Origin of the sequence: Streptomyces sp. NBC_00647 (assembly GCF_045207245.1) — a bacterium.
Lineage (GTDB): Bacteria > Actinomycetota > Actinomycetes > Streptomycetales > Streptomycetaceae > Streptomyces.
The window spans coordinates 3036424-3151766 of record NZ_CP109040.1 but is presented as its reverse complement, the minus strand read 5'-3'; the positions used below and the strand labels follow the sequence as shown (position 1 = coordinate 3151766).

General features: G+C 71.7%; 99 protein-coding genes, 1 tRNA gene and 1 pseudogene (2 of these 101 only partly in view). 61 read left to right on the top strand and 40 right to left on the bottom strand.

Annotation, left to right across the window (positions count from 1 at the left end; genetic code table 11):
• The 4 genes from OG788_RS13915 to OG788_RS13900 all read left to right on the top strand — a co-directional run.
• A protein-coding gene (locus OG788_RS13915) for a LuxR C-terminal-related transcriptional regulator (protein WP_406371065.1) crosses the window boundary here: on the top strand, nucleotides 1-685 show its 3' end. The gene continues 1304 nt to the left of window position 1, outside the view; 685 of the gene's 1989 nt are visible here — the last part of the coding sequence; the start codon falls outside the window, past its left edge; its stop codon occupies nucleotides 683-685.
• Nucleotides 686-798: 113 nt separating this feature from the next.
• On the top strand, nucleotides 799-2214 hold the full coding sequence (locus OG788_RS13910) for a PucR family transcriptional regulator (RefSeq protein WP_406371064.1): 1416 nt from the start codon (nucleotides 799-801) through the stop codon (nucleotides 2212-2214).
• Nucleotides 2215-2440: 226 nt separating this feature from the next.
• Complete coding sequence (locus OG788_RS13905) at nucleotides 2441-3028, top strand: helix-turn-helix domain-containing protein (protein WP_406371063.1); 588 nt, start codon at nucleotides 2441-2443, stop codon at nucleotides 3026-3028.
• 20 nt (nucleotides 3029-3048) lie between these two features.
• Entirely contained in the window at nucleotides 3049-4410 is a 1362-nt protein-coding gene (locus tag OG788_RS13900; protein WP_406371061.1) for an MFS transporter, read from the top strand.
• Between the two features lie 378 nt (nucleotides 4411-4788).
• Here the strand turns inward: OG788_RS13900 and OG788_RS13895 are convergent, their stop codons facing one another.
• Nucleotides 4789-5424 (bottom strand): TIGR03085 family metal-binding protein, encoded by a 636-nt coding sequence (locus OG788_RS13895; protein WP_406371059.1) that lies wholly within the window; start codon nucleotides 5422-5424, stop codon nucleotides 4789-4791.
• 142 nt (nucleotides 5425-5566) lie between these two features.
• Here OG788_RS13895 and hisI point away from each other — a divergent pair, with 142 nt between their 5' ends.
• The 11 genes from hisI (at nucleotide 5567) to lgt (ending at nucleotide 15066) form a co-directional block, all read left to right on the top strand.
• Nucleotides 5567-5980 carry a phosphoribosyl-AMP cyclohydrolase gene (hisI, locus tag OG788_RS13890; protein WP_266757698.1) on the top strand — a complete coding sequence of 138 codons (414 nt, stop codon included), beginning with the start codon at nucleotides 5567-5569 and terminating at the stop codon, nucleotides 5978-5980.
• Nucleotides 5981-5991: 11 nt separating this feature from the next.
• Nucleotides 5992-7479: an anthranilate synthase component I gene (locus tag OG788_RS13885; RefSeq protein WP_356755875.1), complete on the top strand. Its 1488-nt coding sequence runs from the start codon at nucleotides 5992-5994 to the stop codon at nucleotides 7477-7479.
• 126 nt (nucleotides 7480-7605) lie between these two features.
• The gene (locus OG788_RS13880; RefSeq protein WP_406371058.1) at nucleotides 7606-8259 is read left to right on the top strand and encodes a TIGR02234 family membrane protein; all 654 of its coding nucleotides are present in this window, start codon (nucleotides 7606-7608) and stop codon (nucleotides 8257-8259) included.
• 161 nt (nucleotides 8260-8420) lie between these two features.
• Nucleotides 8421-8669: an HGxxPAAW family protein gene (locus tag OG788_RS13875; protein WP_266757692.1), complete on the top strand. Its 249-nt coding sequence runs from the start codon at nucleotides 8421-8423 to the stop codon at nucleotides 8667-8669.
• 91 nt (nucleotides 8670-8760) lie between these two features.
• Complete coding sequence (locus OG788_RS13870) at nucleotides 8761-9219, top strand: DUF2752 domain-containing protein (protein WP_406371056.1); 459 nt, start codon at nucleotides 8761-8763, stop codon at nucleotides 9217-9219.
• A gap of 166 nt (nucleotides 9220-9385) precedes the next feature.
• A complete protein-coding gene (trpC, locus tag OG788_RS13865; protein ID WP_351540230.1) occupies nucleotides 9386-10195 on the top strand; it encodes an indole-3-glycerol phosphate synthase TrpC in 810 nt (269 codons plus the stop codon).
• Between the two features lie 229 nt (nucleotides 10196-10424).
• On the top strand, nucleotides 10425-10634 hold the full coding sequence (trpM, locus tag OG788_RS13860) for a tryptophan biosynthesis modulator TrpM (RefSeq protein ID WP_323178848.1): 210 nt from the start codon (nucleotides 10425-10427) through the stop codon (nucleotides 10632-10634).
• Between the two features lie 200 nt (nucleotides 10635-10834).
• On the top strand, nucleotides 10835-12127 hold the full coding sequence (gene trpB / locus OG788_RS13855; protein ID WP_356465820.1) for a tryptophan synthase subunit beta: 1293 nt from the start codon (nucleotides 10835-10837) through the stop codon (nucleotides 12125-12127).
• The gene (trpA, locus tag OG788_RS13850; protein WP_406371053.1) at nucleotides 12124-12939 is read left to right on the top strand and encodes a tryptophan synthase subunit alpha; all 816 of its coding nucleotides are present in this window, start codon (nucleotides 12124-12126) and stop codon (nucleotides 12937-12939) included. The genes trpB and trpA overlap by 4 nt, the downstream gene beginning before the upstream one ends.
• 128 nt (nucleotides 12940-13067) lie before the next feature.
• Complete coding sequence (locus OG788_RS13845; protein ID WP_406371051.1) at nucleotides 13068-13844, top strand: DsbA family protein; 777 nt, start codon at nucleotides 13068-13070, stop codon at nucleotides 13842-13844.
• A gap of 118 nt (nucleotides 13845-13962) precedes the next feature.
• On the top strand, nucleotides 13963-15066 hold the full coding sequence (lgt, locus tag OG788_RS13840) for a prolipoprotein diacylglyceryl transferase (protein WP_406371050.1): 1104 nt from the start codon (nucleotides 13963-13965) through the stop codon (nucleotides 15064-15066).
• Between the two features lie 87 nt (nucleotides 15067-15153).
• Here the strand turns inward: lgt and OG788_RS13835 are convergent, their stop codons facing one another.
• From OG788_RS13835 to OG788_RS13805, 7 genes and pseudogenes are all read right to left on the bottom strand, one after another.
• Nucleotides 15154-15993, bottom strand: a complete 840-nt coding sequence (locus OG788_RS13835; RefSeq protein ID WP_351540245.1) for a CoA ester lyase — start codon at nucleotides 15991-15993, stop codon at nucleotides 15154-15156.
• Complete coding sequence (locus OG788_RS13830) at nucleotides 15990-17192, bottom strand: CoA transferase (protein ID WP_351540248.1); 1203 nt, start codon at nucleotides 17190-17192, stop codon at nucleotides 15990-15992. The genes OG788_RS13835 and OG788_RS13830 overlap by 4 nt, the downstream gene beginning before the upstream one ends.
• The gene (gene rbsK, locus OG788_RS13825) at nucleotides 17189-18082 is read right to left on the bottom strand and encodes a ribokinase (RefSeq protein WP_351540251.1); all 894 of its coding nucleotides are present in this window, start codon (nucleotides 18080-18082) and stop codon (nucleotides 17189-17191) included. The genes OG788_RS13830 and rbsK overlap by 4 nt, the downstream gene beginning before the upstream one ends.
• Nucleotides 18079-19443, bottom strand: a complete 1365-nt coding sequence (locus tag OG788_RS13820; RefSeq protein WP_406371047.1) for an ADP-ribosylglycohydrolase family protein — start codon at nucleotides 19441-19443, stop codon at nucleotides 18079-18081. The genes rbsK and OG788_RS13820 overlap by 4 nt, the downstream gene beginning before the upstream one ends.
• The gene (locus tag OG788_RS13815) at nucleotides 19431-20600 is read right to left on the bottom strand and encodes an ADP-ribosylglycohydrolase family protein (RefSeq protein WP_351540257.1); all 1170 of its coding nucleotides are present in this window, start codon (nucleotides 20598-20600) and stop codon (nucleotides 19431-19433) included. Before OG788_RS13815 ends, OG788_RS13820 begins: the two co-directional genes overlap by 13 nt.
• A 24-nt stretch (nucleotides 20601-20624) precedes the next feature.
• Nucleotides 20625-21824, bottom strand: coding sequence for an ADP-ribosylglycohydrolase family protein (locus tag OG788_RS13810; RefSeq protein ID WP_406376745.1), 1200 nt, complete (start codon nucleotides 21822-21824; stop codon nucleotides 20625-20627).
• Nucleotides 21825-23098: 1274 nt separating this feature from the next.
• Nucleotides 23099-24100: pseudogene (locus OG788_RS13805) on the bottom strand (ADP-ribosylglycohydrolase family protein); the annotation flags it as partial.
• Between the two features lie 273 nt (nucleotides 24101-24373).
• On the opposite strand from OG788_RS13805, the gene OG788_RS13800 reads away from it, so the two are divergent.
• The 3 genes from OG788_RS13800 (at nucleotide 24374) to OG788_RS13790 (ending at nucleotide 31560) form a co-directional block, all read left to right on the top strand.
• Complete coding sequence (locus tag OG788_RS13800) at nucleotides 24374-25105, top strand: VIT1/CCC1 transporter family protein (RefSeq protein ID WP_351540262.1); 732 nt, start codon at nucleotides 24374-24376, stop codon at nucleotides 25103-25105.
• 409 nt (nucleotides 25106-25514) lie between these two features.
• Nucleotides 25515-30107: a glutamate synthase large subunit gene (gltB, locus tag OG788_RS13795; protein WP_406371045.1), complete on the top strand. Its 4593-nt coding sequence runs from the start codon at nucleotides 25515-25517 to the stop codon at nucleotides 30105-30107.
• Complete coding sequence (locus OG788_RS13790) at nucleotides 30100-31560, top strand: glutamate synthase subunit beta (RefSeq protein WP_406371044.1); 1461 nt, start codon at nucleotides 30100-30102, stop codon at nucleotides 31558-31560. Before gltB ends, OG788_RS13790 begins: the two co-directional genes overlap by 8 nt.
• 171 nt (nucleotides 31561-31731) lie before the next feature.
• Here OG788_RS13790 and OG788_RS13785 read toward each other — a convergent pair whose 3' ends face one another.
• Both OG788_RS13785 and OG788_RS13780 read right to left on the bottom strand, forming a co-directional pair.
• Nucleotides 31732-32631, bottom strand: a complete 900-nt coding sequence (locus OG788_RS13785) for a chitosanase (RefSeq protein ID WP_406371042.1) — start codon at nucleotides 32629-32631, stop codon at nucleotides 31732-31734.
• A 401-nt stretch (nucleotides 32632-33032) separates the two neighbouring features.
• The gene (locus tag OG788_RS13780) at nucleotides 33033-33953 is read right to left on the bottom strand and encodes a rhomboid family intramembrane serine protease (RefSeq protein ID WP_406371041.1); all 921 of its coding nucleotides are present in this window, start codon (nucleotides 33951-33953) and stop codon (nucleotides 33033-33035) included.
• Nucleotides 33954-34124: 171 nt separating this feature from the next.
• Between OG788_RS13780 and OG788_RS13775 the strand changes: the two genes are divergently transcribed.
• From OG788_RS13775 to OG788_RS13765, 3 genes are all read left to right on the top strand, one after another.
• A complete protein-coding gene (locus OG788_RS13775) occupies nucleotides 34125-34844 on the top strand; it encodes a vWA domain-containing protein (RefSeq protein WP_406371039.1) in 720 nt (239 codons plus the stop codon).
• A complete protein-coding gene (locus tag OG788_RS13770; protein WP_406371038.1) occupies nucleotides 34841-35395 on the top strand; it encodes a HutD family protein in 555 nt (184 codons plus the stop codon). Before OG788_RS13775 ends, OG788_RS13770 begins: the two co-directional genes overlap by 4 nt.
• A gap of 203 nt (nucleotides 35396-35598) precedes the next feature.
• Nucleotides 35599-37221 carry a cytochrome bc complex cytochrome b subunit gene (locus tag OG788_RS13765; RefSeq protein ID WP_351550843.1) on the top strand — a complete coding sequence of 541 codons (1623 nt, stop codon included), beginning with the start codon at nucleotides 35599-35601 and terminating at the stop codon, nucleotides 37219-37221.
• Here the strand turns inward: OG788_RS13765 and OG788_RS13760 are convergent.
• Nucleotides 37199-38182: an acyl-CoA dehydrogenase family protein gene (locus OG788_RS13760; RefSeq protein ID WP_406371036.1), complete on the bottom strand. Its 984-nt coding sequence runs from the start codon at nucleotides 38180-38182 to the stop codon at nucleotides 37199-37201. The genes OG788_RS13765 and OG788_RS13760 overlap by 23 nt on opposite strands.
• Nucleotides 38182-39327, bottom strand: a complete 1146-nt coding sequence (locus tag OG788_RS13755; protein ID WP_406371034.1) for an acyl-CoA dehydrogenase family protein — start codon at nucleotides 39325-39327, stop codon at nucleotides 38182-38184. Before OG788_RS13755 ends, OG788_RS13760 begins: the two co-directional genes overlap by 1 nt.
• A gap of 129 nt (nucleotides 39328-39456) precedes the next feature.
• On the opposite strand from OG788_RS13755, the gene OG788_RS13750 reads away from it, so the two are divergent.
• From OG788_RS13750 to OG788_RS13740, 3 genes are read left to right on the top strand one after another with little or no spacing between them, the layout of a single operon-like run.
• The gene (locus OG788_RS13750) at nucleotides 39457-40248 is read left to right on the top strand and encodes an SDR family oxidoreductase (RefSeq protein ID WP_351550834.1); all 792 of its coding nucleotides are present in this window, start codon (nucleotides 39457-39459) and stop codon (nucleotides 40246-40248) included.
• A 15-nt stretch (nucleotides 40249-40263) separates the two neighbouring features.
• Nucleotides 40264-40881 carry a TetR/AcrR family transcriptional regulator gene (locus OG788_RS13745; protein ID WP_406371032.1) on the top strand — a complete coding sequence of 206 codons (618 nt, stop codon included), beginning with the start codon at nucleotides 40264-40266 and terminating at the stop codon, nucleotides 40879-40881.
• A gap of 31 nt (nucleotides 40882-40912) precedes the next feature.
• Nucleotides 40913-42070 carry an acetyl-CoA C-acetyltransferase gene (locus OG788_RS13740; protein WP_406371030.1) on the top strand — a complete coding sequence of 386 codons (1158 nt, stop codon included), beginning with the start codon at nucleotides 40913-40915 and terminating at the stop codon, nucleotides 42068-42070.
• A gap of 30 nt (nucleotides 42071-42100) precedes the next feature.
• Here OG788_RS13740 and OG788_RS13735 read toward each other — a convergent pair whose 3' ends face one another.
• From OG788_RS13735 to OG788_RS13720, 4 genes are read right to left on the bottom strand one after another with little or no spacing between them, the layout of a single operon-like run.
• Nucleotides 42101-43195 (bottom strand): NAD(P)H-dependent flavin oxidoreductase, encoded by a 1095-nt coding sequence (locus tag OG788_RS13735; RefSeq protein WP_406371028.1) that lies wholly within the window; start codon nucleotides 43193-43195, stop codon nucleotides 42101-42103.
• Entirely contained in the window at nucleotides 43195-43956 is a 762-nt protein-coding gene (locus tag OG788_RS13730) for a CoA-transferase subunit beta (RefSeq protein ID WP_406371026.1), read from the bottom strand. The genes OG788_RS13735 and OG788_RS13730 overlap by 1 nt, the downstream gene beginning before the upstream one ends.
• Entirely contained in the window at nucleotides 43953-44819 is an 867-nt protein-coding gene (locus OG788_RS13725; RefSeq protein ID WP_406371025.1) for a CoA transferase subunit A, read from the bottom strand. Before OG788_RS13725 ends, OG788_RS13730 begins: the two co-directional genes overlap by 4 nt.
• Entirely contained in the window at nucleotides 44816-45568 is a 753-nt protein-coding gene (locus OG788_RS13720) for an enoyl-CoA hydratase family protein (protein WP_351550816.1), read from the bottom strand. Before OG788_RS13720 ends, OG788_RS13725 begins: the two co-directional genes overlap by 4 nt.
• A gap of 100 nt (nucleotides 45569-45668) precedes the next feature.
• Here OG788_RS13720 and OG788_RS13715 point away from each other — a divergent pair, with 100 nt between their 5' ends.
• Together OG788_RS13715 and OG788_RS13710 are read left to right on the top strand one after the other, a co-directional pair.
• Nucleotides 45669-46445, top strand: coding sequence for an SDR family oxidoreductase (locus tag OG788_RS13715; RefSeq protein ID WP_406371023.1), 777 nt, complete (start codon nucleotides 45669-45671; stop codon nucleotides 46443-46445).
• Nucleotides 46442-47356, top strand: coding sequence for an SDR family oxidoreductase (locus OG788_RS13710; RefSeq protein ID WP_406371021.1), 915 nt, complete (start codon nucleotides 46442-46444; stop codon nucleotides 47354-47356). The genes OG788_RS13715 and OG788_RS13710 overlap by 4 nt, the downstream gene beginning before the upstream one ends.
• A 143-nt stretch (nucleotides 47357-47499) precedes the next feature.
• Here the strand turns inward: OG788_RS13710 and OG788_RS13705 are convergent, their stop codons facing one another.
• On the bottom strand, nucleotides 47500-48246 hold the full coding sequence (locus tag OG788_RS13705) for an ankyrin repeat domain-containing protein (protein WP_406371019.1): 747 nt from the start codon (nucleotides 48244-48246) through the stop codon (nucleotides 47500-47502).
• Between the two features lie 143 nt (nucleotides 48247-48389).
• Entirely contained in the window at nucleotides 48390-49283 is an 894-nt protein-coding gene (locus OG788_RS13700; protein WP_406371018.1) for a hypothetical protein, read from the bottom strand.
• Between the two features lie 220 nt (nucleotides 49284-49503).
• Between OG788_RS13700 and OG788_RS13695 the strand changes: the two genes are divergently transcribed.
• Together OG788_RS13695 and OG788_RS13690 are read left to right on the top strand one after the other, a co-directional pair.
• Entirely contained in the window at nucleotides 49504-50286 is a 783-nt protein-coding gene (locus OG788_RS13695) for a serine protease (protein WP_351550804.1), read from the top strand.
• A 250-nt stretch (nucleotides 50287-50536) separates the two neighbouring features.
• On the top strand, nucleotides 50537-50992 hold the full coding sequence (locus OG788_RS13690; protein ID WP_406371016.1) for a GNAT family N-acetyltransferase: 456 nt from the start codon (nucleotides 50537-50539) through the stop codon (nucleotides 50990-50992).
• Nucleotides 50993-51077: 85 nt separating this feature from the next.
• Here the strand turns inward: OG788_RS13690 and OG788_RS13685 are convergent, their stop codons facing one another.
• Nucleotides 51078-52934 carry a glycoside hydrolase family 35 protein gene (locus OG788_RS13685; protein WP_406371014.1) on the bottom strand — a complete coding sequence of 619 codons (1857 nt, stop codon included), beginning with the start codon at nucleotides 52932-52934 and terminating at the stop codon, nucleotides 51078-51080.
• A 96-nt stretch (nucleotides 52935-53030) separates the two neighbouring features.
• Between OG788_RS13685 and OG788_RS13680 the strand changes: the two genes are divergently transcribed.
• From OG788_RS13680 to OG788_RS13655, 6 genes are all read left to right on the top strand, one after another.
• On the top strand, nucleotides 53031-53915 hold the full coding sequence (locus OG788_RS13680; RefSeq protein ID WP_406371012.1) for a helix-turn-helix domain-containing protein: 885 nt from the start codon (nucleotides 53031-53033) through the stop codon (nucleotides 53913-53915).
• Nucleotides 53916-53926: 11 nt separating this feature from the next.
• Nucleotides 53927-54271, top strand: a complete 345-nt coding sequence (locus OG788_RS13675) for a chorismate mutase (protein WP_356757634.1) — start codon at nucleotides 53927-53929, stop codon at nucleotides 54269-54271.
• A 193-nt stretch (nucleotides 54272-54464) separates the two neighbouring features.
• Entirely contained in the window at nucleotides 54465-55034 is a 570-nt protein-coding gene (locus OG788_RS13670) for a two-component system response regulator (RefSeq protein ID WP_406376744.1), read from the top strand.
• An 84-nt stretch (nucleotides 55035-55118) separates the two neighbouring features.
• Nucleotides 55119-57611, top strand: coding sequence for an aminopeptidase N (pepN, locus tag OG788_RS13665; RefSeq protein WP_406371010.1), 2493 nt, complete (start codon nucleotides 55119-55121; stop codon nucleotides 57609-57611).
• Between the two features lie 325 nt (nucleotides 57612-57936).
• On the top strand, nucleotides 57937-59298 hold the full coding sequence (locus OG788_RS13660) for a pyridoxal phosphate-dependent decarboxylase family protein (protein WP_406371008.1): 1362 nt from the start codon (nucleotides 57937-57939) through the stop codon (nucleotides 59296-59298).
• Entirely contained in the window at nucleotides 59295-60731 is a 1437-nt protein-coding gene (locus OG788_RS13655) for a lysine N(6)-hydroxylase/L-ornithine N(5)-oxygenase family protein (RefSeq protein WP_406371007.1), read from the top strand. Before OG788_RS13660 ends, OG788_RS13655 begins: the two co-directional genes overlap by 4 nt.
• 84 nt (nucleotides 60732-60815) lie before the next feature.
• On the opposite strand, the gene OG788_RS13650 is transcribed toward OG788_RS13655, so the two are convergent.
• The gene (locus OG788_RS13650) at nucleotides 60816-62621 is read right to left on the bottom strand and encodes a bifunctional metallophosphatase/5'-nucleotidase (RefSeq protein ID WP_406371005.1); all 1806 of its coding nucleotides are present in this window, start codon (nucleotides 62619-62621) and stop codon (nucleotides 60816-60818) included.
• A gap of 137 nt (nucleotides 62622-62758) precedes the next feature.
• On the opposite strand from OG788_RS13650, the gene OG788_RS13645 reads away from it, so the two are divergent.
• Together OG788_RS13645 and pyk are read left to right on the top strand one after the other, a co-directional pair.
• The gene (locus tag OG788_RS13645; RefSeq protein ID WP_406371003.1) at nucleotides 62759-63529 is read left to right on the top strand and encodes an SIMPL domain-containing protein; all 771 of its coding nucleotides are present in this window, start codon (nucleotides 62759-62761) and stop codon (nucleotides 63527-63529) included.
• 242 nt (nucleotides 63530-63771) lie between these two features.
• Nucleotides 63772-65208, top strand: a complete 1437-nt coding sequence (gene pyk / locus OG788_RS13640) for a pyruvate kinase (RefSeq protein WP_356757627.1) — start codon at nucleotides 63772-63774, stop codon at nucleotides 65206-65208.
• 28 nt (nucleotides 65209-65236) lie between these two features.
• On the opposite strand, the gene OG788_RS13635 is transcribed toward pyk, so the two are convergent.
• Together OG788_RS13635 and OG788_RS13630 are read right to left on the bottom strand one after the other, a co-directional pair.
• Entirely contained in the window at nucleotides 65237-66025 is a 789-nt protein-coding gene (locus tag OG788_RS13635; protein ID WP_406371001.1) for a helix-turn-helix domain-containing protein, read from the bottom strand.
• 87 nt (nucleotides 66026-66112) lie between these two features.
• Nucleotides 66113-66195 (bottom strand) — tRNA-Leu (locus OG788_RS13630).
• A gap of 101 nt (nucleotides 66196-66296) precedes the next feature.
• On the opposite strand from OG788_RS13630, the gene OG788_RS13625 reads away from it, so the two are divergent.
• Complete coding sequence (locus OG788_RS13625; RefSeq protein ID WP_351550767.1) at nucleotides 66297-66953, top strand: response regulator; 657 nt, start codon at nucleotides 66297-66299, stop codon at nucleotides 66951-66953.
• A 136-nt stretch (nucleotides 66954-67089) separates the two neighbouring features.
• On the opposite strand, the gene OG788_RS13620 is transcribed toward OG788_RS13625, so the two are convergent.
• From OG788_RS13620 to OG788_RS13590, 7 genes are all read right to left on the bottom strand, one after another.
• Nucleotides 67090-67806, bottom strand: coding sequence for an ABC transporter ATP-binding protein (locus tag OG788_RS13620; RefSeq protein WP_266757602.1), 717 nt, complete (start codon nucleotides 67804-67806; stop codon nucleotides 67090-67092).
• On the bottom strand, nucleotides 67803-68852 hold the full coding sequence (locus OG788_RS13615) for an ABC transporter ATP-binding protein (protein ID WP_406370999.1): 1050 nt from the start codon (nucleotides 68850-68852) through the stop codon (nucleotides 67803-67805). Before OG788_RS13615 ends, OG788_RS13620 begins: the two co-directional genes overlap by 4 nt.
• Nucleotides 68853-68857: 5 nt before the next feature.
• A complete protein-coding gene (locus OG788_RS13610; protein ID WP_406376743.1) occupies nucleotides 68858-70627 on the bottom strand; it encodes a branched-chain amino acid ABC transporter permease in 1770 nt (589 codons plus the stop codon).
• Between the two features lie 5 nt (nucleotides 70628-70632).
• A complete protein-coding gene (locus tag OG788_RS13605; RefSeq protein WP_266757596.1) occupies nucleotides 70633-71565 on the bottom strand; it encodes a branched-chain amino acid ABC transporter permease in 933 nt (310 codons plus the stop codon).
• Nucleotides 71566-71758: 193 nt separating this feature from the next.
• A complete protein-coding gene (locus tag OG788_RS13600; RefSeq protein WP_406376742.1) occupies nucleotides 71759-72964 on the bottom strand; it encodes a branched-chain amino acid ABC transporter substrate-binding protein in 1206 nt (401 codons plus the stop codon).
• Between the two features lie 1611 nt (nucleotides 72965-74575).
• On the bottom strand, nucleotides 74576-75037 hold the full coding sequence (locus OG788_RS13595; RefSeq protein WP_406370997.1) for a PaaI family thioesterase: 462 nt from the start codon (nucleotides 75035-75037) through the stop codon (nucleotides 74576-74578).
• A gap of 61 nt (nucleotides 75038-75098) precedes the next feature.
• Nucleotides 75099-77378 (bottom strand): FdhF/YdeP family oxidoreductase, encoded by a 2280-nt coding sequence (locus OG788_RS13590; protein WP_406370995.1) that lies wholly within the window; start codon nucleotides 77376-77378, stop codon nucleotides 75099-75101.
• Between the two features lie 169 nt (nucleotides 77379-77547).
• On the opposite strand from OG788_RS13590, the gene polA reads away from it, so the two are divergent.
• Nucleotides 77548-80274: a DNA polymerase I gene (gene polA, locus OG788_RS13585; protein WP_406370994.1), complete on the top strand. Its 2727-nt coding sequence runs from the start codon at nucleotides 77548-77550 to the stop codon at nucleotides 80272-80274.
• Between the two features lie 280 nt (nucleotides 80275-80554).
• A complete protein-coding gene (locus OG788_RS13580; RefSeq protein ID WP_406370992.1) occupies nucleotides 80555-81148 on the top strand; it encodes a hypothetical protein in 594 nt (197 codons plus the stop codon).
• A 19-nt stretch (nucleotides 81149-81167) separates the two neighbouring features.
• Here OG788_RS13580 and OG788_RS13575 read toward each other — a convergent pair whose 3' ends face one another.
• The gene (locus OG788_RS13575; RefSeq protein ID WP_406370991.1) at nucleotides 81168-82022 is read right to left on the bottom strand and encodes a DUF4184 family protein; all 855 of its coding nucleotides are present in this window, start codon (nucleotides 82020-82022) and stop codon (nucleotides 81168-81170) included.
• Nucleotides 82023-82268: 246 nt separating this feature from the next.
• Between OG788_RS13575 and OG788_RS13570 the strand changes: the two genes are divergently transcribed.
• The 3 genes from OG788_RS13570 (at nucleotide 82269) to OG788_RS13560 (ending at nucleotide 85324) form a co-directional block, all read left to right on the top strand.
• On the top strand, nucleotides 82269-83981 hold the full coding sequence (locus OG788_RS13570) for a lytic murein transglycosylase (protein WP_406370989.1): 1713 nt from the start codon (nucleotides 82269-82271) through the stop codon (nucleotides 83979-83981).
• Between the two features lie 190 nt (nucleotides 83982-84171).
• The gene (locus OG788_RS13565; RefSeq protein WP_351550740.1) at nucleotides 84172-84306 is read left to right on the top strand and encodes an SPW_0924 family protein; all 135 of its coding nucleotides are present in this window, start codon (nucleotides 84172-84174) and stop codon (nucleotides 84304-84306) included.
• Between the two features lie 25 nt (nucleotides 84307-84331).
• Nucleotides 84332-85324, top strand: a complete 993-nt coding sequence (locus OG788_RS13560) for a DUF3068 domain-containing protein (RefSeq protein ID WP_406370987.1) — start codon at nucleotides 84332-84334, stop codon at nucleotides 85322-85324.
• Here the strand turns inward: OG788_RS13560 and hrpB are convergent.
• Nucleotides 85314-87902 carry an ATP-dependent helicase HrpB gene (gene hrpB / locus OG788_RS13555; RefSeq protein ID WP_406370985.1) on the bottom strand — a complete coding sequence of 863 codons (2589 nt, stop codon included), beginning with the start codon at nucleotides 87900-87902 and terminating at the stop codon, nucleotides 85314-85316. The two genes, OG788_RS13560 and hrpB, sit on opposite strands and share 11 nt — an antisense overlap.
• A gap of 222 nt (nucleotides 87903-88124) precedes the next feature.
• Nucleotides 88125-88985, bottom strand: a complete 861-nt coding sequence (locus tag OG788_RS13550) for a class I SAM-dependent methyltransferase (protein WP_406370983.1) — start codon at nucleotides 88983-88985, stop codon at nucleotides 88125-88127.
• Nucleotides 88986-89306: 321 nt separating this feature from the next.
• On the opposite strand from OG788_RS13550, the gene rpsA reads away from it, so the two are divergent.
• The gene (gene rpsA / locus OG788_RS13545; RefSeq protein ID WP_351550729.1) at nucleotides 89307-90806 is read left to right on the top strand and encodes a 30S ribosomal protein S1; all 1500 of its coding nucleotides are present in this window, start codon (nucleotides 89307-89309) and stop codon (nucleotides 90804-90806) included.
• A 90-nt stretch (nucleotides 90807-90896) separates the two neighbouring features.
• Here the strand turns inward: rpsA and OG788_RS13540 are convergent, their stop codons facing one another.
• Nucleotides 90897-91859: a right-handed parallel beta-helix repeat-containing protein gene (locus OG788_RS13540; RefSeq protein ID WP_406370981.1), complete on the bottom strand. Its 963-nt coding sequence runs from the start codon at nucleotides 91857-91859 to the stop codon at nucleotides 90897-90899.
• A 299-nt stretch (nucleotides 91860-92158) separates the two neighbouring features.
• Between OG788_RS13540 and OG788_RS13535 the strand changes: the two genes are divergently transcribed.
• The 4 genes from OG788_RS13535 to OG788_RS13520 all read left to right on the top strand — a co-directional run bounded on the left by OG788_RS13535 (nucleotide 92159) and on the right by OG788_RS13520 (nucleotide 95929).
• Entirely contained in the window at nucleotides 92159-93685 is a 1527-nt protein-coding gene (locus tag OG788_RS13535) for a flavin monoamine oxidase family protein (RefSeq protein WP_406376741.1), read from the top strand.
• Between the two features lie 178 nt (nucleotides 93686-93863).
• Complete coding sequence (locus tag OG788_RS13530; protein ID WP_351548102.1) at nucleotides 93864-94802, top strand: PAC2 family protein; 939 nt, start codon at nucleotides 93864-93866, stop codon at nucleotides 94800-94802.
• A gap of 87 nt (nucleotides 94803-94889) precedes the next feature.
• The gene (coaE, locus tag OG788_RS13525) at nucleotides 94890-95498 is read left to right on the top strand and encodes a dephospho-CoA kinase (protein WP_406370979.1); all 609 of its coding nucleotides are present in this window, start codon (nucleotides 94890-94892) and stop codon (nucleotides 95496-95498) included.
• Between the two features lie 50 nt (nucleotides 95499-95548).
• Nucleotides 95549-95929 carry a tetratricopeptide repeat protein gene (locus tag OG788_RS13520; RefSeq protein WP_406370977.1) on the top strand — a complete coding sequence of 127 codons (381 nt, stop codon included), beginning with the start codon at nucleotides 95549-95551 and terminating at the stop codon, nucleotides 95927-95929.
• Nucleotides 95930-96031: 102 nt separating this feature from the next.
• Here the strand turns inward: OG788_RS13520 and OG788_RS13515 are convergent, their stop codons facing one another.
• Entirely contained in the window at nucleotides 96032-96343 is a 312-nt protein-coding gene (locus OG788_RS13515; RefSeq protein WP_351548089.1) for a DUF6343 family protein, read from the bottom strand.
• A gap of 93 nt (nucleotides 96344-96436) precedes the next feature.
• On the opposite strand from OG788_RS13515, the gene OG788_RS13510 reads away from it, so the two are divergent.
• The 3 genes from OG788_RS13510 to OG788_RS13500 all read left to right on the top strand — a co-directional run bounded on the left by OG788_RS13510 (nucleotide 96437) and on the right by OG788_RS13500 (nucleotide 98861).
• Nucleotides 96437-97423, top strand: a complete 987-nt coding sequence (locus OG788_RS13510; RefSeq protein WP_406370975.1) for an acyltransferase domain-containing protein — start codon at nucleotides 96437-96439, stop codon at nucleotides 97421-97423.
• A gap of 119 nt (nucleotides 97424-97542) precedes the next feature.
• Nucleotides 97543-98232 carry a class I SAM-dependent methyltransferase gene (locus OG788_RS13505; protein WP_406370973.1) on the top strand — a complete coding sequence of 230 codons (690 nt, stop codon included), beginning with the start codon at nucleotides 97543-97545 and terminating at the stop codon, nucleotides 98230-98232.
• Between the two features lie 176 nt (nucleotides 98233-98408).
• A complete protein-coding gene (locus tag OG788_RS13500) occupies nucleotides 98409-98861 on the top strand; it encodes a DoxX family protein (protein WP_406370971.1) in 453 nt (150 codons plus the stop codon).
• Nucleotides 98862-98941: 80 nt separating this feature from the next.
• Here the strand turns inward: OG788_RS13500 and OG788_RS13495 are convergent, their stop codons facing one another.
• Entirely contained in the window at nucleotides 98942-99667 is a 726-nt protein-coding gene (locus OG788_RS13495) for an RNA-binding S4 domain-containing protein (RefSeq protein WP_406370970.1), read from the bottom strand.
• Between the two features lie 222 nt (nucleotides 99668-99889).
• Here OG788_RS13495 and OG788_RS13490 point away from each other — a divergent pair, with 222 nt between their 5' ends.
• Complete coding sequence (locus OG788_RS13490) at nucleotides 99890-100648, top strand: uracil-DNA glycosylase (RefSeq protein ID WP_406376740.1); 759 nt, start codon at nucleotides 99890-99892, stop codon at nucleotides 100646-100648.
• A gap of 9 nt (nucleotides 100649-100657) precedes the next feature.
• Nucleotides 100658-101623, top strand: a complete 966-nt coding sequence (gene pip, locus OG788_RS13485) for a prolyl aminopeptidase (protein ID WP_356757211.1) — start codon at nucleotides 100658-100660, stop codon at nucleotides 101621-101623.
• On the opposite strand, the gene OG788_RS13480 is transcribed toward pip, so the two are convergent.
• Nucleotides 101617-102033, bottom strand: coding sequence for a RidA family protein (locus OG788_RS13480; protein ID WP_356470393.1), 417 nt, complete (start codon nucleotides 102031-102033; stop codon nucleotides 101617-101619). The genes pip and OG788_RS13480 overlap by 7 nt on opposite strands.
• 275 nt (nucleotides 102034-102308) lie before the next feature.
• Here OG788_RS13480 and OG788_RS13475 point away from each other — a divergent pair, with 275 nt between their 5' ends.
• The 5 genes from OG788_RS13475 to OG788_RS13455 all read left to right on the top strand — a co-directional run bounded on the left by OG788_RS13475 (nucleotide 102309) and on the right by OG788_RS13455 (nucleotide 107936).
• On the top strand, nucleotides 102309-103148 hold the full coding sequence (locus OG788_RS13475) for a nucleotidyltransferase family protein (protein ID WP_406370967.1): 840 nt from the start codon (nucleotides 102309-102311) through the stop codon (nucleotides 103146-103148).
• A 155-nt stretch (nucleotides 103149-103303) separates the two neighbouring features.
• The gene (locus OG788_RS13470; protein WP_406370966.1) at nucleotides 103304-104041 is read left to right on the top strand and encodes a hypothetical protein; all 738 of its coding nucleotides are present in this window, start codon (nucleotides 103304-103306) and stop codon (nucleotides 104039-104041) included.
• Nucleotides 104042-104874: 833 nt separating this feature from the next.
• Nucleotides 104875-106776, top strand: coding sequence for an FUSC family protein (locus tag OG788_RS13465; RefSeq protein ID WP_406370964.1), 1902 nt, complete (start codon nucleotides 104875-104877; stop codon nucleotides 106774-106776).
• A gap of 134 nt (nucleotides 106777-106910) precedes the next feature.
• Nucleotides 106911-107597 carry a DUF899 domain-containing protein gene (locus tag OG788_RS13460; RefSeq protein ID WP_406370962.1) on the top strand — a complete coding sequence of 229 codons (687 nt, stop codon included), beginning with the start codon at nucleotides 106911-106913 and terminating at the stop codon, nucleotides 107595-107597.
• Between the two features lie 165 nt (nucleotides 107598-107762).
• Nucleotides 107763-107936 carry a hypothetical protein gene (locus tag OG788_RS13455; protein ID WP_351548059.1) on the top strand — a complete coding sequence of 58 codons (174 nt, stop codon included), beginning with the start codon at nucleotides 107763-107765 and terminating at the stop codon, nucleotides 107934-107936.
• 222 nt (nucleotides 107937-108158) lie between these two features.
• Here OG788_RS13455 and OG788_RS13450 read toward each other — a convergent pair whose 3' ends face one another.
• On the bottom strand, nucleotides 108159-108542 hold the full coding sequence (locus OG788_RS13450) for a hypothetical protein (protein WP_406376739.1): 384 nt from the start codon (nucleotides 108540-108542) through the stop codon (nucleotides 108159-108161).
• Between the two features lie 59 nt (nucleotides 108543-108601).
• A complete protein-coding gene (locus tag OG788_RS13445; protein ID WP_406370960.1) occupies nucleotides 108602-109411 on the bottom strand; it encodes an ATP-binding protein in 810 nt (269 codons plus the stop codon).
• A 188-nt stretch (nucleotides 109412-109599) separates the two neighbouring features.
• Between OG788_RS13445 and OG788_RS13440 the strand changes: the two genes are divergently transcribed.
• The 3 genes from OG788_RS13440 to OG788_RS13430 all read left to right on the top strand — a co-directional run bounded on the left by OG788_RS13440 (nucleotide 109600) and on the right by OG788_RS13430 (nucleotide 111629).
• Nucleotides 109600-110460 (top strand): helix-turn-helix transcriptional regulator, encoded by an 861-nt coding sequence (locus tag OG788_RS13440; protein ID WP_351548053.1) that lies wholly within the window; start codon nucleotides 109600-109602, stop codon nucleotides 110458-110460.
• On the top strand, nucleotides 110461-110739 hold the full coding sequence (locus OG788_RS13435) for a DUF397 domain-containing protein (RefSeq protein ID WP_266757540.1): 279 nt from the start codon (nucleotides 110461-110463) through the stop codon (nucleotides 110737-110739).
• Between the two features lie 86 nt (nucleotides 110740-110825).
• Nucleotides 110826-111629 carry an SAM-dependent methyltransferase gene (locus OG788_RS13430; protein WP_351548049.1) on the top strand — a complete coding sequence of 268 codons (804 nt, stop codon included), beginning with the start codon at nucleotides 110826-110828 and terminating at the stop codon, nucleotides 111627-111629.
• Nucleotides 111630-111820: 191 nt separating this feature from the next.
• On the opposite strand, the gene OG788_RS13425 is transcribed toward OG788_RS13430, so the two are convergent.
• On the bottom strand, nucleotides 111821-113260 hold the full coding sequence (locus tag OG788_RS13425) for a PLP-dependent aminotransferase family protein (protein ID WP_406370958.1): 1440 nt from the start codon (nucleotides 113258-113260) through the stop codon (nucleotides 111821-111823).
• Between the two features lie 41 nt (nucleotides 113261-113301).
• Between OG788_RS13425 and OG788_RS13420 the strand changes: the two genes are divergently transcribed.
• Nucleotides 113302-113892: a carboxymuconolactone decarboxylase family protein gene (locus tag OG788_RS13420; protein WP_406370957.1), complete on the top strand. Its 591-nt coding sequence runs from the start codon at nucleotides 113302-113304 to the stop codon at nucleotides 113890-113892.
• 66 nt (nucleotides 113893-113958) lie between these two features.
• Here OG788_RS13420 and OG788_RS13415 read toward each other — a convergent pair whose 3' ends face one another.
• Nucleotides 113959-115343 carry the 3' portion of a glutamate synthase subunit beta gene (locus OG788_RS13415; RefSeq protein ID WP_406370956.1) on the bottom strand. It continues 109 nt past the right edge of the window, so only the last 1385 of its 1494 coding nucleotides appear in the window; its start codon lies off the right edge, out of view; the stop codon is at nucleotides 113959-113961.

The following is a 115343-nucleotide window of genomic DNA, read 5'->3' as shown; positions in this document are numbered from 1 at the left end:
CGAGGCCGCCGCGCGGCTCGGCCCCCTGGTCGGCGCCGGGCCGCGCCGAGGTCACTTCGCGGTACGGATGCTCGCGGTCCCCTGCTTCGTGGAGGCCGCGGCCCGCACCGGCCAGGCGGAAGCCGCCCGGTCCGCGGTGGCCGAGTTCGCGCACTGGACCGCGCAGGGCGCCGACCCCCAGGCCCCGGCCCAACTGGCCCGCTGCCGCGCGCTGCTGAGCGGCCCCGAGGAACGCGAGGCGCTGTTCACCACCGCGCTCGCCCGTCACGACGAGGTGACGGGGGACTTCGAGCGCGGCCGCACCCAGCTCCTGTACGGCGGCTGGCTGCGGCGCCGGCGCAGACCGGGTGAGGCCCGCGGCCGGCTGCGGGACGCGCTGGTGTCCTTCGAGCGGGGCGGGGCGCTCGGCTGGGCCGCGCAGGCGAGGGCCGAACTGCGGGCCACCGGGGACGCCGGACCGTGCGAGCCGGACGGTCCGCTCGCCGTCCTGACCCCTCAGCAACTGCGGATCGCCCGCTGCGTGGCCGAGGGGGCCACCAACCGAGAGGTGGCGCTGCGGCTGTCCGTGAGCCCCCGCACCGTGGACCACCACCTGCGCAATGTCTTCGCCGCCCTGGGGGTCCGCTCCCGTGTCGAGCTCTCCCGATGGGTGGACCGGGCAGAGAAGACCACCGCACACCCCTAGGTACCGACCGGGCGGTATGTCATCCTGCGGGATCAGGAGGTCCGGAGCACCCGTGTGCCGCGCGTCGGCCGACCGGGCGTCCCGGACCGAGCCGACTCCGGTGGAGGACAGCGATGCAGCACCTCGTACCCGCCCACGTGCGGCCCCTGCCCGGACCGCGGCCACGGGTAGCCGCCCGCCCGGCCGTCGACGCGGAGGCCCTCTCGGTGCTGCACCGCGCCGCCCGGGCGCTGATGGCCGGGCTGCCCGAACTCACGGAACGCCTGATGGACCTTCTCCGGGAGCGCGAACCCGCGTACCGCGCGGCCCTGGAGGCCGACGCGGAGAGCGTGCGCGACGAGGTGCAGCGCTCGCTGCGGCTCAACGTCGGATCGCTGATCCGGCCCGGTGAACTGCGTGAGGACGCCCGCCGCTGCTCCTGGGCCATCGGCAGGGCGCGCGCCGAACGCGGCCTCCCGCTGGACGCCCTGCTGCGCGCGTTCCGGCTGGGCGGCGGCATGATCTGGCAGGAGCTCGTCGACGAGACGACCCGCCGCCACCCCTCCGACGCACGTCTGCTGGTGCACGTGGCAGCCGATGTGTGGAACTTCGTCGACGACCACTGCGCCGTCGTCACGGACGCCTACCGCCAGACGGAACGCGAGCTGATGTGGCGCCGGGAGAACCGGCTGCGGCTGATGACGGCCGCACTGCTCGACGGCACCGCGCGGATCGCCGATCTGCCGGCCACCGCGGCCGCCCTGGGGCTTCCCGAACAGGGCCGGTACGCGGTCGTGCTGGCCCGCCTGCCCGTCGGCCGGGCACTGGCGGACGTGCGGGGCCAGGTGCACCTCTCGGGTCTGCGGGTCCTCTGGTACCGCGACCGCGACCGGGACAGCGGCGGGAGCTACGGCATCGTCCTGCTCGGCGACCATCCCTACGACGGGGACGAGCCCGGTCACGGCCACGAGAGCGGGCTCCTCGACGCCGGTCCCGAGCCGAGGCCCGCCCCGGCGGCCGAGGGCGGTCCAGGCGGCGGCGACGGCCGCGGCGGGGAGCGCCCCCGGACGCACGGGCTCGATGTGGACGCGGGGGAGATCGGCCGTCGGCTGACCGCCCCGCCGGTGGCCAGGATCGGCGTGAGCCCGGTGGTGGAAGGCCTCGCGGCGATCGGTGACGCCCGCCGGCTGGCCGACACGGCGCTGCGCGCCTGCCCGCGATCCGGCGGAACCGTCGTGCTGGAGGAGCACCTGCCCGCCGCGCTCGTCGTCTCCGCGCCGGTCCTCGGCGCGGCGCTCTCCGAGCGGGTTCTCGGGCCGCTGCTGCGGCTGGACCTGTCCGACCGGGACATCATGCTCGACACCCTGACGGCCTGGCTCGCCTGCGACGGTTCCGCCCAGCGGGCCGCCGGCCGCCTCTACTGTCACCGCAACACGGTCCTGAACCGGCTGCGCCGCTGCGAACAGCTCACCGGACGCTCCCTCACCCGGCCCGCGGACGTCGTGGAACTGTCGCTGGCCCTGGCCGCCCACTCGCTGCTCGACCCGTGAGCGGCCGCAGGGCCGCCGCCCGCGCCGCCCGCGCCGCCCGCGCCGCCCGCGCCGCCCGCGCCGCCCGCGCCGCCCGGGTCGCCCGCGCCGGACGCTCCGTGCGCTGATCCCGTTCGTCGGGGAAACCCCGGTCACCGGGTGGCCGGGGTTTCGTCCTCGACAGATGTGAAAGAAAAGTTGCGCAATTTTAGTTGCGCAACTTTTCTTTCACATCTAGGGTCGGGTCATGGCCAGCAAGGAGAACCGCCGGATCACGGACGTGGGCACGCTCAAAGCCCTCGGACACCCGCTGCGGATACAGCTGTACCGCGCTCTGCTCGTCGCGGGTGCGGCCACCGCGTCCCAGCTGGGCGAGCAGGTCGACGAGGCGCCCTCGCTCGTCAGCTACCACCTGCGCAAACTCGCCGAGCACGGGCTGATCGAGGAGGCCGAACCGCGCAGCGGGGACGGTCGTGAGCGGTGGTGGCAGCCGGCGTCGGACGGCGTCAGTGTCCGGGGCGTCGACTTCCGGGACGCGCCGGAGAAGGAGGCCGCCCATCTCGCCTTCACCCGGATCTACCACGACCAGCGCAGCGACCTCTACCGGCGATACCTCGACGAACGAGGCACCTGGCCGGCCGAGTGGAATGACGCCGCGGCCGACGTGGAGGGGACCCTGCGGCTGACGGCGGTCCAACTGGGCGCGCTGAAGGACGAGTTGCTCGCCGTCGTCAAGAAGTACGACGAGAAGGGCCGCGCGGACGAAGCGGCCGGCGCCACCGAAGGGCGCGAGAACGTCGCGCTGCACCTGTACGGATTCCCGTTCCGCGTCTGACCCCGAGAGGACCCGGCTCCGTGACCACGACCGTCATACCGCCCGCCCCCCAGGCCCCCGCCTCCCAGGCCCCGGGCAGACCTGCCCATCGCGACGGCAACGTCCTGCGCTGGCTCGGTGCCTACACCTCGTCGATGATCGGCGACAACGTCTGCTACATCGCGCTGTCCTGGGCGGCCGTGCAGTCCGGAACGCCGGCGCAGGCAGGGCTGGTGATGACCGTGAGCGCGGTTCCCCGGGCGCTGTTGATGCTCGGCGGTGGCGTGGTCGCCGACCGGTTCGGGCCCCGGAAAGTCGTCATCGGCAGCGACGCCGTGCGCTGCGTCGCCGTGCTCTCCCTGGCCGCACTGCTGTTCGCGACCAGCCCGGGCCTGTGGCTGCTGGCCCTGCTCGCCGTCGTCTTCGGCATCGTCGACGCCGTCTTCATGCCCGCCGTGGGTGCCCTGCCGGCCCGCATCACGAGCCGGGACCAACTCGCCCGCGTCCAGGGCATGCGGGGCCTGGCGATCCGCTTCTCCAACGTGGTCGGCGCACCACTCGGCGGTCTCGGTGTGGCCCTCGGGGGAGCCGCGGCGGCCTTCGGACTCGCGGGGATGCTGATCGCCGTGTCGGTGCCGCTGCTGATCTCCGTACGGATGCGGGAGCTGCCCGCGGGCGACGAGGAGGGGGCGGGCGGGACGCGTGCCCCGGCGGACACGGGCCGCGCGCGCGTGGCCGCCGGTGAGGACGGTACGGAGGCCGAGGGTGCCGCCCCGGGGCAGCCCGCGAAGGCCACCGCCTGGCGGGACCTCCGCGAAGGGCTGCGCTACATCCGGCGCCACCGCGTCCTCGCCCCGCTCATCGCCGCCATCGCCCTCGGCGACCTCGGGTTCGTCGGGCCGCTGAACGTGGGCCTGGCCCTGCTGGCCGACCAGCGGGGCTGGGGCGCGGCCGGGATGGGCTGGGTGCTCGCCGGATTCGGGACCGGCGCGGGGGCCGCCGCGCTGCTGCTGACCGTGCGGGGGCGGCTGCCGCACGCGGGGCGTCTGGCCGCGGCGGCGATCCTGGCGGGCTCGGTCGCGATCGGCGCGCTCGCCTTCGTACCGAACGTCGCGGCGGCCATCGGGGTCGCCCTGCTCGTCGGACTGCTCGCCGGGCTCAGCGGTGCCGTGTGCGGCGCGCTGCTCCAGACCCAGTCCGACCCCGCCTACCTGGGCCGGGTCAGCGCCGTCGCCGGCATCGTCAGCCTGGGCCTCGCCCCGCTCAGCATGCCGCTGACCGCCGCCGCGATCGGCTGGTGGGGCACCGGGCCGGTCTTCGTGACCAGCGCCGCGGTGTGCGCCCTCGGGGGCGTCCTCGCCCTGGCCGTCCGGGACCTGCGGAACGCCGAACTGCCCGGCTGACCGCCGGCTGCCGGCTGCCGAACGGATCCGGCGGTCCATCGGCTGCCGGAGGGCCTGGCGACTATCGGCCGGCGGAGGCCTGGCGACCGTCGGCCGCCGAACGGGTCCGGCGGTCCGGTGACCGCCGAAGGAGTCGGGGCGCACGGTGACCGCCGAAAGGGCCGGACGGCACGGCGGTCGGGTCACCGCCGAAGGGGTCGGGGCGCACGGTGACCGCCGAAAGGGCCGGAAGACACGGCGGCCGATGTCGGCGGAGCGTCACGGCGGCCGATGCCGGCCGGACTTCCTGTCCCCGCACCTGCCGCTCCGGGCATCGATGGGAGCGGGAGTACGCGGACCGACTGATGCAGGCCCGGGGCGCCGGGCGGACCGGTGTCCTCAGATCCCCAGCTGCTTCGCCTCGTGCAGCTTGGCGATCGCCTCCTTGTCGCCGTCCAGCTCGACATCCGCCACACCCTGCCGGCCGAGCGCGAACAGCAGCAGCTCCGAGGGCTCGCCGGTCACCGTCACGACCGGCGTGCCCTTGTTCAGTACGGTCGTCTGGCCGTTCGGGCGGCGCAGCACCACACCCGTCGGGGCGCCGCGGCCCATCAGCCGGGCCGTGCGGTCGAGCCGCGACCACAGGGCCTCCTGGAACACCGCGTCCAGCTCCCGCGGCGTCCAGTCCGGCCGCGCGCGCCGCACGTCCTCGGTGTGGACGTAGAACTCGACCACGTTCGACGCCTCGTCGATCTGCTTCAGGGAGAACGGCGAGAAGCGGGGCGGGCCGATACGGATCAGCTGGACCAGTTCCTCGTACGGCTTCTCGGCGAACTCCGTCATCACCCGCTCCAGGCGGGGCCCGAGCTGCTTGACGAGAAGGCCGCCGGCGGCGTCGGGGCGGCGCTCGCGCACCACCACGTGCGCGGCGAGATCCCGGCTGGTCCAGCCCTCGCACAGGGTGGGCGCGTCCGGGCCCACCGCCTCCAACAGATCGGCGAGGAGAAGTCGTTCACGCTTCGCATGGGTCGACATGTCAGCAAGCCTACGGCCGGGTAGCCGTCGCGCCCAGTGGAGAGCGGGCCGGATCCGACGGGCTCCGCCTGCGGACGGCCACGGGGGTCCGGCCTGTGGACAACGGCCGGGTGCGACGGTCCGGCGCGGCACAATGGCACCCATGACCAGCACGCCTTCGCCCAGCAGCCTGGACCCCGAGATCGCCGCCCGCCTCAAGCGCAGCGCCGACGGACTCGTCCCCGCCATCGCCCAGCAGTACGACACCGGTGAGGTGCTGATGCTCGGCTGGATGGACGACGAGGCGCTGCATCGCACCCTCACCACGGGCCGCTGCACCTATTGGTCGCGCAGCCGCCAGGAGTACTGGGTCAAAGGCGACACCTCCGGCCACTTCCAGCACGTCAAGTCCGTGGCCCTGGACTGCGACGCCGACACCGTCCTCGTGCGCGTCGACCAGGTGGGCGCCGCCTGCCACACCGGAGCCCGCACCTGTTTCGACGCCGACGTGCTGCTGAAGGACCCCGGCCACCGCCCCGAGGACGCCGATTCCGGCGTACCCGCCCGGAATCAGTAAGGTCAGCCGCCATGGACCTCGAGACGTTCCGCAAGCTGGCCACCGACCGCCGTGTCATCCCCGTCAGCCGCAAACTGCTCGCGGACGGCGACACGCCGGTCGCGCTCTACCGCAAGCTGGCCGCCGAGCGCCCCGGCACGTTCCTGCTCGAATCCGCGGAGAACGGCCGTACCTCCCTGTCCTGGTCCCGCTACTCCTTCGTGGGCGTCCGCTCCGCCGCGACCCTCACCGAGCGGGACGGACAGGCGCACTGGCTCGGCACACCGCCCGTCGGCGTCCCCGTGGACGGCGATCCGCTCGCGGCCCTGCGCGCCACCATCGAGGCCCTGCACACCCCGCACGGCGAGGGACTGCCTCCCTTCACCGGCGGCATGGTCGGCTATCTGGGCTACGACATCGTGCGCCGCCTGGAGAAGATCGGCCCCGGCGAGCGGGACGACCTGAAGCTGCCCGAGCTGACCATGCTGCTCACCAGCGACCTCGCCGTCCTGGACCACTGGGACGGCTCGGTCCAGCTGATCGCCAACGCGATCAACCACAACGACCTCGACACCGGCGTCGACGAGGCCTACGCGGACGCCGTCGCCCGTCTCGACGCCATGGAGGCCGACCTCTCGCGCGCGGTGTCCCAGCCGCCCGCCGCGCTCCCGCCCTCCGAGCTCCCCGAGTACACCGCGCTCTGGGGCGGCCCCGACTTCCAGGACGCCGTCGAGGACATCAAGGAGCGCATCAGGGCCGGAGAGGCCTTCCAGGTCGTCCCCTCCCAGCGCTTCGAAACGCCGTGCACCGCCAGCGCGTTGGACGTCTACCGGGTACTCCGGGCGACCAACCCGTCGCCGTACATGTACCTGTTCCGCTTCGACGGCTTCGATGTCGTCGGCTCCTCCCCGGAGGCCCTCGTCAAGGTCGAGGACGGGCAGGCGATGGTGCACCCCATCGCCGGCACCCGGCCGCGCGGGGCGACCGTCCAGGACGACCAGGCCCTCGCCGACGAATTGCTCGCCGACCCCAAGGAGCGCGCCGAGCACCTCATGCTCGTCGACCTGGGGCGCAACGACCTCGGACGGGTCTGCGAGCCCGGCTCCGTCGAGGTCGTCGACTTCATGTCCATCGAGCGGTACTCCCACGTCATGCACATCGTCTCCACGGTGACCGGCCGGGTCGCCGCGGGCCGTACGGCCTTCGACGTGCTCACCGCCTGCTTCCCCGCCGGCACCCTCTCCGGCGCGCCCAAGCCGCGCGCGATGCAGATCATCGACGAACTGGAGCCCTCCCGGCGCGGGTTGTACGGCGGCTGCGTCGGCTACCTGGACTTCGCCGGCGACTCCGACACCGCCATCGCCATCCGTACGGCCCTGCTGCGCGACGGCACGGCCTACGTCCAGGCCGGCGCCGGCATCGTCGCCGACTCGGTGCCGGCCGCGGAGGACGACGAGTGCCGCAACAAGGCGGCGGCGGTCCTGCGCGCGGTGCACACCGCGAACCGGCTCGGTCAGTAGACCGCAACGCCGGGTGCCGCAACGGCGACCGGGGGCGGTCCGACCCCGTCCCCGGCCGTACACGCGGCCGATAGGACGAGGCTCACGTGAGCCCCGGGTGACGGTTCGCCCGGGGTTCAGGCGATAGTGGGGTACGTGACTGCTGTACCTCACCCCCGATCCGAAGCCGCGGGACCCGACCGGTCCGGCCGGCGCAGCCTCGCCGTGACCCTGCTGAGCGGCGCGCTCGGCGCGGCCGTGGCCCTGCTGTCCACCCGGCAGAGCTGGGCGGAGGGGACCGTGACCGTGGCCGGCGGAGCCTTCCCGCTGACCGCCAAGGGCAGCGACGTCACGGGTGTGCCCGCGGCGCTCGCCATAGTGGGCCTCGCCGCGCTCGTCGCCGTCTTCGCCGTACGCCGCTCCGGCCGTCTCCTGGTCTCCGCGCTGCTCGCGCTCTCCGGCGCCGGCACCGTCGTCGCCGCCGTCCTCGGCGCGGGCGACAGCTCCGCCCTCGACGAGCGGGCCGCCGCCGCCTCGGGCAACACCGCTGCCACCGCGAGCGGGCTCAGCCACACCGTCTGGCCGTACGTGGCCGCGGCGGGCGGAGCGCTCATCCTGCTCGCCGGGCTGCTCGCCGTGCGCTACGGACGGCTGTGGCCCGCCATGTCCGGCCGCTACGAGCGGGACGGCAGGCCGCGGCCCCGCAAGGTCAAGCCGGTCGACCCGGACCGCCCCGAGGACCTATGGAAGGCCCTCGACCGCGGCGAGGACCCGACCGGTCCCGGCCCCGCAGGGACCTAGGTCCCTGCACCCGCGGGGTCGTTCGCCCCGGGTCCTTCGTCGTGACTCGGCCGGACGGACGCGCGAGCAACGACCCCCCCGCTCACCGCGGGCCCGCACGTACGGGACAATGGACGGTGAGCGTTCGACTCACACACGCATACAGCAACGAGGAGCAAGTCATGGCGGGCAGCAGCCACGGTCACACCCCGGCCGCCTGGACCGGTGTCATCATCGCCTTCATCGGTTTCTGCATCGCGGGTGCCTACATGGTGATGGCCGAACCGCTGGGCTTCTGGGGCGGCATGGTCGTCGTGGTGCTCGGCGGTGTTGTCGGCATGGTCATGCGGAGCATGGGACTGGGCCAGCCGAAGACCTCTTCCGCGCAGCCCGCGCACACGGCGCGCGAGACCGTGGGCGCCGACGCCTGACCCACCTGGGCTCCGCCGAAGGCGGTCCCGGCACATGCCGGGGCCGCCTTTCGCGTACGCGGGCGAGCGCCCGCCACGCGCGAGAGGCAGAATGCGTCGGGTGAACGCCGAAACCCAGAGGGTGACACAGGCCGGGTCCGGGTCCCGTGCCGGTGCCGTGGTGCGGCGGCTCGGCGTTCCCGGCGGAGTGCTCGCGGCCGTCGCCGGGGCCTTCGCGTACGTCGGGGCCGTCGACCCCAATCAGCCCGGTCACTATCCGGTCTGCCCGCTGCTGCGCCTCACGGGCGTGTACTGCCCAGGCTGCGGCGGTCTGCGCAGCGCCCACGCCTTCGTGCACGGAGACCTCGCCACGGCGCTCACGGACAACGCGCTCGCCGTCGGCGGCTACCTGGCCTTCGCGGTGGTGTGGGCCGTCTGGGTGATCCGCGCGGTACGCGGACGACCCGTGCGCCTTGATCTCGGACCGGTCCATCTGTGGAGCGTGGGCGCGTTGGTGCTGGTCTTCACGGTTGTCCGGAACCTGCCGTCCGGCGGCTGGCTACATCCTTGATCAAATGACAAATGTCCAGGTAATGGGACCGGCGTCAACCGGATGCGAGGCCTACGCCTTCCTCCGGATACCATCGCAGTGACCCGACTTTTCCGTCAGGGACGGTGCACCCGGGTCGACTGCTCCACCGCTTCAACCGTCCACCGCAGGGAAGGGGGCCGCTCGCGTGAGTGTGCTCGACGAGATCATCGACGGAGTCCGTGCCGACCTCGCGGAGCGGCAGGCGCGCGTCAGCCTCGACGAGCTCAAGGAGCGCGCGGCGAAGGCTCCTGCGGCCAAGGACGGCGTGGCCGCCCTGCGCGGTGACGGCGTCAAGGTCATCTGCGAGGTCAAGAGGTCCAGCCCCTCCAAGGGCGCGCTCGCCGCGATCGCCGACCCCGCCGCCCTGGCCGCCGACTACGAGGCGGGCGGCGCGGCCGTCATCTCCGTCCTCACCGAACAGCGCCGCTTCGGCGGTTCGCTCGCGGACCTGGAGGCCGTCCGCGCCCGCGTGGACATCCCGGTGCTGCGCAAGGACTTCATCGTCACGTCGTACCAGCTGTGGGAGGCCCGCGCCTACGGTGCCGACCTGGCGCTGCTCATCGTCGCGGCTCTCGACCAGCCCGCCCTGGAGTCCCTCATCGAGCGCGCCGAGTCCATCGGGCTCACGCCGCTGGTCGAGGTGCACGACGAGGACGAGGTCGAGCGCGCGGTGGACGCCGGCGCGAAGATCATCGGTGTCAACGCGCGCAACCTCAAGACGCTCAAGGTCGACCGTACGACCTTCGAGCGGCTCGCCCCCGAGATCCCGGACCACCTCGTCAAGATCGCCGAGTCCGGTGTCCGCGGCCCGCACGACCTCATCGCGTACGCCAACGCGGGCGCCGACGCGGTCCTGGTCGGCGAGTCCCTCGTCACCGGCCGCGACCCGAAGACCGCCGTCTCCGACCTGGTCGCCGCGGGCGCCCACCCGGCCCTGCGGCACGGACGGGACTGACCCGCCGGTGACCGTCCCGACCCTCGCCCCCGCCGTACCCCGTCCGGGCCCGTGCCCCGACGGCGTACCGGCGTGCGCGGGGTCGGCCCTGCCGCGTCCGGCCGGCGAGATCCCGCCGTCCCGGGCCGGGTCACCCGTGCCGGGGCCGGACGGCGGGGGCCCGCTCCCGACCGTCGCGCCCGGCACGCACCCCTCCCTTCCCGGGGACACGTACGCCGGGCGCCCCCGTGTGCCGTCCGCCGCCGTGCTCCCGGTCCCTTCGGCGGCCCGTGACCCCTACGCCCGGCTCGCCCGCGGCTGTCGGCCGCGTGGCTGCCGGGCACCCGCACGCCGGGTGCACGGGCGCCGGGTCCGTTACGTCATCGGCGACGAGCCGGGGCAGGTCAACGGCATGCGATGGCCCGAGCGCGTACGCGCGCTCGCGCCCTTCCCGGCTTAGTCCCCCTCGCGGGTGGACCGAGCCGAGTCCGGCACCCCTGGTCATCGAGGCGGCATGTCCGTCTCCTGCGCGGGCGGTCGGCGGCAGGGCGGGCGGTGTCACCGACGGACCCGTCGGTGACCGCGGAGCGCGGGTGCGTCCGGCTTCCGTGACCCCTGTCCGACCCGTAACCGGGGCTGTCGCCCCTGCGAGGTAACCGCATGCCCAGCGAGTTCTTCATTCCCGACCCCGAAGGTCAGATCCCCAGCGCCGAGGGATACTTCGGCGCGTACGGCGGCAAATTCATCCCGGAAGCGCTGGTCGCCGCCGTGGACGAGGTCGCCGTCGAGTACGACAAGGCGAAGGCGGACCCCGAGTTCGCCCGCGAGCTCGACGACCTGCTCGTCCACTACACCGGGCGGCCGAGCTCACTCACCGAGGTGCCGCGCTTCGCCGAACACGCCGGTGGCGCGCGGATCTTCCTCAAGCGCGAGGATCTCAACCACACCGGCTCACACAAGATCAACAACGTGCTCGGCCAGGCCCTGCTCACCCGGCGCATGGGCAAGACCCGCGTCATCGCGGAGACCGGCGCCGGCCAGCACGGCGTCGCCACCGCCACCGCCTGCGCGCTCTTCGGCCTCGAATGCACCATCTACATGGGCGAGATCGACACCCAGCGCCAGGCCCTCAACGTGGCCCGGATGCGCATGCTCGGCGCCGAGGTCATCGCCGTGAAGTCCGGCTCCCGCACCCTCAAGGACGCCATCAACGAGGCGTTCCGCGACTGGGTCGCCAACGTCGACCGCACCCACTACCTCTTCGGGACCGTCGCCGGCCCGCACCCCTTCCCGGCCATGGTCCGCGACTTCCACCGCGTCATCGGCGTCGAGGCCCGGCGGCAGATCCTGGAGCGCGCCGGCCGGCTGCCCGACGCGGCCGTCGCCTGTGTCGGCGGCGGCTCCAACGCCATCGGCCTCTTCCACGCCTTCATCCCCGACAGCGGCGTACGCCTGATCGGCTGCGAGCCCGCCGGGCACGGCGTGGAGACCGGCGAGCACGCGGCGACCCTGACCGCCGGTGAGCCCGGCATCCTGCACGGGTCGCGGTCGTACGTCCTCCAGGACGAGGAGGGCCAGATCACCGAGCCCTACTCGATCTCGGCCGGACTCGACTACCCGGGCATCGGCCCCGAGCACTCCTACCTCAAGGACAGCGGCCGCGGCGAGTACCGCGCGGTCACCGACGACGCGGCGATGCAGGCCCTGCGGCTGCTCTCCCGCACCGAGGGCATCATCCCGGCGATCGAGAGCGCCCACGCGCTCGCCGGGGCCCTGGAGGTCGGCAAGGAGCTGGGCAAGGACGGGCTGATCGTCGTCAACCTGTCCGGACGCGGCGACAAGGACATGGACACGGCCGCCCGTTACTTCGGCCTGTACGAGCAGGGCACCGACGCGGTCGTCCCGGCGGACGCCGACAGCGAGAACGCCGAGATCGAGGGGGACGCCAAGTGAGCGGCAACATCCAGCTGTTGAGCGAGACCCTCGCCGCGGCGAAGGCTGAGGGGCGGTCCGCCCTCATCGCGTACCTGCCGGCCGGGTTCCCGACCGTCGACGGCGGTATCGCCGCCGTCAAGGCCGTCTTCGACGGCGGCGCCGATGTCGTCGAGGTCGGGCTGCCGCACAGCGACCCGGTCCTCGACGGCCCCGTCATCCAGACCGCCGACGACATCGCCCTGCGGGGCGGCGTCAGGATCGCGGACGTCATGCGGACCGTCCGGGAGGCCTTCGAGGCCACCGGCAAGCCCGTGCTCGTGATGACGTACTGGAACCCGATCGACCGCTACGGCGTCGAGCGCTTCACCGCCGAGCTCGCCGAGGCGGGCGGCGCGGGCTGCATCCTGCCCGACCTGCCCGTCCAGGAGTCGGCGCTGTGGAGGGAGCACGCCGAGAAGCACGGCCTCGCGACCGTCTTCGTCGTCGCGCCCAGCAGCAAGGACGCCCGGCTCGCCGAGATCACCGCGGCGGGCAGCGGCTTCGTGTACGCGGCCTCGCTGATGGGGGTCACCGGCACCCGGGAGTCGGTCGGGGCCCAGGCCCAGGACCTGGTGGCGCGCACCAAGGCCACCACCGAACTGCCCGTCTGCGTCGGCCTCGGAGTCTCCAGCGCCGCGCAGGCCGCGGAGGTGGCCGGCTTCGCCGACGGCGTGATCGTCGGTTCGGCGTTCGTGAAGCGGATGCTGGACGCGCCGGACGAGGCGGCCGGGCTCGAAGCCGTACGGGCGCTGGCGGGCGACCTCGCGAAGGGTGTGCGCGGAACGGCGTGACACCGCCGATGCGGATCCGTACGTACGCCACCGCACACATCTGCATGTAACGGACAATCCGCTCACTCGAACGAGTGGACCTTGGACCGGGGAGGCGCGCTGCGCCTCCCCGGTTCGTTCTGCCGGATGTGAGCGAGAAGAACCGTGACGGTAAGCGCAACGCCCGTGATCGGCTGGCGGTCGAGCGAGAGAAGCAGAAGGCCGCGGACAAGCGCCGCCGCGCGCTGATCGTGGGGGCGTCGGTGGTCTGCGTCCTCGGCCTGGCCGCCGTGATCGGCGTGGTGGCCGCCAACGCAGGCAAGGACAAGAAGAGCGACACGTCGGGCCCGGTCGTGTCGCCCTCGGGCGCCACCGGCAAGGACAGTCTCGCGATCCCCGTCGGCAAGGACGGCGCCAAGTCGACCCTCACGGTGTGGGAGGACTTCCGCTGCCCGGCCTGCCAGGCCTTCGAGGCGACCTACCGCCCGACGATCCATGAGCTGGTCGACTCCGGGCAGCTGAAGGTCGAGTACCACCTCGTCACGCTGATCGACGGGAACATGGGGGGCAGCGGCTCCCGCAGGGCCGCCAACGCCGCGGCGTGCGCCCAGGACGCCGGGAAGTTCAGCGCGTACCACGACGTGCTGTACGAGAACCAGCCCAAGGAGACCGACGACGCCTTCGCCGACAACGGCAAGCTCATCGAGCTCGCCGGCAAGGTCGACGGCCTGGACACCCCGGCCTTCCGCGCCTGCGTCAACGACGGCACCCACGACACCTGGGTCGAGAAGTCGAACGCGGCGTTCCAGAGCAGCGGCTTCACGGGCACGCCGACCGTGCTCCTGGGCGGCAAGAACATCTACGCGGACCAGTCGATGACCCCCGCCAAGCTCAAGCAGATGGTGGAGGCGGCCAACAAGGGCTGAGCCTCCCGCACGCCCCGGTGCCCCCGCCTGTCCGCAAGCCGGGGGCGCCGCACGTTATGGACCCGTTGCGGGGCTGCCCGCCGTCGGCGGCGTCCGGCACGGTAGCGTCGACCTTGCCATGGAACTTGCCTACATTCCCAGCCCGTCGCACGGTGTGCTGCACCTCGGCCCCATTCCGCTGCGCGGCTACGCGTTCTGCATCATCATCGGCGTCTTCGTAGCCGTCTGGCTCGGCAACAAGCGCTGGATCGCCCGGGGAGGGCGGACCGGCACGGTGGCCGACATCGCGGTCTGGGCCGTGCCCTTCGGCCTCGTCGGCGGCCGGCTCTACCACGTGATCACGGACTACCAGCTGTACTTCAGCGAGGGCCGTGACTGGGTGGACGCCTTCAAGATCTGGGAGGGCGGGCTCGGCATCTGGGGCGCGATCGCGCTCGGTGCGCTGGGCGCGTGGATCGGGTGCCGCCGCCGGGGCATCCCGCTGCCCGCGTGGGCCGACGCCCTCGCGCCCGGTGTCGCGTTCGCCCAGGCGATCGGGCGCTGGGGCAACTGGTTCAACCAGGAGCTCTACGGCAAGGCCACGGACGTTCCGTGGGCGCTGCACATCACGTCCTCCACGGACGGGCGCGTCCCCGGCTACTACCACCCGACGTTCCTGTACGAGTCCCTGTGGTGTGTCGGCGTCGGATTCCTGGTCATCTGGGCCGACCGCCGCTTCAAGCTCGGCCACGGGCGGGCCTTCGCGCTGTACGTCGCCGCGTACTGCGTCGGCCGGGGCTGGATCGAGTACATGCGCGTCGACGACGCCCACCACATCCTGGGCCTGCGCCTCAACGACTGGACCGCGATGGTGGTCTTCCTCCTGGCGGTGCTGTACTTCGTGCTCTCCGCCCGGCTGCGTCCGGGGCGCGAGGAGATCGTGGAGCCCGGAGCCGTCGCGGACGCTCCCGCCGAGGACGGCGAGACGGCTTCCGACGACGCCGAGGGCAAGACCGAAGGCAAGGCCAAGGCCAAGGACGGGGACAAGAGCGCCGGCGAGGACGAGGCCGACGGCGACTCCGTCGGCCTCGACAAGCCGGCCGTCACCGAGTCCGTGACGTCCAGCGACTCCGCCGAGCCCGCCGGGTCCGCGTCCGGGACGGATGCCGAGACGGAGCCCGACACGGAACCGGACGCGGAGTCGACCTCGCGGGACGAGGCCGGTTCGGCCAAGAAGAGCTGAGTTCTCCCCGTACGCCGAAGGGGGCGCCGCGTTCCAGGACGCGGCGCCCCCTTCGTTCTTGCCCGAGGCCGGGCGCCCCGCTCCGCCTCAGGCCAGGCGCTGCGCGAGGGCGAGGGTGCGGCGGGCGCCCGTGACCACCGCCGCGTCGATGAAACGGCCGTCCGGCAGAGCCTGGGCGCCCGGGTCGGTGGCGGCGGCTTTGATGACGGCCTCGGCCGAGTCGACCTCCGCCGGGGTGGGGAGATAGGCCCGCTCGATGATGGGCAGCTGGCGGGGGTGGATGGCCGCGCGTCCGAGGAAGCCGAGGGCGCGGCCGTGCGCGCAGGACGAGGCCAGACCCTCAACGTCGCGGATGTCGGGGTAGACCGACTGGACCGGCGGGGGCAGGCCCGCCGCCCGGGCGGCCACGATCAACCGTGCCCGGGACCAGTCGAGTCCGGCTTCGTCCCGGACACCGAGATCGGCCCGCAGGTCCGTCTCGCCGAGCGCGATACCGCGCAGGGCGTCATGGGCCGACGCGATGGCGAAGGCCTGCTCCACGCCCAGAGCCGATTCGAGCAGGGCGTAGAGCGGGATCGCGCCGCCCTCCGCGGGGGTCGCGCTCTCCGCCACCCGTACGACGTCGGAACGCGAGGTCACCTTCGGCAGACGCAGGCCGGACAGGCCGGGGAGCGGCGAGAGCGTCTTCAGGTCGGCGTCGGAGAAAGGGCCGTCGAGGGCGTTGACCCGGACGTGCACCGGGACGGATGTCGGTTCGGCGAGGAGCTCGGCGGTGGCGGCGAGGGCGTACTCCTTGCGGTCCGGGGCGACCGCGTCCTCCAGGTCGACGAGGACCACGTCCGCACCGGAGGCGAGGGCCTTGGCCACCACCTCGGGACGGTCGCCGGGCACGTACAGCCAGGTGAGGGGCAGGAGTTCAGCGGTCACAGCGCGCCCTCCGCTCTCAGCGCCTCGATCTCGGGCCCCGTCAGGCCGAGTTCGGTGAGCACGGCGTCCGTGTCCGCGCCGTGCGGGCGACCCGCCCAGTGGATCGCACCGGGCGTGGCGGAGAGCCGGAAGAGGACGTTCTGCATGCGCAGGGGGCCCAGTTCGGGGTCGTCGACGGTGGTGACCGTGTCCAGGGCCTGGTACTGCGGGTCGGTCATGACGTCCCGGACGTCCTGGATCGGGGCGACCGCCGCCTCCGCCTTCTCGAACGCCGCGAGGACCTCGTCCCGGGTGCGCTCGGCGATCCACGCGCCGACCGCCCCGTCCAGCACGTCGGCGTGGAGTGCCCGGTCCGCGCCGGTCGCGAACCACGGCTCGTCGATCACGTCCGGGCGGCCCACCAGCCGCATCACCCGCTCGGCGATCGACTGGGCCGAGGTGGAGACGGCCACCCAGGAACCGTCCGCGGTGCGATAGGTGTTGCGGGGCGCGTTGTTCGCCGAGCGGTTGCCGGTGCGGGGCTGGACGTGGCCCAGCTGGTCGTACCAGATCGGCTGCGGGCCGAGCACGGTCAGGATCGGCTCGATGATCGCCATGTCGATCACCTGGCCCTCGCCGGTGCGGTCGCGCGCGGTCAGCGCGGTCAGCACGGCGTACGCCGTCGCCAGTCCGGCGATCGAGTCGGCCAGGCCGAACGGGGGGAGGGTCGGCGGTGCGTCCGGTTCGCCGGTGATCGCCGCGAAGCCGCTCATCGCCTCCGCGAGGGTGCCGAAGCCGGGGCGGTGCGCGTAGGGGCCGAACTGGCCGAAGCCGGTGACCCGGGCGAGGACCAGACGGGGGTTCGCGGCGGACAGTTCCTCCCACCCCAGGTCCCACTTCTCCAGGGTGCCCGGCCGGAAGTTCTCGATGATCACGTCGGCGTCGGCGGCGAGCCGGAGCAGTGTCTCGCGGCCGCCGCGCTTCGACAGGTCGAGCGTGATCGTGCGTTTGTTGCGCCCGAGGAGCTTCCACCACAGTCCGACGCCGTCCTTCGAGGGGCCGTGTCCCCGGGACGGGTCCGGCTGAGCGGGGTGCTCGATCTTGACGACCTCCGCGCCGAAGTCGCCGAGCATGGTGGCGGCGAGCGGCCCCGCGAACAGGGTCGCGAGGTCGAGGACGCGCAGGCCGCTGAGGGGGCCGCCCTCCGGGTGCCCGCTCATGAGCCGGCCTGGGCGTCGAGCTCGGAGCGGTACGGCATCGAGGATGTCGCCCCGGGCCGCTGCACCGACATCGCGGCCGCCGCGGACGCCCACACCAGCGCCTCCGGCATCTCCCGGCCCTCGGCGAGCGCCACCGCGAGGGTGCCGACGAAGGTGTCGCCCGCGCCGGTGGAGTCGACGGCGGTCACCTTGGGCGCGGGCACGGCGACGGGTTCGGCGCCCCGGGCCGCGTACAGGCTGCCCTCGGCGCCCAGGGTGACGACGACCTCCGGGACCTGTTCGAGCAGCGCGGCGGCCGCTCCGCGCGGGTCGGTGAAGCCGGTGAGCGCGGCGGCCTCGTGCTGGTTGGGCACCAACAGATCGGTGGCGGCCAGCAGTTGAGGTGGCAGAAACTGTGCGGGCGCCGGGGTGAGGATCGTCCGGACGCCGTGCCGGCGCGCGGCCTCCGCTCCGGCGAGCACGGCTTCCAGCGGGATCTCGAGCTGGAGGAGCAGCGCGTCGGCGCTGGCGATGAGGCCCTCGTCGCCGGGGGCGAGGGAGGTGACGGTGCCGTTGGCGCCGGGGATGACGACGATCGCGTTGCCGCCCTCGTCGTCCACCACGATGTGCGCGGTGCCGGACGGGCCCTCGGTGGTGCGCAGATGGTCGGTGTTCACGCCGAAGTGCTCCAGTGTGGAGCGGAGTTGGCTGCCGAAGGAGTCGGCTCCCACCGCGCCGACCAGGGAGACGTCGGCGCCCGCGTGCGCCGCGGCCACCGCCTGGTTGGCGCCCTTGCCGCCGGGGATCGTACGGAACTCCCGGCCCGTCACGGTCTCTCCGCGCTGCGGGGCTTTGGCGACATACGCGACGAGGTCCATGTTCGTGCTGCCGAGCACGGCGATATGGGTCATGGGCGAACGGTCTCCCGGTGTGTGAGGTGGGCGAGGGCGTCGAAGCCGATGCCGTCGAAGTCGGCGACGGAGGTGGCGAGCCGGTTCTTGAGAGGGCTCGTCCAGTGGTCGGGCAGGGCGGCGGGGTCGCCCGCGAGCAGGCCCGCGACGCTCCCGGCCGTCGCGCCGTTCGAGTCGGTGTCGAGGCCGCCGGACACCGCGCGGCAGACCGATCCGCCGAAGTCGCCGTCCGCGTGGGTGAGGGCGGCGGCGATCAGCGCGGTGTTGGGGACGGCGTGGACCCAGTGGCAGTCGCGGTGGGTGGCGTGCAGTTCGTCGACGACGGCGTCGAAGTCCGGTGTCGTACGGGCGAGCAGGACGGCGTGGCGGACGGCCCGGGCCAGCCGGGAGCCGGGCGGGACGACGGTCAGCCCGGTGCGCAGACAGGCGTGGACGTCACTGGCCCCGGTGGCCGCCTCGGCGATGACGGCGGCCGCGAACATCGCCGCGTAGACACCGTTGGCCGTGTGGGTCAGGGCGGCGTCGCGGTATGCCTGTTCGGCGGCCCGGGCCGGGTCGCCGGGGTTGGTCCAGCCGTGCACGTCCGCGCGGATCAGGGCGCCGATCCATTCGCGGAACGGGTTGTGACGGCGGGCGGTCTCCGGGGGTTCGACGCCGCTGAGGAGATTGCGGTAGGCGACGCGCTCCGCGGTGAACGTGCGGCCGGCGGGGAGTTCCTCCAGCCAGAGGCGGGCCACGTCCGCGGTGGTGAAGTCCCTGCCGTGACGCTGGAGCAACAGGAGGTTGAGGAGCGGGTAGTTGAGGTCGTCGTCCTCCGGCATGCCGTCGATGTTCTCGGCCAGGGAGGTGGGGGCGGAGCGCCGGTTCCAGGGGTGGGCGTCCAGGAGGTCCTGGGGTACGCCCCGCGCGGTGAACCAGGTGCGGAGGGGCCAGTTGCCCGAGGCCCCGGCGAGTGCCCGGATGCCGTGGAGGGGGAGCTTCTCCACGGGTTTCCCCAGCAGGCAGCCGACGGCCCGGCCGAGCCAGGCCGCTTCCAGCCGGGCCGGGTCGGGAGCGGGCACGGGCGCGTACCGCGGGGGCGGCCAGGCGGGGCAGGCGGCTCTGATCAGTGTCAGGTCCGTCGGCTCGTCGTCCGCCGATGTGCTGGGCAGGCCGGCGAGTTCGTCGAGGAGTCCGGCCGCCAGCCGGCGCAGGGCGGGCGAGGCCGGGGTCGTCGACGCGCCCGCGCGGAGCGGCGCCGGCCGGCCGCCCGCCGCGTGCCAGCGGGCGGCGACCGGGCCCGGCTCGCGGCCGTCCTGGACGGCCTGGTGGAGCTCGTGGCCGATGAGGTCCTCGGGCTGGACCCAGGTCAGTCGGAGCACGGCGTTCCCGCCAGCGCGGCGTACGCCGCCTCGTGGGTCCGGCGGCGGTGGACGTCACGGTCGAAGATCTCCCGGGTCACCTCGGCGAGCGTACGCGCCGGGGCGTCCAGGTCGAGGCGGCTGGACTCCGCCACCGTCTTGGCCCAGTCGTGCGGGACCTCGGAGCCCAGCGCGCCGGCGAGGGCGCCGGCCATGGTGGCGATGGAGTCGCAGTCGCGGCCGTAGTTGACCGAGCCGAGGACCGCGTGCCGGAAGTCGCCGCCGGACACCAGCAACATGCCGAGGGCGACGGGGAGTTCTTCGATGGAGTGCAGACGGGAGGGGCGGCGGGCACCGAGGGAGGGGGAACGGTAGTCCGGGCCGACCGTGTCGTAGGGGGCCACCGCCCGGCGCAGCGGGGCGAGCGCAGACTCGAAGTCCGTGTGCTGGGAGGCGACTTCGCAGACCGCCTCGACGGCGGCGCGGGTCCCGTCCTCGGCCAGCGACAGGCACGCGGCGACGACCGAGTCGGGGGTGGCGCCGGGGGAGCAGGCCGCCGCCACCGCCGCCGCGAAGACGCCCGCCGCCTCGCGGCCGTACGAGGACTGGTGGGCTCCCGCGATGTCCAGGGCCTCGGCGTACGCGCCCGCCGGGTTCGCCGCGTTGACGAGTCCGACCGGGGCCATGTACATCGCGGCACCGCAGTTCACGATGTTGCCGACGCCGGCCTCCCGGGGGTCCACATGGCCGTAGTGGAGGCGGGCGACCAGCCACTTCTCGGCGAGGAAGATCCGCTGGAGGGGGAGGGCCTCGGCCTCCAGCTCCGGGATCCAGCGGGGGGTCGTCATCAGGTCCGGAACCAGGTGCTCCGCGACGGCGTAGGCGTCGAGGTGGTCGCGGACGGTGGCGTACACCCGTACCAGCGCGTGGGTCATCAGGGTGTCGTCGGTGACGTGTCCGTCGCCCTTGTGGTACGGGGCGATGGGGCGGGCGGTGGGCCAGGCGTCGCCGTTCCAGGGGCCGACGACGCCGCGTACGCGGCCGCCGTGGCGTTCGGTGATCTGTTCGGGGGAGTACCCCTCGACGGGGCCGCCGAGCGCGTCGCCGACGGCGGCTCCGACGAGGGCTCCGGTGATCCGTTCGTCGAGGGTTCCCGTTCCTTCTCCTTTGGGCGTCATGCCCGAATCATCCCTCTGGGGTGGTCAGTTCCGGGGAATCCGGTCGGCGAGTCCTGTGGCTTCGAGGAGTTCGGCGAGTCCGATGAGGTCCGTCCCCGTCAGGCGGGGCAGCGCGCAGCCGGACAGGGTGCGGCAGGCGTCGCGCCAGGAGGCGGGGATCGCGGCGGCGCCGCCGAGCGCCCCGGTGAGCGCTCCGGCCAGGGCGGGGGCCGAGTCGGCGACCCGGGACAGACACGCGGCGGCGGGTACCGCCTCGGCGATTCGGCCGTGCGCGGCCAGGGTCAGGGCCAGCGCGACGGGGACGGTCTCGGCCGCCGCGATGCCGTAGCTGTAGACGTGGTCGACGATCTGGTGCTCCAGCAGGGGGACCAGGGCGAAGGTGCTCTCGCTGCCCTGGGCCAGCGTGAGGGCGTGGCGGGCGTTGCGGCCGATCTCCGTCGTGGCGGGGAGCTCGGCGAGGGCGGCGTCCACGCAGATGTCGGCGGAGTGCCCGGTGAGGGCGAGCGACACGGCGGCGGCCATGGCGCGGGCGCCGTGCACACCGTCGCCGTCCTGGGTGTAGCGGGCGTCGAACTCGGCGAGTTCCGCGGCGAGTCGGGGGTCACCCGGGTGTGCCACGGCGAGCACGCAGGCCCGGACGCAGGCCGCGTCGTCGAAGTAGTGGGGGTTGTCGTGGCCGGTGGCGGGCGGGCGCAGACCGTTGGCGAGGTTGCCGAGCCCGGCGCGCACGGAGATCCGGGCGCGCAGCGGGAGCAGGGCGGATTCGACCTCGGGGGCGCGGTCCGCCGCGGCGGCGACCTCGCTGGCGACGGCGTTCCAGGACAGGTCGATGGACGCGCGCATCCTGCGATCGAGGCTCAGGTCGCCGAGTGCCGCGGTCTCCCCGGCCCGGAGCACGGCCTCCGCCGCGAACGCCGCCCACTCGGCGTCGTCCGACGGGCCGAGCCGCAGCGGCTCCGGCGGCTGGTTCAGCGCGATCGGCACGGGCAGGGTCGTCGTCGCGTTCTGCTCCGCGAAGGTGTCCAGCTCGCGGGTCAGCCGCCGGGTCCACTCGGGCATCCGCGCGGCCCGGTGCCGTGCGGCGGGCCAGCCCGCGGCGTCGCCCGCGGCCAGCCCGAGGAGCAGCCCCTCGATACGACGCGCACCCGCTTCCCCCGGCGTCTTTGCCCGCGCGGGCGTCTCCGACGGGGAGCTTCCCCGCTGGGCCGCCCGGCCGCCGGGCATGAATCCGGCTTCCTGGGCTTCCTCGGCGAGCCGCACCGGCTCGGCGGCCCGGCCGGCCGCCACCGGGTCCGCGCGTCCGGCGAGAGCCACCGGCTGCGCGCCCTCGGTGCGTGCCACAGGCCCGGCTCCCTCGGCGGGCGGCGCACAGACCGTCGCGGCGGCGCGTGCCATGGACTCCGTCCCTCCGGCGGGCGCGGCCTGCGGGGCGCCCCCGGTGGGCGACGTCCGGTCCGCCCCCGCGGCGGGTCCCGCCGACCCGGCACGTTCGGCGACCGCCATCGGGTCTCCGGGTCCGGTGAGCGCCGTCCGCCGTGTGCCCGCGGCGAGCTCCGCCGGGTCCGCTCCCGCGGCGTGGCGCACCGACCCGGCCTGAGCGGTGAACGCTCCCGGCCCGGCCCCTGCCGGGAGTGCGACCGGGTCCGGTTCCTCGGCGGGCGCCGCCGGCTGCGCCTTCCCGGCGCCCCCGGCAGGCGCCGGTGTCGGTGCGAGGGTTGCGAGGGTGCCCAGGGGCGGTTCGTCCGACTCCGCCGGGGCGGGCGGTGGAGGTTCGGGGGGCGGCGCCGACGCGGCGCCCTCGCCGCCGGCCGGGCCGGACTCGTCCCCGGCCAGGCCGGGGCTCATGAGCGCACCTCGTCGTCACCGGCGGCCGACTCCCAGGCGTCCGCGTCCGACAGGACGTAGGCGTCCGAGGCGGTGACGACGTAGGCGTCCGAGGCGGTGACGACGTAGGCGTCCGGGGCGGTGACGACATAGGCGTCCGGGGCGGTGACGACGTACGCGTCCGGGGCGGTGACGGCGCACGCGTCCGGGGCGGTGACGACGTACGCGTCCGGCGCCGTGACGGCGCACGCGTCCGGGGTGGTGACGGCGTAGGCGTCCGGCGCCGGGGCGGCGTATGCATCTGGGGTGGTGACGGCGCACGTGTCCGGGGTGGTGACGGTGTATGCGTCCGGGGTGGTGACGGCGTAGGCGTCCGGAGCCGGGGCGGCGTATGCATCTGGGGTGGTGACGGCGCACGTGTCCGGGGTGGTGACGGTGTATGCGTCCGGGGTGGTGACGGTGTATGCGTCCGGGGTGGTGACGGCGTAGGCGTCCGGAGCCGGGGCGACGTACGCGTCCGGGGCGGTGACGGCGCATGTGTCCGGAGCCGGGGCGGCGTATGCGTCCGGGGTGGTGACGGCGTAGGCGTCCGGGCCCGGGACGGCGTACATGTCCGGGGCGGGGACGGCGTATGTGTCCGGGGTGGGCGGTACGCGGCCTCCCGCGCCCCATTTCTCCTCGTCCTCCGGCGTCAGCAGTTCCGCCACGTCCAGGACGTGGTGCCCCTCCATGGAGGGGAGGCAGCTGCCGCGGGCCGGTCCGATGGCCGCCGCCCAGGCGGCCGGGATCGAGGACGCGCCCCGGGTCGCGCCCGCCAGCGCTCCGGCCACCGCGGCCGTCGTGTCGGCGTCGCGGCCCATGTTCACCGCGGTGAGGACCGACTCGGTGAAATCCCCGTCCGCCGCCGCGTACGCGCCGAAGGCGAGGGCCACGGCCTCGGGGGCCAGATCGGTCCACGGGTAGCCGCCGATCACCACCGCGGAACGCACCGCCCGTTCGCCACGGTGCGCCACCGCGACCGCGCGGCGCAGCGAGCGGGCCGTCCAGGAGTCGTCCGGGATGACGGCCAGGGCGGACGCGACGACCGCGATGGTGTGAGCGCCCGCCATCGCGGCGGCGACCCCCGCCGCGACCGCCTGGCCGCCGTAGATGCCCTCGCCCTCGTGGCTCACCGAGCCGTCGATCGCCACGAGCCGGGCCGCCTCGGCGGGCCGGCCGGCCGCGAAGACGCCGAAGGGGGCCGCGCGCATGGCGAGGCCGTCGCTCCAGGCGTGCCGGTGCTGGGCGGAGATGGGCGCCGCGAGACCCCGCCGGAGATTCTCCAGCGTGCCGCGCTCGCTGAAACCGGCGCCGCGGAACGGCCCCTCGTCGCGGTCCGCGATCCACTGGTGCCAGGCCGACTCGACGTGCGCCACGGTCAGCGCCGAGCCGTGCCGGGCGAGCAGCAGCCCCGAGAAGATCGCGTACTCGGTGTCGTCCGTCCCGGCCGGATGCTCGGCGACGTACCCGGTGATCCGGCCCCACTTGGCGCGGATCTCCGACGGCTTCATGTTCTCGGCGGGTGCGCCCAGCGCGTCTCCGACAGCGAGTCCGAGCAGTGCGCCGCGCGCCCGGTCACGGAGACCGGCGGCGTTCCCGGGTGCCGGGGCCGAGGGAATGCAGGCGATGGAAGCCATACGTGCCTCTCCTCTCAGGGCCCCTGCCGGTGCGCGGAATGCGGCGCGCGGAACCCCTTTGCGGATCTGTCCCACCTTGGCGGTTGACAGGAGCCTCGCGGGCCGCACTGTCACCCGGTCGACATATGTGCATGACATGCCACGGATGAGCATCGGGAGGTAAAAGCGCAGGTTAGCGCAGCCTTTCCTTGCTGGCGGCAAGGAATGGAGAGGCGTACTTTCTTAGTTGTCAAAAAGTGGAAACAGTCCAATCAAGCACCCTGGGGGACCGGCATGGCGATCATCGAGACCGAGGCGACACTGCACGAGGCGCACCGCGACAACCACACCCACCGGGATGTGAACGGCGGATGGCTGCGCCCGGCCGTGTTCGGCGCGATGGACGGCCTGGTCTCCAACCTCGCCCTGATGACCGGTGTGGCCGGCGGTTCCGTCTCCCAGCAGACGATCGTCATCACCGGGCTCGCGGGCCTGGCCGCCGGTGCCTTCTCGATGGCCGCCGGTGAGTACACCTCCGTCGCCTCGCAGCGCGAGCTCGTCGAGGCGGAGCTCGATGTCGAGCGACGGGAACTGCGCAAGCACCCCAAGGACGAGGAGCGCGAGCTGGCCGCGCTCTATGAGTCCCGCGGCGTCGAGCCCGAGCTGGCCCGGGAGGTCGCCCGGCAGCTCTCCCGGGATCCCGAGCAGGCGCTGGAGATCCACGCGCGCGAGGAGCTCGGCATAGACCCCGGCGACCTGCCCTCCCCGGCCGTCGCCGCCGTGTCCAGCTTCGGCTCGTTCGCGCTGGGTGCCCTGCTCCCCGTACTGCCGTATCTGCTGGGCGCGACCGTGCTGTGGCCGGCGCTGCTGCTCGCGATGCTCGGACTCTTCGCGTGCGGTGCCGTCGTGGCCAAGGTGACCGCGCGGTCCTGGTGGTTCAGCGGGCTGAGGCAGCTCGCTCTCGGTGGTGCCGCGGCGGGTGTGACGTACGCCCTGGGCAGCTTGTTCGGTGCGGCCGTAGGATGAGGGCTCGATCACCTATGCGAGGGACCGCATAAGTAGTCGTTACCCGGCGGTTTCGATTCCTTAACCACTGGGCATGAGCCGTAAGCGCCGCAGGCAATGACGCCTGCTCCGCATTTCTCGCGGCGGATCACGATCTCTGCCGCGAACCCGGGCCGACGGTCATTGATCTGTCCGCTTAGGTCCCGCTTGGGTCCCCCCGCCTTCCACCGCTGAGCGCGGTACCCCCGCCGCGACCCCGTGGTGTCCGCATGTTGGAACGCGGTATCCGGTTCCCGAGAATCGCTCCATCATGTAACCTGCACGAAATTTTGCACCAACAGAGGGCCAACGTCGTCCCTCGGCAGATGTCTCCCCCCTGAGCCTCAAGGCCTGGGTGGGACCCCCCGCCCCGACGACGACGGGAGAGCCGATGCGTACGCCGCGCCAGCCGTCCCAGCACTCCACGAACGACCGGAAGTGGTCCTTCATGGATGCTCGCCCTGCTGCGCAGGGTATGTACGACCCCCGCAACGAGCACGACGCCTGTGGCGTCGGCTTCGTGGCCACCCTCACCGGCGAGGCGAGCCACGCGCTGGTCGAGCAGGCGCTCACCGTTCTGCGCAACCTGGAACACCGCGGTGCCACCGGCTCCGAGCCCGACTCGGGCGACGGCGCGGGCATCCTCTCCCAGGTCCCGGACGCCTTCTTCCGCGAAGTCGCCGGATTCGAACTTCCCGCAGCCGGCGCGTACGCGGTGGGCATCGCCTTCCTCCCCGAGGACGGCACGGCCGACGCCGTCTCACGTATCGAGACGATCGCCGCCGAAGAGGGCCTCACCGTCCTTGGCTGGCGCGAGGTCCCGGTCGCCCCCGGACTCCTCGGCGCCACCGCCCGCTCGACGATGCCGGCCTTCCGCCAGATCTTCGTTACCGACGGCAAGAGCCAGGGCATCGCCCTGGACCGCAGCGCCTTCGTGCTGCGCAAGCGCGCCGAGCGCGAGGCCGGGGTCTACTTCCCCTCGCTGTCCGCACGGACCATCGTCTACAAGGGCATGCTGACCACCGGCCAGCTCGAGCCCTTCTTCCCGGACCTGTCCGACCGCCGCTTCGCCTCCGCGATCGCGCTCGTGCACTCCCGGTTCTCCACCAACACCTTCCCGAGCTGGCCGCTCGCCCACCCGTACCGCTTCGTCGCGCACAACGGCGAGATCAACACGGTCAAGGGCAACCGCAACTGGATGGTCGCCCGCGAGTCCCAGCTCGCCTCGGACCTGTTCGGGGACAAGGGCCTGGAGCGGATCTTCCCCGTCTGTACGCCGGACGCCTCCGACTCGGCCTCCTTCGACGAGGTGCTCGAACTCCTGCACCTCGGCGGCCGCTCGCTCCCGCACTCCGTGCTGATGATGATCCCGGAGGCGTGGGAGAACCACGACTCCATGGACCCGGCCCGGCGCGCCTTCTACCAGTTCCACTCCACGATGATGGAGCCCTGGGACGGCCCCGCCTGCGTCACCTTCACCGACGGCAGCCAGGTCGGCGCGGTCCTCGACCGCAACGGTCTGCGCCCCGGCCGCTACTGGGTCACCGACGAGGGCCTCGTCGTCCTCGGCTCCGAGGTCGGCGTCCTCGACATCGACCCCGCGAAGGTCGTCCGCAAGGGCCGCCTCCAGCCCGGCAAGATGTTCCTCGTCGACACCGTCGAGCACCGCATCATCGAGGACGACGAGATCAAGGCCGGCCTCGCCTCTGAGAAGCCCTACGCGGAGTGGCTGGAGGCCGGCGAGATCGAGCTCTCCGACCTGCCCGAGCGCGAGCACATCGTGCACACCCACGCCTCGGTCACCCGCCGCCAGCAGACCTTCGGTTACACCGAGGAAGAGCTGCGGATCATCCTCGCGCCGATGGCCAGCACCGGCGGTGAGCCGCTGGGCTCCATGGGCACGGACTCGCCGATCGCGGCCCTCTCCGCGCGCCCGCGTCTGCTGTTCGACTACTTCACCCAGCTGTTCGCCCAGGTCACCAACCCGCCGCTGGACGCGATCCGCGAGGAACTGGTCACCTCCCTGCGCTCCTCCCTCGGTCCGGCGAGCAACCTGCTGGAGCCGACGGCCGTCTCCTGTCGCAGCGTCACCCTGCCCTTCCCGGTGATCGACAACGACGAGCTGGCCAAGCTCATCCACATCAACGCCGACGGCGACATGCCCGGCATGAAGGCCGCGACGCTCTCGGGCCTGTACCGGGTCTCCGGCGGCGGCGAATCCCTCGCCGCCCGCATCGAGGAGATCTGCACCGAGGCCGACGCCGCCATCGAGAACGGCGCCCGCCTGATCGTCCTGTCGGACCGCCACTCCGACGCCGAGCACGCTCCGATCCCCTCGCTGCTGCTCACCGCCGCCGTCCACCACCACCTCATCCGCACCAAGCAGCGCACCCAGGTGGGCCTGCTGGTCGAGGCCGGTGACGTCCGCGAGGTCCACCACGTCGCCCTGCTCATCGGCTTCGGCGCCGCCGCGGTCAACCCCTACCTGGCCATGGAGTCCGTCGAGGACCTGGTCCGCGCCGGCACCTTCCTCCAGGGCATCGAGCCCGAGCAGGCCATCCGCAACCTGATCTACGCGCTCGGCAAGGGCGTCCTGAAGGTCATGTCCAAGATGGGCATCTCGACCGTCGCCTCCTACCGCGGCGCCCAGGTCTTCGAGGCCGTCGGCCTGGAGAAGGCCTTCGTCGAGAAGTACTTCAACGGCACGGCCACCAAGATCGGCGGCGCCGGCCTCGACGTCATCGCCAAGGAGGTCGCCGCCCGGCACGCCAAGGCCTACCCGGCCTCCGGCATCGCGCCCGCGCACCGCGCCCTGGACATAGGCGGCGAGTACCAGTGGCGCCGCGAGGGCGAGCCCCACCTGTTCGACCCGGAGACGGTCTTCCGCCTCCAGCACTCGACGCGCTCCGGCAGCTACGAGATCTTCAAGAAGTACACCGGCCGCGTGAACGAGCAGTCCGAGCGCCTGATGACGCTGCGCGGCCTGTTCGGCTTCACCTCGGACCGCACCCCGATCTCCCTCGACGAGGTCGAGCCCGTCTCCGAGATCGTGAAGCGCTTCTCGACCGGCGCCATGTCGTACGGCTCCATCTCCAAGGAGGCGCACGAGACCCTCGCCATCGCCATGAACCAGCTGGGCGGCAAGTCCAACACCGGTGAGGGCGGCGAGGACGCGGACCGGCTGTACGACCCGGCCCGCCGCTCCAGCATCAAGCAGGTCGCCTCCGGCCGCTTCGGTGTCACGAGCGAGTACCTCGTCAACGCCGACGACATCCAGATCAAGATGGCGCAGGGCGCCAAGCCCGGCGAGGGCGGCCAGCTGCCCGGTCACAAGGTCTACCCGTGGGTGGCCAAGACCCGTCACTCGACCCCGGGTGTCGGTCTGATCTCCCCGCCGCCGCACCACGACATCTACTCCATCGAGGACCTGGCTCAGCTGATCCACGACCTCAAGAACGCCAACCCGCAGGCCCGCATCCACGTGAAGCTGGTCTCCGAGGTCGGCGTCGGCACGGTCGCCGCGGGTGTCTCCAAGGCTCACGCGGACGTCGTCCTGATCTCCGGCCACGACGGCGGAACGGGCGCCTCCCCGCTGACCTCCCTCAAGCACGCGGGCGGACCCTGGGAGCTCGGCCTCGCCGAGACCCAGCAGACCCTGCTGCTCAACGGCCTGCGCGACCGCATCGTCGTGCAGACCGACGGCCAGCTCAAGACCGGCCGCGACGTCGTCATCGCCGCGCTGCTCGGCGCCGAGGAGTTCGGTTTCGCGACCGCGCCGCTCGTCGTCTCCGGCTGCGTCATGATGCGCGTCTGCCACCTCGACACCTGCCCGGTCGGCATCGCCACGCAGAACCCGGTGCTGCGCGAGCGGTTCGCCGGCAAGGCCGAGTACATCGTGAACTTCTTCAAGTTCATCGCCGAAGAGGTCCGCGAGATCCTCGCCGAGCTCGGCTTCCGCACCATCGAGGAGGCCGTCGGCCACGCCGAGAACCTCGACGTGGAGCGCGCCATCACTCACTGGAAGGCGCAGGGCCTGGACCTGTCCCCGCTCTTCTACGTGCCCGAACTGCCCGAGGGCGCGGCGCTGCACCAGGTCATCGAGCAGGACCACGGCCTGGAGAAGGCGCTCGACAACGAGCTGATCAAGCTGGCCGCCGACGCGCTGGCCGCGGACTCCGCGACCGACGCCCAGCCGGTCCGCGCCCAGGTCGCGATCCGCAACATCAACCGCACGGTCGGCACCATGCTCGGCCACGAGGTGACGAAGAAGTTCGGCGGCGCGGGCCTGCCCGACGACACCATCGACATCACCTTCACGGGCTCGGCTGGCCAGTCCTTCGGCGCCTTCCTGCCGCGCGGCGTCACGCTGCGCCTGGAGGGCGACGCCAACGACTACGTCGGCAAGGGCCTCTCCGGCGGCCGTGTCGTCGTCCGCCCCGACCGGGGCGCCGACCACCTCGCCGAGTACTCGACGATCGCGGGCAACACCATCGCGTACGGCGCGACCGGCGGCGAGCTGTTCCTGCGCGGCCGCACCGGTGAGCGCTTCTGCGTCCGCAACTCCGGCGCGACGGTGGTCTCCGAGGGCGTGGGCGACCACGGCTGCGAGTACATGACCGGCGGTCACGCGGTCGTCCTCGGCGAGACGGGCCGCAACTTCGCGGCCGGCATGTCCGGCGGTGTCGCGTACGTGATCGACCTCGACCGCGACAACGTGAACGTCGGCAACGCGGACGCCGTCGAGCAGCTCGACGACACCGACAAGCAGTGGCTGCACGACGTCGTGCGCCGGCACGCGGAGGAGACCGGTTCGACGGTCGCCGAGAAGCTGCTGGCCGAGTGGCCCGTGTCCGTGGAGCGCTTCAGCAAGATCATTCCCAGCACCTACAAGGCAGTGCTCGCCGCCAAGGACGCCGCCGAGCGAGCCGGACTCGACGAGTCCGCGATCACCGAGAAGATGATGGAGGCGGCGACCAATGGCTGATCCCAAGGGCTTTCTGAACCACGGCCGTGAGGTCGCCAAGTCCCGTCCCGTGGACGTGCGCCTCAAGGACTGGAACGAGGTCTACGTTCCGGGCTCGCTGCTCCCGATCATCTCCAAGCAGGCCTCGCGCTGCATGGACTGCGGCATCCCGTTCTGCCACAACGGCTGTCCGCTGGGCAACCTGATCCCCGAGTGGAACGACTACGCGTACCGCGAGGACTGGCAGGCCGCCTCCGAGCGCCTGCACGCCACGAACAACTTCCCGGAGTTCACGGGCCGGCTGTGCCCCGCCCCGTGCGAGTCGGCGTGTGTGCTCGGCATCAACCAGCCCGCCGTGACCATCAAGAACGTCGAGGTCTCGATCATCGACAAGGCGTGGGACACGGGCGATGTCGCCCCGCAGATCCCCGAGCGCCTCTCCGGCAAGACCGTCGCGGTCATCGGTTCCGGCCCCGCCGGTCTCGCCGCCGCCCAGCAGCTCACGCGGGCCGGTCACACGGTCGCGGTGTACGAGCGCGCCGACCGCGTCGGCGGCCTGCTGCGCTATGGCATCCCCGAGTTCAAGATGGAGAAGCGGCACATCAACCGCCGCATCGAGCAGATGCGCGCGGAGGGCACCCGCTTCCGCACGGGCATCGAGATCGGCCGCGACCTCAAGGCGACGGACCTGCGCAAGCGGTACGACGCCGTGGTCATCGCCGCCGGCGCGACGACCGCCCGTGACCTGCCCGTCCCCGGGCGGGAGCTGAACGGCATCCACCAGGCCATGGAGTACCTGCCGCTGGCCAACAAGGTGCAGGAGGGCGACTTCGTGGCGCCCCCGATCACGGCCGAGGGCAAGCACGTCGTGGTCATCGGCGGCGGCGACACGGGCGCGGACTGCGTGGGCACCGCCCACCGTCAGGGCGCGGCCTCGGTCACCCAGCTGGAGATCATGCCGCGACCGGGCGAGGAGCGGAACGCGGGCCAGCCCTGGCCGACGTTCCCGATGCTCTACAAGGTCACCTCCGCGCACGAGGAGGGCGGTGAGCGGGTCTACTCCGTCAACACCACCCACTTCGAGGGCGACGAGGACGGCAACGTCCAGTGGCTGCACCTCGTCGAGGTCGAGTTCACCGGCGGGAAGCTGACCCAGAAGCCGGGCACGGAGCGCAAGATCCCCGCCCAGCTGGTGACGCTGGCCATGGGCTTCACCGGCACGGACGTCGAGAACGGTGTGGTCTCGCAGTTCGGCCTGGAGCTGGACGCGCGCGGCAACATCGCCCGCGACGCCGACTTCGCGACCAACGTTCCCGGCGTGTACGTTGCCGGTGACGCGGGCCGCGGCCAGTCCCTCATCGTCTGGGCCATCGCGGAGGGCCGCTCGGCCGCCCGCGGTGTCGACCGCTTCCTCACCGGAGCGAGCGACCTGCCGGCCCCGATCCGCCCGACGGACCGTTCGCTGATGGTCTGACCCCTGGAACCGTGACCTGACGGTCACTCAAAAACGTCCCGTACAAAGGCGTACGGAACACGAGACGGCGCCTGCCTCACTGTCCCCGACCGGACGACCTGGCAGGCGCCGCCGCATGCCCGCGTGATTCCCGGGGGCATGCCGCGCGGCCGGATGCGGTGAGTTCCCGTGCTACGGCACGCGGTAGGTCTCGCCGTACACCTTCCACTCCAGCGGGGTGTGCAGGTCGAGGTTCCCGTCGTACAGGAACTGGCGCTGGGCCGTGTCGATGCGGGTGGTGTCGCGGTCCGGGTTCTTGGACTTCATCGCCTCGCGGCGGATGTCCAGGAAGATGTCGAGGTACGACTTCTCCTTGCCGCCCTCGGACGGGAGGTCCGCCTCGCGCATGGCGCGCTCGCGCAGCCCGTAGAAGCTGTTGTCGCTGGTGCCGGGACCGTGCAGCACCATGGCGTCGTAGTAGATGAACTGGCCGAGCGTGCCGAGGCCGTCGAGCTTGGCGAGCCGGACGGCGGGGTCGAAGTACACCCGGTCGCGTTCGGAGTCCTGGGCCTCGCGGAAGGCGGCGACCGTGGCCTCGTGGCGCCAGGCCGCGGGGAAGCCCGGGTCCAGGCCCTTGTGGGAGTCCGTGCCGTCGACCTCGCGCAGGGCCGGGAGATAGCGGGCGAGCCCGTTGTCCGGGTGCGCCTTGGTGTACCGCTCGACGAGGGTGAGCAGGTCGTGGGTGCCGGTGCAGAAGCCGACGATGCCCGCCGTGTAGCCCTGGCCGTCGCCGATGTCCTCGACGTAGCCGTACGCCTCGTGCCACTTCAGCGTGGAGTTCTCGGCACTGGCCACGAGCTGCTGGGCCAGCTCCTTCTTCCCGGGAGCGGCGAGGCCCGGCGGCAGGTCGGCGACGACCTCGTCGTCGGCCGCCCGCTCGGCGTCGGCCTTGGCCTTCGCGCGGGCCTGCTGCGACACGGACGCCGGGCGCTTGCCGTCGGCCGTGGCCGGGTGCTCGGGCGTGGCGAAGTAGACCGCCGCCGTGACCACCACGGGGACGACGGCGAACATCAGGCAACCCGCTCGTTTCATGAGGCACAGGGTACGCAGGGACGGCGTACAGGTGTGCAGCCCGGGTAGGCCACACGTGCGCAGGCCCGCTCCATACTGTGCGCCCCTGGATACGCTACGCGTGCGCCCCCGGCGCGCGGCAGGCTCGGCGTCCAGGACAGGGCCACCGGACGCTGCCCCGGCAGCGCCGGGCGCGGCGGCCCGTGGAGCTTGCCGCACCCGCCGTCCGCCCCGCTCTCCGGCCCCTGGGGCCGCGGCCCGGGCCCTCCGCCTCCGCCCTCGGGGTGGGTGCCCCCCCCGCCCCCGCACCCTGGGGGCCTGCCCGCGGCCCTGCCGCAGCGGGCCCGGTGGCCGTCCGGTGTCGGGCTGCCCGGAGCCGTTCCGCAGCGCCGGGCTGCCAGGCGCCGTTCCGCAGCGCCGGGCTACACGGCCCCGCTCCGCAGTGCGGAGACCTTCAGCACCGCGAGAACGACCAGCAGCGTGAGAAGCCCCACGCACACGGCCGCCTGTATCGGCGTCCGCCTGCGGTCACGGGGAGCGTAGGCGAAGGCCGCCGTCACGACACCGCCCGCCAGCAGACCGCCCAGGTGGCCCTGCCAGGACGTGAGCCCCGCCGAGATCAGCAGCCAGATCAGCAGGCCCGCCATGAAACGGTTGACGTTCCCCATGTCCGCGCCGAGCCGGCGGGCCATCACGTAGTACGCGGCACCGAGGCCGAAGATCGCGCCCGACGCGCCGACCGTGGCCTCGTCCGGTGCGATCAGCAGCACGAGGACCGAGCCGCCGAGTGCCGACAGCAGATACAGGGAGAGATAGCGGACCCGGCCGAGCTGGGTCTCGACGATCCTGCCGATGTTCCACAGGGCGAACATGTTCATCACGATGTGCGCGATCCCGAACGTGCCCCCGGTCGGCGGCAGATGAAGGAACGCACCGGTCAGCAGCCGGTACCACTCCCCGTCGACGACGCCCTCCGCGTGGTAGTCCGGGGTGTGCACGGCCTGCCAGAGATAGTGCGCCCCGTCCGTGCCCACCAGGCCGGCGCCGAGCATCTCGAACCGGTCCACGACCGACGAGCGCAGCAGCTCGGCCAGATAGGCCAGCACGTTGAGGCCGATGAGGACGTACGTCACCACGGGCACCGTCGAGATCCGGCCGCCGAAGGCGGTGCGGGCCTGCCGGACGGACTTCGCGCCCTCCTTCACACACTCCACGCACTGGTGGCCGACGGCCGCCTCGCGCATGCAGCCGGGACATATGTAGCGGTCGCACCTGGTGCAGCGCACATGGGACTCCACCTTGGGATGGCGGTAGCAGGTGGTGACGGCGGACTCGGACTCCACGGCCGGCTCCTCGGAACGCGCGGGCAAGGGAAACAGCGAGCCGGTGGGGACGGCGATGATCAAAATATCCAACCGGTCCGTCGGCCGGGAACGGCAGGGTCCGTGAAGCGGCGGGTCCCCCACCGTGACGTAATCTCGGCGTTCCGAACCCTCGCGCGACGGGAGCCCCGCATGGCCGGAATCAGCCTCACCAAGGTCGAGGAGACCGCGCCCGCGCTGGTCGGCCCGTACAAGAGCGCCGGGGTCTCCCTCACCAGGCACGGGCTGAGCGGGCAACAGGCCGCCGTGTACCTGGTCGTCGACTACTCGGGGTCGATGAAGCCGTACTACGACGACGGCAGCGTGCAGGCCCTCGCCGACCGTGTGCTCGGTCTGTCCGCCCATCTCGACGACGACGGAACCGTCCCGGTCGTCTTCTTCTCCACGGACGTCGACGCGGTCACCGACATCGCGCTCGACAACCACCGGGGGAGGATCGAACGGATCGCGGCCGGGCTCGGGCACATGGGCAGGACCAGCTATCACCTCGCCATGGACGCCGTCATCGACCACTACCTCGACAGCGGCTCCAAGGCCCCGGCCCTCGTCGTCTTCCAGACCGACGGAGGGCCGATCAACAAGCTCGCCGCCGAACGGTACTTGTGCAAGGCGGCCCGACTGCCGCTGTTCTGGCAGTTCATAGGGTTCGGCGATCCGGGCAGCCGCCAGTTCGAGTTCCTGCGCAAGCTCGACGAGTTGGCGGTGCCGCAGAAGCGGGCCGTCGACAACGCCGGCTTCTTCCACGCCGGTTCGGATCCGCGGAAGGTGAGCGACGAGGAGCTCTACGACCGGCTCGTCGCGGAGTTCCCGCAGTGGCTGGCGGCAGCGCGGGCCCACGGGATCGTCACATGAGCGCGCACCTCCTGCCCGCCGCGGGACGGACCGCCGTGCCCTGGAGGAACGGCGGCGGCGTCACCCGGGAGATCGTCGTCCGGCCCGAGGGCGCGGACATGTCCGGCTTCGCGTGGCGGGTGAGCCTCGCCGACGTCGGTGCCGACGGGCCCTTCTCCTCCTTCGCCGGGGTGGACCGGATCCTCACCATGGTCGAGGGCACCGGGATGGACCTGGCCGTCGGGCGCGACCGCCGGCTCGTCGACACCCCGTACGTGCCGCACCGCTTTCCCGGTGACCTGCCCACCGCGTGCCGGCTGCTCGGGGGGCCGGTCGTGAACCTCAACGTCATGTGGAACCGGGGTGGTTCGCCGGTGCCGGGCGTCGAGGTGCTGTCCCCCGGGGACGGGGTGTCCGTTGCGGGCGGGCCGACCGCGCTGGTCGTCGCGCTCGGCGACTCCGCGGAGGTGGCGGGGCTGACCCTCGGGCGCCACGACGCCGCGCTCCTCACGGCGGAGCCGGTCACACTCCGGGGAACCGGGCCCGTCGCGGTGATCCGGGTCGGACCGTAGGCGTCTTCCTCGCCCCCTCCGCCCCTACCCGTCCCGCTCCCGGGGGCTGCGCCCCCGGGGACGATGAGGGTCCCCCCTGGTCGAGCGAAGCCGAGACCTTGGGGGAGGGTAGGGACGGAAGGGGCGAGTCAACTCCCTTGTGAGAGTGCACCGTTGGCTTCCCGGGGAGGGCGTGGCAGTCTGGGGGGCCGAGGGGGCGGCGTATGAGTCTGCGTGAGCGGCGGCGGGCCGAGACGGCCAAAGGGGAGCGGCTGGCCGACTGGGCCGACGGCCGGCTGGGCCTCTACACGCTGGCCAAGGCCAATATGCGCAAGGTCTTCCCGGACCACTGGTCGTTCATGCTGGGCGAGGTCTGCCTCTACAGCTTCCTCGTCCTGATCATCACCGGTGTCTACCTCACCCTGTTCTTCGAGCCCAGCGGCGTCGAGGTCGTCTACCACGGCTCGTACGGGCCGCTGAACGGCATCGTCATGACGCGCGCCTACGAGTCCACGCTCGACATCAGCTTCGACGTGCGCGGCGGACTGCTGATCCGGCAGATCCACCACTGGGCGGCGCTGGTCTTCCTCGCCGGGATGCTCGTGCACATGATGCGGGTGTTCTTCACCGGCGCGTTCCGCAAGCCGCGCGAGGTCAACTGGCTCTTCGGCTGGACCCTGTTGATGCTCGGCCTGATCACCGGCCTGACCGGCTACTCGCTCCCGGACGACCTGCTCTCCGGCACCGGCGTCCGCTTCGCACAGGGCGCCATCCTGTCGATCCCCGTCGTGGGGACGTACATCTCGTTCTTCCTCTTCGGAGGGGAGTTCCCGGGGCACGACATCATCCCGCGGTTCTTCCCGATCCACGTCCTGCTGCTGCCGGGCATCATGCTGGGCCTCGTGGTCGCCCATCTGATCCTCGTCTTCTACCACAAGCACACGCAGTACCCGGGGCCCGGACGGGACGAGAAGTCGGTGGTCGGCATGCCGTTCATGCCGGTCTACATGGCCAAGGCGGGCGGCTTCTTCTTCCTGGTCTTCGGGGTCCTGTCGATCATGGGCGCGATCGCCACCATCAATCCCGTGTGGGCCTTCGGGCCCTACCGCCCCGACCTGGTGACCACCGGCGCACAGCCCGACTGGTACCTCGGCTTCTCCGAAGGGCTCATCCGGGTGATGCCGGGATGGGAGATCAACGCCTTCGGCCACACGCTCCAGTTGGGCGTCTTCATCCCCTTCTCGCTCTTCCCGCTCATCATGGCCGCCATCGCCGTCTACCCCTTCATCGAGGCCTGGGTCACCGGCGACAAGCGCGAGCACCACATCCTGGACCGGCCGCGCAACGTGCCCACCCGCACCGCCCTAGGCGTCGCCTGGCTGACGCTGTACGCCGTCCTGCTGGTCGGCGGCGGCAACGACCTGTGGGCCACCCACTTCCATCTGTCGATCAACGCGATCACCTGGTTCGTCCGTGTCGGCGTCTTCGCCGGACCCGCCCTCGCCTACGTCGTCACGAAGAGGATCTGTCTGGGGCTGCAACGCGCGGACCGCGACAAGGTGTTGCACGGGCGTGAGTCCGGCATCATCAAACTCCTGCCGCACGGCGAGTACGTCGAGGTCCACGAACCACTCACCCCGGCTCAGCGGTTCACCCTCACCCAGCACGAACAGGCGCCGCCGTACGAGGTGGGTCCGCTGGTCGACGCGAACGGCGTGGTCCGCCGGGTCGGCCCGGTCCGGAGGCTGCGCGCCCGGCTGGCGCGCGCCCTGTTCGGGCCCGGCACCCGGATCCCGAAGCCGACGGCCGAGGAGTACCGGGAGATCACGAGCGAGGACCACCACTGAGACCGGCCAGTGCCTCGGTCCTGCACTCGGCCGGGGAGCCCCAGGCGGTCCGCAGGGCGCGTGCCCTGGTGAACCAGAGGGACAGGTCGTACTCGGCCGTGTAACCGATCGCCCCGTGGAGTTGCAACGCCGTCCGGGCCGTGGTGTACGCGGCCTCGCATGCTCTGACCTTCGCGGCGGCCACGTCCGCGGGAGCCATCGACAGGGCGGCCCCGAACAGCAGCGGGCGCGCGAACTCCAGGGCGATCGTCGCGTCCGCTAGCCGGTGCTTGACCGCCTGGAACGAGCCGACGGGAACCCCGAACTGGGTGCGCTGCCCGACGTACGCGACGGTCCGGTCGAGGAGCGCGAGACCGACGCCGAGGGCCTGGGCGGCGGTGGCGAGCCGGGCCCAGGCCAGGGCCCGGCGGGCGGCGCGGATGACGTGCGGGCCGGTGGCGAGGACTTCGCCGCCGGCCTCGGGCGCGGCGAGCCGCCGGGAGGGGTCCACGGACGCGCGCACCGGGCCGTGCCCGGGCGCGCGGCGCAGGGTCTCGCCCTCCACGACGAGCAGCGCCGCCGCATCCGCGTCGAGCGCGTACGCGCCGGCCGGGGCGAACGTGGCGACGGTCTTGCCCGAGGCCAGCCCCGGCAGCAGCCGCTCGGCCGGGCCCGGCTCGCCCAGCTCGCTCAGCAGGACGGCCGCGGCGACCGTCTCCACCACCGGACCCGGCACCGCGTGCCGACCCAACTCCACGAAGGCGACGGCCAGTTCGACGGGCAGGAGTCCCACACCCTCGTACGCCTCCGGGACGGCCAGCGCGAAGACGCCCGCCTCGGCGAGCCGCGACCACAGGGCACGGCCGGGCGCGTGGTCGCCGGCGGCCCACGCCCGCACGGCCGACGGCGTGTCCGCCGACGTCAGCATCGCGTCCAGGGAGGCGGCGAAGGCGCGCTGTTCGGCGTCGAGGAGGAATCGCATCAGCGGCGGCCCTTCGGGAGACCGAGCAGCCGCTCGGCGATGATGTCGCGCTGGATCTCGTTGGTGCCCGCGTAGATCGGGCCCGCGAGCGAGAAGACATGCCCCTCGGACCATTCGGTGTCCGCCAACTCGCCCTCGGGACCCAGCAGATCGAGTGCCGTCTCGTGCAGGGCGATGTCGAGCTCCGACCAGAACACCTTGTTCAGGCTGGACTCCGGACCGATGCTCTCGCCCTCGAGGAACCGGGAGGCGTTGGCGTAGGTGAAGAGCTGGTAGGCGCGGGCGCCGATCACCGCGTCGGCCACCCGGTCACGCAGGGCTGAGTCGCACGGGTCGCCGTGGGTGCGCCACAACGCGGCCAGCCGGTCGGCGGCGGCCAGGAAGCGACCCGGAGAGCGCAGCGTCAGCCCCCGTTCGTTGCCCGCCGTCGACATGGCCACCCGCCAGCCCTGCCCCGGCTCGCCGATCACGTCCTCGTCCGGCACGAACACGTCGTCCAGGAACAGCTCGGCGAAGGCCGGCCTGCCGTCCAGCCGGCCGATGGGCCGGACCGTCACGCCGGGCGCGCGCAGGTCGAACATCAGATACGTCAGGCCCTGATGGGGTTTCGGCAGGCCGGGCTCGCTGCGGAACAGGCCGAAGGCGCGGTCGGCGAACGCGGCCCGCGACGACCAGGTCTTGTGTCCGCTCAAGCGCCAGCCACCGTCCGCGCGCACGGCCCGCGAGGTCAGCGAGGCCAGGTCGGAACCCGCCTCCGGCTCGGACCACGCCTGCGCCCAGACCACCTCGCCCGTCGCCATCGGCGGCAGCACACGCTCCCGTTGCTTCGGGGTGCCGTGGTCGAAGAGGGTCGGCGCGAGCAGGCTGACGCCGTTCTGCCCGACCCGGCCGGGCGCGCCCGCCGCGTGGTACTCCTCCTCGAAGGCCAGCCAGCGCACGAGGTCCGCGTCCCGGCCGCCGTACGCCGACGGCCACGACACCACCGACCAGCGGTCCGCCGCCAGTTCGGCCTCCCACGCGCGGTGCGCGGTGAAGCCCTCCGCGGTCTCCAGGGAGGGCAGCGGCACCGCCGGGACATGGGCGTCCAGCCAGGCGCGGGCCTCGGCACGGAACGCCTCGTCGGCGGGGGAGCGGGTGAGATCCATCGGCGGCACCTTTCGGCGGCGGGCTCCGGACGGTGGTGGGCTCCGGACGGTGGTGGGCTCCGGACGGTGGTCGGCTCCGGAGTGACGGCAACCTTCCCTAACAAGTGTTTGGTAGGTTAGCTTGGGGCCATGAGCGACGTCGAGAGTCCGGCGTACATACCCGGGCACGGGCTGCTGAAGGGCCGCACCGCCGTCATCACCGCCGCCGCGGGCGCCGGCATCGGCGGGGCCACGGCCCGCCGGTTCCTGGAGGAGGGCGCGCGCGTGCTGATCAGCGACGCGCACGCCCGCCGGCTCAAGGAGACCGCCGGGACCCTCGCCGGGGAGTTCGGCGCCGAGGCGGTCGCCGCGCTGCCCTGCGACGTCACCGAGGAGGACCAGGTCCAGGCCCTCTTCGACACCGCCGCGGAACTCCACGGCCGACTCGACATCGTCGTCAACAACGCGGGCCTCGGCGGCACCTCACCCCTCGTCGACATGACCGACGAGCAGTGGTCGAAGGTCCTCGACGTGACACTGAACGGCACCTTCCGGTGCACCCGGGCCGCGCTGCGGCGGCTCAAGGAGCGCGGCGACGGCGGAGTCGTCGTCAACAACGCCTCCGTGGTCGGCTGGCGGGCGCAGTCCGGGCAGGCCCACTACGCCGCCGCGAAGGCCGGGGTCATGGCCCTCACCCGATGCGCCGCGATCGAGGCCGCCGCCTACGGGGTGCGGGTCAACGCCGTCTCGCCCAGCCTCGCCATGCACCCGCACCTGGTGAAGGTGACCACCCCCGAACTGCTGGAGGAACTGACCGCCCGCGAGGCCTTCGGCCGGTACGCCGAGCCCTGGGAGGTCGCCAACGTGATCGTGTTCCTCGCCTCCGGCTACTCCTCGTACCTCACCGGCGAGGTCGTGTCCGTGAGCAGCCAGCACCCATAGGACGACAATGACCGTGTGCCTACCAAGAAGAAGCCCCAGGTGACCGCCACCCCGGAGCGCCGCCGCGAACTGCTCGGCACCGCCGCCGAGGTCTTTGCCGAGCAGGGCTACAACGCCACCACCGTACGCAAGATCGCGGACGAGGCCGGGATGCTCGCGGGCAGTCTCTACTACCACTTCGACTCCAAGGAATCGATGCTGGAGGAGATCCTGCGGACCTTCCTCGACGAGCTCTGGGAGGGCTACGACACTGTCCTGGAAGCCGAACTAGGCCCCCGGGAAACCCTGGAGGCCCTGGTCACCGAGTCCTTCCGGGAGATCGACCGGCACCGTGCGGCCGTCGCGATCTACCAGAAGGAAGCCCGGCACCTCGCCGCACAGCAGCGCTTCGCCTTCCTCGCCGACTCGCAGCGCAACTTCGAGAAGGCGTGGCTGAGCACACTGGAACGCGGTGTCGACGCCGAGGTTTTCCGGGCCGACCTCGACATCCGCCTCACCTACCGGTTCGTGCGCGACACCGTGTGGGTCGCCGCCTCCTGGTACCGGCCCGGCGGTCAGCACAGCCCGGAGGAGATCGCCCGGCAGTACCTGTCGATGGTGCTCGACGGCATCTCCGTCCGCGAGGAGCCGTAAGCGCACCACTCACGTCCGCGAGGGAGTCGTCATGGCCGAGGCCTACATCGTCGAAGCGGTCCGCACGCCCGTCGGGCGGCGCCGGGGAGGGCTGAGCGGTGTCCACCCGGCCGACCTCGGCGCGCACGTCCTCACGGCGCTGGTCGAGCGGTCCGGTGTGGACCCGGGGGCGGTCGAGGACGTCGTCTTCGGCTGCCTGGACACGGTCGGGCCGCAGGCCGGTGACATCGCCCGCACCAGCTGGCTCGCGGCCGGACTGCCCGAGGAGGTGCCGGGGGTGACCGTCGACCGGCAGTGCGGGTCCTCCCAGCAGGCCGTGCACTTCGCCGCCCAGGGTGTCCTGTCCGGCACCCAGGACCTGGTCGTCGCCGGCGGCGTGCAGAACATGAGCCAGATCCCCATCGCCTTCGCCTCCCGCCAGGCCGCCGAACCGCTCGGCCTCACCGAGGGACCCTTCGCGGGCAGCGACGGCTGGCGGGCACGCTACGGAGACCAGCCGGTCAACCAGTTCCACGGTGCCGAGCTGATCGCCGCCAAGTGGGGCATCAGCCGCCGCGACCAGGAGGAGTTCGCCCTCCGCTCCCACCGGCGGGCGATCCGCGCCCTGGACGAGGGCCGCTTCGCGCGCGAGACCGTCGCCCACGGCGAGGTCACCGTCGACGAGGGCCCGCGCCGGGACACCTCACTGGAGAAGATGGCGGGCCTGAACCCGGTGGTCGAGGGCGGCACCATCACCGCCGCCTGCTCCTCCCAGGTCTCCGACGGAGCCGCCGCGATGCTGCTCGCCTCCGAGCGGGCGGTCCGCGAACACGGCCTGGCCCCCCGCGCCCGCGTGCATCACCTCTCGGTGCGCGGCGAGGACCCCATCCGGATGCTCTCGGCCCCCATCCCGGCCACGGCGTACGCCCTGAAGAAGACCGGCATGTCCATCGGTGACATCGATCTGGTCGAGATCAACGAGGCGTTCGCCCCCGTCGTCCTCGCCTGGCTCAAGGAGACCGGCGCCGACCCGGAGAAGGTCAACGTCAACGGCGGCGCGATCGCCCTCGGCCACCCCCTCGGCGCCACCGGCGTGCGGCTGATGACGACCCTGCTGCACGAACTGGAGCGCACGGGCGGCCGGTTCGGACTCCAGACGATGTGCGAGGGCGGCGGGCAGGCGAACGTGACGATCATCGAACGGCTCTGAGGCTCCGACGTCCACCCTGCCCCCGGGCGCTCACCCGTCCGGGCCGGCGGGGGCGTCCCATGACGTGAGGGCCTGGTCGCCCGTGCGGGGAAGGGCGTCGAGCGTCGCGCGGGCCTGTGCCATCACCCGGTCGACCAGCTCCGCGCACGACGGCAGGTCGTCGATCACTCCCGCGACCTGACCCGACGCCATCACCCCGAGATCCGTCCGGCCGTCCACCATCGACGACTTGAGCAGCATCGGTGTGTTCGCGGCGAGCAGGACCTGACTCCAGGACAGATCCCTGCCGTGTTTCATGGCGAGGCCGTCGCGGATCATCCGGGACCAGGTGAGGCCGGAGATCTGCCGGAACCCGGCCGCGCGGCGCACGGCCCGGACGAGGGCCCGCGTGCGGCCCGCCCGCTCCATCGCGTCGACGAGCTCACTGCGCAGCATGCGGTGCGGCAGCCCGTCGACGGCCGTCGTCAGCGTGACGTCCTTGACCGTCGCCGCCAGATACCGCGCCTTCACCGCCTCGGGGACGGTCGAGTCGGAGGTCAGCAGGAAACGCGTGCCCATCGCGATGCCCGCCGCCCCGTAGGCCAGCGCCGCCACCAGTCCCCGCCCGTCGTGGAAGCCGCCCGCCGCCACCACCGGGATGTCCACGGCGTCCACCACCTGGGGCAGCAGCACGCTCGTCGCCACCTCTCCGGTGTGGCCGCCGCCCTCGCCGCCCTGCACGATCACCGCGTCGGCGCCCCAGGCGGCCACCTTCTCGGCGTGCCGCCGGGCGCCGACGGACGGCACCACGATCACGCCCGCCTCCTTCAGCTCGGCGATCAGCTCACGGGAGGGGGCGAGCGCGAACGACGCGACACGCACGCCCTCGTCGACGATGATCCGCACCCGGTCGCCGGCGTCCCCGGCGTCGGCGCGCAGATTCACGCCGAACGGCCGGTCCGTACGGGACTTGACCTCCCTGACGGCGTCGCGGAGCTGGTCGAGGGTCATCGTCGCGGAGGCCAGGATGCCCAGCGCGCCCGCGTTCGCCGTCGCCGAGACCAGGCGGGGCCCCGCCACCCAGCCCATGCCGGTCTGCACGATGGGATGCCTGATCCCGACGAGCCCGGTCAGCGCGGTCTCCATCAGCGCCCGCCCCCGCCCGCGCCGCTCCCCGGGTCGGGTACCTCCCGATCTCGCAGGCCCTTCGGGTCGAGCACCGCGCGGATCAACTCCAGCTCCTCCAGCGTCGGTTCGCGGGTGAACGGGACCTCGTCCGGGATCGTCAGCTCGAACCCCGTGGCCTCCCGGACCTGCTCGGGAGTGACGCCCGGGTGGACGGAGGCCAGCCGCATCGAGTGGTCGGGCGTCGCGAAGTCGAGGACGGCGAGGTCGGTCACCACCCGGGGGAGGCGATGGAAGCGGGTGGCACTCGGGCCCGCGGCGGCGGCCCGGTCGTACCCCACCCCGCACACCATGTCGACCCGCTCCACGAAGACGCGCCGAGAGTGCTTCGGGATCCAGTAACTGGTCGGGTTGTTCAGCGTGTTGACCGGGGCCCCGCGCACACCCAGCAGCTGGCGCCGGGGCCGGGACCAGTCGCCGACGCAGGAGATGTTCTGGTTGCCGAAGCGGTCGATCTGGCTCGCGCCCATCATCACGTGCCGCCGCCCGCCGGTCACCGCCGTCAGATGCCCGCGGTACGGCAGCCAGCCCTCGGTCGTGCCGTCGAGGCCGACGAGCAGCGCCTCGCCGTCGGTCAGCAGCAGATCGGGGGAGAAGGTGCGCCGGGCCAGACGGGCGCCGATGGACGGGATCAGGCCCATGGGACTGGCGAGCACCTCGCCGTTGTCCCGCCAGGCCTCGGCACAGGCGATCACGCAGTACTCGGCTCGACCGACGCTCACTGGTCCCGCTCCTTCCGCCAGGCCTGGACGGCCCTCTGATAGGCGTGTTCGTCCCCGCCGAGGAAGCGCTCGGCGAACTCGCTGTACGGCGTGGTCGCGTACAGCTTCTGGAAGGCCTCGTCCCGCCCGTAGTCCGGGACGCACGTGGTGAAGTGCGCGCCGTTCGGCGTCTCCACCACGCCCGTGACGGCCGACCGCCGGAGCAGCAGGGTCTGCGGCGCGGCCTCCTTGGTCAGCTCCGCCGTGTCGACGATCCGCTCGCAGGAGACGTACGCCGTGTCCGCGGCCTCGCAGAACAGGTCGTCGAAGTACGGGTCCGGGCCCAGGTACTGGCCGTTGCCGAGCCGGTCCGCCCGGTTCATGTGGACCAGAGCCGCGTCCAGGCGCAGCGCGGGCATGGCGACGAGCTCCTCCCGTATCCCGGTGGCCGGGTCGGGATAGGGCGAAGTGACCGTCCGCAGCTCCGGGTTGACCCGCATCACGTCCGAGCCGAGCCCCGCCCGCACCGGGAGGAACGGCAGCCGGTTCGCCGCGGCGTGCAGCCCCCACATGAACATCGCCTCGTCGACCTCCGTCAGCTCGAACGCGCCGCGCTCACGGGCCGCGCGGTAATGCGGTTCGAGCGGGATGGAGTCGAGGGTCGCGAAGGCGGTGACCAGGGTGCGGATCCGTCCGGCGGCGGCGAGCAGGCCGACGTCCGGGCCGCCGTACGCGACGACGGTGAGATCGGTGATCCCGGTGCGGAGCAGTGCTCTGATCAGGGCCATCGGTTTGCGGCGCGAGCCCCAGCCGCCGATGCCGAGGGTCATCCCGCTCTCCAGCCGGCCCACGACGTCCTGCACCGACATGGTCTTGTCGCTCACCGGTGGGCCTCCTTGCCGAAGGTGTCGCGGACGCGGTCGGCGATCCCGCTGAGATTGGCCTCGAAGGTGAAGCCCTGCTCGAAGCGGTAGCTGCGGCGCACGTCGACGGGATCGATGCCGTTGATGGCGGCCTTGGCCAGCCGGATGAGATGCCCGTCCTTGGCGGCTATCTCGCGCGCCAGTTCCAGCGCGGCCGGGCGCAGTTCCCCGCGCGGTACGACCCTCCACACCGAGCCGTGGGTGTGCAGTTCGGCCGCGGTCGCGGTGCGCGAGGTGTAGTACAGGGCGCGCATCAGGTGCTGCGGGACGAGACGGGCCAGATGCGTGGCGGCGCCGAGCGCGCCCCGGTCCAGCTCGGGCAGGCCGAAGGTGGCGTCCTCGCTCGCCACGATCGCGTCCGCGTTCCCCACGAGCCCTATGCCGCCGCCCAGGCAGAAGCCGTGCACCGCCGCGACGACGGGGACCTCGCACTCGTACACCGCGGCGAAGGCCTCGGAGCAGCCTCGGTTGGCGCCGATCAGCGCGCTGTGACCGGTGGTGTCGCGCTGCATCTCCTTGATGTCGACGCCCGCGTTGAAACCGCGTCCCTCGGCGGTCAGGACGACGCAGCGGGTCCCGGGGTCGCGGCCCGCCGCGCGCACGGCGTCGGCGAGGTCGAACCAGCCCCGCACCGGCAGCGCGTTCACCGGCGGGTAGTCGACCGTGACGACGGAAATCCCCTTTTCCGGGGACGAGGTGGAGACACCCATGGGCACATCAGCTACCTTTCCACCAAACGTTTGTTAGGTGTGATGCGAAGCTAGCAGCGATCGCGGCAGCGCGGGAGGCCCTGTGGACAACGTGGACACCATGGATCGCCGAGGCGCCGCCGTGGACCTCGCCGGCCGGACCGTCGTCGTCACCGGCGGCACCCGCGGGGTCGGGGCCGGTATCGCGCGGGCCTTCGCGCAGGCGGGCGCGCAGGTCGTGGTCTGTGCCCGCCGTCCGCCCGAAGCCCCCCTGGAAAAGGTCGACTTCGTCCCCGTCGACCTGCGCGACCCGGCCGCCGTGCGGGCCTTCTTCGTCGCCCTGCCCCGGCTCGACGTCCTGGTCAACAACGCGGGCGGCGCCCCCTACCGGCCCCTAGCCGAGGCGGACGCCGAGCGGCACGCCCGCGTGATCGAGCTCAACCTCACCGTCCCGCTCGCCGCGTCGATCGCCGCGTACGAGCACCTCAGGCGGGCCCGGGGCTCGATCGTGATGATCGGCAGCGTGAGCGGGTCGCGCCCCTCGCCCGGCTCGGCGGCCTACGGCGCGGCCAAGGCCGGACTGGAGAACCTGGCCCGTTCCATGGCCGTCGAGTGGGCGCCGGAGATCCGGGTCAACACCCTGGTCGTCGGCATGGTCCGCACCGAACTGGCCCATCTGCACTACGGCGGCGAGGACGGCGTCGCCGCCGTCGCCCGTACCGTCCCGCTGGGCCGCCTCGCCCAGCCGTCCGACGTCGGCGGGGCCGCCGTCTTCCTCGCCTCGGACGCCGCCGCGTACATCAGCGGCGCCTCGATCCTCGTCCACGGAGGCGGGGAGCGGCCCGCCTTCCTGGAAGCCGCCACCGCCAACAAGGACCAGCAGGGAGACGTGGGATGAGCGCACGGTTGCTGTGTGAGGGGCGGGTCGTGATCGTCACGGGCGCGGGCCGCGGGCTCGGCAGGGCGCACGCGCTGGCGTACGCCGCCGAGGGCGCCCGGCTCGTCGTGAACGACCTCGGCGTCGGCCTCGACGGCACCCCCGGACCGGACAGCCCGGCCCGGCAGGTGGCCGAGGAGATCCGCGCGGCGGGCGGCGAAGCGGTGACCCACGGAGGTGACATCGCGACGACCGAGGGCGCGGCGTCCCTCGTCCGCACCGCCCTGGAGACGTACGGGCGGCTCGACACGCTGGTCAACAACGCCGGGTTCCTGCGCGACCGGATGCTGGTCAACCTCGACGAGGACGACTGGGACGCGGTGATGCGGGTTCATCTGAAAGGGCACTTCCTGCCCCTCAAGCACGCGGCGGCCCACTGGCGGGCGGAGGCGAAGGCGGGCCGCGCGCCCGACGCCAGGGTCGTCAACACCAGCAGTGGAGCGGGCCTGCTGGGGTCGGTCGGGCAGGGCAACTACAGCGCCGCCAAGGCCGGCATCGTCGGGTTGACGCTGGTCGCGGCGGCCGAGATGGGACGCTACGGAGTCCAGGTCAACGCCATCGCCCCGGCCGCCCGCACCCGGATGACCGAGCGGACCTTCGCCGACGCCATGACCGCTCCCGGCAGCGGATTCGACGCCATGGCCCCCGGCAATGTCTCGCCGCTGGTCGTCTGGCTCGGATCGGCCGCGAGCGCCGGGGTCACCGGCCGCGTCTTCGAGACCGAGGGCGGCCGGATCACCGTGATGGAGGGCTGGCGGCCGGGCCCGAGCGCCGACAAGGGGTCGCGCTGGAGCCCGGCGGAGGCCGGCGAAACGGTCCGCAAGCTCCTGACGGAGGCGGAGACTCCGGGGGCGGTGTACGGATCCGGGTAGGGAAGGGCGGGGATTTCGGGGTGTAGGGCACCCCGCCGCTGCGGGGGAGGGGAGGCAGGGCTCCGGGGTGGCATTCCGCGGGGACGGACTCGGTGAGCCGGTCCTGAAGGCGGTGTACGAGCCAATGCCTGACGCCCGGAGGCTCAGCGCCCGGGGCGGGCCGCGCCCGCCTCCAGCAGGGCGGCGATCTCCGCGTGGCCGGTCTGGAGGTCGTCGCCGGCGAACGGGCGGCCCTCGGCGTCGAGGAGCTGGACCTCGACGATGACGCCCTCGGGGGACGGGTGGCGGCGGGTGACCGACGGGTGGCCGGGGCCGTGCGCGCGGGCCAGGCTCGCCGTCAGTTCGGCCTCGACGCCGACGACGAGCAGCCGGCGGGCCTCCGCCAGCGCCTCGGCCCGCGCGCCCGCCCCGTGCGTCAGCAGGGCCCGGACGCAGCCGACGGAGCCCCGGTGGGCGGCTGTCACCAGCGGGGACTCGCCCGTCGGACAGGGCCGGTCGGGATCCGCGCCCGCCCCGAGGAGCGACTCCGTCACGGCGGTGTGGCCCCGCCGCAGGGCCCAGGTCAGGGCCGTGAAACCGAACGCCTCCACGATGTCCGGGTCGGCCCCGGCCGAGAGCAGCACACGGACCACCTCCGTGTGCCCGCCGCAGGCCGCGCCGCACAGGGGAGCGTCGGTGCCCAGGCTGAGGCGGTCGGGCTGGGCGCCGCAGGCCAGCAGCAGCCGTACGGCACCGGGCCGGTCGCTGACCGCCGCCAGGTACAGGGCGCTCTGGCCGTCCTCGTCCACCGCCTCGGCGCTCACCCCGGCGCGCAGCAGCCGTACGACCGCGTCCTCGTCCCCCTCGTACAGAGCGGGGAAGAGGAGTGCGGCGGGGTCGTTCGTGCTCATCCTTCGACCCTCGCTCGCCAAGGACACGCGAGGCAAAGACTTTTGGGGTGTTCTGCCTCACCCCCGCCCTCGGGCGTCATCCCTCCGCACGGGGCGCCCACGGGCGGCACCCCGCGTCACCGCCGTGACCGGCCGGGCAGCCCCTAGGTGTCGCACTCCAGCACCGTCCGGCACAACGCGCACCGGGCTCGTACCCGGCCGCGCACCGGCACCCTGATGCGCTGGTGGCAGGTCGGGCACGGGAAGGAGACGCGCAGCGGGCCGCGGTCGTCGGGTGCGAAGGCGTAGAGGACGCCGGAGTGGTCGGGGGTGCCGTGGTGCTGGGCGTGGCGGCGGTCCCTGGCGTAGCGGCGGCGGCCCGCCCAGCCCGCGGCGGTCAGCGGGGGCTGCTGCTCGTCCTGGCGGGCCCGCGCCATGCCCTTGGTGTACGCGGTGTACGCCTGGGGGCTGGTGAACCACACCGAGGGGTCCTCGCCGAAGACCAGGGCGCGCTTGGCGAGGACGTATCCGAACTCCTCGGGTGTCAGATAGCCGAGCTTCTGCGAGGACGCGGCGTCCTCGCGGTACGCGTCGAGCAGGAGCCAGCCCGCGCCGAGGTAGGCCGCGGCCGTGTCGGTGAGGATCTCGGTGTCACGGGTGCCGGCGAACGAGAGGTCGAGGCGGTGCAGATAGACGTGCATCACCTCGTGGGCGAGGGCGGCGCCGATGTCCCTGCGGTGGGTGCGGAAGCGGTCGTTGAGCTCGATGAAGTACTCGGGGCCCGCGGCGAGTTCGACGTGGGCCGCGTGGGTCATCTCACGGAAGCCGATGATCATCCGGGCGTCCGGCAGCCGGTAGTGCCGCACCATCTCGCGGGCCACGCGCTGGGCGCCCAGATGCAGGTCGTCGCCGTCGGCGAAGGCCACGTCCGCGGGGGCCACGCTGGTCGCGAAGGTGTGGATGGTGTCGTACGAGAGCCGTTTGTAGAGCGCGGTGATCGACTCCCGCACCGTGTCCAGATGCGGGTAGCCGTGCTCGACGGGTCCGCCGTTCGCCACGTCCGCACCCCCAGAAGACGCCGGAACTCCTCTCCACTGTAAGCGGGGTTCCTTCCGGCGGCGGGGGACGCGGGCCCGGGCGGGGCGGTGTCTGGCCGGATTGCGGCTCTTGCCCGCTCCGGCGGCCGGTCCTCATAATCCCCACCAGCTTGGCAGGAGCATGCCATGAAGCGTTTCTGTGCGTCTGCCGTGCGGACAACCCCCCACGAAAGGAAGCGCGTTGAAGTCTCTCAAGAAGTACGGCGTCATCAGAAGACTGCTCACCGTCGGCGCGGTCGCCCTCGCCGCCGTATCCCTCCAGCCGCTGACCGCGCACGCGGCACCCGCTCCCGTCGTCGGCGGCACGCGCGCCGCGCAGGGCGAGTTCCCGTTCATGGTCCGCCTCTCCATGGGCTGCGGCGGAGCCCTCTACACCAAGACCATCGTCCTGACCGCCGCGCACTGCGTGAACGGCTCGGGCACCAACACCTCCATCACCGCCACCACCGGCGTCGTGGACCTGCAGAGCAGCAGCGCCGTCAAGGTCAAGTCGACGAAGGTGCTCCAGGCCCCCGGCTACAACGGCAAGGGCAAGGACTGGGCCCTCATCAAACTCGCCAGGCCCGTCGAGCAGCCCACCCTGAAGATCGCCACCAGCACCGCCTACAACAACGGCGACTTCACCGTGGCCGGCTGGGGCGCCGCCCGCGAGGGCGGCGGACAGCAGCGCTACCTGCTCAAGGCCACCGTCCCCTTCGTCGACGACGCCACCTGCAAGCAGGCGTACGGCAGCGATCTCGTCCCCGGTGACGAGATCTGCGCCGGATTCGTCGCCCAGGGCGGAGTCGACACCTGTCAGGGTGACTCCGGCGGACCCATGTTCCGCAAGGACGACACGGGCGCCTACGTCCAGGTCGGGATCGTCAGCTGGGGCGAGGGCTGCGCGCGGCCCGGATACCCCGGCGTGTACAGCGAGGTCTCGACCTTCGCGGCCGACATAGCCAGGGCCGCCGCCGGCCTCTGACACAGCCGGAAGTTCCACCGGCACCAGCGGCACCAGCGGCACCGGCAGCACCGGCAGCACCTGCGCCAGTACCGGTGCCGGTACGCGCGGCGCCCGCGACCCCGGTCGCGGGCGACCGCCGCGCGGTGCAGTCGTCCCGGAGGCGTGGACGCCCGCGGGGGAGCCGCGTACAGGGGAGCGGCCCCGCACACGGGGAGCGGACGGGAAAATGGGTTCGGCGCCCGGCCCCGGCGTTGGCATACTCGCCGCCATGACCAGCCGACACCACCAGCCCGTCCCCGCGTCGTTGCTGATCGGGGCCAAGGACGCCGACCTGCAACAGCGCCTCGACGACGAACTCACCGCCTTCAACGCGACGGCGACCGGTGCCGGTGACCCCGAGCCGCTCTCGGTCCGGGTGAACGACGCCGACGGGGAACTCGTCGGCGGGCTCACCGCCTGGGTATGGGGCAGCTGCTGTGCCGTCGACATGCTCTGGGTGCGCGCCGACCAGCGGCACGCGGGCTGGGGGAGCAAGCTGCTCCGGGCGGCCGAGGAGGAGAGCCTCCGGCGCGGCTGCGCCGAGATGATCGTCTCCTCGTTCACCTTCCAGGCCCCCGACTTCTACCGCGGGCACGGCTACCGGGAGACCGGCCGCACGGACGGCATCCCGGGCGGGCACCAGGACGTGCACTTCCACAAGACGCTCACCGGCGGACAGCCGTAGGGGCGTTCCCGGCCACCGGACGTCCGGCGGAGGCCCATCGGAAAGCCACCGGACGCCCGCCCGCCGGATGAACAGGCCCCCGGCCCTACGCGTTCACCTCACGCGTCCGCACGGCCCGCGGCTCCGGCGAGGCCGGGTCAGGGCTGCGCAGGACCGGCGGCGACAGCACCGCCGACGTCTCGCCCCGCTCGCCCGACGCGCCCGGCCCGTTCGCAGCGTCCGGGTCCGCCCGGCCGGCCGTCTCCAACTCCAGCACCCACACGTCGTTCACACCCTCACGCAGGACAGGACCGGGCACGTACAGCGAGCGCTGCGGCCCCGCGGACCAGTAGCGGCCCAGATCGAACCCGTTGATCCACACGAACCCCCGCGTCCAGCCCGGGAGTTCGAGGAAGGCGTCCCCGGCGCCGCGCACCTCGACCGTGCCGCGGTACAGCCCGGGGGAGCCGTCCCCGGGCAGCTCCCCGAACGGCACCCGCCCGACGTCCCCGTCCAGCGCGTCCAGCCGCAGCCCCCGCGCCCGCACCCCGTGCAGATACTGCCGCTCGTGCAGCACACCCCCGGCGATGCCCTTCGACTCGCCCGACCGCGGACCGTAGTTGACCCGCCCCAGCGACTCCACCCACAGCTCCACCCGGGCATGACCCGCGACCGGTTCCTCGAGCCGCGGCTCGTCCTCCGTGAGCACCCCGGCCCGCACCCCGTCCACGTACACGACCGCCAGATCCCGCAGCCCCCGCACGGACAGCGGGTACGGCTGCCGGGGCCCCGGCACGGTCACCTCGTACTTGACCAGCCCCCGGTCCACGCCCAGTTCCTCGAACGTCGGCGGCACGGCGTACTCCTCCCCGGCACCCCCCACCGCCTCCAGCACGGCGTCCGAGGAGGCCCACCCGCGAAGACCGACCGTCGCGGACTCGCCCAGCCGGGCGGGCGCCGGCGGCGGATCGGGCAGGGGACCCTCCGCGTACGCGGCGAGGACCTCCCGGAAACGCCAGAACTTCTCGGTCGGGCGCCCGAGCTCGTCGATCGGGGCGTCGTAGTCGTAGGACGTGACGTCCGGCTCCAGCGGACCGTCGTGCAGCGCGCCACCACCCCGGTTGGCACCCGCCCAGCCCGCGAAGTTCGTCCCGCCGTGCGCCATGTACAGATTCACCGACGCCCCGCACTCCAGGATCTCCCGCAACTCCCGCGCCGCGTCCGCCGGATCACGGACCACATGACCGGCGCCCCAGTGGTCGAACCAGCCGCACCAGAACTCCATGCACATCAGCGGACCGGTGGGCCGGTGCCGCCGCAGCGCCGCGAACGCCTCCCGCGCACCCGAACCGAAGTTGGCCGTCGCCAGGACACCGGGCACCGAACCGCCCGTCAGCATGTGATCCTCGGGGCCGTCCGACGTGAACAGCGGAACGCGCACCCCCTCGGCGCGCAGCAGCTCCGCCAGCCACTCCAGATACACGCCGTCCGAGCCGTAGCTGCCGTACTCGTTCTCCACCTGCACCATCAGCACCGGACCGCCGCGGTCGACCTGCCGCGACACGATCTCCGGCAGCAGCACACGGAACCAGCGCTCCACCTGCCCCAGATACTCCCCGTCCCGGGTGCGCGGCCGCCCCTTCAGCCAGTACGGCAGCCCGCCGTTGTCCCACTCCGCGCAGATGTACGGACCCGGCCGCACGATCGCCCACAGCCCCGCCGCGCGCGCCGCGTCCAGGAAACGGCCCAGCGCGGCCACATCCCGCACCTCGCCGGGACGCGGCTCGTGGAGATTCCACGGAACATACGTCTCCACACAGTTCAGCCCCAGCGCCCGCAGCATCCCCAGCCGGTGCGCCCACTGTTCCTCGTGCACCCGGAAGTAGTGCAGCGCGCCCGACAGCAGCCGCACCGGGCGCCCGTCCAGCAGAAAATCGGTGTCCCCCACCGCGAACTCGCTCATGGCCACACCATCACCCCTGGCGGCGGACGCGTCCATGGACAAAGATCGTCGCTGATTGGACGGAACGAAGAGACCGACCGGGCGGGACGAACACGGATGTACCAGACCTGGACGCGCTACCTCACCCCCGGCCCCGTCCACCTCCGCCTCGGCCTCGCCTGCCTCGGCGTCGGCCTCCAGCACGGCGAACTGCCCGCCGTCGGCCCCCGCACCCTCGACCACCACGTCGCCGTCCTGATCAGCGAGGGGAGTGGCTGGTACCGCACCCCCGACGGACGACACCACCCGGTCACCGCGCCCGCCCTGATCTGGCTCACCCCCGGCACCCCCCACCACTACGGGCCCGACCCCGCCTGGGACGAGTGCTTCGTCGACTTCACCGGGCCCGCCACCACGACGTACACCGAACTCGGCTACATCGAACCCGGCCGGCCCGTCGTACGCCTCTCCGACGCGGCAGGCGCCCGCACCGTCGTCGCCCGCATCGCCCGCGCCGCCCGCCGCGGCAACCCCCTCCTCGAGGTCGAGACCGGCGCCGCCGTCCACGAACTCCTCGTCGCCCTGCGCCGCGCCCGCGCCGACCTCGCCCCCGACGGCGACGAAGTCCTCCAGGCCCTCGCCCGCGACGCGTTCAAGCCGATGTCCGTCGCCGACCACGCGGCCCGGCACGGCATGACCCCCGCCGAACTGCGCACCGCCGTCCGCCGCGGCGCCGGACGCAGCCCCAAGGACTACCTCCTCGGCATCCGCCTCGCCCGCGCCAAGGAACTCCTCGCCGCCACCGAACTTCCCGTCGCAGCCGTCGCCCGCCGCGTCGGCTACGACGACCCCGCCTACTTCTCCCGCCTCTTCACCCGCCGCGTCGGCACACCCCCCGTCCGCTTCCGCGAACAACAGCGCCGCACCGCCCCCGGCGACGGGTACGACCACGTCCCGGACCCCGAAGATCCGCCCATGATCGAACCCCCACGAGCCACGTAGGGTTGACTTTCATGACCACCAGCAAGCCCCAGGAAGTCGATCCCGCCGTCAGCACGGAACTCGCCCGGCTGCGCGACAGCATCGACAACATCGACGCCGCCGTCGTCCACATGCTCGCCGAACGCTTCAAATGCACCCAGCAGGTCGGCCACCTCAAAGCAGCCCACCAGCTGCCGCCCGCCGACCCCTCCCGCGAGGCCCACCAGATCGCCCGGCTGCGCCGCCTCGCCGAGAGCGCCAAACTCGATCCGGCCTTCGCCGAAAAACTGCTCACTTTCATCATCGCCGAGGTCATCCGGCACCACGAGCGCATCGCCGACGACGCGGGCGGCGACACGGCCGACACGGGGGAGTGACACCGGCGGGCCGCGGCGGGCATCCTGCGCAGTGCACTCCCGCACAGTTCCTGCCGCACACGCCGCGCCCGTGGACGCCGCCGAGCACGCCACGCCCGTCCTCGCCGGCGAACACCTCCGCCACCGCCACGGGCACGCGTCGGACATCCGTACGGGCATAAGCTGGTATGCCCAAACGAGGGGACGCCGGGCCATGCCGTCGGATGCCAAGATCCTCATCGTCGACGACCACGAGGACACCCTGTACGCCCTGGAGAGCGCCCTGGCCCCGCTCGGCTACCGGGTCGGGCGCGCCACCGGCGGCGACCAGGCACTCAAGGAAGTCCTGCGCGGCCAGGTGGCCCTGCTCGTCCTCGACGTACGCATGCCCGGCGTCAGCGGCCTCGACGTGGTCCGCTACATGCGGCGCGTCGAACAGACCCAGCACATCCCCGTCATCCTCCTCACCGGCTTCGGCCCGGACACCGAACTCACCGCCACCGCCTTCGCCCTCGGCGTCGCCGACCTCCTCATGAAACCGGTCGACCCCTGGGCCCTGCGCACCAAGGTCCGCTACCTCTACGAGGCCCGCCGCCGCCACCAGGCCCTCGAACAGGAACTGCGCGAACTGCGCGCCCTCGTCAAGGAACACACCCCCGACCCCGCCCTCGCACACCCCGACGCCCACATCCCAGGCCGCCGCCGGCCCCAGCAGGACCCGCGCCCACGGGACCCGCGTCCGCCGCGGGACGGCGACCGCATGGAACAGGGCCGCACGCCGTAACCACAGCCCGTGACCAGGCGGCGACAAAGCGCGTATACCGGACCACCTCTGTGTCCCGTCTGCCGTATCGGGCAGCATGTGCTCATGTCCGTACTGACGCGCGACGAAGCGCAGACCCGTGCCAAGCTCCTCGATGTCCACCACTACGGGATCGAACTCGACGTGACAGGAGGGGACGAGACCTTCGACTCCCTCACCGTCATCCGGTTCACCACCCGCGCCGCCGCGGACACCTTCGTCGAGCTGAAGCCCGCCGAACTGCGCTCCGTCACCCTCGACGGCCGGCCCCTCGACCCCGAGACCCTCGACGAGAACCGGCTGCCCCTCAAGGGCCTCACCGCCGGCGAGCACGAACTGCGCGTCGACGCCTCCATGCGCTACTCCCGCACCGGGGAGGGCATGCACCGCTTCACCGACCCCACCGACGGCGAGACCTACCTCTACACCCAGCTCTTCATGGAAGACGTCCAGCGCGTCTTCGCCGCCTTCGACCAGCCCGACCTCAAGTCCGTCTTCGAGCTGACCGTCACCGCACCAGAAGGCTGGACCGTCCTCGCCAACGGCGTCACCGAACACCTCGGACACGGCCACTGGAAGGCCGCGCCCACCCCTCTCATCTCCACCTACCTCGTCGCCGTCGCCGCCGGCCCCTGGCACTCCGTACGCACCGAGCACCGCGGCCTCCCCTTCGGCCTCCACTGCCGCCGCTCCCTCGCCCCGTACCTCGACGCCGACGCCGACGAGATCCTCGACATCACCCGCGCCTGCTACGACCGCTACCACGAGAAGTTCGACGAGCCCTACCCCTTCGACTCCTACGACCAGGCGTTCGTCCCCGAATTCAACGCCGGCGCCATGGAGAACCCCGGACTCGTCACCTTCCGCGACGAGTTCATCTACCGCTCCGCCGTCACCGACACCGAACGCCAGACCCGCGCCATGGTCATCGCCCACGAGATGGCCCACATGTGGTTCGGCGACCTCGTCACCCTGCGCTGGTGGGACGACATCTGGCTCAACGAGTCCTTCGCCGAGTACATGGGCTACCAGACCCTCACCGAAGCCACCCGCTTCACCGACACCTGGGTCGACTTCGGCGTCGCCCGCAAGTCCTGGGGCTACGACGCCGACCAGCGCCCCTCCACCCACCCCGTCGCCCCCGACCCCGACTCGGTCCCCGACACCGCGTCCGCCATGCTCAACTTCGACGGCATCTCCTACGCCAAGGGCGCCTCCGCCCTGCGTCAACTCGTCGCCTGGCTCGGCGAGAAGGACTTCCTCGCCGGCATCAACACCCACTTCGCCCGCCACAAGTTCGGCAACGCCACCCTCGCCGACTTCATCGACAACCTCGCCTCCGCCACCGAACGCGACGTACACGCCTGGGCCGACGCCTGGCTGCGCACCACCGGCGTCGACACCCTCAGGCCCGCGATCACCGAAGCCGACGGCCAATGGCAGCTCACCGTCGACCACGAGGGCAGCCGCCCCCACCGCATCGCCGCAGGCGCCTACGACACCGTCCCCGGCGAGGGCGACCGCCTGGTCCTGCGCGACCGCTTCGAACTCGACGTCCCCCAGGCCGGCCCCGCGGACCCCCGCCCCGGCCGCCGCCCCGACCTGCTCCTCCTCAACGACGGCGACCTCTCCTACGCCAAGGTCCGCTTCGACACCAAGTCCTTCCAGACCGTACGAGCCGCCCTCTCCGGCCTCCCCGACCCCCTCACCCGGGCCGTCGTCTGGAACGCCCTGCGCGACGCCGTACGCGACGGCGAACTGCCCGCCATGGCCTACATCGAAGCCGCCCGCACCCACCTGCCGCACGAGACCGACCTCGCCCTCGTCCAAGGCGTCCTGTCCTTCGCGACCCTCCACGTCGCCGACCGGTTCCTGCGCCCCGAGGAACGCCCCACCGCCCTCGCCACCCTCACCGCCCTCTGCCGCGACCTCATCCGCCGCACCGAGGACGGCTCCCACCCCGGCCTGCGCCTCACCGCCGTACGCCACTTCATCGACGTCGCCGCCCACCCCGACACCATCAGCGCCTGGTTCTCCGAGGGCACCGTCCCCGGCGGCCCCGAACTCGACCCCGAGCTGCGCTGGCGCATCCTCGGCCGGCTCTCCGTCCTCGGCGCCGTCGACGACGCCGTGATCGACGCCGAACTCGTCCAGGATCCCAGCGCCACCGGCCAGGAAGGCGCCGCCCGCTGCCGCGCCGCACTGCCCGACCCGGAAGCCAAGCGCGCCGCCTGGGACGCGATGTTCGCCACCGACGACCTCTCCAACTACCTGTTCACCGCCACCGCCCAGGGCTTCTGGCAGCCCGAACAGACCGACCTCGTCCGCGCCTACGTCGAGCGCTACTGGCCCGACGCCGTCGCCGTCGCCGGACGGCGCGGCCCCGCCATCGCCGAAGCCGCCGGCCGCTGGGCGTTCCCCGCCCACGCCGTCTCCCCCGAGACCCTCGCCCTCGGCCAGGCCTGCCTCGACGACGCAGACCCCATCCCGGCCCTGCGCCGCAAACTCACCGACCAACTCGACGACCTCGCACGAGCCTTGCGGGTGAGGGAGGCCTAGGCCGGGGAGCCGGGGAGCCCGGAACCCCGAGCCTGGAACCCCGAGCCCGGAGCGCGGGCTCCAGGGGCTCGCGCCCCGAACCTCACTCCTCGAACGCCGGAGAGGCCGACCCCCAGCCTCTCCGGCGTTCGCGTGCGCGGCCGTTCAGGCCCCACCACCCCGAACGACCCCCGGGACAGGGCCCCGCGCACCCCACCGCCCCCACAATTCCTCCGTACGGCAGTACCCCCACAGGGGGCCGAATCGTTGTCCTTGGCGGGCACACCTGCCCAAAACGCGTACACGCCGGGGACGCACCCCGCCGCGCGTCCACCGGAGGACACCCATGAGCACGCCGCCCCTCGCCTCAGGCCCCCAAGGCCCCCACGCACTGCGGCCCCTGCTCGACACCGTCCTCGACGCGCTGACCCAAGGCACCGCCGCCCGCGGCGGACCCCTCCCCGCCGGAGGACCCGAACAGGTCGCCCGGCGCCTCCGCGACGCCGCCGGAGACCTCCTGCCCCAGCACGGCAGCGACGACGCCCTGCACACCCTCGTACGCGCCCTCGCCGAAGGCGCCGCCGACCCCGCCGACCCCCTGTGCGCCGCCCACCTGCACTGCCCACCCCTCGCCGTCGCCACCGCCGCCGACCTCGCCGCCTCCGTCCTCAACCCCTCCCTCGACTCCTGGGACCAGGCCCCCGCCGCCTCAGAACTCGAGGCACTCGTCACCCGGACCCTCGCCCACGAGGTCTACGGCACCGACAGCGACGCCCTCGTCACCACCGGCGGCACCGAGTCCAACCAACTCGCCCTCCTCCTCGCCCGCGAGAAACACGGCAGCGTCCAACTCGTCCACGGAGCCAACGCCCACCACTCCCTCCACCGCGCCGCCTGGCTCCTCGGTCTCCCCGAACCCGTCGTCGTCCCCGCACCCGCCGGCACCCTCGACCCCGCCGCCCTCGACAGCGCCCTCACCCACCTCCACGGCCCCCTCCTCGTCGCCGCCACCGCCGGCACCACCGACGCCGGACTCATCGACCCCCTGCCCGACATCGCCGACCTCTGCGCCACCCATGGCGCCCGCCTCCACATCGACGCCGCCTACGGCGGAGGCCTCCTCTTCAGCGACCGGCACCGCACCCGACTCGACGGACTCGATCGCGCCGACACCGTCACCCTCGACCTGCACAAACTCGGCTGGCAGCCCGTCGCCGCCGGACTCCTCGCCGTCCGCGACCCCGCCGACCTCACCACCCTCGGACACCGAGCCGACTACCTCAACGCCGACGACGACACCGAAGCCGGCCTGCCCGACCTGCTCGGCCGCTCCCTGCGCACCACCCGACGCCCCGACATCCTCAAGATCGCCGTCACCCTCAAAACCCTCGGACGGCACGGCATCGGCGCCCTCGTCGACCAGGTCTGCGCCCACGCCCAAGAACTCGCCGACCTCACCGCCGCCCACCCCGGCTTCGAGCTCTACGACCGGCCGGTCATCAGCACCGTCCTCTTCCGGCCCACCGACGCCACCGACGACACCGTCGCCGCCGTACGCCGCACCCTTCTGAACGAAGGGCGCGCCGTCCTCGGCCGCGCCACCCTCGACGGCCGCCGCTGGCTCAAAGCCACCCTCCTCAACCCCCACACCCGGCCGGGCGACCTGGCCACGCTCCTGAAACTGGTGGAAGGACACACACCCCGATGAGCCCGACGCCCCACCCCCAGCGCCCCGCCGCCGAAACACCCCGCGACCTGGTGGGCATCGGCATCGGCCCCTTCAACCTCTCCCTCGCCGCCCTCGCCCAGCCCCTCACCGAACTCGACACCGTCTTCTACGAACAACGCCCCGGCTTCGACTGGCACCCCGGCCTCCTCATCGACGGCGCCACCCTCCAAGTCCCCTTCCTCGCCGACCTGGTGACCCTCGCCGACCCCAAGAGCCCCTGGTCCTTCCTCAACTACCTCAAGGACCGCGACCGTCTCTTCCCGTTCTACTTCGCCGAGCGCTTCCACCTCCAGCGCGCCGAATACGACGCCTACTGCCGCTGGGTCGCCGACAACCTCCCCGGACTCCGCTTCGGACACCAGGCCGACGCCGTCCGCTGGAACCCCGAACGCGGGCTCTTCGAAGTCGACTTCACCGAGCTCGACACCGACGGCGAAGCCCAGGCCCTCGGCCGCACCTACACCCGCAACATCGTCCTCGGCGTCGGCACCGCCCCCCACATCCCCGAACCGCTCAAACCACTCGTCGAAGCCCCCGGCGTGCCCGTCATCCACGCCGCCGACTACCTCAAGCACCGCGAGCAGTTCCTCACCGCCGAACACATCACCGTCATCGGCGCGGGCCAATCAGGCGCCGAAGTCTTCCTCGACCTCCTGCGCAACCGCCCCACCGGACACGAGAACATCCACTGGCTCGCCCGCACCGAAGCGTTCGCCCCGATGGAGTACTCCAAACTCGGCCTCGAACACTTCACCCCCGACTACACGCGCTACTTCCACGCCCTCACCGAACCCGTCCGCGACCGGCTCGTCGCCGCCCAATGGCAACTCCACAAAGGCATCGACGCCGACACCATCGCCGCCATCCACGACGAGCTCTACCGCCGTACCCTGCACGGCGGCTGGCCCGACGCCGTCCTCACCCCCGCCGTCACCGTCCGCACCGCCGGACGCGTCGCCACCACCAAAGTCGAACTCCACCTCGAACACGGCCAGCAGGGCACCCGCACCCGCCTCACCACCGACGCCGTCGTCCTCGCCACCGGCTACCGCGAACGCCCCATCGCCCCGCTCCTCACCGGACTCGACCCCTACCTCCGCCGCGACCAGGCCCAACGCCCGAGCATCGACGACCAGTTCCGCCTGATGCTCGACCCCTCCGTCACCGGCCGCGTCTACGTCCAGAACGCCGAACTCCACACCCACGGCGTCGGCGCCCCCGACCTCGGCCTCGCCGCCTGGCGCAGCGCCACCATCCTCAACTCCCTCACCGGCAAAGACCCCTACCCCCTCCCCGGCCGGACGGCCTTCACCACCTTCGGCCTGGAGCAGACCCCCCGCATCCCCGCCGCCCGCCAGGGCCAGGAACCCCGCACGCTCACCCCCCTCGTCCCCCTCGTCGAGGGCAGGTGAGAGCGGCACGACAACGCGGGCCCCGACGCCGACGGCGCCGACGCGAGAATCCGCGCCGACGCCGTCAACCCAACTCCGCCCGCCCTAGAACACGGGCGTACCGTCACGCGTCAGCTTCCAGTCCACCGACGCGAACTCCTTCGGGTCCAGCGAACCCTTCGCCGTCACCCACTCCGCGATCCGGGTCCGGATCTCCGTCGACTCCGACCACACCTCGGTCGCCGAAGCCACATGCGGGAACGCACCGCCGCCGTTGGCGCGGTAGTTGTTCACCGCGAACACGAACTGCTGGCCATCCGCCAGCGCCGCACCGTTGTACGTCAGGTTCTTGATCCGCGAACCCTCGGCCTGCGCGATGTCGATGTCGTACTGGAGACCCGACACATAGTCGTAGTTGTAGTCAGGACGGTTGTTCGCGTTCGTCAGCTTCTCCGTGTCGATCACCGCACCCGCGGCCGTCTGCACGAAGTAGTTCGCCGAGTACTCCAGGTACGCCCGCACCTGCGCACCCGTCATCACCTTCGCCACCAGCGTGTTGTCGTACACGTACAGGCTCGACAGATCCCGGATCGTCACATCCCCCGCCGGGATCTCCGACGTCCGCGAGAACGGCGACGCCTGCGCGATCACCGGCAGCGACGCGTACTGCGTCCCCACCAGCGCCGCCCTGACCACGTCCTCCTGCACCTTGGTGATCAGATCGATGATCGGAGCGTCCTTGTAACGCGCCTCCACCGTCGTCAACGTCTCCGTCGCCGTACCGACCACCTGGTTGACGTACGCCACCACCACGTCGTGCTCGTCCTTCAGCAGCCGCGTGATCTTCGGGTCGTCCGCCACCGCGTTCGTGTTGCGCACCGACGCCGCCACCGACTCGACCGTCCAGCGCCCCTTCTCGAAGACCAGCTCGAAGTCGAACACCGACAACCGCTCCGCGTACGCCAGCGGCTCCGACAGCACGACCGTCTTGCCCGACGCCGTGTTCGTGACCTTCAGCTCCGGGATCTCCAGATGCGCGTGACCCACCAGGATCGCGTCGATCCCCGGCACCTGCTGAGCCACCAGCGCCGCCGAATTCTCCACATACGGCAACTGGTCACCGTACGACGACGTCCCCGACGAACCGGAATGCGCCGACACGACCACCACGTCCGCACCCATCGACCGCAGCTTCGGCACCCACTTCGCCGCCTGCTCCTCCAGCCCCGGGAACGTCAACTTGCCCTGCACGTACGCCTTGTCCCAGATCGCGATACCCGGGTTCGTCAGACCCAGCACCGCCACCTTCACGGGCGGCGCACCATGGACGTGGAACTCCTTCATGAAGTACGGAGGGAACGCCGGCTTCAGCGTCTTCGCGTCCAGCGCGTTCGCGCCCAGCAGAGGGAAACGACACTGCGACTCGAACTTCCGCAACGTCTCGATGCCGTAGTTGAACTCGTGGTTCCCGAGCGCCACCGCGTCATAACCGATCGCGTTCATCGCCTGCGCCATCGGGTGCACCGGACCACCCTTGGCGGTGATCGGATCCACCTTCGCGTAGTAGTACGTCAGCGGCGTGCCCTGGATCGTGTCACCCGCGTCGAGGAGCAGCGTGTTGCAACGCCCCTTCTCCTCACGGATCTTGTTCACCAGCGTCGAGATCCGCGCCAGACCCTGCGCGTTGCCCGCCTTGTCCGAGTACTCCGCGTCCTTGAAGTAGTCCCAGTTGAAGACGTGACCGTGCAGATCGGTCGTGCCCATCACCGTCAGCTCGTACCGCTTCACCGGCTTGGAGCCCTTCTTGGCTTCCGCGGCCTGCGCCGCCGGAGCCGCGGCCGCACCCGCGAGCGCCACCCCCGCACCTGTCACGGCGGACTTCTTCAGGAACTTGCGGCGGTTCAACGGCATGTCTGGAACTCCTCGGGAAAGGTGATGACGCGCGTAGATTCTGACCCCAACACCGGCCCCCGCAACAGGCCCAGGAGGTTTCCATTTGATGACCTCACGGCACCACACACACCCCGTCCAGTGACAGAGTGGGACGTATGACCCCCAACTCGGATCCCGATTCGGCCACCACCCCCGACACCCGACCCGAACCAGCCACCCCACACACCCCACCCGCCGTCCCCTACGGCACCCCCGACACCCCCCGCATCGCCGTCCGCGGCGAAGCCCACCTCGAAGTCGACCCCGAGATCGCCCGCATCGGCATCTCCGTCAGCGCCCGCGGCAAAGACCGCCGCGAAGCCCTCGCCGACCTCACCCGCCGCAACACCCTCGCCCTCGACCTCGTCAAAACCTACGGCGACGCCGTCGAACGCCTCGAAACCGGCGCCTTCACCATCAGCCCGGAACTCGGCCGACACGGCCGCGGAGAACGCGTCCGCACCTACCACGGACACGTCCACATCAACGCCGAACTCACCGACTTCACCGCACTCGGCGAACTCACCACCGCCCTCGCCGACCTCGACCTCACCCAGGTCGACGGCCCCTGGTGGGCCCTCCGCCCCGACTCACCCGCCCACCGCGACGCACGCCGGCAAGCCGTCCGCGAAGCCGTCCAACGCGCCCGCGAATACGCCGAAGCACTCGACACCACCCTCACCGCCCTCGTCGAACTCGCCGACATCGGCGCCGAAGACACCCACCCCTACGCCCTCGCCGCCCAGTCCAGCCGCGCCACACGCAGATCCGCCTACGGCGGCGGCCCCACCGAGGACGAACCCGCCCCCCTCGACCTCGAACCCCAACGCCAACACGTCCACGCCCAGGTCAACGCCCGCTTCACCATGGCCCCACCCCGGCTCTAGCCACCCCGAGAAGAATCACGGAAAGTCACCGGACGGCTCTGTCACGCACCCACCGCACGACCGACGGATACTGGACGGACACCGGACAGAACGACGCACCCCGTCGCACCGGGAGCCGCCCCCCGCTCATCGGAGCACCCCGGCGCACAATTCAACAGTTGTCAATAACCCTTCACGCAAAGGTTGTTGAGTAGTCATGCGCGACCAATTCTCTACCGACCGGTAAGGCCTAGGCTCGAACCATGCGCCGAGCAAAGATCGTCTGTACATTGGGCCCCGCCACCGACTCGTACGACCAGATCAAAGCCCTGGTCGAAGCCGGAATGGACGTAGCCCGCTTCAACCTCAGCCACGGCACCCACGCCGAACACGAGGAGCGCTACCGGCACGTCCGAAAGGCCTCCGACGAGACCGGCCACAGCGTCGGCATCCTCGCCGACCTTCAAGGCCCGAAGATCCGACTCGGCCGCTTCACCGAAGGCCCCGTACTCCTTGAACGCGGAGACACCTTCACCATCACCGTCGAAGAAGGCGCCGAAGGCGACCGCCAGACCTGCGGAACCACCTACGACGGACTCGCCACCGACGTCACTCCCGGTGAACGCATCCTCGTCGACGACGGCAAAGTCTGCCTCGAAGTCACCACCGTCGACGGACCCCGCGTCCACACCACCGTCATCGAAGGCGGCATGGTCTCCGACCACAAAGGCCTCAACCTCCCCGGCGTCGCCGTCTCCGTCCCCGCCCTCTCCGAAAAGGACGAGGAAGACCTCCGCTGGGCCCTGCGCACCGGCTTCGACGTCATCGCCCTCTCCTTCGTCAGAAGCGGCAAGGACATCGACGGAGTCCACCGCATCATGGACGAAGAAGGCCGCCGCCTCCCCGTCATCGCCAAAGTCGAAAAACCCCAGGCCGTCGACAACATCGACGACATCGTCGCCGCCTTCGACGGCATCATGGTCGCCCGCGGCGACCTCGGCGTCGAAATGCCCCTGGAACAGGTCCCGATCGTCCAGAAGCGCGCGATCAAGCTGGCCAAGCGCAACGCCAAACCGGTCATCGTCGCCACCCAGATGCTCGACTCGATGATCGACAACTCCCGCCCCACCCGCGCCGAAGCCTCCGACGTCGCCAACGCCGTCATCGACGGCACCGACGCCGTCATGCTCTCCGGTGAGACCAGCGTCGGCAAATACCCCATCGAAACCGTCAAGACCATGGCCCGCATCATCGAAGCGGCCGAAGAGGACATCCTCGCCAAGGGCCTCCCGCCCCTGACCGAACGCAACAAACCCCGCACCCAGGGCGGAGCCGTCGCCCGCGCCGCAGCCGAAATGGGCGACTTCCTCGGCGCCAAATTCCTCGTCGCCTTCACCCAGTCCGGCGACACCGTCCGCCGCCTCTCCCGCTACCGCTCCCCGATCCCCCTCCTCGCCTTCACCCCCACCCCCGCCACCCGCTCCCAACTCAACCTCACCTGGGGCGTCGAAACCTTCCTCGGCCCCCACGTCGACTCCACCGACGCCATGGTCGACCAGGTCGACGAACTCCTCCTCAAGTACGGCCGCTGCGCCAAGGGTGACATCGTCGTGATCACCGCAGGCTCCCCGCCCGGCGTCTCCGGCTCCACGAACCTCGTCCGCGTCCACCACATCGGCGAGGACGACAGCCCCAAGTAGCCGGCAGAGGGGCCTTCTCCGTCGCTGGTCAGTATTTGGGGCCGACGTGGGTGTCCATGAGGGCTACGGAAGCCTTTTTGGCGACCGAGATGTTGTACGGGTTCCCATGGCGGGTGCAGTGGGTCCAGTCGATGCCGAGCTTGTCCAAGGTGTCGGTGTAGAGCTGCCGGATGTCGTCCGAGACATTGGTGAAGAAGTACCGGGGGTACTCGTAGCGCTTGCGCTCACCGCCGACGAGCCGGGTGGTCCAGTTGGTGATGCGGCAGCCGTCGGAGTGGATCAACCCCCGGACGAACTCCCAGGGGTGGGCATCGACGATCTCCTGCTGCCAGGGTTCGAGGGCGATGGGGCGCTCGTGCTTCTTGCCGGGACCGTGCTGGGGGAAGAGGCAGGGCAGATGCGTTGAGTAGACCTTGATGTTGCGGCAGCCGGTCTTGCGTACGCGGCAGACGGAGTTGTCAGGGAAGACGGCGTGCATGGCCCGCTCGCAGAGATCCATTAGGCCTGGCCACGACCCACAACAGGTGATCATGAGGTTGGGGACGCGGTGCTGGGAGTAGTGACTGATGTGGCCGTCGCCCAGGTACAGTCCCAGCAAGTAGCTGTAGGCGGCAGCGTCCAGCTCTCGACCGTGGCAGCGGGGGCACCTCGGATCGTGCCTTCCGGGGCACTCACCCCGCCCAGCGCGATCCAGGTGCTTCCAGTAGCCGATCGTGCCCAGCGGGACGCCGAGCCTTCGTGCCACGTCCGCGTTCTTGGCGCCGTCACGCAGCAGGGTGATCGCATGCTGTCGCACCTCTGTGCCATGGCCGTTCATGTGACCACCCTGAGTCACCGATCGCTACCATGTGCAGCAAAAAGCGGAGGTCCACGCGAACGTGGACCTCCGCTTTGCGGTGAACTGTGCCGGGTGCGGGATTCGAACCCGCAAGCCCTTTCAGGCAGAGGTGTTTGAGACCTCCGTGTATGCCGTTCCACCAACCCGGCGTGAGTGGCTCTGCGGAAGCATACCGGGTCATCGCAGCCCGCCGCCGCTAGGTAGTCTTCTTAAGCAGCACTACCTGCCCGGCCCGCAATGAGGAGCCCCCGTGACCGCCCCCGAGTCGCCCCAGCCCGTAGACGCGCCCGACGACGACAAGTCGCACGTGCCTCCGCTGACGACCCGTGTCGTCATCGCCGAGGACGAGGCGCTGATCCGTCTCGACCTCAAAGAGATGCTCGAGGAAGAGGGCTACACCGTCGTAGGTGAGGCGGGTGACGGTGAGCAGGCCATCGAGCTGGCCCGTGAGCACAAGCCGGACCTCGTGATCCTCGATGTGAAGATGCCGAAGCTCGACGGCATCTCCGCGGCGGAGAAGATCGCCGAGGAGTCCATCGCTCCGGTCCTGATGCTCACCGCGTTCTCGCAGCGCGACCTGGTCGAGCGGGCCCGTGACGCGGGTGCGATGGCGTACCTGGTGAAGCCGTTCAGCAAGAGTGACGTGGTGCCGGCGATCGAGATGGCGGTGTCCCGGTTCGCGGAGCTGAAGGCGCTGGAGCAGGAGATCGCGGATCTCACGCTGCGTCTGGAGACGCGGAAGCTGGTGGACCGTGCGAAGTCGGTGCTGCAGACGGAGTACGGGCTGACGGAGCCGGCGGCGTTCCGCTGGATCCAGAAGACGTCGATGGACCGTCGTATGTCGATGCAGCAGGTCGCGGAGGCGGTCATCGAGGACGCCGAGGAGAAGAAGGCGTCGAAGGGCTAGTTCCGCGTCCTGTCGAAGAGAGTGGTGAAGAGCTCTCGTCCGCGTCGTGTCCGCGGATGAGAGCGGACGGAAGAGGCCCGCACCCCTGACGGAGGTGCGGGCCTCTTCGTGCGACCGGTGGGGTCGCGGGGAAGTGTCAGTCCTCGCCGAGGTACGCCTTGCGGACGGACTCGTCGTGGAGCAGGTCCTGGCCGGTGCCGGAGAGGACGATGCTGCCGACCTCCATGACGTGTGCCTGGTCGGCGAGGGAGAGCGCCGCCTGGGCGTTCTGCTCGACGAGCAGGATGGTCGTGCCGGACGCCTTGAGTTCGGCGATGGTGGCGAGGATCTTCTGCATCATGATCGGCGAGAGGCCCATGGAGGGTTCGTCGAGCATGAGCAGTTTGGGCTGGGACATGAGGGCGCGTCCCATGGCGAGCATCTGCTGTTCGCCGCCCGAGAGGGTGCCTGCGGCCTGCTTACGGCGTTCTCCCAGGATGGGGAAGAGGTCGTAGGCGCGCTGGATGTCCTTCTCGATGCCCGCCTTGTCCGTGCGGAGGAACGCTCCGAGCTGGAGGTTCTCCGTGATGGTGAGGCGGGGGAAGATGTGGCGTCCCTCGGGGGAGTGTGCGAGTCCGAGGGCGACGATCTTGTGGGCGGGGACGTTGGCGAGGGGCTGGCCGTCGAAGAGGATGCGGCCTCCGCTGGGCTTGAGGAGCCCGGAGAGGGTGCGCAGGGTCGTCGTCTTGCCGGCGCCGTTGGTGCCGATGAGGGTGACGATCTGGCCGGCTTCGACGGTGAAGGAGATGCCCTTGACGGCTTCGATCTTGCCGTAGGCGACCTTGAGGTCTTCGACCTCGAGCAGTGCGGTCACTGGGCGTTTCCTTCCTTGCTGGTGCTGCTGCCCTGTGCGTCGGAGTCGTCGGACGCGGTGGGTGCCTCGGAGGCTTCGGGGGCGTCGGAGTCGTCGGCCTCGGGGGCGTCGGCTGTTCCTTCGGCCTCGGGGGCTTCCTCGGATTCCGCGGCTTCGGCGGTCTCTTCGGCTTCCTCGGTCTCCGCGGCTTCCGCGGCCGCGACCGGGGTCTCGGCGGCGGCTTCGGCGGCTTCGACCTCGGCGAGTTCTTCTTCGCCGGGTGCGCCCTCGAAGGGGGTGCCGAGGTAGGCGGCGATGACGCGCTCGTCGCCCTGGACGACGTCGGACGTTCCCTCGACGAGCTTTTCGCCCTGGACGAGGCAGGCCACGCGGTCGGACAGGTTGAAGATGAAGCGCATGTCGTGCTCGATGACGAGGACGGCGATGCCCCGGTCGCGGATGGCGAAGACGAGTTCTTCGGTCGCGCGGGTTTCCTGGGGGTTCATGCCGGCGGTGGGCTCGTCCAGGAGGAGGAGGCCCGGCTCGCTCGCCATGGCTCGCGCGATCTCCAGCTTGCGCTGCTCGCCGTAGGGGAGGTTGCGGGAGAGGTGGTCGGCCTTGTGGGCGAGGCCGATGAACTCCAGCAGTTCCATGGCGCGTTCGCGGGAGGCCGCCTCGGCCTTGCGGAAGCCGGGGCCGCGGAGGAGGGCGGACCAGAGGCCTTCCTTGGTGCGGGTGTGGCGTCCGACGAGCACGTTCTCCAGGACGGTCATGTTGGCGAAGAGCCGGATGTTCTGGAAGGTGCGGGCGATGCCGGCGCTGGTGACCAGGTGCGGCTTGGGGGGCAGCACCGTGCCCTTGTAGGCGACCTTGCCCTCGGTGGGGACGTAGAGGCCGGTGAGGCAGTTGAAGAAGGTGGTCTTGCCCGCGCCGTTGGGGCCGATGAGGCCGACGATCTCTCCGGCGTTGACGGTGAGGTCGACGTTGCGTACGGCGGTGAGGCCGCCGAAGCGCATGGTGACGCCGGTGGCTTCGAGGACGGGGCTGGGGGCTGTGGTGGTGGTCATGTTGGTTACGCCCCTGCCTTGGTGACGCCGACGGTGGAGTCGGGCAGGCCTTGTTCGGGGATGTGGATGCTGTCGTCGCCTTCGTGGAATTCGAGCTGGCGGCGGCGGTTGGCGATGATGCCCTCGGGGCGGAAGCGCATGAGGATGACGAGCGCGATGCCGAAGGCGAGGAGCTCGTACTCCTTGAGGAAGCTGAGCTTCTCGGGGAGGAGGTAGAGCAGGGTGGCGCCGAGGATGGGTCCGTTGACGGTGCCCATGCCGCCGAGGACGACCGCGGCGAGGAGGAACGCGGAGTTCGGGGGCACGGAGCCGGCGAACTGGTACGGGGCGGGGTTGACGCTGTAGCCGACGTGGGCGCTGACCGTTCCGGCGAGGCCGGCGAGGGAGGCGCCGAGGGCGAAGGCGATCAGCTTGACGCGGAAGCCGTTGATGCCCATGGCGGTGGCGGCGGTCTCGTCCTCGCGGATGGCGATCCAGGAGCGGCCGATCCGGGAGTCGGCGGCGCGGTTGAACACGACGACGACGAGTCCGGTGATGAGCAGCATCAGCAGGAAGTAGTTCGCGAAGCGGCCGAGGGTGATGCCGCCGATCGCGTGGGCGGCACCGAAGTTGAACCCGAGGATGTTGAGGTCCGGGATCATGGAGATGCCGTTGGGGCCGTTGGTGATGTTGGGTCCGGAGACGCCGTCCATGTTGTTGACGGCGATGCGGAAGATCTCTCCGAAGCCCAGGGTCACGATGGCGAGGTAGTCGCCGCGCAGTCGCAGGGTGGGAGCGCCGATGAGGACGCCGAAGACGAGCGATGCGGCCATACCGGTGAGCATGGCGGCCCAGAAGGGGAACTGGACGCCGGCGAAGCGGGAGAACTCGGAGCCGGATACGAGGGCTGCGGCGTAGGCGCCGACGCCGAGGAAGGCGACGTATCCGAGGTCGAGGAGTCCGGTGAGGCCGACGACGATGTTGAGGCCGAGGGCGACGGTTCCGACGACGAGGATGTTCACGCCGAGGTTGGCGTTGTGCTCGTTGTTCTCGACGAAGGGGAAGACCGCCGCGGCGAGGAACGCCATGGTGGTCGCGAATCCCTTGTGGCGGGCGTTCAGTTGGGCGAAGCGGTCGAAGAGTCCGGCGGTGAGCAGGGCCCAGGTGCCGAATACGACGAGGAGCAGGTAGCCCAGGAACGTTTCGCTCGCGTCGGGGTCGACGCCGATGCCGTAGGTGAAGACGATCAGCGCGAACGCGGTGGCGCCGGTGATGACGAGGCGCTCGCCCCAGCCGGCCATTTTGGCGGCCGGGGGGATGAGGTCGGGCTTGGTGACGTAGTCCTTGAAGGTGTCACCGGGCTTGGGGAGTGCCAGGGTGCCGAGGAGGGCGATCAGGGAGCCGACGGCGGCGACGTAGGCGCCGGGGTCGAGTGCGACGAGGCCCTTGAGGTCGACCGCGATGGCGATGGCGCTGAACCAGCTGACGGCGAACGCGGAGGTGGCGGCGAGGACGACGGGCTGGGTGGCGCCCGCCGGGTTGAGCCAGCCGAGGCCGCGGACGTTCCAGAGGGTCAGGGTGAAGAGGAGGGTGAGCGCGCCGGCGACGAGGGCCAGGATCTGGAGTCCGGCCGGGGAGCCGTAGTAGGTGAGGTCCCCGGGGAAGGCGGACGTGTAGGTCCAGGACATGAACGTGCTGGCGACGGTGGCGAGGGCGCCGAAGGCGATGAGGGCGCGGGCGGCGCTCTCGGGGAGTGCGATCAGGCCGCGCTCGGTGGTGGTGGTCTCGGTTGCCATGGTGCTCACGCCCTGTCCGCGACGCGTTCGCCGACTAGGCCTTGTGGCCTGAACAGCAGTACGAGGATGAGGAGTACGAAGGCCCAGACGGAGGACCAGCCGCCGCCGCCGAGCTGCTGCATGCCCGGGATGCCGTCGATGTAGCTGGTGGCCATGGTCTCGGCGAGGCCGAGGACGAGGCCGCCGATCATGGCGCCGTAGATGTTGCCGATGCCGCCGAGGACGGCCGCGGTGAAGGCCTTGAGGCCCATCTGGAAGCCCATGTCGTACTTCACCGTGCCGTAGCGCAGGCCGTAGGCGACGGCTGCGACGGCGGCGAAGAAGCCGCCGATGGCGAAGGCGATGACGATGATGCGGTTGGTGTCGATGCCCATGAGCTGTGCGGTGTCAGGGTCCTGCGCGGTGGCCTGCATGGCGCGGCCGGTGCGGGAGAGGCTGACGAACAGGGCGAGGGCCGCCATGCAGAGGGGGGCGGCGATGATGACGAAGACGCTGCCGCTCTGGATGCTGACGGAGCCGATGTGCAGGGGCCCGAAGGGGAGCTGCGGGAACGTGATGTCGGTCTTGGCGTCCGGGTACCCGTTGAAGACGACCTGCTGCAGGGCGAGGGACAGACCGATGGCGGTGATGAGGGGGGCGAGGCGTGGCGCTCCGCGCAGTGGTCGGTAGGCGAAGCGTTCGGCCCCGACGGCGATGAGGACGGAGACGATTCCGCCGCCTATCAGCATCGCTGGGAGGGCTATCCACATGGATGTGCCGTTTGGCAGAACGTAGAGGTAGACCGTGAGTGCGCCGAAGCCGCCGGTCATGAAGATCTCGCCGTGGGCGAAGTTGATGAGCTGGACGATGCCGTACACCATCGTGTAGCCGATGGCGATCAGCCCGTACATCGAGCCGAGGAACAGCCCGTTGGCCAGCTGCTGCGGCAGGGTGTTCACCGCATGGCCTCCATGTGGTGGGGAGAATTGAGCAGGGCGTATGAAGCGGGCCGCGCGGTGACGTGTGGTCGTGGCCGCGCGGCCCTGAGGTTGTGCTGAGGGCCTGTCCGGCGGACGGTCCGGGCGTGCGGTGCCGCTGGGGCGCCGTGCCTGGATTCGGACCTGTCCGCCGGAGTGGCCCGGGTGGTGCGGATCAGCCCTTGGCCGTACCGCTCTTGACGGCCTTCCACTTGCCGTCGACGACCTGGTAGACGGTGAGCTGCTTGTTGTTGGTGTCGCCGTACTCGTCGAAGGAGACGGGGCCGGCGATGCCGTCGAACTTGGTCTTCTGGACCTCGGCGACGATCTTGGCGCGGGCGCCGTCCGGGATCTTGCCGTCCTTCACGACGTTGCCGATGGCCTTGATGATGGCCGTGGCGGCGTCGTAGGAGTAGCCACCGTAGGTGCCGTAGTCGCCCTTGAGGCCGGAGGCCTTGTACTTCTTGATGAAGTCGGCGGCGGAGGGCAGGGAGTCGACGGGCTGGCCGACCGAGGTGACGAGGTCGCCCTCGGAGGTCTTGCCGGCGGTCTCGATGTAGGTCGGGGTGAACATGCCGTCACCGCCGAACAGCGGGACCTTGACGCCGCCGTCCTTGAGCTGCTTGGTGAGCTTCTCCGACTCGTCGTACTGGCCGCCGTAGTAGACGAGGTCGGCCTTGGCGTTCTTGATCTTGGTGACGAGGGACGAGAAGTCCGTGTCGCCGGTGTTGACGTGGTCCTCGCCCGCGACCTTGCCGCCGGCCTTGGTGAAGCCGGCCTTGAAGAGCTTGGCGAGGCCGGCGCCGTAGGTCTGCTTGTCGTCGACCACGTACACCTTGCGCTTCTTCAGCGTGTTGTAGGCGTACTCGGCCGCGAAGCCGCCCTGGAGGGCGTCGGTGGTGGCGGTACGGAAGTAGGTCTTGAACGGGCGGGTCTTCTCGGTCTGCCAGTTCTTGCCCTGGGTGAGCTCGGGAGCCGTGTTGGACGGCGAGATCTCGACCAGGCCGGCGGTGTCGAAGACCTGCTGCATCTGGGTGGCGACGCCGGAGTTCAGCGGGCCGACGACGCCGAGGACCTTCTCGTTCTGGACGAGCTGGGTGGCGTTGGCCTGGCCGGAAGCCGGGATGGCCTTGTCGTCGAGCGCCTTGACCTTGAAGGTCACGCCGGGAACGGTGTTGTTCTTGTTGGCGTCGTCGACGGCGATCTGGACGCCGCCCTGGATGCCGAGGCCGGTGGCGGAGTTCTGACCGGTCAGCGGGGCGTCGACGCCGATGATGATCTCGGTCTTGCTGTCGCCCTTGCCTTCGCCGCTGTCGTCGCGCGAGCCGCAGGCGGTCAGCGTGAGTGCTCCTGTAGTGAGCACGGCGGTGAGTATGACCATAGAACGCTGTCGCACGTTGAATCCTCTCCCTGGCGCGGCACCCCAGGGTGGGGGCCGTGTGTCTCGCCGGGCCGTACTGGATGAAGCAGGGCCGTGCAGTGACGCGCCCGGCGGCGCGGTGACTGGCCGTGACTATAAGCGCAGGTAGGGGGAGTGGGGAGGAGCGTAGGGAAGGCTGTGACGCTCTTGTTATGCGGGGGGAGCCCTCGGAGGTGTGGGGCGGACGATCGGAGCATTTCGGTGTGCTGGTCGGAGGCGGTTGTGTGTTCGCATGCTGAGAACGCCCTGTTCCGGGTTCGTGGCGGAGAGCGGAAGCCGGGGGTGCGGCGCCGTGGAGGTGTGTCGCGGGGGGCGTGGTGCGGGGCACCTCGCGGCGTGGGCATTGCTTCGTTACGGCAGAGGTAACCGAGTGTTACTGCCAGGTGAGGCGGTCGCGGGTGTCTTGGCCGGGTGAAGTGGGTGTGGGGGAGGGCGGGTTGGGGAAGCGGAGGGGCGCCCAGGCCGGTCCGCAGGGCGTGTGGGCAGGTGTCGCCGAAGAGAAAGCTTTGCTGTTGCTGTGCTGTCTTGTTGCTGATGGGCAGGTCGAGGCGGGGGAGCTCGATGGCGGGCGGCAGGCGGGGCGCACTCGTATACGGAGATACGTACCGTGATCATGCGGGGATTTCCGGCCCTTACTGTCAGTGGCAGCCGGGGTGTGGTGGCGGCGCTCAACTGGGTTGGTCCGGTGCCCATTTGGTGGACTGTCACGGGGGCGCCGCGGGCGGTGCCGGCCTCGAAGCGGAAGGAGGTCGGCGCGGGCCGCGGCCCTTGTGGTCGAGGGCGGTGACACTGGCGGGCCGCGGGCAGGGGTGCGGAGTGGCCCGGGCGGGCGGGGCGGGGCGCAGGGGTGAGGTGGGCGGCCGTTGCGGTCGCGATGATGATCGGGGCCTGGGCGAGGCGCCGGCGCGAGCGCGGGAGTGCGGACCAACGGGTGCCGGGGCGTGCGGGGTTCGGCCTCGGGACGTCGGCGGGGGCGTCCTTGTGGGACCGGCGGGTTCGCGGGGGACGCGGCTCGACGGGCCCGATGCCGGCCGTGTCTCACGCCGGGCGGGAGGGTGTGGCTCCGCCAATGGGCGCTGCGGGGCGGGGAGTCGGGCGCCCGGGGCGGGGCCAGGCCTTCGAGGCCGGGCTTCCGGGGCGCGCCCGGGCTTCCGGGGCCGGGCTTCCGAGGCGGGCCCCGAGGCCTGGCCCAGGGGCCGGGTCCGGTCCCGGGGTGTGGTGCCGGGTCGGGATGTCCCGAGGCCGGGCTTCCCGGGCCGGGCGTCCGGGTGCTGGGAGCCCGGGGGGTTGGGCGTCCGGGGGGGGTGGGCGTCCGGGGCGCGCCCCGGGCTGGCCGCAAGCCGCAAGCCGCAAGCCGCAAGCCGCAAGCCGCAAGCCGCAAGCCGCAAGCCGGGGAGCCGGGTGCCCGGGAGGTGGGCGCTCCCGGGCGGGCCCCGTGTGTTCCCGCCGGCGCTGGGGGCGGTTCCCTCCCTCGGGCGGCCCCTGAGGGCCCCTCGATGGCTTCGTGAGGCTCCGTGAGGCCCCGAGGGGCCCCGGAGGGGGTGGAGAGATGCGGCCAGGGTCCCGGAGGTGTCAGCCCTGGGGTGCGTCCTTGAGGATGCAGGTGAGGCGGGCGCTGCAGACGCGCTTGCCGTCCTCGTCGGTGATGGCGATCTCGTACGTCGCCGAGGTGCGGCCGCGGTGGACGGGGGTGGCGACGCCGGTGACGAGGCCGGAGCGGACGCCGCGGTGGTGGGTGCAGTTCAGGTCGACGCCGACGGCGATCTTGGTGATGCCGCCGTGGAGCATGGCGCCGACGGAGCCGATGGTCTCGGCGAGGACGGCGGAGGCTCCTCCGTGCAGGAGGCCGTAGGGCTGGGTGTTGCCCTCGATGGGCATGGTGCCCACGACGCGGTCCGCGGAGGCTTCGACGATCTGGACGCCCATGCGGTTGCCGAGGTGGCCCGCGGAGAACAGCGCGGGCAGATCGACGCCGAGCGCGGCGTACTCGTCGAGGACCTCTTGCGGGAACTTCACGGTGTGCTGTTCGCCCATGGGGCCGGGCTCCGTTCGTCGTGGACCACTTCGTCGTGGTTTCTCCTCGCTGAGCGAACGCTCAGTCGGCTGTCGATTGTTCCAGACGGACGACCACGGACTTGCTGGCAGGGGTGTTGCTGGTGTCGGCGGTCGCGTCGAGGGGGACCAGGACGTTGGTCTCGGGGTAGTAGGCGGCCGCGCAGCCCCGGGCGGTCGGGTAGTGCACGACGCGGAAGCCGGGCGCGCGCCGCTCCACGCCGTCCTTCCATTCGCCGACCAGGTCGACGTACGAGCCGTCCGCGAGCTTCAGCCGGCGTGCGTCCTCGGGGTTGACGAGGACGACCCGGCGGCCGTTCTTTATGCCCCGGTATCGGTCGTCGAGTCCGTAGATGGTGGTGTTGTACTGGTCGTGGGAGCGCAGGGTCTGCAGCAGCAGGCGGCCCTCGGGGAGCTCGGGGTACTCGACGGGCGCGGCGGTGAAGTTGGCCTTGCCGGTGGCCGTCGGGAAGCGGCGCTCGTCGCGGGGGGCGTGCGGGAGGGCGAAGCCGGCCGGGTCGGCCACGCGGGCGTTGAAGTCCTGGAAGCCGGGGATCACGCGCGCGATGCGGTCGCGGATGCTCGCGTAGTCCTTCTCGAACTCCTCCCAGGGGGTGCGGCTGCGTTCGCCGAGGACCCGGCGGGCGAGGCGGGCCACGATGGCGGGTTCGGACAGCAGATGCGGGCTCGCTGGCTCCAGGCGGCCCCGTGAGGCGTGCACCATGCCCATGGAGTCCTCGACGGTCACGAACTGCTCGCCGCTGCCCTGGAGGTCGCGCTCGGTGCGTCCGAGGGTGGGCAGGATGAGGGCACGCGCGCCCGTGACGGCGTGCGAGCGGTTCAGCTTGGTGGAGACGTGCACGGTCAGCCGGGCGCGTCGCATGGCCGCCTCGGTGACGTCGGTGTCGGGGGACGCGGAGACGAAGTTGCCGCCCATGGCGAAGAAGACCTTGGCCTCGCCGTCGCGCAGCGCGCGGATGGCCCGTACGACGTCGTAGCCGTGCTCCCGGGGCGGGGCGAAGCCGAACTCCTTCTCCAGGGCGTCGAGGAAGGCCGGGGCGGGGCGCTCGAAGATGCCCATGGTCCGGTCGCCCTGCACGTTCGAGTGACCGCGCACCGGGCAGACGCCGGCGCCCGGGCGGCCGATGTTGCCGCGCAGGAGGAGGAAGTTGACGACTTCCCGGATCGTCGGAACGGAGTGCTTGTGCTGGGTGAGGCCCATGGCCCAGCACACGATGGTGCGCTCGGAGGCGAGGACCATGGTGAGGGCCTCGTCGATCTCGTCGCGGGTGAGGCCGGTCGCGGTGAGTGTCTCGTCCCAGTCGGCGGCGCTCGCGGCCTGGGCGAACTCCTCGAACCCGTGGGTGTGCTCGGCGACGAACGTCTCGTCGACGGCGCCTTCGGTGGCGAGGATCAGCTTGTTCAGCAGGCGGAAGAGGGCCTGGTCGCCGCCGAGGCGGATCTGCAGGAAGAGGTCGGTGAGCGCGGCGCCCTTGATCATGCCCTGGGGGGTCTGCGGGTTCTTGAAGCGCTCCATGCCCGCTTCGGGGAGCGGGTTGACCGTGATGATCCGGGCGCCGTTCGCCTTGGCCTTCTCCAGGGCCGAGAGCATGCGCGGGTGGTTCGTGCCCGGGTTCTGCCCGGCGACGATGATCAGGTCCGCCCGGTAGAGGTCGTCGAGCAGGACGCTGCCCTTGCCGATGCCGATGGTCTCGTTGAGGGCGGAGCCCGAGGACTCGTGGCACATGTTCGAGCAGTCCGGCAGGTTGTTCGTGCCGAGTTCGCGGGCGAACAGCTGGTAGAGGAAGGCGGCCTCGTTGCTGGTGCGGCCCGAGGTGTAGAAGAGGGCCTCGTCGGGGGAGCCGAGCGCCGCGAGTTCCTCGGCGACGATGTCGAAGGCGCGCTCCCAGCCGATGGGCTCGTAGTGGTCGGCGCCCTCGGGGAGGTACATGGGGTGCGTGAGGCGCCCCTGCTGGCCGAGCCAGTAGCCGCTGCGGCCGGCGAGGTCGGAGACGGGGTGCGCGGCGAAGAAGTCCGGGGTCACCCGGCGCAGGGTCGCCTCCTCGGCGACCGCCTTCGCGCCGTTCTCGCAGAACTCCGCCGTGTGCCGGTGCTCCGGCTCGGGCCAGGCGCAGCCCGGGCAGTCGAAGCCGTCCTTCTGGTTGACGCGAAGGAGGGTGAGCGCGGTGCGGCGCACGCCCATCTGCTGCTGGGCGATGCGCAGGGTGTGTCCGATGGCGGGCAGCCCGGCCGCCGCGTGCTTGGGGTCGGCGACCCGCGGCGCGTCCTGGACCGGATCGCTTTTCGGCGGCTTGCTGGCCATCGCTGAACCCCTTCGCGTGCGCACCTCGGTGTGCGTCTCCTCGTACCGCTGCGATCCTCGCACGCGCGGCCGACAGCGAAGGTGGGGGGCCGTGGGACCGCGGGCCGGGCGGGAGCGTGCCGGGCCGGGAGGGCTCTCGATGTCGGTGGGGCGTGGCAGGATCGGGGGCGTGGCAGAAACAGCATCGAAGAAGACCGAGAAAACCGCAGGTACGGGCCGTCCGCGGCTGATGCTCATGGATGGGCACTCGCTGGCCTACCGCGCGTTCTTCGCGCTGCCCGCCGAGAACTTCACCACCGCGACGGGCCAGCCGACGAACGCCATCTATGGTTTCGCGTCGATGCTGGCGAACACGCTGCGCGACGAGTCGCCCACGCACTTCGCGGTGGCGTTCGACGTCTCGCGCAAGACCTGGCGCTCCGAGGAGTTCACCGAGTACAAGGCGAACAGGTCGAAGACCCCGGACGAGTTCAAGGGGCAGGTCGAGCTGATCGGCGAGGTGCTGGACGCGATGCACGCGCAGCGGTTCGCGGTGGACGGCTTCGAGGCCGACGACATCATCGCGACGCTCGCCACCCAGGCCGAGGCCGATGGCTTCGACGTGCTGATCGTCACCGGCGACCGCGACTCCTTCCAGCTGGTCTCCGAGCACACGACGGTGCTGTACCCGACGAAGGGTGTCTCCGAGCTGACCCGGTTCACTCCGGAGAAGGTCTTCGAGAAGTACGGGCTGACGCCGGCGCAGTACCCCGACTTCGCGGCGCTGCGCGGCGACCCGTCGGACAACCTGCCGGGCATCCCCGGGGTCGGCGAGAAGACGGCCGCGAAGTGGATCAACCAGTTCGGTTCGTTCGCGGAGCTGGTCGAGCGCGTCGACGAGGTCAAGGGCAAGGCCGGGCAGAACCTGCGCGACCACCTTGAGGCGGTGAAGCTCAACCGCCGGCTCACCGAGATGGTCAAGGACGTCGAGCTGCCCCGGACGGTCGCCGACCTGGAGCGGGCCGCGTACGACCGTACGGCCCTCGCGATGGTCCTGGACACCCTGGAGATCCGTAACCCCTCGCTGCGCGAGCGGCTGCTCGCGGTGGACCCGGGGGCCGCGGAGGCCGAGGAGACACGGCCCGTCGCCGAGGGTGTCGAGATCGACGGCACGGTGCTCGGCGCGGGTGAGCTGAAGCCGTGGCTCGCCGAGCACGGCACGGCGGTTCTGGGCGTGTCCACGGTCGACTCGTGGGCGCTGGGCACGGGTGCCGTCGCCGAGGTGGCCCTCGCGGCCGGTGCGGGCGCGGCCGCCTGGTTCGACCCGTCCCAGCTGGACGAGTCCGACGAGAACGCGTTCGCGACGTGGCTCGCCGACCCCGGGAAGCACAAGGTCATGCACAGCGCCAAGGGCGCGATGCGGGTCTTCGCCGAGCACGGCTGGACCATCGAGGGCGTGACCATGGACACCGCGCTGGCCGCCTATCTGGTCAAGCCGGGCCGCCGCTCCTTCGCGCTGGACGCGCTGTCGCTGGAGTATCTGGGGCGGGAGCTCGGCCCCGCCGCCGCGGCCGACGGGCAGCTCGCCTTCGGCACGGACGAGCAGGCCGAGGCCGACGCGCTGATGGCGCAGGCCCGCACGATCCTCGACCTGGGCGAGGCGTTCGGGGAGAAGCTCCAGGAGGTCGGCGCGGCCGACCTGCTGCGCGACATGGAGCTGCCCACGTCCAGCCTGCTGGCGCGCCTGGAGCGGCACGGCATCGCGGCGGACCGGGCGCATCTGGAGGCCATGGAGCAGATGTTCGCCGGGGCCGTGCAGCAGGCCGTGAAGGAGGCGCACGCGGCCGCGGGGCACGAGTTCAACCTGGGCTCGCCCAAGCAGCTCCAGGAGGTCCTCTTCGGCGAGCTGGCCCTGCCGAAGACGAAGAAGACCAAGACGGGTTACACGACGGACGCGGACGCCCTGGCCTGGCTCGCGGCGCAGACCGAGAACGAACTGCCCGTGATCATGCTCCGCCACCGGGAGCAGGCCAAGCTGCGCGTCACCGTCGAGGGCCTGATCAAGTCGATCGCCGCGGACGGCCGCATCCACACCACCTACAACCAGACGGTCGCGGCGACCGGCCGTCTGTCGTCGACCGATCCGAACCTGCAGAACATCCCGGTCCGCACGGACGAGGGCCGCGCGATCCGCTGCGGCTTCGTGGTCGGTGAGGGCTTCGAGTCCCTCATGACGGCGGACTACAGCCAGATCGAGCTGCGGGTGATGGCCCATCTGTCCGAGGACGAGGGCCTGTTGGAGGCGTTCGCCTCCGGCGAGGACCTGCACACCACCGTGGCCTCCCAGGTGTTTTCCGTGGAGCGGTCCGCGGTCGACGCCGAGATGCGCCGCAAGATCAAGGCGATGTCGTACGGCCTCGCCTACGGACTGTCGGCCTTCGGCCTCTCCCAGCAGCTGAACATCGAGGCGGGCGAGGCCCGTGCGCTGATGGACACGTACTTCGAGCGCTTCGGCGGCGTGCGGGACTATCTGCGTCGGGTGGTCGACGAGGCCCGCGCGACGGGCTACACCGCGACGCTCTTCGGGCGCCGCCGCTATCTGCCGGATCTCAACAGCGACAACCGGCAGCGCCGCGAGGCGGCCGAGCGCATGGCGCTCAACGCGCCCATCCAGGGCACGGCCGCAGACATCGTCAAGATCGCGATGCTCAATGTGGACCGGGCGCTGCGCGAGGCGAAGCTCACATCCCGCATGCTCCTCCAGGTCCATGACGAAATCGTCCTGGAGATCGCCCCCGGCGAGCGGGAGAGGACAGAGGAGCTGCTGCGCCGCGAGATGGCGTCCGCCGTCCAGCTCCGGGCACCGCTGGACGTCTCCGTCGGTTCGGGCCCGGACTGGGAGTCCGCGGCGCACTAGCGTCCGCCGCTCACCGCAGCCTTCGCCCAGGAGCGCGTGCCCGGCACCGTCAGGTGCCGGGCACGCGTGTCCGCGCCGAGGAACCCCCGCGCCCGGTCGCCGCTGAACCCGCTGCCGCGGCGGACGTCCCGCGTGAGGCCCGTACGGCCACGGCCGCGGCGGATCCGCCGCGGGGCGGTTTCCGCGCTCCCACGCGCTTTCCGCTGTTCCGGAGCGAACCGTCACTCGCGTGGCCCTCGCAAAGGGGCCGGGCGCCGAAGGGTCCCGTAAGGATGCGGGCATGGGTATACGCACGCTCCACCGCCGTAAGGCCATGGCCACGACCGTCGTGGTCGCGACCGTGACGGTGACCGCGGCCGTCGTCCCGGCGCTGTTCGCGCCGGTACCCGCGGTCGCCGCGGAAGCGGGCACCGCCCAGCTGCCCCCGGTCGGCCGTTCCCCCCGTCGACCGGACCGCACCCTCCGGACGCCCCGCGATCTGAGGGCGGCGCTGTCGGCACGCCTGGGTGCGCCCTCCCGCGTGCTGCGCGGCCCCAAGGCGCACATCGAGGACGGCCGGCAGCCCCGGGCCGCGCACGGGCGCCGCGTGCACGGCACCGGCGCCTTCACCGGTCCCGCCCGCACTTATCGCATCGTCGTCCTGTCGTACGACAACCCGACACCGGCACATCCGACACCGGCACATCCGACACCGGCACATCCGACACCGGCACATCCGACACCGGCACATCCGACAGCGGCACAACCGACGACGGCGCACCCGGCGGCGGCCCACGGGATCCGCGCGATCGAACGCATCGCCCGGGCCGTGCACCGCGGCTTCAGCCGTGGACGTGGTCTGCTCCCGGGTCCCGGCTCCGCGTCCGGGGCATGATCCGAACGGCAGCCCCGGGTCAGCGGGGAGCGGGACGGCTGGGCTCCGGGCGGGACGCCGCCGTGCCGGGGCGAGCGGGGGCGGGACGCCACACCCTGACCGCGGCGGCGTACAGGCCGAGGCCGAGGACCAGGCCCGCGCCGCCGCCGAAACACAGCGTCGGAATCAGCTCCCACGGCTTCGCGACGGACCCCCAGTACACCCACCAGCGCAGCGCCCGCTGCACCGCCGCCACCAGCGCACAGCACCCGATCACGGCAACGGCCAGCCATCGGTCGGCCGCCGACAGCACGGGCACGCCCACGGCCGGCCCGTGCGGCGTGCGGCGCAGTGCCAGCACCACGAACGTCACGATCACGACGGCCGCCACCGCCGAACTGCCGTACTGGACGTACCAGTAGAGCGGCGAGCCCGCGAGGTCCCGCCCGAGGACGGGGAAGAGCCGCGTCCCCCACCGGTCGTGATGCGTGAACGCGTCCCACACCACGTGCGTCAGCGCGCCGACCGCCGCCGAGACGTACCACCACAGAACCATCGGCGCGCGTACCGGCTCGCGCGTGGCCCCGCAGCGCAGGAGCCGCGCGGTGCGCCCCTGCCGTGCCACGGGCATCAGTGCCACGAGCGGTTCGCGCAGCACCAGCCAGGCACCCACCAGCGCCCACGCGATGAGCACGTCGACGGTGAACACTCCGGTGAACGCGTGGGTGAAGCCGCCGAACTCCATCGCCCCGGGCAGCACGCTCGCCGCGTAGTAGGTCAGGTCGGGCGCGAAGGAACCGGCCACGAGAACGGCGGGAATCAGTCGGCCACGACCGGTTCCGTCCCCGCGTACGGCGGGCAGTACGGCCGCCGCGTGACTGAGAGTGAAGGGCAAGTCGTCTCCCTGCGGCTGTTGTTGGCCGGGTATGTCCGGCCCGTTGATCACTGGCGGCCAGTATGCGGGACGACGGCTCATGGCCAACTGGTGAATACCGGGCGCGAACGGGTCCCCGCGCGAAGGAAGTTGTCGTAGGGTCGCCTGGGTCGCCGTGCCGGGGAGCACGGCCGGGAAGCGGCGGAAGCGCACTGGGATCTGAGAGACGGCGGGCTGGGCCGGTCGTCCGTGGGAGGGGTTCAATCGATGGCGGCGCAATTCGGCAGGAGGCTGCGCAAGGGCGCGGCAACCACCGCTGTGGCCGCGGCCGCGGTCGCGGCTCTGTCCGCCTCCCAGGCCCCGGGAGTGACCGTCGACGACCACGGCAGACAGTCGGCCGGTGCCGACACGGGCCAGGACGTGAACGACACGGGCGACGGAACCGCGACCGGCAACTCGCGCTACTTCACCGATCTTCCGCCGCTGGAGAGCCCGAACCCCGCGCCGACCACGGGGGGTGGCGCACCCGCCGCCGCGGGCTCCGCCGAGGCGGGCATCCCCGCGACGGTGCTGGACGCCTACAAGCAGGCCGAGGCGTCGCTGCGCGAGTCCAAGCCCACCTGCAACCTGCCCTGGCAGCTCCTCGCCGCGATCGGCAAGGTCGAGTCGGGCCAGGCCCGCGGCGGCCGCGTCGACGCGAACGGCACCACCCTGTCGCCGATCCTGGGCCCGGTCCTGAACGGCAACGGCTTCGCCAGCATCCACGACACCGACAACGGCGCCTACGACGGCGACAGCACGTACGACCGCGCGGTGGGCCCCATGCAGTTCATCCCCTCCACCTGGGAGTGGGCGGGCCGCGACGGCAACGGCGACGGCAAGAAGGACCCCAACAACATCTACGACGCGGCGCTCGCCGCCGGGCACTACCTGTGCCGCTTCGACCACGACATGTCGGTCCAGTCGCAGATGAACGCCTCGATCCTCAGCTACAACAACTCGACGGCCTACCTCCACACCGTCCTGTCGTGGCTGCAGTACTACCGCAAGGGCACGCACGAGGTGCCGGACGGCACGGGCACGCTGCCCTCGCACAACAGCGACGGCACCACCACACCGAGCCCCACGCCACCGGTGCCCTCCCCGCCGGCCGGCCACACGCCGGGCGGCGGTCCCAAGAGCCCCGCCCCGAAGCCGACCCCGCCCGCCCCGTCGACGCCGCCCTCCACCCCGACCCCGCCCGCGACGCCGCCCCCGACGAGCCCGCCCACCACCACGCCGACGCCCACCGAGACGGTGGACCACCTGGCGGACGCGGACACCGGGACGCTCACGGCGACGGCGGGCGACACGTTCGCGCACAAGGTCGTCGTCCGCACCGAGGACGACGACGACAAGGCCGTGGCCAAGGTCCGCGTCCGGTTCACGATCATCGGGGACACCGACGCCGTCTTCACCGGCGGCGAGAACGTCGCCACCGTCGTCACCGACAAGCTCGGCACCGCCGCCGCGCCCGCGCTCGTGGCCGGCGAGAAGACCGGCGACTTCACCGTCCGCGCCACCGTCGTGGGCCGCGTCATGTCCGGCCTCGACTACACCGCGACCGTCACCGCCCGCCAGGCCGACACCCTCGCCCGCACCGGCGACACCGCGCTGACCTGTGTGCCGGGCGGCGAGTTCGCCGACCAGGTCGAGGTGAAGGCCACCTACAAGGGCGCCGTCGCGGGCAAGGTCGCCGCCACCGCGACCCTGATCAAGTCCGCCGACGACACAGGCGAGAACGACAAGGGCCCCTACTTCAAGGACGCGGACGGCAAGACCGTACGCACCCTCACGGACCTGACCACCGACGCCGACGGCCTGCTCAAGCTGCCGAAGCTGTACGCCGACGACACCGCCGGCACCTACCTCCTCCGCATCACCACCACGGGCGGAGCGACCCTCACCGTCGAACTGACGGTGGCCGCCGCCGCTTCGTAGCCCCGGGCCGCCCACCGCGCGGCCCGTGAGCGTCCCCGGGGCGCCCCTCCACTCACGCCGGAGGGGCGCCCCGCTGCGTTCCTGATCCGATCCCGGTCCGTTGTCTGCGCGACGTGTTCTCATCTCGGCCCGCCGTTGCTACGGTGCCGGACCTGACGATGTATCAGCTCCTGGCCCTCGGGAGGCCCGCATGCGTGCCCTCATCGCCGCCGCGACCGGTCTCGCCGTGGCATTCGCGCTGGTCCTGACCATCACGGCCATGGGCTCGCCGGCCGGCCACACCTCGCCGAAGCCGATGCTCACCACCGTCCCCAAGCACCCCTGACGCACGCACCGGGAGGGCCGTCGAGATGCGCCGCAAGGCAAGCCTGATCCTGCTCGCGCTCGCCGTGTTCTTCACGGCGCTGTCCCCGCTGCTGCGCTGGTACGCCTTCCCGCGCCTGGCCAAGATCCCGGCGAACCAGTACCAGGACATGGTGCTGGAGGCGAAGGACGCCACCCTCCTCGACTACGGCACCATGAAGGCCCGGAAGGTCTCCAAGGTCACCGTCGTGCAGACCCTCAAGGGCAATGTGGAGGCCTCCGAGAGGATCGAGCGGACCGCGGGCCGTGACGTCGTCGTCTGGGACTCCCTCTCCTACGTCCAGGGCCCCGACGGGAAGATGGTCTCCAAGCTCCCCGAGCGCTACATCTTCGACGCCCACAGCCAGGACCCCGTCCACGCCACCGGCGAGTCCGTCGACGGCGACCCCGTCACCCGCCAGGGCATCGAGTTCAAATGGCCCTTCCGGACGGAGAAACGCGACTACGAGTACTTCGACGCGCAGACCCGCACCTCCGCGCCCATCCACTACCAGGGCACCAAGACCTTCCGGGGCGTCGAGGTCTACTACTTCGAGCAGACCATCCCCTGGACGAAGGTGAAGTTCCCCAAGGTCATGCCCGTCCAGGGCATCACCCCGGAGTCCGTCGCCAAGACCGGCACCACCCGCTGGTACACCACCGTCCGCCGGTTCTGGGTCGAGCCGGTCACCGGAGCGCCCGTCTACGGCGAGGAGATCCACAAGGAGGAACTCCGCGGCGGCACACTCCTGGGCGACCGGGACAAGGTGACCGCCTTCGCCGGGCACGTGAAGATGCGGGAGGACTACATCAGGCACACAGTCGACCTGGTCAAGTCGAACCGCACCCTGGTCCTGATGATGACCTCCTACCTCCCCTGGGGCTTCCTGCTCCTGGGCGCCGCCCTGCTGTCCCTCTCGCTGTACCTGGAGGCCCGGAGCCGCAGGCCCGGTGGCGCGGCACCCGCTCCGGCGGCCGACCCCGAGCCCGTCAGCGCCTGAGCCGCGCGTTCGTGAACCGCGTCGGCTCGGCCGTCGCCGGGTCCTCGGGCCACGGATGCTTGGGGTACCGGCCGCGCAGCTCGGCCCGTACGCCCTTGTAGCCGTCCTTCCAGAAGGACGCGAGATCGGCGGTGACCGCGGCGGGCCGGCCCGCGGGGGAGAGGAGATGCACGAGAACGGGCACGCCGGCGACGGCGGGCGACGCGTGCAGCCCGAACATCTCCTGCAGCTTCACGGCGAGCACCGGCTGCCCGGGGTCGGCGTAGTCCACGCGGATCCTCGAACCGCTCGGCACCTCGATCCGCTCGGGAGCGAGTTCGTCGAGCCGGGCCGCCTCCCCCGTGGCCCAGGGCAGCAGCCGGGCCAGCGCCTGCCCGGCGTCGATCCGCCCCAGGTCCGCCCGGCGCCGGGAACGGCTCAGCTCCGGCTCCAGCCACTCCTCCACGCGCGCGTGGAGCGCTTCGCCCGAGACGTCCGGCCACGGGTCACCGAGCCGCCGGCGAAGGAACGCGAGCCGCTGCCGCAGCACCTCGGCGTCCGGCGACCACCGCAGCAGACCGAAGCCCTCCTCCCGCAGTCCTTCGAGCAGCGCCTCCCGTACGAGCCCGGGGTCCGCGTTCCGCAACGGCCGCACGGCCAGCTCCACCGCCCCCAGCCGCTCCACCCGCCGTGCGACGACATCGCCCTCGGCCCAGTGGACCTCGTCGCCCTCGGAGTACAGGCCGTCGGCGGCCCGCCGTGCCGTCCGCTCGTCGATGACGGCCGCGAGCCGCACGCGCGCGTGCCCCCTGCCGACGGGACGGTCGGCGACGGCCACCGCGAGCCAGGGAGCACCGCGCAGGACGGAACCCTCACCGACGTCGGCGCGCGTTCCGTTGACCATGAGATGGGAGCCGCCCTGCGCATGGGCGACGCGCTCCGGGAACGCCAGCGCGGCGACCAGCCCCACGACCCGGTCGTCCCCGGGCTCCCGTGCCCCGCCGTCCGCCGGCGCGCGGTCACCGTCGGCTGAGTGCTCCGGGCCCCCCGCACGCGTCGGGGGAGAAGAAGGGGAGCCGGAGGCGGGCCCGGCGCCGGCCGCCGCGGAGCGGAGACGGCGCGACTCGGTGCGCCAGCGGGCCGCGTAGGCGTCGCCCCCGCGCCGGGCGGTGCGCCAGGCCGCGGCCAGGTCGTCGCCGTACTCGCGCGGGGGCTCCTCGCTCAGCAGGGCGACCACGTCGGCGGCCCGCGACCCGCCCACCACCGGCGTCGCGTCCAGCAGCGCCCGGGCGAGCCGGGGGTGCAGACCCAGGCGGGACATGCGCACGCCGCGTTCCGTGGCCCGCCCCGCGGCGTCGACCGCGCCCACGGCCGACAGGACGGCCCGCGCCGCCGCCATCGCACCGCCCGGCGGCGGGTCCAGCAGCGCCAGCCCCGTCGCCTCCGGATCGCCCCAGCAGGCCGCCTGGAGGGCGAACGCCGTCAGATCGGCCACCTTGATCTCCGGCGCCGGGAACCGCGTCAGACGGCCGTCCTCCGCCTCCGCCCAGCACCGGTACACCGCGCCCGGTGCCTCACGCCCGGCCCGCCCCGCCCGCTGGCGTCCGGCCGCCTGAGAGGCCCGTACGGTCGCCAGGGCGCTCAGCCCGCGCGCGTGGTCCACCCGCGGCTCCCGCGCCAGTCCCGCGTCCACGACCACCCGCACCCCGGGCACCGTCAGCGACGACTCGGCCACCGAGGTCGCGAGGACCACCCGGCGCCGCGCACCGGGCGCGAGCACCGCGTCCTGCACGGCGGCCGGAGCCCGCCCGTGCACCTGAAGCACATCGACGTCCCCGAGACCGCCCAGCTGCCCGGCGACCCGCGCGATCTCGCCGACCCCGGGAAGGAAGCACAGGACGTCCCCCGAGCGCTCGGCCAGCGCCCGCCGCACCGTGGACGTCACATGCGTCAGCAGCGCCGGGTCCACCCGCATCCCGTGCGGCGGCCGTACGGGGCGCGCGGGCGGCGACCACACCACCTCGACCGGATACGAGACACCCTCGGCCTCGACCACCGGCGCGTCGCCCAGCAGCCGGGCCCAGCCCCCGGCGTCCGTCGTCGCGGACGCGGCGACCAGCCGCAGCTCGGGCCGGAGCGCGGCCCGCACGTCCAGCAGGAACGCGGCCACCGTGTCGGCGTCCAGATGCCGCTCATGGCACTCGTCGAGCACGACCACGTCGACGCCCGCCAGCTCCTGGTCCCGCTGCAGCCGCTGGAGCAGGACCCCGGTCGTGACGACCTCCACGCGCGCGCGGGGGCCGACCACCCGCTCCCCGCGCACCGTGAAGCCGACGCTTTCGCCGACCTGCTCGCCCAGCAGCCACGCCATCCGCCGCGCGGCGGCCCGGGCCGCGATCCGCCGGGGCTCGGCCACCACCACCCGGCGCGCCGGGCGCCCGCCGTCCAGGAGACCCGCCAGGGCCAGCGGCACCAGCGTCGTCTTGCCGGTGCCCGGCGGCGCCACCAGTACCGCGCTGCCGTGCCCCTCCAGGGCATCGTCCAGACCGGGCAGGGCACCACGTACGGGCAGCACGTCCAGGGCGTCGTAACGGATCACGCCCCCAGTCTCGTACGGGCGTCAACTCGTACCGGCGTCGAACCGGCCGCCCACGAGCCTCGGGACGGCCCTTTGCGCGGGCGGGGCGCGTCATCGGTACGAGGGGCACGCGCGCGTGCGGTACGCGTGCGCCCTCGTACGCCCACGCGCGCGTGCCTCTTCACTCGAAGCCGTGCGGGCCGCAGCCCGGTACTCGCGGCCCTTCGGACCGGGGCCCGTACGTCAGTCCCGCTCGCAGACGAAGATCGCCGTGCCCGGAACGAGGCTGCCGCGCAGCGGGGACCAGCCGCCCCACTCCTGGGTGTTCCAGGCGGGCCACTCGGGCTCGACGATGTCGACCAGGCGGAAACCGCCGGCCACCACGTCGCGCACCCGGTCGCCGACCGTCCTGTGGTGCTCGACGTACACCGCGCGGCCCTCCTCGTCCTGCTCCACGTACGGAGTGCGGTCGAAGTAGGACGCGGACACCGTCAGGCCCTCGGGACCCGGCTCGTCCGGGAACGCCCAGCGGACCGGATGCGTGACCGAGAAGACGAAACGGCCGCCCGGGCGCAGCACCCGGTGGACCTCCCGCAGCACCAGCACCGGGTCGGCGACGAACGGCAGCGCGCCGTACGCCGAGCACGCGAGGTCGAAGGAGCCGTCGGCGAAGGGCAGCGCGCTCGCGTCCGCCTCCACCAGGGGGACGGTGCCCCCGATGCGCAGGGCGTGCTGGAGCTGGCGGTGGGAGAGGTCCAGGGCCACCGGACGCGCGCCCTGCCCGGCCAGCCACCGCGAGCACTGTGCCGCGCCGGCGCCGATCTCCAGGATGTCCTTGTCCTTGAGGTCCTCCGGAGGGCCGAGCAGCTCGGCCTCCACCTCGTCCAGTCCCTCGGGACACCACACGAATCGGTCGTCGCCGAGGAACGTGCCGTGTTCGATCTGGTAGTCGTCCGCGTTCCGGTCCCACCAGCCCCGATTCGCCCGGGAACTCTCGATGAGGTCCGCATCACGTCGGGTGGCTTCCGGTTCGAACGGTTCGGGCTCTTGGATGATCGGCTCCCTCGTCGTACTCTTCCGTCCAACCCGTCTCGGGCGTGTCACGAAAGAGGCGTCCTACTGCCCGCGTGGCCTTGTGAGACAGGTCTTGTGCCGGGATTGCGGCGATCCGCCCCGGGTGTGCGCCTTCGCGCATTGACCCTGCCCGGCTGCCCCCGTATGCTACAAGTTGCGCTGCGGGCCTGCGCTCCTCAGACGTAGCAGGCTGCGCTCGCATCTGTATGTATGTCCCCTCGGTTTTCGAGGCGCCTACCCGGTTTGCCGGGTTTGGCGCTTCCTTGGCTGTCCGGCCTTCTACAGAGCGAAACGGGCTCCCGGCGTAAGCAGTACCTACGACTCACTGTCCGTACCGGAGCCCTTTCCCACATGACGAGCAGCACCGAGACCACCTCTACCACGCCGCAGGTAGCGGTCAACGACATCGGTAACGAGGAAGCATTCCTCGCCGCGATCGACGAGACGATCAAGTACTTCAACGACGGCGACATCGTCGACGGCGTCATCGTGAAGGTCGACCGGGACGAGGTCCTGCTCGACATCGGTTACAAGACCGAAGGTGTCATCCCGAGCCGCGAGCTCTCGATCAAGCACGACGTCGACCCGAACGAGGTCGTCAAGGTCGGCGACGAGATCGAGGCCCTTGTTCTCCAGAAGGAGGACAAGGAAGGCCGCCTGATCCTCTCGAAGAAGCGCGCCCAGTACGAGCGCGCCTGGGGCACCATCGAGAAGATCAAGGAAGAGGACGGCATCGTCACCGGCACCGTCATCGAGGTCGTCAAGGGTGGACTCATCCTCGACATCGGCCTCCGTGGCTTCCTGCCGGCTTCTCTCGTCGAGATGCGCCGTGTCCGCGACCTCCAGCCCTACGTGGGCAAGGAGCTCGAGGCCAAGATCATCGAGCTGGACAAGAACCGCAACAACGTGGTCCTGTCCCGCCGTGCCTGGCTGGAGCAGACCCAGTCCGAGGTCCGCCAGACGTTCCTCACCACCCTCCAGAAGGGTCAGGTCCGCTCCGGCGTCGTCTCCTCGATCGTCAACTTCGGTGCCTTCGTGGACCTGGGTGGCGTCGACGGTCTGGTGCACGTCTCCGAGCTCTCCTGGAAGCACATCGACCACCCCTCCGAGGTTGTCGAGGTCGGCCAGGAAGTCACCGTCGAGGTCCTCGACGTCGACATGGACCGCGAGCGTGTCTCGCTGTCGCTCAAGGCGACGCAGGAAGACCCGTGGCAGCAGTTCGCCCGGACGCACCAGATCGGTCAGGTCGTCCCGGGTAAGGTCACGAAGCTCGTCCCGTTCGGTGCGTTCGTCCGTGTGGACGAGGGCATCGAGGGTCTGGTCCACATCTCCGAGCTGGCCGAGCGCCACGTGGAGATCCCGGAGCAGGTCGTCCAGGTCAACGACGAGATCTTCGTCAAGGTCATCGACATCGACCTCGAGCGCCGCCGCATCAGCCTCTCGCTGAAGCAGGCCAACGAGGCCTTCGGTGCCGACCCGGCGTCGGTCGACTTCGACCCGACCCTGTACGGCATGGCCGCGTCGTACGACGACCAGGGCAACTACATCTACCCCGAGGGCTTCGACCCCGAGACCAACGACTGGCTCGAGGGCTTCGAGTCCCAGCGTGAGGTGTGGGAGACGCAGTACGCCGAGGCGCAGCAGCGCTTCGAGCAGCACCAGGCCCAGGTCATCAAGTCCCGCGAGGCCGACGCGCAGGCCGAGGCCGAGGGTGCCACCTCCACGAGTGCGGCTCCGGCTGCCTCCGGCGGCGGCTCCTACTCCTCGGAGTCGGACGACAACTCCGGCGCCCTGGCGTCGGACGAGGCGCTGGCTGCCCTCCGCGAGAAGCTCGCCGGCGGCCAGAGCTGAAAGCTCTCCGCTAGCAAGTAGCCAAAGAAGTGGGCCCGCACCGATTCGGTGCGGGCCCACTTCCATGGGGGGTCGTTCTCCGGGAGTGCGTCAGGGCGTCACCGTGATGTTGGTGAGCCCCTTGCCGCCCGTCACCGTGTTGGAGGCGTACACGGTGGTCCTGCAGCCCGTGCCGTAGTTGGTGACGTTGACCGCCAGTTGCTTGTCGCCCGTGGCGCCCCGCAGGTCCGAGGCGTTGCCGCGGAACACCGTGCCGCAGCCCCAGCCGGACTGCTGGGTGTGGGTCTCGTAGCCGTCGTTCGTCGTCGCCGTGCCCTTGTTGTTCTCCACGAGGACGTCGTTGCCCTTCACGTCGACCCAGGAGTCGTCGTAGTTGGCGCCGGTCAGGCCGCTGCCGTCGAAGGTGTTGCCGGTGATGCGCGCCCCTGTGGTGCCCTCCTTGATGTCGACGTTCTCGCCGCCCACGTCCGGTCCGATCGTGTTGCCGGTGATCTGGACGCGGTCGCTCTTGTCCGAGGTCCCGCCGGCCGTGCCCACGTACACGCCCTCGCCCATACCGCGGCCGTCGTTGCCGGTGTCGTAGATCGTCGAGTTGCTGATCACGCCGTCCGTGCTGGAGTTGCGGAAGTGGACGCCCTCCATGTCGAGCCCGTGGACGGTGACCCTGTCGACGACGACGCCCTTCGCCGAGTCGATCATGATGCCCTTCTGGCCGCCGGTGACGGTGATGCCCTGGACCGTCCAGTACGAGGCGCCGTTGAGGTGCAGTCCATAGCCGCCGCCCGCCGTGAGGACGGCTTTCGAGGAGCCGCTGACTGTGATGCGGGAACCCGCGCTCGCCGCTGTCGTCGTCTTGAAGTTGCCGGTGTACGTGCCGTCCGCGAGGTGGATGGTGTCGCCGGGGGCCGCCGAGGTGAGGGCCGACTTCAGCTGGGCGGCGGTGGAGACCTCGATGACCTGGGCCGCGTTCGCCGCGGGAGCCGCCGCCAGTGCCCCGGCCGTGACCGCCGTCGCGCCGAGCAGGGGGAGGAGAAGCGTGCGTGGGATGCGCATGTGGGGGTGACCTTCCCGTCGGTTCGTAAGAAAGAGGTTCTCGTACATGAACTTCGGGTGCCCATCTGAACGTAAGGGGGTGGCGGGGTCGCGTCAAGGTCTGGACCAGGCCGGTGTGCGCGGAGAGAAACGTGGCGGATACACGAGTAACTGCCGGGCCGTAACAGGCCGTTGCCAGGATCCCCGGGTCATTCAAGATCGTGAGGGGAGTCGAAGGCATGGCAGCACACGAGCGATCGACAGCGGCGAGTCGGCGGGCGTTCTTGCGCAACGTCGGTCTGACCGGCGGCGCGGGCGCGATGTTCGCCACCATGGGAGCCCTCGGTCTCGCGCCCACCGCGCAGGCCGCCCAACGTGAACAGCCCTTCCGTGCACCGAAGTCGGGCGATTTCACGCTCTCCGGGAGGGGGGCCGCGAAGGTCGTGATCGTAGGCGGCGGCATCGCGGGTCTCGCCTCCGCGTACGAGCTCGGCAAGGCGGGCTACGACTGTACGGTCCTGGAGGCGAGAGACCGCACCGGTGGCCGCAACTTCACCGTGCGCGGCGGTGATTCGACCACCGACCTGTACGGCAACACGCAGACGGCCCGGTTCAGCGAGGGTCAGTACATGAACGCGGGTCCGGCCCGCCTCCCGCAGTGGATGGTCACCCTCGACTACTGCCGGGAACTCGGCGTCCCCGTCGAAGTGTTCACGAATACGAACGCGGACGCGTACATGTACAACGAGTCGGCCGGCATGACCAAGCCGATGCGCCACCGGACCGCGAAGGCCGATGTCTACGGCTACGTCTCCGAGTTGCTGGCCAAGGCCACCGACAAGGGCGCCCTGGACAAGGAGCTGACGGCCGCCGACCAGGAGAGGCTCGTCGAGTTCCTGAAGGACTTCGGCGAACTCGGCGACAAGCTCACCTATGAGGGAGGTCCGCGCCGCGGTTACACCACCGTCCCCGCCGCCGCCGGAACCCCGGGCGTGCTCCTCGGTGACGTCCCGAGCGCCTCCGAGGTCTTCGCCTCCGGCGTCGGCCGGTACTTCTCCTTCGAGTTCGAATTCGACCAGGCGATGCTGATGTTCCAGCCGGTGGGCGGCATGGACCAGATACCCAAGGCGCTCACCAGGGCGATCGGGGCCCACCGCATCCGTACCGGAGCGGCGGTCTCCCGGATCACCGACAGGGGAAGCGGCGTCACCGTCACGTACACCCAGGGCGGGCGCACCAGGACCCTGGACGCCGACTTCTGCATCGGCGCTCTGCCGCCCAACATCCTCGCCAAGATCCCGCACAACCTCGGCTCCGGCGTCCAGAGCGCCCTGGAGGCGATCACCCCGCAGTCCGCGGGCAAGATCGGCCTCGAATACCGGTCCCGCTGGTGGGAGCTCGACCACCGGATCTACGGCGGTATCACCGAGACCGACCTGGACGTCACCCACATCTGGCACCCCTCGTACGGCTTCCACGGCCGGCGCGGCGTCATGATCGGCTACTACAACTACGGCTCCGACGCCGACTCGTACGCGAAGCTCACCCCCAAGGAGCGCGAGAAGCGCGCGGTGGCCGCCGGCGTGAAGATCTACGGCGAGAAGTACCGCACCGAACTCGACTCGTCCTTCTCCCACCACTGGCGCCAGACCCCGCACCTGGAAGGCGCCTGGCACAACACCCCCGGCGGGCCCGACGACGTCCGCTACAAGCCGCTGAACCGGCCCACCGGGCGGGTCTACTTCGCGGGCGACTGGCTCAGCTACGCCGACGCCTGGCAGCACGGCGCCTTCACGTCCGCCCGCAACGCCGTCACCGCGCTCCACGCGCGCGTGCTGTCCGCGTAACACAGGTGTGCTGTGCTGGTGGCGGTCCGCCGACGGTGCCCTCACCGTCCCCGGAACTCTTTCCAGCCCGTCGTGGAGGCTGAGAGACCGGCACGAGGCAGCGGTGCGGAGCACGGGACGGGAATGTCCGTGCTCCGCACCACGTTGTGCAGTACGAACACGAGGAGGAGCGGTCACAGTGCTTGATCCGCAGGGTTTGTACGCATGGGAGCCGAAGGGCCTGGCCGTGGTCGACATGGCGCTCGCCCAGGAGTCGGCCGGTCTTGTCATGCTCTACCACTTCGACGGATACATCGACGCGGGCGAAACCGGCGACCAGATCGTCGACCGGGTGCTCGACTCGCTGCCCCACCAGGTCGTGGCCCGCTTCGACCACGACCGTCTCGTGGACTACCGGGCCCGCCGCCCGCTGCTGACGTTCAAGCGGGACCGCTGGACCGAGTACGAGGAGCCGACGCTCGAGGTCAGGCTCGTCCAGGACGCCACCGGAGCGCCCTTCCTGCTGCTGTCGGGACCCGAACCGGACACCGAGTGGGAGCGCTTCGCCGCCGCCGTCCAGCAGATCGTGGAACGGCTCGGCGTCCGTCTCTCCGTGAACTTCCACGGCATCCCCATGGGCGTCCCGCACACGCGCCCCGTGGGTCTCACCCCGCACGGCAGCCGCACCGACCTGGTGCCTGGCCACCGCAGCCCCTTCGACGAGGCGCAGGTCCCCGGAAGCGCCGAGTCCCTCGTCGAGTACCGCCTCATGGAGGCCGGTCACGACGTCCTCGGTGTCGCCGCGCACGTGCCGCACTACATCGCCCGCTCCCCGTACCCGGACGCGGCGCTGACCGTCCTGGAGTCCATCACGGCCGCGACCGGTCTGGTGCTTCCCGGTATCGCCCACGGCCTGCGGACCGAGGCGCACCGCACCCAGACGGAGATCGACCGCCAGATCCAGGAGGGCGACGAGGAGCTCGTCGCGCTCGTCCAGGGTCTTGAGCACCAGTACGACGCCGCCGCGGGCGCCGAGACCCGCGGCAACATGCTGGCGGAACCGGTGGAGATCCCCTCGGCGGACGAGATCGGCCAGGAGTTCGAGCGATTCCTCGCGGAGCGCGAAGGCGAGGGCTGAGCCCTCTTCCCGGGCTCCCGGACATCCGGATGCCCGGGGCGCTCCCTGGCGGACGGCCCGTCAGTGGCAGGCCCTAAGCTGCGGGACATGCTGAAGGTGGGCCTGACCGGTGGTATCGGCGCCGGCAAGAGCGAAGTGTCACGGCTGCTCGTCGAGCACGGCGCTGTGCTGATCGACGCGGACAGGATCGCGCGCGAGGTCGTCGCGCCCGGAACTCCCGGACTGACGGCGGTCGTCGAGGCCTTCGGGACGGACGTACTCGCCCCGGACGGCAGCCTCGACCGGCCGAAGCTCGGCTCGATCGTCTTCGCCGACCCGCAGAAACTCGCCGTCCTGAACGCGATCGTGCACCCCCTGGTCGGCGCCCGCTCGCGCGCACTGGAGGACGCCGCCCCCGAAGACGCCGTCGTCGTCCACGACGTGCCGCTGCTCGCGGAGAACGGCCTGGCCGCGCTGTACGACCTCGTGATCGTCGTCGACGCCCGCCCCGAGACCCAGCTCGACCGCCTCGTCCGCCTGCGCGGCATGACCGAGGAGGACGCACGCGCCCGCATGGCCGCCCAGGCCCCGCGCGACAAGCGCCTGGCGATCGCGGACGTCGTCATCGACAACGACGTACCCCTGGAGGAGCTGGAGCGGCGCGTACGGGACGTATGGGCCGATCTCGTGCGCAGGGCCCGCCGGCCCCAGGAATAGCGGCCCTCGCCAGGGGCGTTGAACCCTTCCAGCGAGGGAAGGACTCTGCCGTGCCCGAGACCAGCGGATCGACCGGACGCACTCCGGAGACGCACGTCATCGACTTCCGCGCCGCCGAGCAACTGCTCGCCGCGCGCGACCCGCGGGGCGCGGTGAAGCTGCTCGACCCTGTCATCGCCTCGCATCCCGAGAACACCGCGGCCCGGCTGCTGCGCGCGCGTGCCTTCTTCGCCGCCGCGCAACTGCGCCCCGCCGAGCTGGAGTTCACGATCGTCCTGGAGCGCGAGCCGGACAACGCGTTCGCGCACTTCGCGCTCGCCCGGACCTATGAGCGCCAGCGACGCCCCGAGCAGGCGATGCGCCACTTCAGACTGGCGGCCGCACTCGACCCGAAGCCGCAGTACCTGAAAGCGGCACGGTTCGACGCGTAGCAGGTCGACGCCGGGACGCGGGCGCGGCCCGCCGGCACACGGCGGAGACGTGCGCGGCTCCTTGCGCGCGATGCCGCCGATCAGGGCGGCAGCAGTGCCGCGTCAGGGGTGCGACGGCCTCGACGGGCGTCGGCGCTCCGGCGGCCGGTACGGATACCGGTCGTCCACGGGCTCGTACGGCGGGACGTCACGCCCCGGCTGATAGTGCGGGCCCTGTCTCATGTGCCGAAGGATCATGGTCATGTCGACGGTGACGATCACCCAGAGCAGGCCGCACGCGGCCGCCCATCCCGGCCGCCCGGCGAGGGCGAACGCGACCGTCCCGAAAATGGCCCAGATCAGGCCCCAGACACTCAGCCAGAAGCGCATCCGCAGAGCACTCCGCGCTGTCACCGGTTCACTGCCCGTACGCATCAGGATCACTACTCCTACAGGGAAACGTACTCTTCGTGGTGCACGTTCACCAAGGGAGAGCGGTCCGGACGGCGGCCGCCGGGGGAGGCGACGGTGCTGCTGAAGGCGCTGCGGGCGGACGCGAGGCTCGCCGAATGGCTCAGAGACCTGGAGAGTGAGTGCCCAGCCCCGCGGGAAGCGGCGCTCCCGGACGCCGACACGTTGCCGGACGTCCTGCTCGACCTGTCCGTACCCCACGAGCACATCAACGAACTCGTCGCGCTGCGGGACCGGTTGGCCGCGGACCCGGAGGCCATGACGCTCCTGGCGCGCTGCGTCACCCGCTTCGTCCGGGACATGGGAGAGATCGGCAAGGGCTGGGAGCCGCCCGCGTTCCCCGCGACGACGGGAGCACTCGGGCGCTGCTTCCATCTGTACGTCTTCGTAGCGGCGCTGCCGCACGTCCGCGCCCATCACCGTGAGCGCGGTGTCCCGGAGGACGTCTCCCGGCGCACGCTCGCCGACCTCGGCCGGCATGTGTCCGTGCACCACAGAAGGGCGGGCGGCCCCGGGCTGCTGTTCCCCTGGTGGATAGCCCTGCACTTCCACGGTGAGCTGTTCCAGCTCGGCCGGCTCCAGTTCCAGCGGGCGCTCCTGGGGCGGCGCACGGGCCGTGCCGTCGCGGCTGCGGGGCTGGACCTGGGCCCCGGCGACCCCTGCCTGAGCCTGCACATCACCGACTTCCGCGGCCCCCTCTCCCCGTCCGCGTGCGACCGTTCGCTCGCCCTGGCCCGGGAGTTCTTCGCCCGCCACTACCCCGACGAGCGCCACGAGGTCGCCGTCTGCAACTCCTGGCTGCTCGACCCGCAGCTCAAGCGGTATCTGCCGGCCGACTCCAACATCATCCGCTTCCAGGACCGCTTCGACATCGACCGAGAGGAGACGAGCCCGGACGACTCGGTGCCCGTCGGCTTCGTCTTCGGCGATCCGGAGATTCCGCTCGACGAACTGCCGCGGCGCAACAGCGTCGAGCGCGCGGTGGTGGACCACCTGCGCGCGGGCGGACATTGGTACGGAGGGCGCGGCTGGTTCGCGCTGTAGTCCCTCCCGCCGTGGCCCGGGAGCACGGCTCCCGCTCGGACTGGTGTCCCTCGAACATGTCACCCGAACGAGTGATGATGGAAGGGAACGGGCTTGCGGAAGCCGTCCGTTGGACGGGTATGAGGATCGAGAAGCGTCAGGGATACGAGGGCACGGGACCCGGTGCCATCACACCGGACGGCTGCGCGGTCGAGCTCTACACCCGCCTGCCCGTCGGAACCGAACCGGACATCATCACCGCCGCGGTGCCCGCCGCCGCGCATGTCCTGGAGCTGGGCAGCGGGGTCGGGAGGATGACCCACCCGCTCCTGGAGCTCGGGTTCACGGTCACGGCGGTGGACGAGTCCGCCGAGATGCTGGAGCACGTCCGCGGGGCGCGCACGGTACGCAGCGCCATCGAGGACCTGGATCTCGGCGAGACGTTCGACGTGGTGCTGCTGGCGTCGTTCCTCATACACGCCGGGGACGTCCGGGTGCGGCGGGCGCTGCTGGACACCTGTGTCCGCCATGTCGCCGACGACGGCTGCGTGCTGTTCCAGCGCGAGGGCGAGGACTGGCACACCGACGTGCCGCGCGAGCGCACCGACCCGTCCGGTTTCGCCGTACGCATCGTGTCCGCCGAGCCCGTCGGGGACGGGGTCGACTCGATCCACGCGGAGTACGTGTTCCCTGACGCCACCTGGACCCAGACGTTCCTGTCCCGCCCGCTGACGAAGGACGCCTTCGAGGAGGCCTTGGGGGAGGCGGGCCTGAAGGTGGACCGGTATCTGACGGACGACGGGGTGTGGGTGAGGGCGGTGAAGGGGTGAGGGACCCGGCGCAAGGGGAACGGAGCCGCCGGGGAGGCCCGGCGGCTGGGTGAGCCCGCGGAGCAGGCCCGTGCCGCCCGGGCGGCACAAACTCCGCTGGACACCGATGAGTTCCCGGCCGGTCCCCGGTCTGTCTCTGTGAAAGCAGCAGCCACCGCTTCACACAGGAGACCACCGTGTCCGAGACCACCCTTCCCCTCGCCGCCACCGCTCAGGCCGCCGCCGCGCCCCGCTCCCGCCGTGCCCGTATCTCCCTGACCGCCCTCCAGGTCGTCCTCGGCCTCTTCTACGCGTTCGCGAGCGCCCTTCCCAAGCTGATCGCCCACCCTTCGGCCACGGAGTCGTTCGACAAGCTGGGCTGGGGCCACACGGGCATGTACATCATCGGCGCGCTCGAACTCGCGGGAGGCATCGCCCTGTTGATCCCGCTGCTGGACTCGGTGGCCGCGGTGGCGCTCAGCGCACTGATGGTCGGCGCGTTCATCGTCAACGTCACCGTCGTCCACGGCCCGTACGTGGCGACCCCGCTCATCCTGATCCTGCCGCTCGCCCTGATCGCCTGGGCCCGGCGCGGCCACACAACCGAACTGCTCCGCCTGGTACGCCGGCGGGCGGGACGCCGGGTGTGACGACGCGGGAAGGACGAAGGGCTCCCCCGGGACCGGGGGAGCCCTCGACGTCGTACGACGCACGTCGGCCTTCCGAAGGTTCAGGTGCCCGAGGTGCCCGACGAACCCGATGAACCGGCCGAACCCGATGAACCGGCCGAACCGGAGGAGCGCGGACCGGCCCAGGGAGGACCGGTCCAGCGGGGACCGGCCGAGCGGCGGGAACCGCCCCCGGACCCGGTCGATCCCGTCGTGCCGGTGGACGGGCCGGAGGAGCTGACCGGGCCGGACGAGCCCGCCTGCATCCCCCGGAGACGCTCCAGCTCGCGGCGGTCCCGCTTGGTCGGACGCCCCGCACCCCTGTCCCGCAGGCCCGCCGGGGCCACGGCCTCGCGCGGCGGAGGCGGCGGGCTGTTGTCGACGTAGCACTCGACGGCGACGGGCGCACCGACCCGCTTGCGGATCACGCGCTTCACGACGACGACCCGTTCCCGGCCCTCGTGCCGCAGGCGTACCTCGTCCCCCACGCGTACCGAGTACGCGGGCTTGACGCGCTCGCCATTGACCCGAACATGACCGCCCCGACAGGCCGTGGCACCCATCGAACGGGTCTTGACGAGACGGACGGACCAGATCCAGCTGTCGACCCGCACGCTCTCGCCGCCGGCCGGTCCTGCCCCGGCGGCGGCGATCACGGCGGCGGCCTTGGCGGCAGCGGTCTCGGACGACGCCCCGGACGTGGCCGTGGCGGCCTCCTCGTCGCCCGAGCCGCGCGCGCCGCCGGTGCCCGCGCCCTTCATCTCCCCGTCAGCACCCTGAGAAGCCATGTCTCGACTCTAATGCCCGGGGTCCGGAGCGCCGCATGCCTTTTCCGTCGCTCGGACCACCCCGGATGCATCCGGTCGTACGGTGGTGGCGTGGACAGCGGCGGTCCGAACGAAGAGGGTCCGGTTGTTGCGCCCGCTCCGGCGGATTCCCCTGGCCCGGTTGTTGTGACCGGTCCGGCGGGTTCCCCCGGTCCGGCTGCTTCGGCCGGTCCGGGAGGGGGTCTGCCCCGCCCGGCTGATCTTGCCGCGCTGGACGCGCGGATCGCCGGCTGCCGGGCCTGCCCGCGGCTCGTCGCGTGGCGTGAGGAGGTGGCCGCCACCAAGCGCGCCGCATTCGCCGGCCAGACGTACTGGGGGCGTCCGGTGCCCGGGTTCGGCCCGGCCGACGCCTCCCTCCTCGTCGTCGGGCTCGCGCCCGCGGCGCACGGCGGGAACCGGACCGGGCGGATGTTCACGGGGGACCGGTCGGGCGACGTGCTCTACGCGGCGCTGCACGACGTCGGCCTCGCGTCGCTGGGGACCTCGGTGAGCGCGGACGACGGACTGGAGCTGCACGGCGTACGCGTCACGTCTCCCGTGCACTGCGCGCCGCCCGCCAACAAACCGACGCCCGCGGAGCGGGACACCTGCCGGCCCTGGCTCGTACGGGAACTGGAGCTGCTACGGCCCACGCTGCGGGCGGTGGTCGTGCTCGGGGCCTTCGGCTGGCAGGCCGCCCTGCCCGCCTTCGCCGGGGCGGGGTGGACGGTGCCCCGGCCGCGTCCGGTGTTCACGCACGGGGCACGGGTGACGCTCGCACGGAGGCCGGAGCCGGACCCCCCTGTCGCCGTCCCCGACTCCTCCGCCATCGAACTCTTCGGGTGCTTTCACGTCAGCCAGCGGAACACCTTCACTGGGCGGCTCACGCCCGCGATGCTGCGGGAGGTATTGAGCGCGGCGGCGGAGGCGGCGGGGCTGACGACCCGCCCGCCGTCGGGTTAGCCTCGCGCGATGGGGCTGTATCCGGAGATCGAACCGTACGACCACGGCATGCTCGACGTCGGTGACGGCAACCGTCTGTACTGGGAGGTCTGCGGGAACCCCGACGGCAAGCCCGCGGTCATGCTGCACGGAGGTCCGGGCTCCGGCTGCGGCCCTCGGTACCGGCGCTACTGCGACCCCGCCACGTACCGGATCGTGCTGCTCGACCAGCGCGGCAGCGGCCGCTCCACGCCGCACGCCGCCGCGTACGGGACGGACATGGCCGTCAACACGACGGCCCATGCGATCGGGGACCTGGAGCTGCTGCGACAGCACCTGGGCATCCGGCGGTGGCTGGTGTGGGGGGTGTCGTGGGGGTCGGTGCTCGGGCTGCGGTACGCGCAGACGTGCCCGGACGCCGTCTCCGAACTGGTGCTGACCGCGGTGGCCACCGGCTCGAACGCCGAAGTGGCCTTGCTGACGAGGGGACTCGGACAGTTCTATCCCGAGGCGTTCGAGCGGTTCCTCGCCGAACTGCCCGAGCGGGAGCGGGACGGCAACCTCGCCGCCGCGTACAACCGGCTGCTGGAGTCGCCCGACCCCGAGGTACGGGCGCGGGCGGCCCGGGCCTGGACCGACTGGGAGACGGCGATCGTCCCGGCGCCCCCGCGTTCGGTGGAGCGCTACGAGGATCCCCGCTTCCGGATGGGCTTCGCACGTACGGTCACGCACTACTGGGGCAACGACCACTTCCTCGGGGACGGGAACGACGAGGGTGTCGTGATCCGCGACGCGCCCCTGCTGAAGGGCATCCCGGGGACCCTTGTGCAGGGCAGCCTCGACTTCGGGAATCTGCTGGGCACGGTATGGCGGCTCCACCATCGCTGGCCCGGCAGCGAGTTGACCGTCGTGGACGACGTCGGGCACACCACGGGGGCGGCCGGTGTGGTGGACGCGCTGGTGGCGGCGACGGACAAGTACGCCTCGCGTCAGTGAGCCGGCTCCGCCTCGGGTACGACGGCGGTCGCCGTGATCTCCACGAGCTGGCCGGTGTACCCGAGGCAGGCCACCCCGAGCAGGGTCGAGGAGTGCGGACCGATGCTCAGCCCGGACGCCTCGACGACCTCCCAGACCGCGGACAGCACGGCGGGTTCACCGCTGACGACGTACACATCGGTCGACACGACATGGGCCATGTCGCTTCCCACGGCGCGTAGTTGCTCGTCGAGGTTGGCCAGCACCTGCTCGGCCTGCCGTACGGGATCGCCCGCGCCGACCAGCTTCCCGTCGGCGTCGAGCGGCACGGACCCGGCGAGGAAGGCCAGCTTCGTCCCCGCCTCGACGACGGACGCGTGCGCGTAGACGGGCGGCGCGAAGAGGCTGGGAACGGTGACGCGCTGGACCATGGAGGTCTCCCTGTCGATGGGGCGAGGGACAACCTGCCGATGATGCGGGTTCGGCGCGGGCGCCCGCATCCGAATTACCGCCCGGCACCCGGAAGGCCGAACGGAGGCAGGGACACCCGGTCCGACGGGCCAGGCGGCGGCGGGACGGCCCGGTTCCGCCGTGGGCCGGGCCGCCCGGGTGAAGCCGGTCCGACCTGGACCAGGGCCGACCAGGGCACCCGCTGCCGCTGGATACCGGGTCGACGCCGGTGCCACCCCGGCAGCATCCTCGTCCCATGCACACCGAGAAGCGGAGGTCTGTGTCGGTGAACGCGGACGACGAGACGGTGAACGCGGACGACGAGAAGTTCCTCGCGCACGTCGCCGACCGGCTCGCCGCCCTCCCGGCGGTCCGGTCCGTGGCCCTCGGCGGTTCCCGGGCCGAGGGCACCCATGGTCCGGACAGCGACTGGGATCTGGCGGTCTACTACCGGGGCGCCTTCGACCCCGACGACCTCAGAGCCGTCGGCTGGCAGGGGGAGGTCTCCGAGATCGGCGGCTGGGGCGGCGGAGTGTTCAACGGCGGTGCCTGGCTCACCGTCGACGGGCGTCGGGTCGACGTGCACTACCGGGATCTCGACGTCGTCGAGCGCGAGGTGGCGGAGGCGCGGTCCGGCCGCTTCCGCGTCGAGCCCCTCCTCTTCCACCTCGCCGGAATTCCCACCTACCTGGTCGTCGCCGAACTCGCGGTCAACCGCGTCCTGCGCGGCGACGACCTGCCGCGCCCCCGTGTCTATCCGCCCGAGCTGCGTGCCTCCGCCTCCGCACGCTGGTACGGCACCGCGCGGGCCACGCTCGCCTACGCGAAGGCCCACCACGCGCCCGCCGGCCGGCTCACGGAGGTGGCGGGAGCCCTGGCGACAGCCGCCATGCAGACCGGTCACGCGGTGCTCGCGGCCCGCGGGGAGTGGGTGACGAACGAGAAGAGGCTGCTGGAACGGGCGGGACTGCGAGGGGTGGACGACCTCGTGGCGGGCGCGCGGCCGGATCCCGGATCACTTGTCTCCGTCGTCTCCGACGCTGAGGCGTTCTTCGCTGCGGCAGTGGAGCCGGAGCCGTTCTCTCCCCAGGGGTGAGGGAGTTGTCCCCGAAGGGCTGAGGACGAGGTCGCCGCGGAGCGGAGGGCGCCTCTCCCGGGCCGATCCCGAACGGGGCGGGGGACCGCGCGGGCAACCGGCCGGGGCGAATAACCCTTCGAGTGATCCGGGCCGACGCTGCTACGGTCACCGACGTGGCGAAACTCAATCAGATCATCGCAGTGGAGAAGGGCATCAAGTCCAAGTCCCACCAGGACCTGACGGCTGCTCATCACGGCCTGCAGAAGCCGGCGTTGCTCGCCGGTATCTCGCGGACGTATCAGCCGAAGGACGAGGAGGGCGAGCAGCTGCCGCCCGAGTCGACCCGGGTCCAGGTGCAGGCCGAGGACGTGCTGCGGGACACCGCGGCCACCCTCACGGGGCTGTTCGACGTGACCGCCACCAAGGACTGGGCCAACTGCACGGCGAGGGCCGATGTGAAGGTGGACGGCCGTGTGCTCGTCGCCGAGGTGCCCGTCTCGTATCTGCTGTTCCTCGAGAAGCAGCTCACCGATCTCAACACCTTCGTAAGGAAGTTGCCCGTCCTCGACGCCTCGGAGTCCTGGGTACGGGACCCGTCCACCGACGCCTGGAAGACCGAACCGGTGCGGACGCTCCGTACGAAGAAGGTGCCCCGGAACCACGTCAAGGCCGAGGCCACCGAGAAGCACCCGGCCCAGGTCGAGGTGTACTACGAGGACATCCCCGTCGGGTACTGGACCACCGTCAAGTTCTCCGGCGCCCTGCCCGCGCGGCGCGTGAACGAACTCCTCGACCGTGTCGAGAAGTTGCAGCAGGCGGTCAAGTTCGCCCGCGAGGAGGCCAACGGCGTGGACGTCGCCGACCAGCGTGTCGGGGACGCGGTATTCGGCTACCTGTTCGCACAGGGGTAGCCTCTGAACTCCCCGGCCACCACGCACCACGGCCGGGGTGCGCGAGGAGCGCAAGCTGAACCTGAAGCTTGTCGTGAATGCACGGTTCCAGTGGAGGTTCGAGTCCTCCCCGCGGCACCAAGCGGCACTCCGGATCCACGGAGTGTCCACGCGCCGCGGTAGCCCAACTCGGCAGAGGCAGACCGTGATCAATTTCAGACTCTTGCTCCAGACTCAGTATTCGCCGCCGATCGCCGGATCGACCGGGCCCAGGCCCCAGTACGTCGAGATGCTGGTTCAAGTCCAGCCCGCGCAGCTCGATGCGTGGTGGTCCAAAGGCAGGACGCGGCGACATAACGACTGACCTGGGTTCTCAAGTGTGCCGGCGTGCGACATGGTGGCATCTCAGGGTCCGGGGGCCGGCTACGCCCTCGGACCCGCTCCCTCGCCCCGCGCGCGACCGCACCCGCCCGGCCGGTGACCCTCACCTCGCCACCGCACAAGCCTGATGCCGCACAAGCCTGGTGCCGCACGGACCTGATGCCGCACAAGCCTGATGCCGCACGGACCCGATGCCACACGATCCTGCTGCCGCTGCCGCTGCCGCTGCCGCTGCCGCTGCCGCTGCCGCTGCCGCTGCCGCTGCCGCTGCTGCTGCCGCCGCCGCGCGCCTCGCCGTGGACGCGTTCACGCGGTGATCGCCCCCACCGAGAACACGGTCCCTCCTGCGGAGTTTCACATCGTGGAAACGCCCACGTCCTCTTTCCGCCCGCACCGCGCACTACCCTGGTAACGACACGAGCCCGGCCGACGTCGCCCGAAGGCACCCTCCGCCCTCGCCCGACAGGAGCCACGTGCGCCGCCTCACTCTTCTCGCCGTACCACCCTGGTTCGCCCATGCCCTGCGCGCGCAGCGCGGACCCGTCCCCTGGAGCGCGGTCCTGCGAGGAGCCCTCGCCGCCGGGCCACTGCTGCTCGTGGCCGAACTGTGCGGTCGTACCTCACTCGGGGTGGTCGCCGCGCTCGGCGCCATGCTGGCGGGGATCAACGACCGGCCGGGGAGCCGGCGGGTCGCCGTCGAACGGCTCGGGGTGCCCGCCCTCGCCGGGGCCGCGGGCCTGCTCTTCGGGTCGTACGCGGGACAGCACACCGGCGCCCTGACGCTCACCCTCGTCCTCACCGCGCTCGGGCTGCTCGCAGGAGCCGTCAGCGCGATCGGCCCCGTCGCCTCCGGGGCCGGGACCCAGCTCCTGGTCACCTCGGCGATTGGCGCCGGGATGCCGCTGCCCGAACCGGGATGGGAGCGCGCGCTCTTCTTCCTCGGCGGGGCCGGCTGGCTGCTCGCGGTGCGGCTCGCCCTGCCGACGACCGCGGTGAACCCCGGGGACTACCGGTTCGACGGGGAGCGGGACGCCGTCGGCGGCGTGTACGACGCCATCGCCCGGCTGCTGCTCGCCGCGGGCGGACCCGAGGCGATCCGGCGGCGCGTCGCGCTGACCGCCGCCCTCGACCACGCGCAGGACGCGCTCACCGGGCCGCGGATCCGGCGGTACGCGAGTTCCGCGGCCGAGCGACGACTGCACGCGCAGTACGCCGCCGCGCTGCCGCTCGCCGAGGCCGCGACCGCGCTCGCCTGGTCGGGCGAGGCCGTGCCCGCGGGGGCCGCCGAGGGCCCCCGGCGGCTCGCCGTCGCCGTCCGGACCGGTGCGCCCACCGGGCCGCTGCCGGCGCCCGCCGTCCCCGGCGCCCGGTCCGGCCCGCACGGGAGCACGTCCGTCGTGCCCGCGCTGCGCGCCCTCCACGACGCCCTGCTGGGCGCCGCCGAAGCCTTCGACCGCGGCTTCGGGAACGCCTTGCACACCCGGCGGCGCACCGCCGTCTCCCTCGTGCGCACCGCTCTCGGCTCCGCGGGGCGCGAGTACGGGATCCGGGTCGCCCTCTGCTTCGGCGCGAGCGTCGCCGCGGCCCAGGCCCTGCACCACGCGCGCTGGTACGGCAACCACCCGCACTGGTACTGGCTTCCCGCGACCGCTGTCTTCCTCGTCAAGCCCGATCTCGGGCCGCTCGCCTCGCGCGTGCTGTGCCGGGCGGCGGGAACCGTCCTCGGCGCGGTCGCCTTCGCTGGGCTCGCCGTCCTGCTGCCGCGGCCGGAGGGACTAGTCGCCCTGGTCGCGGTCAGCGGCGCCCTCATCCCCGTCGCCACCCGTCACTTCGCCGCGCAGACCGCCGTCGTCACCGTCCTCGTCCTCGCCCTCGTGATGGTCGGCGGCGAGCCGCAGGCCTCCTGGAACCGGATCGCGGAGACGCTGCTGGCCTGCGTGATCGTGCTGCTCGTCGGGCACCTGCCGACGCTCGGCCAGCGCGGCGGCACCGTACGGGCGAGGCTCACCCGGGCCACTGAGGCGGCGGACGTCTACCTCGCCCATGTGCTGAGCGACGGCACGGCCGGTGACCGCACGGGCCGCTGGGTGCTGCGCCGAGAGGCCTATCGCGCGCTCGCCGAGGCCCGTGCCGCGATCGACCTCGCCGCCGCCGAACTCCCCGCCCTGGCGCGGCACTCCGAGGGCACGGACGAGGTAGCGGCGACCCTGGAACGGCTCGTCGACACGACCACGGCGTGCGCCGTGCAGCTCGACGACACCGGCCGGCTCACGCCCCGGCACACCGACCGGATCACCGAACTCCTCGGCGAACTCGCCGAGCGCCGCGAGCAGGCGGGACTCCGGGCGGCGCCCACGAGGCCGGTCGCGGTGTGAAGCGCGTACGAGTACGCCGCTGGCCTGGCCTGGCCTGAGCTGACCGGTCCGGAAGAATCTTGGTGATACTCCGATGAGTTCTGCTTCTCCCGCGGGTCCACCACAGCGTAGGCACCGTTCCGTAGGAGGAGCACATGACGCTTCCGCAGATCGTCTCGCGTGAGGAGTGGCGCGCCGCGCGCGAGGAACTGCTGGTCAAGGAGAAGGCCGCCACCCGCGCGCGCGACGCTCTCAACGCGGAGCGGCGCGGACTGCCGATGGTCGAGACCGACAAGCAGTACGTCTTCGAGAGCGGCGAGGGGAAGGCGACGCTGCTCGACCTCTTCCGGGGACGGGACCAACTCGTCGTCTACCACTTCATGTTCGCTCCCGAGTGGGACGCGGGCTGCCGCAGCTGTTCGGGCTTCCTCGACCAGATCGGGCACCTCGCCCATCTGCGGGCCAGGGGAACGGAGTTCGCCGCGGTGTCCCGGGCGCCGTACACGAAGATCCTTCCGTTCAAGGCCCGGATGGGCTGGACGGTGCCCTGGTACTCCTCGTACGACAGCGACTTCAACTACGACTTCCAGGTGTCGTTCGGCGGGGACGAGCCCTACGAGCGGCCCGGGGTGAGCTGCTTCCTGCGGGACCGTGACCGCGTCTTCCACACGTACTCCACGTACGAACGCGGGCTCGACGGGCTCGGCTCCACGACCTCCCTCCTGGATCTCACCGCGCTGGGGCGCCAGGAGGAGTGGGAGGAGCCCAAGGGGCGCGCATCCGCATGGGGAGTGCCCGCGGGGAGCGAACGCGTCAGATACCACGACGAGTACGAGGACTGACACGACGCGTGCGGGCCTGTCGCTTCCGTCACGCCGGACGCTTCACGTCCCTCACAGCGGGCTCGGGACGGAGTGTCGACTTCGTCTCAGTACCGTCACTACCCGAGCCGTTCACCCCATGGCAGGCGTTTAACTCTCCAGAGCAGCGCGACATGGAGGTACAGGGTGAACGGGCGAATGGTGCTGGAGCGCTTTCCGGCCGGCGGACCGCGCGGGTCGTGGCCCGCGGAGGAGTTCGCACAGGCGCGCCGTCAGGAGGGTCAGGCCGCGGAGGTCGTCATGGATCTCGCCTCCGACGCGTTCCTGGTCGTCGTGGGCGGCGCCGAAGGCGTCGAGTGAGGTCCGGTGCCGGACCGGCCGGACCGGCACGTCCGGGGCGCGGGCACCCGCGGACCCCTTCGGCCGTGAGCCGCCCGTCCACCGCGAGCTGCTCGTCCGCAGTGAGCCGCTTGTCCGCGGTGAGCCGGTCACCCGCAGTGGGCAGATCCCGCTCAGGTTCCTGGGGGACCCGCCCTGAGGCTGCCGGGCATCCGGCGAGCCCTCCGCGGGCCCCGGCCGGGCTCACGCGCTGATGGGGCGTGACCAAACGGGTGTCGTCCCCGTGACCCGGCACAGGGCCAGATACAGAGGTATCGGTGGGGTATACGGAAGCGTGCCATCCGGTTTGTGGATGAGCCCGGGAATCCGGGGCGAGTCCGGTACGACAGCCCCCGCGACGTAGTGGGCGGGAGACGGCCACTCCAGAGCGACGTCGGAGTCGGAAGGAACGATCCACCACCAGTGCGCCGGGTCCGCGTAGACGCAGCCCACGCGCGGCAGCCTCGGCAGCAGCAGCGGTCCGAACCGGGCGGGCACCGACACCGCGTCACAGCCCAGCGGCACCTTCATGCCCTCGGGAACAGGGAGGCGCCTCAGCGGCCCGGGCGCGAGCCGCCCGCGCTTCATCCGGACCAGTGTGTCCAGGCTCAGGACCTGCGCGGCGGACCCCGCCGCCGACGTACGGCTCACAGACTCCTCCGATCCAGGTCCCGGTTCCTGTCCCGGTCCGGACTCCGGGTGGAGAGGGCCTGGGGGACCCCCACGGTTCCCGCCCCCCAGAACCCCTCCGCTCCCGTGCCCCGCCCGTCGTTCGGGGGCTTCTTCGCGCTCCAGCCCAGATCCGCCCGCGGACCGGTGTCCGCGTCGGGCGGCCCCTGATCCGACCGGGCCTCGCGGGGCCGGCCGGGCAGCCCCGGGGCGTCCGGCCCGGCCCCGAACTCGGCGTCGAGCCGGTCCAGGCCGTCCAGGTCTCCCGGTTCCGTCGCCGCGTCGGTGGTGTCATCGGCCCGGCCTGCCGAGCGCGCGAGCTCCGCCCACACCAGCAGGCCGGGCCCGGTGTCCTGGGCCCCCCAGGCCCTGGACACTGCCGCGACGAGAAGCAATCCCCTCCCGTGCTCCTCGTCGGGCCGTTGAGGGGAGGGGTGCGGCTCACCCGGAGCGCATCCCTCGTCACACACGGCTATGCGCACCAGGTCGTCCGCGTCCTGCAACTCGCAGACGACTCGTTGCCCGGCGGCATGGACGATCGCGTTGGTGACCAGCTCCGAGACCACGAGGGTCGCCGTGTCGCAGGTGTCCTCGCACACCGCCCAGCCGGACAGGCGGGACCGGGTCAGGCGTCTCGCCTGAGCCACGGAGCCCGGGTGTGCGGCCAGCTCGAAGCGGAAGCGGCGCTCGGCTGTCGTGCCCGGGTGGTGCCCCGTGGCGGCACGGAGACCGAACCGGTCTTCGGCGGCGTCTGTTCCTAACGGCGCGGACGGAATCACGGTTGCCACTATCGCCCCGCCGTGAACACTTGGCAAGTGTCACTCTGAAAAATGCAGAGTGCCGTGTGACGCCGTGGGGGCGCGTGGCACACTGCTCGCAACAGCAAGCCGAGCGGCGCCAGTTGGGATCGTCGAGGAAGACGAGGAAGAACCCGGACGGCGCCGCCCGGGCTGTCCGGACTCAGTGGAGGTGGGACGTGAGCGAACCGCGCTCCGCGCCGACGGTCGGTCAGGTCGTCCTCGGCCGGCGACTGCTGGACCTGCGGGAACGCGCGGGTCTCAAGCGTGAGGAGGCCGCGCGGATCCTGCGCGTCGCTCCCGCCACGGTCCGCCGCATGGAGATGGCGGAGGTCTCCCTCAAAATTCCGTACCTCCAGCTCCTGCTGAAGTCGTACGGCGTCAGCGACGAGGAGGCCGAGGCCTTCGTCCAACTGGCCGAGGACGCCAACAAACCCGGCTGGTGGCAGCGGTTCCACGACATCCTGCCCGACTGGTTCTCCATGCACGTCAGCCTGGAGGGCGCGGCCGCCCTCCTGCGCTCGTACGAACCCCATTTCGTCCCCGGCCTGCTGCAGACCGAGGACTACGCCCGCGGCGTCCTGAAGGCGGGCGCCATCGGGCAGACCAGGCCCGAGGACATCGAGCGCCACGTGGCGCTGCGCATGCAGCGCCAGGCTCTGCTGACACGTGACGACGCACCCCGGATCTGGGCCGTCATGGACGAGACGGCGCTGCGCCGCACCATCGGCGGCCCCGAGGTGATGCGCGCGCAGATCGACAAGCTGCTCGAGGCCACGAAGCTGCCCAACGTGACGTTGCAGGTGATCCCGTTCTCCTCGGGTCCGCACCCCGGCACGTACGGGCCCTTCGTGCTGTTCCGATTTGCCATGCCGGAACTCCCGGACATGGTCTACAGCGAGTACCTGACCGGCGCCGTCTACCTGGACGCGCGTTCCGAGGTGGCGACCCACCTGGAGGTCATGGACCGCATGGCGGCTCAGGCCGCTACGGCACATCGCACGAAGGAGATCCTCCGGGATCTCCGCAAGGAGCTGTGAATGGAACGCATCAAGCCGGAACGCATCAACTCGCGAATAGGCAACGTGCGCATCTACAACGGAATGCCCGCCCGTGAACTGGGCAGCGAGGGCTGGCACAAGCCGTGGAGCGGCGGAAACGGCGGCAACTGCCTGGAGGCGATGAAACTCGCCGACGGCCGTATCGCGGTGCGGCAGTCGGCGGACCCGGACGGACCCGCCCTCATCTATACGCCCGGCGAGATGACGGCGTTCATCCAGGGCGCGAAAGCGGGAGAGGCGGACTTCCTTCTCTCCTGAACGACTTGAGTTCTGTTTTCCCCCGACTTTCCTGAATTTGGTTATGAGTTGATCACTTACTACGGCGCGGACTTACGGAGACCGTCATGACCGGGCAGACCCCCATCGAGATCGACACGAGCAAGCCGCATCCGGCGCGGATGTACGACTGGTATCTCGGCGGCAAGGACAACTACCCGGTCGACGAGGAAATGGGCCGGCAGATGCTCGCCCTCGACCCGAGGGTGCCCGTGATGGCGCGGGTCAACCGCGCCTTCATGCACCGTGCCACACGCTGGCTGGCCCAGAACGGTGTGCGGCAGTTCCTCGACATCGGCACCGGCATCCCGACCGAGCCGAACCTCCACCAGATCGCCCAGGCCGTCGATCCCGACGCGCGGGTCGTGTACTGCGACAACGACCCGATCGTGCTGGCTCACGCGGCAGCCCTGCTGCGCAGCTCGGACACGGGAGTGACCGAGTATCTGCAGGCCGACGTGCGGGACCCGGACGCCATTCTCGACGGGGCCAGGAAGATCCTCGACTTCGACCGGCCCGTGGCGCTCTCCCTCGTGGCGCTGCTCCACTTCGTCTCCGACGCGGACGGCGCGCACGCGTTGGTCGGCCGCCTGCTGTCCGAACTGCCCTCCGGCAGCTACCTGATGGTCACCCACGCCACCGCCGACTTCACCCCCGAGGAGTCGGCGGCGGCGATCGAGAAGCTCAAGGCGGCGGGCGTCACCCTGGCCCTGCGCTCCCGTGAGGAGTTCAGCCGCTTCTTCGACGGCCTCGACCTGGTCGAGCCGGGCGTCTCGGTGGTCCACCGGTGGCACCCGGAACTGGGCGAGCCGGTGCCGGGACAGGACGACGGGGTCATCCCCGGGTACGGGGCGGTGGCACGCAAACCGTAGGTCTTCGAGGCGATCGGGCACCCTGTCGTCGCGTTTCCCGGGTATCGGGGCGCAGCGGCGAGGTGCGGCCTTCCGGGGTGCGGGCTTCCGGGGTGTGGGTTCTCCACGGCGCCGTGGGTCCTCCACGGCGGGTTGCGAGGGGACGGTCCTGGCGTCGGCCGGCCGTCGGCGCGGTGCCGGGTCGAGCGCGCTCAGCCGGGCGGCAGTACGTCGCACAGCGCGTCCAGCGCCGCCCCGTAGGCATGTTCCGCGGGTGTCGCATACCCGACCACCAGCCCGTCCGGCGCTGACATCGCCGCCCCCGGATGCCGGAACTCGGCGAGCCCGTCGAGCGCGACCCCTTGCCAGACGGCCGCCTTGACGGCCGACCGCTCGGTCCCCGGCGGCAGCCGCAGTACCGCGTGCAGCCCGGCCGCGATCCCGGTGACCTCGACGTGCGGCGCACGCGCGGCGAGCGTGGCCACCAGCCGGTCGCGCCGCCCCCGGTACCGCTGCCGCATACGCCGCACGTGACGGTCGTACGAACCGGAGCCGATGAAGTCCGCGAGCGTCAGCTGGTCCAACGCGCTCGCCCACGCCTCTCGTTCGCCCTTGGTCTCCAGCACGGGATCGACGTACCGCTCCGGAAGGACCATCCAGCCGAGCCGCAGCGCGGGTGACAGGCTCTTGCTGACCGAGCCGATGTGGATGACCCGTTCCGGGTCCAGCCCCTGCAACGCGCCCACGGGCTTGCGGTCGTAGCGGAACTCCCCGTCGTAGTCGTCCTCCAGGATCACCCCGCCCCGCGCTCGTGCCCAGTCGACCACCGCCGCACGCCGCTCGGCGTGCAGCGGGCCGCCGGTCGGGAACTGGTGCGCGGGGGTGAGCAGTACGGCCCGCTCTCGCCCCAACTCACCGACCAGCGCGCCGTCTTCGTCCAGCGGAAGGGGCACGGTCCGTACGGAGGCGTCGGCCAGGAGCTGCCGGTGGAAGCCGAGACCGTACGACTCGACCGCCAGCGGACCCCGAAGGACCTGCGGGAAGAGCAGGCGCAGGGCATGGGCGAAGCCCGAACAGATCACGATCCGTCCGGGCTCCGTGCGCACCCCGCGCGCCCGTGCCAGGTACTCCGCGAGCGCCTCCCGCAGCTCTGCCCGCCCGGCCGGATCACCGGGCCCGAAAGCCTCGTTGGGTGCCTGCTGGAGGGCCCGGCGAGCGGACGCCAGCCAGGCGGTACGCGGGAACGACGACGCGTCCGGAGTGCCCTGCCGCAGGTCGTGCCGGGGACCACGCGCGCGGGGCGCCTTCTTGGGCACGCGCGCGGGAGCGCCCGGCGAGGCGGCGCCCGCCCGTTGCCTCCCGTGCGGGGGAGTCACCCCCGCGGCGACCCGGGTGCCCGAGCCCTGCCGGGCGGTCAGCCAGCCCTCGGCGACGAGCTCGGCGTACGCGTCGGCGACCGTGTTGCGCGCGACGCCGAGGTCGGCGGCGAGCGAGCGGTACGGCGGCAGCCGGGTGCCCGGCACGAGCCTCCCGCTGCGCACGGCCTCGCGCAACGCGCGGGTCAGCGCGGCCCGCCGCCCGCCGGGACCCGACAGCTCCAGGTGCAGATCGGCACCGATCCGCTCCGCAGAATTGACCCATGTTTCCGCCATGGAAATGCACCCTACCGCCGGTCTATCCGGCCCGTAGATTCATGGTCATGACGACGAACACGAACACCACGACGGACGCGAACACCACGACGAGCGCGAGCACCACCACGAGCACCGCGACGGCCGCCGAGGGTGCTGCCGGCGTCGGCGCCGTCGGCGCTGGTGGGACGGCCGTGCCCGGAGCCGCCCGGCTCGACCTCGCGAAGTCCGCCCCGAAGGTCTTCCGCGCCCTCATCGGCTTCGACGCGGCGGCCCGCGAGGGACTCGACCCGGCTCTCGTGGAACTGATCCAGATCCGCGCCTCGCACCTCAACCACTGCGCGTACTGCCTCCACATGCACACCAAGGACGCCCGTAAGGCCGGCGAGAGCGAGGACCGGCTGCACATGGTCGCGGTCTGGCGCGAGGCCCGCCACTTCTTCACGCCGAAGGAGCGGGCCGCCCTCGCCCTGACCGAGGCGGTGACCCTGGTCGCCGACGCGGGGGTGCCCGACGACGTCTACGCCGAGGCGGCAGCCCACTTCGACGACCAGGAACTGGGCCACGTCCTCGCGCTGATCTTCGCGATCAACACCTGGAACAGGGTCGCCCTGTCGACGGCGAAGGTGGCCGGCACGGACGAACGCCGCTGAGGCGCCGTCGGCCGGGGTCCGGCCCGCGCCTCGGGGCCGGTCCTCGGCAGAGGTCGGTCCTCGGCGCTAGACGGTCATGGGGCGGTCGTACGGTCCGATCGGGGCCGGAAGCCGCAGGCGCGCCGACCCGCTCAGGGCCCGGTCCACGGCCGCGGCGACCGCCCGGCCCTCGGCGATCGCCCACACGATGAGCGACTGGCCGCGTGCCGCGTCCCCGGCCGCGTACACCCCCGGGACGTTGGTGGCGAAGTCCGCGTCCCGGGTGATCGTGCCGCGCGGCTCGAGTGCCAGTCCCAGCTGGTCGATCAGGCCGTCGTGCCGGTCCGGGCCCGAGAAGCCGAGGGCGAGCAGCACGAGGTCGGCGGGCAGGGTGCGCCCCGAACCCGGGACCGGGCGGCGCCGCTCGTCGACCTCGACGAGATGCAGCGAGCTCACCCGTCCGTCAGCGCCTCCGTCGAAATGGAGCGTGGACGCGGCGAACAGCCGGGCGTCCGCGTCCGCGGCGGGTGCCGTCCCCAGCGTGCCGGCCTCCTCGTGCGCCGCGGAGAGCCGGTAGATCTTCGGATACGTGGGCCACGGCTCGACGTCCTCGTCGCGCTCGGCCTCCGGCTGCGGATAGATGTCGAGCTGGGTCACGGACGCGGCACCCTCGCGCACGGCCGTCCCCAGGCAGTCGGCTCCGGTGTCACCGCCGCCGACGATCACCACGTGCTTGCCCGCCGCGGACAACGGGGAGACCTCCAGATCTCCCTCGCACACCCGGTCGGCCAGCGGAAGATACTCCATCGCCTGATGAATGCCGGACAACTGCCGCCCGGGCACGTCCAGTTCGCGCCAGGCCGTTGCCCCCAGCGCGAGGATCACGGCGTCGTAGCGGGCCCTGAGCTCGGTCGCCCCGATGTCGGTGCCGATCGCCGTCGACGTACGGAACTTGGTCCCCTCCGCGCGCATCTGGGCCAGCCGCCGGTCCAGGTGCCGCTTCTCCATCTTGAACGCGGGAATCCCGTACCGCATCAGGCCGCCGACCCTGTCGGCCCGTTCGTACACGGCCACCGTGTGCCCGGCCCGCGTCAACTGCTGTGCCGCGGCCAGCCCGGTGGGCCCCGATCCGACGATCGCGACCGTCCGCCCCGAGAGCCGGTCCGGCGGACGCGGCGGTGTGAACCCGTCCTCCCAGGCACGGTCGGCGATGGCGACCTCGACGTTCTTGATGGTGACCGCGGGCTGGTTGATGGCCAGCACACAGCCCGCCTCGCACGGCGCGGGGCACAACCGCCCGGTGAACTCGGGGAAGTTGTTCGTGGCGTGCAGCCGGTCGCTCGCCGCCCGCCAGTCGTCGCGCGAGACGAGGTCGTTCCAGTCGGGGATCAGGTTGCCCAGGGGGCAGGCGTCATGACAGAAGGGGACGCCGCAGTCCATGCAGCGGTCGGCCTGTTTTTCGATGATCGGCA

Bases quoted from the DNA above. Each gene is read 5' to 3' on its own strand.
- OG788_RS13910 (WP_406371064.1), top strand. From the start codon at position 799: ATGCAGCACCTCGTACCCGCCCACGTGCGGCCCCTGCCCGGACCGCGG.
- OG788_RS13905 (WP_406371063.1), top strand. From the start codon at position 2,441: ATGGCCAGCAAGGAGAACCGCCGGATCACGGACGTGGGCACGCTCAAA.
- OG788_RS13895 (WP_406371059.1), bottom strand. From the start codon at position 5,424: ATGTCGACCCATGCGAAGCGTGAACGACTTCTCCTCGCCGATCTGTTG.
- hisI (WP_266757698.1), top strand. From the start codon at position 5,567: ATGACCAGCACGCCTTCGCCCAGCAGCCTGGACCCCGAGATCGCCGCC.
- OG788_RS13885 (WP_356755875.1), top strand. From the start codon at position 5,992: ATGGACCTCGAGACGTTCCGCAAGCTGGCCACCGACCGCCGTGTCATC.
- OG788_RS13875 (WP_266757692.1), top strand. From the start codon at position 8,421: ATGGCGGGCAGCAGCCACGGTCACACCCCGGCCGCCTGGACCGGTGTC.
- OG788_RS13870 (WP_406371056.1), top strand. From the start codon at position 8,761: ATGCGTCGGGTGAACGCCGAAACCCAGAGGGTGACACAGGCCGGGTCC.
- trpB (WP_356465820.1), top strand. From the start codon at position 10,835: ATGCCCAGCGAGTTCTTCATTCCCGACCCCGAAGGTCAGATCCCCAGC.
- lgt (WP_406371050.1), top strand. From the start codon at position 13,963: ATGGAACTTGCCTACATTCCCAGCCCGTCGCACGGTGTGCTGCACCTC.
- OG788_RS13830 (WP_351540248.1), bottom strand. From the start codon at position 17,192: ATGAGCGGGCACCCGGAGGGCGGCCCCCTCAGCGGCCTGCGCGTCCTC.
- rbsK (WP_351540251.1), bottom strand. From the start codon at position 18,082: ATGACCCATATCGCCGTGCTCGGCAGCACGAACATGGACCTCGTCGCG.
- OG788_RS13815 (WP_351540257.1), bottom strand. From the start codon at position 20,600: ATGACGCCCAAAGGAGAAGGAACGGGAACCCTCGACGAACGGATCACC.
- OG788_RS13810 (WP_406376745.1), bottom strand. From the start codon at position 21,824: ATGCCCGGCGGCCGGGCGGCCCAGCGGGGAAGCTCCCCGTCGGAGACG.
- OG788_RS13800 (WP_351540262.1), top strand. From the start codon at position 24,374: ATGGCGATCATCGAGACCGAGGCGACACTGCACGAGGCGCACCGCGAC.
- gltB (WP_406371045.1), top strand. From the start codon at position 25,515: ATGCGTACGCCGCGCCAGCCGTCCCAGCACTCCACGAACGACCGGAAG.
- OG788_RS13790 (WP_406371044.1), top strand. From the start codon at position 30,100: ATGGCTGATCCCAAGGGCTTTCTGAACCACGGCCGTGAGGTCGCCAAG.
- OG788_RS13785 (WP_406371042.1), bottom strand. From the start codon at position 32,631: ATGAAACGAGCGGGTTGCCTGATGTTCGCCGTCGTCCCCGTGGTGGTC.
- OG788_RS13775 (WP_406371039.1), top strand. From the start codon at position 34,125: ATGGCCGGAATCAGCCTCACCAAGGTCGAGGAGACCGCGCCCGCGCTG.
- OG788_RS13770 (WP_406371038.1), top strand. From the start codon at position 34,841: ATGAGCGCGCACCTCCTGCCCGCCGCGGGACGGACCGCCGTGCCCTGG.
- OG788_RS13765 (WP_351550843.1), top strand. From the start codon at position 35,599: ATGAGTCTGCGTGAGCGGCGGCGGGCCGAGACGGCCAAAGGGGAGCGG.
- OG788_RS13760 (WP_406371036.1), bottom strand. From the start codon at position 38,182: ATGCGATTCCTCCTCGACGCCGAACAGCGCGCCTTCGCCGCCTCCCTG.
- OG788_RS13755 (WP_406371034.1), bottom strand. From the start codon at position 39,327: ATGGATCTCACCCGCTCCCCCGCCGACGAGGCGTTCCGTGCCGAGGCC.
- OG788_RS13750 (WP_351550834.1), top strand. From the start codon at position 39,457: ATGAGCGACGTCGAGAGTCCGGCGTACATACCCGGGCACGGGCTGCTG.
- OG788_RS13740 (WP_406371030.1), top strand. From the start codon at position 40,913: ATGGCCGAGGCCTACATCGTCGAAGCGGTCCGCACGCCCGTCGGGCGG.
- OG788_RS13735 (WP_406371028.1), bottom strand. From the start codon at position 43,195: ATGGAGACCGCGCTGACCGGGCTCGTCGGGATCAGGCATCCCATCGTG.
- OG788_RS13720 (WP_351550816.1), bottom strand. From the start codon at position 45,568: ATGGGTGTCTCCACCTCGTCCCCGGAAAAGGGGATTTCCGTCGTCACG.
- OG788_RS13715 (WP_406371023.1), top strand. From the start codon at position 45,669: ATGGATCGCCGAGGCGCCGCCGTGGACCTCGCCGGCCGGACCGTCGTC.
- OG788_RS13710 (WP_406371021.1), top strand. From the start codon at position 46,442: ATGAGCGCACGGTTGCTGTGTGAGGGGCGGGTCGTGATCGTCACGGGC.
- OG788_RS13705 (WP_406371019.1), bottom strand. From the start codon at position 48,246: ATGAGCACGAACGACCCCGCCGCACTCCTCTTCCCCGCTCTGTACGAG.
- OG788_RS13690 (WP_406371016.1), top strand. From the start codon at position 50,537: ATGACCAGCCGACACCACCAGCCCGTCCCCGCGTCGTTGCTGATCGGG.
- OG788_RS13685 (WP_406371014.1), bottom strand. From the start codon at position 52,934: ATGAGCGAGTTCGCGGTGGGGGACACCGATTTTCTGCTGGACGGGCGC.
- OG788_RS13680 (WP_406371012.1), top strand. From the start codon at position 53,031: ATGTACCAGACCTGGACGCGCTACCTCACCCCCGGCCCCGTCCACCTC.
- OG788_RS13675 (WP_356757634.1), top strand. From the start codon at position 53,927: ATGACCACCAGCAAGCCCCAGGAAGTCGATCCCGCCGTCAGCACGGAA.
- OG788_RS13670 (WP_406376744.1), top strand. From the start codon at position 54,465: ATGCCGTCGGATGCCAAGATCCTCATCGTCGACGACCACGAGGACACC.
- pepN (WP_406371010.1), top strand. From the start codon at position 55,119: ATGTCCGTACTGACGCGCGACGAAGCGCAGACCCGTGCCAAGCTCCTC.
- OG788_RS13660 (WP_406371008.1), top strand. From the start codon at position 57,937: ATGAGCACGCCGCCCCTCGCCTCAGGCCCCCAAGGCCCCCACGCACTG.
- OG788_RS13655 (WP_406371007.1), top strand. From the start codon at position 59,295: ATGAGCCCGACGCCCCACCCCCAGCGCCCCGCCGCCGAAACACCCCGC.
- OG788_RS13650 (WP_406371005.1), bottom strand. From the start codon at position 62,621: ATGCCGTTGAACCGCCGCAAGTTCCTGAAGAAGTCCGCCGTGACAGGT.
- OG788_RS13645 (WP_406371003.1), top strand. From the start codon at position 62,759: ATGACCCCCAACTCGGATCCCGATTCGGCCACCACCCCCGACACCCGA.
- pyk (WP_356757627.1), top strand. From the start codon at position 63,772: ATGCGCCGAGCAAAGATCGTCTGTACATTGGGCCCCGCCACCGACTCG.
- OG788_RS13635 (WP_406371001.1), bottom strand. From the start codon at position 66,025: ATGAACGGCCATGGCACAGAGGTGCGACAGCATGCGATCACCCTGCTG.
- OG788_RS13615 (WP_406370999.1), bottom strand. From the start codon at position 68,852: ATGACCACCACCACAGCCCCCAGCCCCGTCCTCGAAGCCACCGGCGTC.
- OG788_RS13610 (WP_406376743.1), bottom strand. From the start codon at position 70,627: ATGGCAACCGAGACCACCACCACCGAGCGCGGCCTGATCGCACTCCCC.
- OG788_RS13600 (WP_406376742.1), bottom strand. From the start codon at position 72,964: ATGGTCATACTCACCGCCGTGCTCACTACAGGAGCACTCACGCTGACC.
- OG788_RS13595 (WP_406370997.1), bottom strand. From the start codon at position 75,037: ATGGGCGAACAGCACACCGTGAAGTTCCCGCAAGAGGTCCTCGACGAG.
- OG788_RS13590 (WP_406370995.1), bottom strand. From the start codon at position 77,378: ATGGCCAGCAAGCCGCCGAAAAGCGATCCGGTCCAGGACGCGCCGCGG.
- OG788_RS13580 (WP_406370992.1), top strand. From the start codon at position 80,555: ATGGGTATACGCACGCTCCACCGCCGTAAGGCCATGGCCACGACCGTC.
- OG788_RS13570 (WP_406370989.1), top strand. From the start codon at position 82,269: ATGGCGGCGCAATTCGGCAGGAGGCTGCGCAAGGGCGCGGCAACCACC.
- OG788_RS13565 (WP_351550740.1), top strand. From the start codon at position 84,172: ATGCGTGCCCTCATCGCCGCCGCGACCGGTCTCGCCGTGGCATTCGCG.
- OG788_RS13560 (WP_406370987.1), top strand. From the start codon at position 84,332: ATGCGCCGCAAGGCAAGCCTGATCCTGCTCGCGCTCGCCGTGTTCTTC.
- rpsA (WP_351550729.1), top strand. From the start codon at position 89,307: ATGACGAGCAGCACCGAGACCACCTCTACCACGCCGCAGGTAGCGGTC.
- OG788_RS13540 (WP_406370981.1), bottom strand. From the start codon at position 91,859: ATGCGCATCCCACGCACGCTTCTCCTCCCCCTGCTCGGCGCGACGGCG.
- OG788_RS13535 (WP_406376741.1), top strand. From the start codon at position 92,159: ATGTTCGCCACCATGGGAGCCCTCGGTCTCGCGCCCACCGCGCAGGCC.
- coaE (WP_406370979.1), top strand. From the start codon at position 94,890: ATGCTGAAGGTGGGCCTGACCGGTGGTATCGGCGCCGGCAAGAGCGAA.
- OG788_RS13515 (WP_351548089.1), bottom strand. From the start codon at position 96,343: ATGCGTACGGGCAGTGAACCGGTGACAGCGCGGAGTGCTCTGCGGATG.
- OG788_RS13505 (WP_406370973.1), top strand. From the start codon at position 97,543: ATGAGGATCGAGAAGCGTCAGGGATACGAGGGCACGGGACCCGGTGCC.
- OG788_RS13495 (WP_406370970.1), bottom strand. From the start codon at position 99,667: ATGGCTTCTCAGGGTGCTGACGGGGAGATGAAGGGCGCGGGCACCGGC.
- pip (WP_356757211.1), top strand. From the start codon at position 100,658: ATGGGGCTGTATCCGGAGATCGAACCGTACGACCACGGCATGCTCGAC.
- OG788_RS13480 (WP_356470393.1), bottom strand. From the start codon at position 102,033: ATGGTCCAGCGCGTCACCGTTCCCAGCCTCTTCGCGCCGCCCGTCTAC.
- OG788_RS13475 (WP_406370967.1), top strand. From the start codon at position 102,309: ATGCACACCGAGAAGCGGAGGTCTGTGTCGGTGAACGCGGACGACGAG.
- OG788_RS13460 (WP_406370962.1), top strand. From the start codon at position 106,911: ATGACGCTTCCGCAGATCGTCTCGCGTGAGGAGTGGCGCGCCGCGCGC.
- OG788_RS13450 (WP_406376739.1), bottom strand. From the start codon at position 108,542: ATGAAGCGCGGGCGGCTCGCGCCCGGGCCGCTGAGGCGCCTCCCTGTT.
- OG788_RS13435 (WP_266757540.1), top strand. From the start codon at position 110,461: ATGGAACGCATCAAGCCGGAACGCATCAACTCGCGAATAGGCAACGTG.
- OG788_RS13430 (WP_351548049.1), top strand. From the start codon at position 110,826: ATGACCGGGCAGACCCCCATCGAGATCGACACGAGCAAGCCGCATCCG.
- OG788_RS13425 (WP_406370958.1), bottom strand. From the start codon at position 113,260: ATGGCGGAAACATGGGTCAATTCTGCGGAGCGGATCGGTGCCGATCTG.
- OG788_RS13420 (WP_406370957.1), top strand. From the start codon at position 113,302: ATGGTCATGACGACGAACACGAACACCACGACGGACGCGAACACCACG.